At 57.9% G+C, this 112,098-nt stretch carries 118 protein-coding genes, 4 tRNA genes and 1 pseudogene (1 of these 123 only partly in view); 66 read left to right on the top strand and 57 right to left on the bottom strand.

Annotation, left to right across the window (positions count from 1 at the left end; all coding sequences use genetic code 11):
* The first annotated feature begins 210 nt into the window (after positions 1–210).
* Genes FZZ92_RS08785 through aroC form a run of 4 tightly spaced genes read left to right on the top strand, consistent with a single transcriptional unit; the run spans position 211 to position 3,585 of the window.
* Complete coding sequence (locus FZZ92_RS08785) at positions 211–1,194, top strand: hypothetical protein (protein WP_226398416.1); 984 nt, start codon at positions 211–213, stop codon at positions 1,192–1,194.
* 43 nt (positions 1,195–1,237) lie between these two features.
* Positions 1,238–1,996: an aspartyl/asparaginyl beta-hydroxylase domain-containing protein gene (locus tag FZZ92_RS08790; protein WP_226423020.1), complete on the top strand. Its 759-nt coding sequence runs from the start codon at positions 1,238–1,240 to the stop codon at positions 1,994–1,996.
* Positions 1,993–2,451, top strand: a complete 459-nt coding sequence (locus FZZ92_RS08795) for a cupin domain-containing protein (RefSeq protein WP_226398414.1) — start codon at positions 1,993–1,995, stop codon at positions 2,449–2,451. Before FZZ92_RS08790 ends, FZZ92_RS08795 begins: the two co-directional genes overlap by 4 nt.
* Positions 2,452–2,490: 39 nt before the next feature.
* Positions 2,491–3,585, top strand: a complete 1,095-nt coding sequence (gene aroC / locus FZZ92_RS08800) for a chorismate synthase (RefSeq protein WP_226398413.1) — start codon at positions 2,491–2,493, stop codon at positions 3,583–3,585.
* Between the two features lie 25 nt (positions 3,586–3,610).
* On the opposite strand, the gene FZZ92_RS08805 is transcribed toward aroC, so the two are convergent.
* From FZZ92_RS08805 to FZZ92_RS08825, 5 genes are all read right to left on the bottom strand, one after another.
* Positions 3,611–4,078 carry a hypothetical protein gene (locus tag FZZ92_RS08805; protein ID WP_226423021.1) on the bottom strand — a complete coding sequence of 156 codons (468 nt, stop codon included), beginning with the start codon at positions 4,076–4,078 and terminating at the stop codon, positions 3,611–3,613.
* Positions 4,079–4,140: 62 nt separating this feature from the next.
* Positions 4,141–4,842: a bifunctional 4-hydroxy-2-oxoglutarate aldolase/2-dehydro-3-deoxy-phosphogluconate aldolase gene (locus tag FZZ92_RS08810; RefSeq protein WP_226423022.1), complete on the bottom strand. Its 702-nt coding sequence runs from the start codon at positions 4,840–4,842 to the stop codon at positions 4,141–4,143.
* A complete protein-coding gene (gene ftsH / locus FZZ92_RS08815; RefSeq protein WP_166015592.1) occupies positions 4,814–6,664 on the bottom strand; it encodes an ATP-dependent zinc metalloprotease FtsH in 1,851 nt (616 codons plus the stop codon). The genes FZZ92_RS08810 and ftsH overlap by 29 nt, the downstream gene beginning before the upstream one ends.
* A 43-nt stretch (positions 6,665–6,707) precedes the next feature.
* Positions 6,708–7,880 carry a sulfate adenylyltransferase gene (gene sat, locus FZZ92_RS08820; protein ID WP_226398410.1) on the bottom strand — a complete coding sequence of 391 codons (1,173 nt, stop codon included), beginning with the start codon at positions 7,878–7,880 and terminating at the stop codon, positions 6,708–6,710.
* A gap of 111 nt (positions 7,881–7,991) precedes the next feature.
* Positions 7,992–8,822 carry a photosystem II manganese-stabilizing polypeptide gene (locus FZZ92_RS08825; protein WP_166015594.1) on the bottom strand — a complete coding sequence of 277 codons (831 nt, stop codon included), beginning with the start codon at positions 8,820–8,822 and terminating at the stop codon, positions 7,992–7,994.
* 156 nt (positions 8,823–8,978) lie between these two features.
* Between FZZ92_RS08825 and FZZ92_RS08830 the strand changes: the two genes are divergently transcribed.
* A complete protein-coding gene (locus tag FZZ92_RS08830; protein ID WP_226398409.1) occupies positions 8,979–9,248 on the top strand; it encodes a hypothetical protein in 270 nt (89 codons plus the stop codon).
* Here the strand turns inward: FZZ92_RS08830 and coaBC are convergent.
* Together coaBC and FZZ92_RS08840 are read right to left on the bottom strand one after the other, a co-directional pair.
* On the bottom strand, positions 9,221–10,507 hold the full coding sequence (gene coaBC / locus FZZ92_RS08835) for a bifunctional phosphopantothenoylcysteine decarboxylase/phosphopantothenate--cysteine ligase CoaBC (RefSeq protein WP_226423023.1): 1,287 nt from the start codon (positions 10,505–10,507) through the stop codon (positions 9,221–9,223). The genes FZZ92_RS08830 and coaBC overlap by 28 nt on opposite strands.
* A complete protein-coding gene (locus FZZ92_RS08840; RefSeq protein ID WP_115024981.1) occupies positions 10,497–10,697 on the bottom strand; it encodes a DUF2555 domain-containing protein in 201 nt (66 codons plus the stop codon). Before FZZ92_RS08840 ends, coaBC begins: the two co-directional genes overlap by 11 nt.
* A 66-nt stretch (positions 10,698–10,763) precedes the next feature.
* Here FZZ92_RS08840 and FZZ92_RS08845 point away from each other — a divergent pair.
* The 5 genes from FZZ92_RS08845 to FZZ92_RS08865 all read left to right on the top strand — a co-directional run bounded on the left by FZZ92_RS08845 (position 10,764) and on the right by FZZ92_RS08865 (position 13,368).
* A tRNA-Ala gene (locus FZZ92_RS08845) sits at positions 10,764–10,836 on the top strand.
* 8 nt (positions 10,837–10,844) lie between these two features.
* Complete coding sequence (locus tag FZZ92_RS08850) at positions 10,845–10,982, top strand: hypothetical protein (protein WP_170952199.1); 138 nt, start codon at positions 10,845–10,847, stop codon at positions 10,980–10,982.
* A gap of 43 nt (positions 10,983–11,025) precedes the next feature.
* The gene (locus tag FZZ92_RS08855; protein ID WP_115024980.1) at positions 11,026–11,226 is read left to right on the top strand and encodes a hypothetical protein; all 201 of its coding nucleotides are present in this window, start codon (positions 11,026–11,028) and stop codon (positions 11,224–11,226) included.
* A 175-nt stretch (positions 11,227–11,401) separates the two neighbouring features.
* A complete protein-coding gene (locus FZZ92_RS08860) occupies positions 11,402–11,782 on the top strand; it encodes a DUF565 domain-containing protein (protein ID WP_226423024.1) in 381 nt (126 codons plus the stop codon).
* Between the two features lie 71 nt (positions 11,783–11,853).
* Positions 11,854–13,368 (top strand): NAD(P)/FAD-dependent oxidoreductase, encoded by a 1,515-nt coding sequence (locus tag FZZ92_RS08865; protein ID WP_226398406.1) that lies wholly within the window; start codon positions 11,854–11,856, stop codon positions 13,366–13,368.
* Here the strand turns inward: FZZ92_RS08865 and FZZ92_RS08870 are convergent.
* Entirely contained in the window at positions 13,308–14,357 is a 1,050-nt protein-coding gene (locus FZZ92_RS08870) for an aspartate carbamoyltransferase catalytic subunit (RefSeq protein WP_226398405.1), read from the bottom strand. The genes FZZ92_RS08865 and FZZ92_RS08870 overlap by 61 nt on opposite strands.
* Complete coding sequence (locus FZZ92_RS08875) at positions 14,354–14,995, bottom strand: DNA-3-methyladenine glycosylase (RefSeq protein ID WP_226398404.1); 642 nt, start codon at positions 14,993–14,995, stop codon at positions 14,354–14,356. The genes FZZ92_RS08870 and FZZ92_RS08875 overlap by 4 nt, the downstream gene beginning before the upstream one ends.
* A 28-nt stretch (positions 14,996–15,023) precedes the next feature.
* On the opposite strand from FZZ92_RS08875, the gene FZZ92_RS08880 reads away from it, so the two are divergent.
* From FZZ92_RS08880 to gatC, 4 genes are read left to right on the top strand one after another with little or no spacing between them, the layout of a single operon-like run.
* On the top strand, positions 15,024–15,755 hold the full coding sequence (locus FZZ92_RS08880; protein WP_226398403.1) for a queuosine precursor transporter: 732 nt from the start codon (positions 15,024–15,026) through the stop codon (positions 15,753–15,755).
* 41 nt (positions 15,756–15,796) lie between these two features.
* Complete coding sequence (locus tag FZZ92_RS08885; protein WP_170952198.1) at positions 15,797–15,940, top strand: hypothetical protein; 144 nt, start codon at positions 15,797–15,799, stop codon at positions 15,938–15,940.
* A gap of 43 nt (positions 15,941–15,983) precedes the next feature.
* Positions 15,984–16,772 carry a creatininase family protein gene (locus FZZ92_RS08890; protein ID WP_115024974.1) on the top strand — a complete coding sequence of 263 codons (789 nt, stop codon included), beginning with the start codon at positions 15,984–15,986 and terminating at the stop codon, positions 16,770–16,772.
* On the top strand, positions 16,769–17,062 hold the full coding sequence (gene gatC, locus FZZ92_RS08895; RefSeq protein WP_115094329.1) for an Asp-tRNA(Asn)/Glu-tRNA(Gln) amidotransferase subunit GatC: 294 nt from the start codon (positions 16,769–16,771) through the stop codon (positions 17,060–17,062). Before FZZ92_RS08890 ends, gatC begins: the two co-directional genes overlap by 4 nt.
* A 7-nt stretch (positions 17,063–17,069) precedes the next feature.
* Here gatC and crtR read toward each other — a convergent pair whose 3' ends face one another.
* The gene (crtR, locus tag FZZ92_RS08900; protein WP_115094331.1) at positions 17,070–18,101 is read right to left on the bottom strand and encodes a beta-carotene hydroxylase; all 1,032 of its coding nucleotides are present in this window, start codon (positions 18,099–18,101) and stop codon (positions 17,070–17,072) included.
* A 54-nt stretch (positions 18,102–18,155) separates the two neighbouring features.
* Positions 18,156–18,237 (bottom strand) — tRNA-Leu (locus FZZ92_RS08905).
* 54 nt (positions 18,238–18,291) lie between these two features.
* Between FZZ92_RS08905 and FZZ92_RS08910 the strand changes: the two genes are divergently transcribed.
* Together FZZ92_RS08910 and ileS are read left to right on the top strand one after the other, a co-directional pair.
* Entirely contained in the window at positions 18,292–18,810 is a 519-nt protein-coding gene (locus tag FZZ92_RS08910; RefSeq protein WP_226398402.1) for a Ycf66 family protein, read from the top strand.
* A 27-nt stretch (positions 18,811–18,837) separates the two neighbouring features.
* Positions 18,838–21,762 carry an isoleucine--tRNA ligase gene (ileS, locus tag FZZ92_RS08915; RefSeq protein WP_226398401.1) on the top strand — a complete coding sequence of 975 codons (2,925 nt, stop codon included), beginning with the start codon at positions 18,838–18,840 and terminating at the stop codon, positions 21,760–21,762.
* On the opposite strand, the gene FZZ92_RS08920 is transcribed toward ileS, so the two are convergent.
* Together FZZ92_RS08920 and FZZ92_RS08925 are read right to left on the bottom strand one after the other, a co-directional pair.
* Entirely contained in the window at positions 21,747–22,040 is a 294-nt protein-coding gene (locus FZZ92_RS08920) for a hypothetical protein (protein ID WP_226423025.1), read from the bottom strand. The two genes, ileS and FZZ92_RS08920, sit on opposite strands and share 16 nt — an antisense overlap.
* The gene (locus tag FZZ92_RS08925) at positions 22,040–22,651 is read right to left on the bottom strand and encodes a DUF3177 family protein (RefSeq protein WP_226423026.1); all 612 of its coding nucleotides are present in this window, start codon (positions 22,649–22,651) and stop codon (positions 22,040–22,042) included. Before FZZ92_RS08925 ends, FZZ92_RS08920 begins: the two co-directional genes overlap by 1 nt.
* Before the next feature lie 69 nt (positions 22,652–22,720).
* On the opposite strand from FZZ92_RS08925, the gene FZZ92_RS08930 reads away from it, so the two are divergent.
* Genes FZZ92_RS08930 through FZZ92_RS08945 form a run of 4 tightly spaced genes read left to right on the top strand, consistent with a single transcriptional unit; the run spans position 22,721 to position 27,017 of the window.
* Positions 22,721–24,016: an FIST N-terminal domain-containing protein gene (locus FZZ92_RS08930; protein WP_226423027.1), complete on the top strand. Its 1,296-nt coding sequence runs from the start codon at positions 22,721–22,723 to the stop codon at positions 24,014–24,016.
* 24 nt (positions 24,017–24,040) lie between these two features.
* Positions 24,041–24,745 (top strand): tRNA (guanosine(46)-N7)-methyltransferase TrmB, encoded by a 705-nt coding sequence (trmB, locus tag FZZ92_RS08935; RefSeq protein ID WP_226423028.1) that lies wholly within the window; start codon positions 24,041–24,043, stop codon positions 24,743–24,745.
* 8 nt (positions 24,746–24,753) lie between these two features.
* The gene (locus tag FZZ92_RS08940; RefSeq protein WP_226423029.1) at positions 24,754–26,067 is read left to right on the top strand and encodes an IctB family putative bicarbonate transporter; all 1,314 of its coding nucleotides are present in this window, start codon (positions 24,754–24,756) and stop codon (positions 26,065–26,067) included.
* On the top strand, positions 26,064–27,017 hold the full coding sequence (locus tag FZZ92_RS08945) for a BadF/BadG/BcrA/BcrD ATPase family protein (protein ID WP_226423030.1): 954 nt from the start codon (positions 26,064–26,066) through the stop codon (positions 27,015–27,017). The genes FZZ92_RS08940 and FZZ92_RS08945 overlap by 4 nt, the downstream gene beginning before the upstream one ends.
* Positions 27,018–27,173: 156 nt before the next feature.
* On the opposite strand, the gene FZZ92_RS08950 is transcribed toward FZZ92_RS08945, so the two are convergent.
* Entirely contained in the window at positions 27,174–28,208 is a 1,035-nt protein-coding gene (locus tag FZZ92_RS08950; protein WP_226423031.1) for a bifunctional 2-polyprenyl-6-hydroxyphenol methylase/3-demethylubiquinol 3-O-methyltransferase UbiG, read from the bottom strand.
* Between the two features lie 222 nt (positions 28,209–28,430).
* Entirely contained in the window at positions 28,431–29,825 is a 1,395-nt protein-coding gene (gene glmM / locus FZZ92_RS08955) for a phosphoglucosamine mutase (protein ID WP_226423032.1), read from the bottom strand.
* Between the two features lie 348 nt (positions 29,826–30,173).
* Between glmM and FZZ92_RS08960 the strand changes: the two are divergent.
* Positions 30,174–31,850: pseudogene (locus tag FZZ92_RS08960) on the top strand (transglycosylase SLT domain-containing protein); the annotation flags it as partial.
* A gap of 90 nt (positions 31,851–31,940) precedes the next feature.
* Here FZZ92_RS08960 and FZZ92_RS08965 read toward each other — a convergent pair.
* On the bottom strand, positions 31,941–32,444 hold the full coding sequence (locus FZZ92_RS08965; RefSeq protein ID WP_226423033.1) for a hypothetical protein: 504 nt from the start codon (positions 32,442–32,444) through the stop codon (positions 31,941–31,943).
* Between the two features lie 63 nt (positions 32,445–32,507).
* Here FZZ92_RS08965 and FZZ92_RS08970 point away from each other — a divergent pair, with 63 nt between their 5' ends.
* Together FZZ92_RS08970 and thyX are read left to right on the top strand one after the other, a co-directional pair.
* Positions 32,508–33,083: a thioredoxin domain-containing protein gene (locus FZZ92_RS08970; RefSeq protein ID WP_226423034.1), complete on the top strand. Its 576-nt coding sequence runs from the start codon at positions 32,508–32,510 to the stop codon at positions 33,081–33,083.
* A 44-nt stretch (positions 33,084–33,127) separates the two neighbouring features.
* A complete protein-coding gene (gene thyX, locus FZZ92_RS08975) occupies positions 33,128–33,850 on the top strand; it encodes an FAD-dependent thymidylate synthase (RefSeq protein ID WP_226398390.1) in 723 nt (240 codons plus the stop codon).
* Positions 33,851–33,861: 11 nt separating this feature from the next.
* Here the strand turns inward: thyX and dcd are convergent, their stop codons facing one another.
* Both dcd and FZZ92_RS08985 read right to left on the bottom strand, forming a co-directional pair.
* On the bottom strand, positions 33,862–34,455 hold the full coding sequence (gene dcd / locus FZZ92_RS08980; protein WP_115024959.1) for a dCTP deaminase: 594 nt from the start codon (positions 34,453–34,455) through the stop codon (positions 33,862–33,864).
* Entirely contained in the window at positions 34,455–35,054 is a 600-nt protein-coding gene (locus FZZ92_RS08985; RefSeq protein WP_226423035.1) for a cob(I)yrinic acid a,c-diamide adenosyltransferase, read from the bottom strand. Before FZZ92_RS08985 ends, dcd begins: the two co-directional genes overlap by 1 nt.
* A gap of 144 nt (positions 35,055–35,198) precedes the next feature.
* On the opposite strand from FZZ92_RS08985, the gene rph reads away from it, so the two are divergent.
* The 4 genes from rph to FZZ92_RS09005 are packed head-to-tail and all read left to right on the top strand — an operon-like array spanning position 35,199 to position 38,333.
* On the top strand, positions 35,199–35,942 hold the full coding sequence (gene rph, locus FZZ92_RS08990; RefSeq protein ID WP_226423036.1) for a ribonuclease PH: 744 nt from the start codon (positions 35,199–35,201) through the stop codon (positions 35,940–35,942).
* Between the two features lie 58 nt (positions 35,943–36,000).
* Positions 36,001–36,717, top strand: coding sequence for a global nitrogen regulator NtcA (gene ntcA, locus FZZ92_RS08995; RefSeq protein ID WP_115024957.1), 717 nt, complete (start codon positions 36,001–36,003; stop codon positions 36,715–36,717).
* Positions 36,718–36,744: 27 nt separating this feature from the next.
* Positions 36,745–37,896 (top strand): DUF3084 domain-containing protein, encoded by a 1,152-nt coding sequence (locus FZZ92_RS09000; protein ID WP_226423037.1) that lies wholly within the window; start codon positions 36,745–36,747, stop codon positions 37,894–37,896.
* Entirely contained in the window at positions 37,893–38,333 is a 441-nt protein-coding gene (locus FZZ92_RS09005; RefSeq protein ID WP_226423038.1) for a resolvase, read from the top strand. Before FZZ92_RS09000 ends, FZZ92_RS09005 begins: the two co-directional genes overlap by 4 nt.
* Here the strand turns inward: FZZ92_RS09005 and FZZ92_RS09010 are convergent.
* From FZZ92_RS09010 to psbH, 4 genes are read right to left on the bottom strand one after another with little or no spacing between them, the layout of a single operon-like run.
* A complete protein-coding gene (locus tag FZZ92_RS09010) occupies positions 38,317–38,574 on the bottom strand; it encodes a DUF3146 family protein (protein WP_115094359.1) in 258 nt (85 codons plus the stop codon). The genes FZZ92_RS09005 and FZZ92_RS09010 overlap by 17 nt on opposite strands.
* The gene (pth, locus tag FZZ92_RS09015; RefSeq protein WP_226423039.1) at positions 38,574–39,191 is read right to left on the bottom strand and encodes an aminoacyl-tRNA hydrolase; all 618 of its coding nucleotides are present in this window, start codon (positions 39,189–39,191) and stop codon (positions 38,574–38,576) included. The genes FZZ92_RS09010 and pth overlap by 1 nt, the downstream gene beginning before the upstream one ends.
* Before the next feature lie 28 nt (positions 39,192–39,219).
* Positions 39,220–39,450: a TatA/E family twin arginine-targeting protein translocase gene (locus FZZ92_RS09020; protein ID WP_115024952.1), complete on the bottom strand. Its 231-nt coding sequence runs from the start codon at positions 39,448–39,450 to the stop codon at positions 39,220–39,222.
* A 9-nt stretch (positions 39,451–39,459) separates the two neighbouring features.
* Positions 39,460–39,660 (bottom strand): photosystem II reaction center phosphoprotein PsbH, encoded by a 201-nt coding sequence (gene psbH / locus FZZ92_RS09025; RefSeq protein ID WP_006849996.1) that lies wholly within the window; start codon positions 39,658–39,660, stop codon positions 39,460–39,462.
* A gap of 84 nt (positions 39,661–39,744) precedes the next feature.
* On the opposite strand from psbH, the gene psbN reads away from it, so the two are divergent.
* Complete coding sequence (gene psbN, locus FZZ92_RS09030; RefSeq protein ID WP_011363291.1) at positions 39,745–39,885, top strand: photosystem II reaction center protein PsbN; 141 nt, start codon at positions 39,745–39,747, stop codon at positions 39,883–39,885.
* Here psbN and FZZ92_RS09035 read toward each other — a convergent pair.
* Positions 39,873–42,812, bottom strand: a complete 2,940-nt coding sequence (locus FZZ92_RS09035) for a glycoside hydrolase family 38 C-terminal domain-containing protein (RefSeq protein ID WP_226423040.1) — start codon at positions 42,810–42,812, stop codon at positions 39,873–39,875. The genes psbN and FZZ92_RS09035 overlap by 13 nt on opposite strands.
* Before the next feature lie 64 nt (positions 42,813–42,876).
* Here FZZ92_RS09035 and FZZ92_RS09040 point away from each other — a divergent pair, with 64 nt between their 5' ends.
* Positions 42,877–42,996, top strand: a complete 120-nt coding sequence (locus FZZ92_RS09040) for a photosystem II reaction center protein I (protein ID WP_006172424.1) — start codon at positions 42,877–42,879, stop codon at positions 42,994–42,996.
* A gap of 74 nt (positions 42,997–43,070) precedes the next feature.
* Positions 43,071–45,986, top strand: a complete 2,916-nt coding sequence (locus FZZ92_RS09045; protein WP_226423041.1) for a DUF3769 domain-containing protein — start codon at positions 43,071–43,073, stop codon at positions 45,984–45,986.
* Here the strand turns inward: FZZ92_RS09045 and FZZ92_RS09050 are convergent, their stop codons facing one another.
* The 7 genes from FZZ92_RS09050 to FZZ92_RS09080 all read right to left on the bottom strand — a co-directional run bounded on the left by FZZ92_RS09050 (position 45,987) and on the right by FZZ92_RS09080 (position 52,499).
* Positions 45,987–46,448, bottom strand: coding sequence for a pentapeptide repeat-containing protein (locus tag FZZ92_RS09050; RefSeq protein WP_226423042.1), 462 nt, complete (start codon positions 46,446–46,448; stop codon positions 45,987–45,989). It abuts the gene before it with no gap.
* A gap of 24 nt (positions 46,449–46,472) precedes the next feature.
* Entirely contained in the window at positions 46,473–47,087 is a 615-nt protein-coding gene (locus FZZ92_RS09055) for a 3-isopropylmalate dehydratase small subunit 2 (protein WP_115024950.1), read from the bottom strand.
* Positions 47,087–48,505 (bottom strand): 3-isopropylmalate dehydratase large subunit, encoded by a 1,419-nt coding sequence (gene leuC, locus FZZ92_RS09060; RefSeq protein WP_226423043.1) that lies wholly within the window; start codon positions 48,503–48,505, stop codon positions 47,087–47,089. Before leuC ends, FZZ92_RS09055 begins: the two co-directional genes overlap by 1 nt.
* Positions 48,506–48,531: 26 nt before the next feature.
* Positions 48,532–49,791 (bottom strand): competence/damage-inducible protein A, encoded by a 1,260-nt coding sequence (locus FZZ92_RS09065; RefSeq protein ID WP_226423144.1) that lies wholly within the window; start codon positions 49,789–49,791, stop codon positions 48,532–48,534.
* Complete coding sequence (locus FZZ92_RS09070) at positions 49,784–50,926, bottom strand: glycosyltransferase family 4 protein (protein ID WP_115024947.1); 1,143 nt, start codon at positions 50,924–50,926, stop codon at positions 49,784–49,786. The genes FZZ92_RS09065 and FZZ92_RS09070 overlap by 8 nt, the downstream gene beginning before the upstream one ends.
* Before the next feature lie 115 nt (positions 50,927–51,041).
* Positions 51,042–52,331 carry a serine hydroxymethyltransferase gene (gene glyA, locus FZZ92_RS09075; RefSeq protein WP_115024946.1) on the bottom strand — a complete coding sequence of 430 codons (1,290 nt, stop codon included), beginning with the start codon at positions 52,329–52,331 and terminating at the stop codon, positions 51,042–51,044.
* A 94-nt stretch (positions 52,332–52,425) separates the two neighbouring features.
* Positions 52,426–52,499: transfer RNA gene (locus FZZ92_RS09080), tRNA-Arg, on the bottom strand.
* 88 nt (positions 52,500–52,587) lie between these two features.
* Here FZZ92_RS09080 and FZZ92_RS09085 point away from each other — a divergent pair.
* The 3 genes from FZZ92_RS09085 to FZZ92_RS09095 are packed head-to-tail and all read left to right on the top strand — an operon-like array spanning position 52,588 to position 53,454.
* Positions 52,588–52,833: a hypothetical protein gene (locus tag FZZ92_RS09085; RefSeq protein ID WP_115024945.1), complete on the top strand. Its 246-nt coding sequence runs from the start codon at positions 52,588–52,590 to the stop codon at positions 52,831–52,833.
* 39 nt (positions 52,834–52,872) lie between these two features.
* Positions 52,873–53,163 (top strand): DUF3181 family protein, encoded by a 291-nt coding sequence (locus FZZ92_RS09090; protein WP_115024944.1) that lies wholly within the window; start codon positions 52,873–52,875, stop codon positions 53,161–53,163.
* A gap of 27 nt (positions 53,164–53,190) precedes the next feature.
* Complete coding sequence (locus tag FZZ92_RS09095; RefSeq protein ID WP_115024943.1) at positions 53,191–53,454, top strand: cytochrome-c oxidase; 264 nt, start codon at positions 53,191–53,193, stop codon at positions 53,452–53,454.
* On the opposite strand, the gene murJ is transcribed toward FZZ92_RS09095, so the two are convergent.
* A complete protein-coding gene (gene murJ / locus FZZ92_RS09100) occupies positions 53,441–55,048 on the bottom strand; it encodes a murein biosynthesis integral membrane protein MurJ (protein WP_226398384.1) in 1,608 nt (535 codons plus the stop codon). The genes FZZ92_RS09095 and murJ overlap by 14 nt on opposite strands.
* A gap of 68 nt (positions 55,049–55,116) precedes the next feature.
* Between murJ and sfsA the strand changes: the two genes are divergently transcribed.
* The 4 genes from sfsA (at position 55,117) to FZZ92_RS09120 (ending at position 59,438) form a co-directional block, all read left to right on the top strand.
* Complete coding sequence (gene sfsA, locus FZZ92_RS09105) at positions 55,117–55,881, top strand: DNA/RNA nuclease SfsA (RefSeq protein ID WP_226398383.1); 765 nt, start codon at positions 55,117–55,119, stop codon at positions 55,879–55,881.
* Positions 55,882–55,985: 104 nt separating this feature from the next.
* Complete coding sequence (locus FZZ92_RS09110) at positions 55,986–57,458, top strand: ammonium transporter (RefSeq protein WP_226423044.1); 1,473 nt, start codon at positions 55,986–55,988, stop codon at positions 57,456–57,458.
* Positions 57,459–57,568: 110 nt separating this feature from the next.
* Entirely contained in the window at positions 57,569–58,768 is a 1,200-nt protein-coding gene (locus FZZ92_RS09115) for a 4-hydroxy-3-methylbut-2-enyl diphosphate reductase (RefSeq protein WP_115024940.1), read from the top strand.
* Positions 58,769–58,829: 61 nt separating this feature from the next.
* A complete protein-coding gene (locus FZZ92_RS09120; protein ID WP_226423045.1) occupies positions 58,830–59,438 on the top strand; it encodes a DUF1997 domain-containing protein in 609 nt (202 codons plus the stop codon).
* 22 nt (positions 59,439–59,460) lie between these two features.
* On the opposite strand, the gene thiD is transcribed toward FZZ92_RS09120, so the two are convergent.
* The gene (thiD, locus tag FZZ92_RS09125) at positions 59,461–60,273 is read right to left on the bottom strand and encodes a bifunctional hydroxymethylpyrimidine kinase/phosphomethylpyrimidine kinase (protein ID WP_370631264.1); all 813 of its coding nucleotides are present in this window, start codon (positions 60,271–60,273) and stop codon (positions 59,461–59,463) included.
* A 277-nt stretch (positions 60,274–60,550) separates the two neighbouring features.
* Here thiD and FZZ92_RS09130 point away from each other — a divergent pair, with 277 nt between their 5' ends.
* Positions 60,551–60,874: a hypothetical protein gene (locus FZZ92_RS09130; protein ID WP_226398380.1), complete on the top strand. Its 324-nt coding sequence runs from the start codon at positions 60,551–60,553 to the stop codon at positions 60,872–60,874.
* A 538-nt stretch (positions 60,875–61,412) separates the two neighbouring features.
* On the top strand, positions 61,413–61,814 hold the full coding sequence (locus FZZ92_RS09135; RefSeq protein WP_226423047.1) for a hypothetical protein: 402 nt from the start codon (positions 61,413–61,415) through the stop codon (positions 61,812–61,814).
* Between the two features lie 4 nt (positions 61,815–61,818).
* On the opposite strand, the gene FZZ92_RS09140 is transcribed toward FZZ92_RS09135, so the two are convergent.
* Entirely contained in the window at positions 61,819–62,025 is a 207-nt protein-coding gene (locus tag FZZ92_RS09140; protein WP_226423048.1) for a hypothetical protein, read from the bottom strand.
* 264 nt (positions 62,026–62,289) lie between these two features.
* Here FZZ92_RS09140 and fldA point away from each other — a divergent pair, with 264 nt between their 5' ends.
* Complete coding sequence (gene fldA / locus FZZ92_RS09145; RefSeq protein ID WP_370631265.1) at positions 62,290–62,859, top strand: flavodoxin FldA; 570 nt, start codon at positions 62,290–62,292, stop codon at positions 62,857–62,859.
* 71 nt (positions 62,860–62,930) lie between these two features.
* Here the strand turns inward: fldA and FZZ92_RS09150 are convergent, their stop codons facing one another.
* The 4 genes from FZZ92_RS09150 to purH all read right to left on the bottom strand — a co-directional run bounded on the left by FZZ92_RS09150 (position 62,931) and on the right by purH (position 65,982).
* Positions 62,931–63,140 carry a hypothetical protein gene (locus tag FZZ92_RS09150; protein ID WP_226423049.1) on the bottom strand — a complete coding sequence of 70 codons (210 nt, stop codon included), beginning with the start codon at positions 63,138–63,140 and terminating at the stop codon, positions 62,931–62,933.
* Positions 63,141–63,590: 450 nt separating this feature from the next.
* Complete coding sequence (locus tag FZZ92_RS09155; RefSeq protein ID WP_226423050.1) at positions 63,591–63,737, bottom strand: hypothetical protein; 147 nt, start codon at positions 63,735–63,737, stop codon at positions 63,591–63,593.
* A gap of 168 nt (positions 63,738–63,905) precedes the next feature.
* Positions 63,906–64,364 carry a DUF4079 domain-containing protein gene (locus FZZ92_RS09160; protein ID WP_166015632.1) on the bottom strand — a complete coding sequence of 153 codons (459 nt, stop codon included), beginning with the start codon at positions 64,362–64,364 and terminating at the stop codon, positions 63,906–63,908.
* 55 nt (positions 64,365–64,419) lie between these two features.
* Positions 64,420–65,982, bottom strand: a complete 1,563-nt coding sequence (purH, locus tag FZZ92_RS09165) for a bifunctional phosphoribosylaminoimidazolecarboxamide formyltransferase/IMP cyclohydrolase (protein ID WP_226423051.1) — start codon at positions 65,980–65,982, stop codon at positions 64,420–64,422.
* Between the two features lie 56 nt (positions 65,983–66,038).
* Here purH and FZZ92_RS09170 point away from each other — a divergent pair, with 56 nt between their 5' ends.
* Positions 66,039–66,611, top strand: a complete 573-nt coding sequence (locus FZZ92_RS09170; RefSeq protein ID WP_226423052.1) for an alpha/beta hydrolase — start codon at positions 66,039–66,041, stop codon at positions 66,609–66,611.
* On the opposite strand, the gene FZZ92_RS09175 is transcribed toward FZZ92_RS09170, so the two are convergent.
* On the bottom strand, positions 66,612–66,980 hold the full coding sequence (locus tag FZZ92_RS09175) for a DUF3155 domain-containing protein (protein WP_115024930.1): 369 nt from the start codon (positions 66,978–66,980) through the stop codon (positions 66,612–66,614).
* 382 nt (positions 66,981–67,362) lie between these two features.
* Here FZZ92_RS09175 and FZZ92_RS09180 point away from each other — a divergent pair, with 382 nt between their 5' ends.
* The gene (locus FZZ92_RS09180) at positions 67,363–68,484 is read left to right on the top strand and encodes a sensor histidine kinase KdpD (RefSeq protein ID WP_226423146.1); all 1,122 of its coding nucleotides are present in this window, start codon (positions 67,363–67,365) and stop codon (positions 68,482–68,484) included.
* On the opposite strand, the gene cobS is transcribed toward FZZ92_RS09180, so the two are convergent.
* The gene (cobS, locus tag FZZ92_RS09185; RefSeq protein WP_226398375.1) at positions 68,444–69,214 is read right to left on the bottom strand and encodes an adenosylcobinamide-GDP ribazoletransferase; all 771 of its coding nucleotides are present in this window, start codon (positions 69,212–69,214) and stop codon (positions 68,444–68,446) included. The two genes, FZZ92_RS09180 and cobS, sit on opposite strands and share 41 nt — an antisense overlap.
* A 29-nt stretch (positions 69,215–69,243) precedes the next feature.
* Between cobS and tgt the strand changes: the two genes are divergently transcribed.
* Both tgt and FZZ92_RS09195 read left to right on the top strand, forming a co-directional pair.
* The gene (gene tgt / locus FZZ92_RS09190; RefSeq protein WP_226398374.1) at positions 69,244–70,362 is read left to right on the top strand and encodes a tRNA guanosine(34) transglycosylase Tgt; all 1,119 of its coding nucleotides are present in this window, start codon (positions 69,244–69,246) and stop codon (positions 70,360–70,362) included.
* Positions 70,363–70,393: 31 nt separating this feature from the next.
* Entirely contained in the window at positions 70,394–70,537 is a 144-nt protein-coding gene (locus FZZ92_RS09195; RefSeq protein ID WP_025362038.1) for a photosystem II reaction center protein K, read from the top strand.
* A gap of 4 nt (positions 70,538–70,541) precedes the next feature.
* Here FZZ92_RS09195 and FZZ92_RS09200 read toward each other — a convergent pair whose 3' ends face one another.
* Positions 70,542–71,276: a WecB/TagA/CpsF family glycosyltransferase gene (locus FZZ92_RS09200; RefSeq protein ID WP_226423053.1), complete on the bottom strand. Its 735-nt coding sequence runs from the start codon at positions 71,274–71,276 to the stop codon at positions 70,542–70,544.
* A 48-nt stretch (positions 71,277–71,324) separates the two neighbouring features.
* Between FZZ92_RS09200 and FZZ92_RS09205 the strand changes: the two genes are divergently transcribed.
* The gene (locus tag FZZ92_RS09205) at positions 71,325–74,501 is read left to right on the top strand and encodes a glycoside hydrolase family 15 protein (protein WP_226423147.1); all 3,177 of its coding nucleotides are present in this window, start codon (positions 71,325–71,327) and stop codon (positions 74,499–74,501) included.
* 15 nt (positions 74,502–74,516) lie between these two features.
* On the opposite strand, the gene FZZ92_RS09210 is transcribed toward FZZ92_RS09205, so the two are convergent.
* The 4 genes from FZZ92_RS09210 to FZZ92_RS09225 form a co-directional block, all read right to left on the bottom strand.
* A complete protein-coding gene (locus FZZ92_RS09210; protein WP_226398372.1) occupies positions 74,517–75,524 on the bottom strand; it encodes a Gfo/Idh/MocA family protein in 1,008 nt (335 codons plus the stop codon).
* A gap of 37 nt (positions 75,525–75,561) precedes the next feature.
* Positions 75,562–76,845 (bottom strand): hemolysin family protein, encoded by a 1,284-nt coding sequence (locus tag FZZ92_RS09215; RefSeq protein WP_226398371.1) that lies wholly within the window; start codon positions 76,843–76,845, stop codon positions 75,562–75,564.
* A gap of 13 nt (positions 76,846–76,858) precedes the next feature.
* Positions 76,859–76,931 (bottom strand) — tRNA-Ile (locus FZZ92_RS09220).
* Between the two features lie 12 nt (positions 76,932–76,943).
* Positions 76,944–77,468, bottom strand: a complete 525-nt coding sequence (locus FZZ92_RS09225) for a hypothetical protein (protein ID WP_226423054.1) — start codon at positions 77,466–77,468, stop codon at positions 76,944–76,946.
* Between the two features lie 32 nt (positions 77,469–77,500).
* On the opposite strand from FZZ92_RS09225, the gene pyrE reads away from it, so the two are divergent.
* Both pyrE and FZZ92_RS09235 read left to right on the top strand, forming a co-directional pair.
* A complete protein-coding gene (gene pyrE / locus FZZ92_RS09230) occupies positions 77,501–78,073 on the top strand; it encodes an orotate phosphoribosyltransferase (protein ID WP_226398369.1) in 573 nt (190 codons plus the stop codon).
* Positions 78,070–78,864: a folate-binding protein YgfZ gene (locus FZZ92_RS09235; RefSeq protein ID WP_226423055.1), complete on the top strand. Its 795-nt coding sequence runs from the start codon at positions 78,070–78,072 to the stop codon at positions 78,862–78,864. Before pyrE ends, FZZ92_RS09235 begins: the two co-directional genes overlap by 4 nt.
* Here the strand turns inward: FZZ92_RS09235 and FZZ92_RS09240 are convergent.
* Complete coding sequence (locus FZZ92_RS09240) at positions 78,846–80,321, bottom strand: TM0106 family RecB-like putative nuclease (RefSeq protein WP_226423056.1); 1,476 nt, start codon at positions 80,319–80,321, stop codon at positions 78,846–78,848. The genes FZZ92_RS09235 and FZZ92_RS09240 overlap by 19 nt on opposite strands.
* A 53-nt stretch (positions 80,322–80,374) precedes the next feature.
* On the opposite strand from FZZ92_RS09240, the gene FZZ92_RS09245 reads away from it, so the two are divergent.
* From FZZ92_RS09245 to FZZ92_RS09270, 6 genes are all read left to right on the top strand, one after another.
* Positions 80,375–81,838, top strand: a complete 1,464-nt coding sequence (locus FZZ92_RS09245) for a phosphoglucomutase/phosphomannomutase family protein (RefSeq protein ID WP_226398366.1) — start codon at positions 80,375–80,377, stop codon at positions 81,836–81,838.
* The gene (rdgB, locus tag FZZ92_RS09250) at positions 81,835–82,416 is read left to right on the top strand and encodes an RdgB/HAM1 family non-canonical purine NTP pyrophosphatase (RefSeq protein ID WP_226398365.1); all 582 of its coding nucleotides are present in this window, start codon (positions 81,835–81,837) and stop codon (positions 82,414–82,416) included. Before FZZ92_RS09245 ends, rdgB begins: the two co-directional genes overlap by 4 nt.
* Positions 82,417–82,485: 69 nt before the next feature.
* Entirely contained in the window at positions 82,486–83,523 is a 1,038-nt protein-coding gene (locus tag FZZ92_RS09255) for a class I SAM-dependent methyltransferase (RefSeq protein WP_226398419.1), read from the top strand.
* Positions 83,523–84,578 (top strand): Glu/Leu/Phe/Val dehydrogenase dimerization domain-containing protein, encoded by a 1,056-nt coding sequence (locus tag FZZ92_RS09260; protein ID WP_226398364.1) that lies wholly within the window; start codon positions 83,523–83,525, stop codon positions 84,576–84,578. The genes FZZ92_RS09255 and FZZ92_RS09260 overlap by 1 nt, the downstream gene beginning before the upstream one ends.
* Positions 84,575–85,765: an FAD-dependent oxidoreductase gene (locus FZZ92_RS09265; RefSeq protein WP_226398363.1), complete on the top strand. Its 1,191-nt coding sequence runs from the start codon at positions 84,575–84,577 to the stop codon at positions 85,763–85,765. Before FZZ92_RS09260 ends, FZZ92_RS09265 begins: the two co-directional genes overlap by 4 nt.
* 18 nt (positions 85,766–85,783) lie before the next feature.
* Positions 85,784–87,331, top strand: a complete 1,548-nt coding sequence (locus FZZ92_RS09270; RefSeq protein ID WP_226398362.1) for a BCCT family transporter — start codon at positions 85,784–85,786, stop codon at positions 87,329–87,331.
* A 12-nt stretch (positions 87,332–87,343) separates the two neighbouring features.
* Here FZZ92_RS09270 and FZZ92_RS09275 read toward each other — a convergent pair whose 3' ends face one another.
* The 5 genes from FZZ92_RS09275 to fabI form a co-directional block, all read right to left on the bottom strand.
* Entirely contained in the window at positions 87,344–87,877 is a 534-nt protein-coding gene (locus FZZ92_RS09275; RefSeq protein WP_226423057.1) for a hypothetical protein, read from the bottom strand.
* 564 nt (positions 87,878–88,441) lie between these two features.
* Positions 88,442–89,164: an SIMPL domain-containing protein gene (locus FZZ92_RS09280; protein ID WP_226423058.1), complete on the bottom strand. Its 723-nt coding sequence runs from the start codon at positions 89,162–89,164 to the stop codon at positions 88,442–88,444.
* A gap of 21 nt (positions 89,165–89,185) precedes the next feature.
* A complete protein-coding gene (locus tag FZZ92_RS09285) occupies positions 89,186–90,655 on the bottom strand; it encodes a carotenoid oxygenase family protein (protein ID WP_226423059.1) in 1,470 nt (489 codons plus the stop codon).
* 60 nt (positions 90,656–90,715) lie between these two features.
* On the bottom strand, positions 90,716–91,324 hold the full coding sequence (hisB, locus tag FZZ92_RS09290) for an imidazoleglycerol-phosphate dehydratase HisB (RefSeq protein ID WP_226398358.1): 609 nt from the start codon (positions 91,322–91,324) through the stop codon (positions 90,716–90,718).
* Positions 91,325–91,353: 29 nt separating this feature from the next.
* The gene (gene fabI / locus FZZ92_RS09295) at positions 91,354–92,136 is read right to left on the bottom strand and encodes an enoyl-ACP reductase FabI (protein ID WP_226398418.1); all 783 of its coding nucleotides are present in this window, start codon (positions 92,134–92,136) and stop codon (positions 91,354–91,356) included.
* A gap of 83 nt (positions 92,137–92,219) precedes the next feature.
* Between fabI and FZZ92_RS09300 the strand changes: the two genes are divergently transcribed.
* On the top strand, positions 92,220–93,131 hold the full coding sequence (locus tag FZZ92_RS09300; RefSeq protein WP_226423060.1) for an FAD-binding domain-containing protein: 912 nt from the start codon (positions 92,220–92,222) through the stop codon (positions 93,129–93,131).
* A 14-nt stretch (positions 93,132–93,145) separates the two neighbouring features.
* Complete coding sequence (locus tag FZZ92_RS09305) at positions 93,146–93,586, top strand: hypothetical protein (protein WP_226398356.1); 441 nt, start codon at positions 93,146–93,148, stop codon at positions 93,584–93,586.
* Here the strand turns inward: FZZ92_RS09305 and FZZ92_RS09310 are convergent.
* A complete protein-coding gene (locus FZZ92_RS09310; protein ID WP_226423061.1) occupies positions 93,568–94,086 on the bottom strand; it encodes a hypothetical protein in 519 nt (172 codons plus the stop codon). The two genes, FZZ92_RS09305 and FZZ92_RS09310, sit on opposite strands and share 19 nt — an antisense overlap.
* A gap of 57 nt (positions 94,087–94,143) precedes the next feature.
* On the opposite strand from FZZ92_RS09310, the gene FZZ92_RS09315 reads away from it, so the two are divergent.
* From FZZ92_RS09315 to FZZ92_RS09325, 3 genes are all read left to right on the top strand, one after another.
* A complete protein-coding gene (locus FZZ92_RS09315; RefSeq protein ID WP_226398417.1) occupies positions 94,144–94,737 on the top strand; it encodes a thioredoxin family protein in 594 nt (197 codons plus the stop codon).
* A gap of 10 nt (positions 94,738–94,747) precedes the next feature.
* Positions 94,748–95,983, top strand: a complete 1,236-nt coding sequence (locus FZZ92_RS09320; protein ID WP_226423062.1) for a DegT/DnrJ/EryC1/StrS aminotransferase family protein — start codon at positions 94,748–94,750, stop codon at positions 95,981–95,983.
* A gap of 173 nt (positions 95,984–96,156) precedes the next feature.
* On the top strand, positions 96,157–96,582 hold the full coding sequence (locus FZZ92_RS09325; protein ID WP_226423063.1) for a hypothetical protein: 426 nt from the start codon (positions 96,157–96,159) through the stop codon (positions 96,580–96,582).
* A gap of 1 nt (position 96,583) precedes the next feature.
* On the opposite strand, the gene FZZ92_RS09330 is transcribed toward FZZ92_RS09325, so the two are convergent.
* On the bottom strand, positions 96,584–97,372 hold the full coding sequence (locus FZZ92_RS09330; protein WP_226423064.1) for a pentapeptide repeat-containing protein: 789 nt from the start codon (positions 97,370–97,372) through the stop codon (positions 96,584–96,586).
* A 177-nt stretch (positions 97,373–97,549) separates the two neighbouring features.
* On the opposite strand from FZZ92_RS09330, the gene FZZ92_RS13175 reads away from it, so the two are divergent.
* The 5 genes from FZZ92_RS13175 (at position 97,550) to FZZ92_RS09355 (ending at position 103,096) form a co-directional block, all read left to right on the top strand.
* Positions 97,550–98,092 (top strand): prepilin-type N-terminal cleavage/methylation domain-containing protein, encoded by a 543-nt coding sequence (locus tag FZZ92_RS13175; protein ID WP_304623296.1) that lies wholly within the window; start codon positions 97,550–97,552, stop codon positions 98,090–98,092.
* A 10-nt stretch (positions 98,093–98,102) separates the two neighbouring features.
* The gene (locus tag FZZ92_RS09340) at positions 98,103–100,349 is read left to right on the top strand and encodes a hypothetical protein (protein ID WP_226423065.1); all 2,247 of its coding nucleotides are present in this window, start codon (positions 98,103–98,105) and stop codon (positions 100,347–100,349) included.
* Between the two features lie 2 nt (positions 100,350–100,351).
* On the top strand, positions 100,352–100,999 hold the full coding sequence (locus FZZ92_RS09345) for a type II secretion system protein (RefSeq protein ID WP_226423066.1): 648 nt from the start codon (positions 100,352–100,354) through the stop codon (positions 100,997–100,999).
* Positions 100,987–101,607, top strand: a complete 621-nt coding sequence (locus tag FZZ92_RS09350; protein ID WP_226423067.1) for a Tfp pilus assembly protein FimT/FimU — start codon at positions 100,987–100,989, stop codon at positions 101,605–101,607. Before FZZ92_RS09345 ends, FZZ92_RS09350 begins: the two co-directional genes overlap by 13 nt.
* Before the next feature lie 70 nt (positions 101,608–101,677).
* Entirely contained in the window at positions 101,678–103,096 is a 1,419-nt protein-coding gene (locus FZZ92_RS09355; protein ID WP_226423068.1) for a hypothetical protein, read from the top strand.
* A 6-nt stretch (positions 103,097–103,102) separates the two neighbouring features.
* On the opposite strand, the gene FZZ92_RS09360 is transcribed toward FZZ92_RS09355, so the two are convergent.
* From FZZ92_RS09360 to FZZ92_RS09380, 5 genes are all read right to left on the bottom strand, one after another.
* A complete protein-coding gene (locus FZZ92_RS09360; RefSeq protein ID WP_226423069.1) occupies positions 103,103–105,406 on the bottom strand; it encodes a type II secretion system protein GspD in 2,304 nt (767 codons plus the stop codon).
* Positions 105,407–105,473: 67 nt separating this feature from the next.
* A complete protein-coding gene (locus FZZ92_RS09365) occupies positions 105,474–106,358 on the bottom strand; it encodes a hypothetical protein (RefSeq protein WP_226423070.1) in 885 nt (294 codons plus the stop codon).
* 3 nt (positions 106,359–106,361) lie between these two features.
* Positions 106,362–107,090 carry a hypothetical protein gene (locus FZZ92_RS09370; protein ID WP_226423071.1) on the bottom strand — a complete coding sequence of 243 codons (729 nt, stop codon included), beginning with the start codon at positions 107,088–107,090 and terminating at the stop codon, positions 106,362–106,364.
* Positions 107,087–108,106 (bottom strand): hypothetical protein, encoded by a 1,020-nt coding sequence (locus FZZ92_RS09375; protein ID WP_226423072.1) that lies wholly within the window; start codon positions 108,104–108,106, stop codon positions 107,087–107,089. Before FZZ92_RS09375 ends, FZZ92_RS09370 begins: the two co-directional genes overlap by 4 nt.
* Positions 108,103–108,642, bottom strand: coding sequence for a hypothetical protein (locus tag FZZ92_RS09380; protein WP_226423073.1), 540 nt, complete (start codon positions 108,640–108,642; stop codon positions 108,103–108,105). Before FZZ92_RS09380 ends, FZZ92_RS09375 begins: the two co-directional genes overlap by 4 nt.
* A 155-nt stretch (positions 108,643–108,797) precedes the next feature.
* On the opposite strand from FZZ92_RS09380, the gene FZZ92_RS09385 reads away from it, so the two are divergent.
* The 3 genes in view from FZZ92_RS09385 to FZZ92_RS09395 are tightly spaced (at most 2 nt apart) and all read left to right on the top strand, a layout consistent with a single transcriptional unit that may run on beyond the window.
* On the top strand, positions 108,798–110,480 hold the full coding sequence (locus tag FZZ92_RS09385; RefSeq protein ID WP_226423074.1) for a GspE/PulE family protein: 1,683 nt from the start codon (positions 108,798–108,800) through the stop codon (positions 110,478–110,480).
* Positions 110,473–111,540, top strand: a complete 1,068-nt coding sequence (locus tag FZZ92_RS09390) for a type IV pilus twitching motility protein PilT (RefSeq protein ID WP_226423075.1) — start codon at positions 110,473–110,475, stop codon at positions 111,538–111,540. The genes FZZ92_RS09385 and FZZ92_RS09390 overlap by 8 nt, the downstream gene beginning before the upstream one ends.
* Before the next feature lie 2 nt (positions 111,541–111,542).
* Positions 111,543–112,098, top strand: the start of a protein-coding gene (locus FZZ92_RS09395) for a type II secretion system F family protein (RefSeq protein WP_226423076.1). 710 nt of this gene lie beyond the right edge of the window; only the first 556 of its 1,266 coding nucleotides appear in the window; it begins with the start codon at positions 111,543–111,545; its stop codon lies beyond the right edge, outside the window.

The following is a 112,098-nucleotide window of genomic DNA, read 5'->3' on the forward strand; positions in this document are numbered from 1 at the left end:
CCCTCGACCTGGCTGCTGCTGAGTCCACTCCTGTGGCTCTGCAGGCTCCTGCCATCGGTTGATCTGGAATCAACCTGTTCCTTCTGGAACAGATCAAACGATTCAGATCAACTGAATCGGAAAGCCCTCGCCGCAAGGTGGGGGCTTTTTGTTGTGATGCTGCTCTTGCTCGCCTTGATTCCGTAAGGTTCCGATCAATAGCGACCTGGCATGGACAACAAAGCCAGCAACGCAACCAGACAGGTCATCTCCGAGCAGGCTGAGACAGCGATAGCAGCTCAAAAGTGGAGCCGTCTTCGCACGATTGGTAACCGCTTTGAGCGGGCCCGCTGCTACAGGGATTGCTGGTTCGCTCTGGCACGGGCATCTGAGGCAACCACCGATCACCAACTCCCGATTTGGCCAGGTCCAGACGAGAGCTGCGAGGGAGTTCTTGTGCTGCCAACCACCCGGGATCTGGGTGACGAGTTGCGGATCCTGAGATTTATCGGTGACCTGAAGGCCCACGTCGCCCAGGTCGTCGTCTTAACGGATCCACGACTCCATCCACTCATCGAAAGGAGCTTCCCTGGGGTTGTCTGCTGCAGACCTGATGGAAGACAGAACCAGGTCGGGCTATCCCACATGGCAGCCCAAGAACGGCTTGCCTACTGGTTTGGAGCCGATGAACAACAGCTGCAGCATGGCTTCCGAACACTGAAGGCTCCCACAACCCCAGAGGAGGAACCCAAAGGCATCGGCATCAGCTGGTTTTCCAAATCAAGAAACAAGAAAGATCGAATGCCCGCTGTCGAAGACTGGGCTTCAGTTCTCCGGACCATTCGACAACCGATTCAGTCGCTTCAATACCTGGAGAAACCGGCTCGCATCAAAGCCTTACGGGAGCTGAGTGGACAACGCATTCGCTCATCACAATCCATCGACCAAATGGTTGATCTGGATGGATTCGCCAGACAAGTGGCCGGAGTACGCGGCGTATTGACCATCAGCAACACCACAGCGCATCTGGCTGGTGCCTTAGGCATTCCCTGCGCTGTCATTCTCGACAACGGCTCCATCACCAACTGGCCCGATCTCGGCGAAACCACCCCGCTCTATCCCTCCACGCGGCTGATCCGCCGCGGCAGCGATGACTGGGCCACAACCCTGCGGCGGGGCTGGCGCACGCTGAGGGCCTTGATCCCACCCAAGTAGACATCAGCATGCAAAGCTCCTCGGTCAAGAGAAGCGGCAGAGCGTGAGCAGCCCAACGGCCAAGCGGAAACAACGCAATCCAATCCAACGCGTGATTCGCTGGGGTCCATGGCATTACCGGTTCTGGCGTGAGATCGCACGCTGGTGCTACGAACAATCCCTGCACAATCCAGCGGTGGTTGCAGCGGACGAGGGCTTCCCAGCCCATCGGCAGCTGTTGGAGTCCTACAAGCAGATCCGTCAGGAAACTCTGGAGGTCGCCCTATCGGGGCGCCTGCCGGCCAACCACGAAATCATGCAACAGCAGCGCACGCTGTATGAATTCGACCGCAAGGTCTGGGGAATGCTCCCCTTGCGGGGCTATGGCTACAACTACCCCGCCAATCAGGCGCTGATCCCTTCTCTGCGGAACTTTCTGCAGCACCACCCCTACGTCGTTTCAGCTGCCGTGAGCCTGTTCCCCCCGGGGAAGGTGCTGAGGCCTCACAAAGGGCCCTTCAAAGGGGTTTGGAGGTATCACCTGCCTTTGTATGTGGAGAATTTTGGTGATGGCCGAAGTTCCTGCGAGCTGATGATTGATGGGCAGAACTATTACCTGAAGGAAGGTGAGGGATTTCTCTGGGATGACACCTTCTTGCACTCAGCCATCAATCGCTCCAACCAGCCAAGAGTGGTGTTGCTGTTCGACGTCTTTCGCAAGGATCAACCGATTTGGCTGATCGGGATGAGCTGGATCTTCCTCTGGGTGGCTCAGATCTGGCAGCACGTCCAGAACATGCGCCAGCGCGCAGGTCTGCAATGAACCAAGTGGAGACCCTGATCCAACAGCTGCAGTTGATTCCCCATCCGGAGGGAGGTTGGTACCGCGAGTTGCATCGCAGCCCGGAGCAGGTTCAACGCCAAGACGGGGCCGAGCGATCGGCATTGACGGCCATTCTCTTTTTGCTGCCAGCCGGTGCCATCAGTTGCTGGCATCGCGTAATCGGTGCCGACGAAGCCTGGACGCACATTGATGGAGCCACTCTGGAGCTCTTTCAGTGCCAGGCGAATGGCACAGCGCTGCAACGGGACCCACTGAATGCATCAAACCCTGTCCAAGTGGTTCCAGCCAATGCCTGGCAGGCGGCGCGCAGTATGGGTGAGTACACCCTGGTGAGCTGTTGTGTTGGTCCGGGATTTGACTTCTTGGATTTCGAGATGGCTCGGCAACAACCCACGACAGACCGTCTGAAATTGCCCCATCCGGAGTTGATCTGAACCGATGGCTTCGTAGCCTCATCGCATCGATCAATGGCCATGGGCAGCAGCTTCGGCGACCTCTTCCGGATCAGCACCTTCGGTGAATCCCACGGGGGAGGAGTGGGCGTGATTGTGGAGGGCTGTCCACCACGGCTCAACCTCAGTGTCGCGTCAATTCAGGCCGACCTGGATCGACGGAAGCCTGGGCAAAGCCACATCACAACCCCGCGAAAAGAAGCGGATCAGGTGGAAGTCCTCAGTGGCCTACTGGATGGAGAAACCACCCTGGGGACCCCGATCGCCATGGTCGTGCGCAACAAGGACCAACGGCCAGGGGATTACAAGGACATGGCGGTCGCCTTTCGGCCATCCCATGCCGATGCCACATATCAAGCCAAATACGGCATCCAGGCGCGCAGCGGTGGAGGTCGTGCGTCAGCACGGGAAACGATCGGGCGCGTCGCTGCGGGTGCGATCGCAAAGCAACTGCTGAAACAGTCCTCAGGGACTGAAATCCTGGCCTGGGTCAAGAGGATCCACAACATCGAAGCCTCCGGGATCGACCCGCAGGAGGTTCAGCTGAGCGACGTGGAATCCAACATCGTGCGCTGTCCGGATCCAGCGGTGGCCGAGCAGATGATTCAGCGGATTGAAGCCATCGGCCGCGAAGGAGATTCCTGCGGTGGGGTGATCGAATGCGTGGTGCGCCATCCCGCCATTGGCTTGGGAATGCCGGTGTTCGACAAGCTTGAAGCCGATCTCGCCAAAGCGGTGATGTCGCTGCCCGCAACCAAAGGATTCGAAATTGGTTCCGGCTTCGATGGCACGTTGCTGAAGGGCAGCGAGCACAACGATGCCTTCCTACCGAGCGACGATGGTCGTCTGAAGACCGCAACCAACAACTCCGGTGGCATCCAAGGGGGAATCAGCAATGGCGAGCCGATTGTGATCCGGGTGGCCTTCAAGCCAACGGCGACGATCCGCAAAGAGCAGCAAACCATCGATTCCGATGGCAAGGCCACCACGCTTGCGGGGAAAGGACGGCACGACCCCTGTGTTCTGCCCCGGGCCGTGCCGATGGTGGAGGCCATGGTGGCGCTCGTTCTTGCTGATCACCTGTTGAGGCAGCAGGGGCAATGCAGCCTTTGGTGAGCAGCTCCCGTCAGCTCAAGTGACGTCAGACGGAAGCAACAGCTGAACTGCCGTTGGAGCTAACGACCGCTCCAACGCTTTTTGCCTTCGCCGCGCTGCGGGTCCGAGTGCGTCGAGCGGGCTTTTTGCTGGCCTGCGCCTTGGCTGAGGCAGGTTTTTTGGCAGCCATCGTTTTCTTCACCGTCCGGCGTGCCTTACCGGTCGTGGCACGACTGCGATGGCTCAGCACGAGAGCCCATTCCTCATCACTGAGAGTGGAGGGTTTGCTGCCGTGGGCATAGGAGAGCTTGGCTGCCTTCTCGATGTCCTTGATCAAATTCGTCCAGGACGTGGCAAAGCGCTTGTCTGACTGCGATTTTGCACCACTTTCAACCAAGGTCTCCACAACCCCTGCAGCAGAAACCTTTTTGCGCCGGCGATTGAAGATCTCCTTTTGAAGCTGAGCGATCAGGGCATCGGCCTTGTCGCTGAGCTTGATCGTGAGCTGCGACATGACGCAGTTAGATAGCTATCTCATCTGTAGCATCTTGGACGCATGTCAACAAGTCGGTGGCATCAAGCCTGAGTTGTCGATTGGCGCAACCAGTCGAGAAGTGCTTGGAAAGCAGGCGGCGAGCCCACAACCTTGCGCCCCAAGGCCACGGCACCATGACCAGCCTCAAGCCAGACAGGAATATCACCCACCTCAAGGCCACCCGCAGCGATCACGAAGGGCAAGGGGCCGAGAGGCGCATGCAATCGCCGCCAGTACCCGGGCCCAAGGTTGGCTGCTGGAAACAGCTTGACGACACGACATCCGAAGCGCAGGGCCTGATGCACTTCCGTAGGGCTAAAGACGCCAGGCACCAACAAGAGTCCAACCTCCCTGGCTTGCTCCACTAGGTCTGGAGACCAGCAGGGAGCCATGGCATAGCTGAGGTTTAGGCATGACAGATCATTGAGCGCCTGAGGAGAGGTCACCGAAGCCGCTCCCAGATTCAAACCGGGACATTGATCCTGAACCCGTTGCATGAACTCGCCCCAGCCCGGCTGATTCAGCCAGGCCACCTCGAGATGGCGCAGACCTGCAGCGTGAAGTTGCTGCACTTGATCCAACAGAACGGATCCCGATGCTGAAGGCCCGAGATCGTCGGGTTCAGGCCTGACGACCAATAAAAGAGGCTGGTGCTGCAGGGATGCCACGAAGAGCTCCTGCCGCACCAGCCAAGGGTTGGATGACGAATCGAAATCAGACGTATTCGGCGACCCGGACGTCACGTTTGATCAGAAGCTCCTGAAGCTCTTCAGCATCAACAGTCTCCTGCTCAACGAGCATCTCCGCCAATTCATCAAGAACGACGCGGTTGTCGACGAGAACCTTGGTGGCGCGCTTGTAAGCCACATCCACCAGCTCAGAGACCTCCTTATCGATCATCGCGGCGGTTTCCTCAGAGAAATCGCGCTCGGCCGCAATATCTCGGCCGAGGAACATGCCGCCCTGAGCACGACCCAGTGCAACTGGCCCCAACTCGTCGCTCATGCCAAAGCGGGTGATCATCTGACGTGCCGTCGAAGCGACCTGCTGCAGATCGTTGGAGGCACCCGTGGTGACCTCGTCTTCGCCGTAAACGATTTCTTCAGCGACCCGACCACCGAGGGCAACAGCCATCTGGTTCTGGAGGTAAGCCCTCGAATACAGACCCGACTCCATCCGCTCCTCACTGGGGGTGAAGAATGTCAAACCACCAGCATTGCCACGGGGAATGATGGAGATCTTCTGGACAGGGTCGTAATCAGGCATCAGGGCACCCACGAGAGCATGACCTGCCTCGTGATAGGCGACAAGACGTGCACGACGTTCGCTCATCACCCGATCTTTTTTCTCCGGACCAGCCATGACCCGTTCAATGGCATCGCTGATCTCGTCGTTGCTCACTTCCGTGAGTTCACGACGGGCCGCGAGGATGGCGGCTTCGTTGAGGAGATTGGCCAGATCAGCACCGGTGTAGCCGGGTGTCCGACGAGCAACCTTGTCGAGATCGACATCCTTGGCCAACGTTTTGCCACGGGCGTGGACACCAAGAATTTGTAGACGTCCGGAATAATCGGGGCGATCAACAGTGACCTGACGATCAAAACGACCGGGGCGCATCAAAGCTGCATCCAGCACATCAGGGCGGTTGGTGGCCGCCACGATGATGATGCCGGTGTTGCCTTCGAAGCCATCCATCTCCGTGAGGAGCTGGTTCAACGTCTGCTCGCGTTCGTCGTTACCACCACCGAGGCCTGCGCCACGCTGGCGACCGACAGCATCGATCTCGTCGATGAAGACGATGCAAGGGGCGTTTTTCTTCGCTTGCTCGAAGAGATCGCGAACGCGGCTAGCACCAACGCCGACAAACATTTCGACGAACTCAGAACCGGAAATCGAGAAGAAAGGAACACCTGCTTCCCCTGCAACTGCTTTTGCAAGCAGTGTCTTACCGGTTCCCGGAGGGCCCACAAGCAAGACACCCTTTGGAATCTTGGCGCCGACAGCCGTGAAGCGATCGGGGTTCTTGAGGAAATCGACGACCTCAGTGAGTTCAAGCTTCGCGCCTTCAATCCCGGCAACATCGGTGAAGGTCACCTGGGTGGAGGGTTCCATCTGGACCCTTGCCTTGCTTTTGCCGAACTGCATGGCGGGATTACCGCCGCCACCGCCTTGGGCGCGACGGAAGAGAAAGAACAGACCGCCAAGCAAAAGGATCGGGAAGATCAAGCTTCCAGCTGCCTGCTGCCAACCAGGTGTCTGGCGAGAGGGTTGAACAGCGATATCAACGCTGTGTTCGGTCAGCAAGCCGAGCAGCTCACGATCTGGAGCCAGATTGACCTGGGCACGGCGGCCGTCGTTTTCGACCACCTGAGCCGTGCCCTGATCGGGCGCAATCAGCACACGGCTGATCTGGTCATCCTTCACCGCCTCAACGAACTCGCTGTAGCGCATGGTGTTCACCTGGGGCTGGCTGCCACCACCACCACCAATGAACGCTGGTGCAATCACAACGATCGCCAAGACCAGAAGGGCCCCGAGACCGATATTTCGCCAACGCTTGTTCACAGGTCGCCTCGTAGATGAAGGAATGTTAACGTGTTCTCAGTCTTCAGGAAGCGCGGAGCACCTCAACCACGCTCTTGAAGGCGAACCATTCGGGAATTTCCTCCCCGCCGCGCAGCATCTTGCGGAACTGGGTGCCACTGAGCTTCTTCACGTGCAGGCCACGGGCTTCGGCGTGCTCCGCCGTCACATAACCCTCTTCCTGGGTGTAAACGAGGTTCAGCGAAGGAACCGTTTCCATCGTGAGCTCGGGCGCACACTCCTTGGCGAAGTTCTGAGCGTCATAGGGGCCGTAGAAGTCGTCACCGGTCAGAGACGATTTGCAGCCCGCCATATCGCGACCAATGATGAAGTGAGTGCATCCGTAGTTGCGGCGGATGATCATGTGCTGAAGGGCTTCACGCGGGCCTGCCATATGCATCGCGTAGGGCAAATAGGCCCAGCGAATGCTGTCGTTGTTGACTTCAGCCGCAAGACGCTCATAGGTCTGGAAGCGAACGGCACCGGGGATGTCGTCCTGCTGCGTGGGGCCACAGGTCGGATGGACCAGCACCACAGCGTTGTCGCTGACGTTCTGTGCGTGCAAAGCACGGGTGAAGAGTTCGTAGTGAGCGCGGTGAATAGGGTTGCGGCACTGGAACGCCACCACGTCCTCACCTTCAGGCAGCCCTGCCCGCACCTCTGCCGGGGTCTTGCAGGGGAACACCCGCTCGGGGAGAGCGAGACCCTTGAGGCTTCCACCCAGATAGAAGCGCTTGCGCTCCATCGTGATCATCCGCACCGCAGGATGCTCAATGGAGGTGGTGCCGTAGCAACCCTTGGCTTCGGCCACTTTGTCGGGCTCCCACTTGTCCTCCACCTCGAGAACAGCCAGATTCTGGCCCTTGTAGGTCAGCAGCAATGTGTCACCGACCGTGACGTCATCGCGGTCGGTGTCCATGACGATCGGCAGGCCGAACAGCTGACCTGCAGCAAGACGATGACCATTGACGACTGAGTTGTAGTCCTCCTGGTGCATGAACCCACGCAAGGGTGAGAAACCACCAACGCAGAGCAACTCAACATCGCAAGCGTTGCGATCGGAGCACTCGATCGTTTTGGTTGCGGAGGCTTTCACGGCGGCACAATCCGCATCAGCCACCATCAGATCAACCAGAGTTCCGCCGTAGGGAGCGATCACACCGGATCGCTGGGCGGGAGCGGAAGCACTGGCGGTCATGGCTGCAGAGAAAGATCGGGCGATTCTCCCAGATCAGCGGAGGATTGCAACGGATCAAAAAAAAGGGGGCCTAAGCCCCCAAACGCAACCTGTTGTGGTTGGTGCGTGCGATCAGGCCTCTTCAAGGCGGCCATACAGCTCGCCGGTGATTTTGATATCGACCACTTCACGACCACCCATATCGGAGTCGGAGGGCTGGATGGCGCTGAAGACGCCAGCAAATTCCCCTGTTTCAGGATCGACCTGGGTGATGGAGAGGCTCATTGTTCCAACGCCATCGATATAACGCTTGTTGTTGTCCTTCTCGAGTTTCTCGTCGTCGCCACCAAGGGCGACAAGTCCCTGGGCGTACTGAACACCAGTGGTGAGTGCACGACCCTTGGGATCGATGAAGTTGCTGGTGCGGTAGCTCGGCGTGCGATAGGTGCCTTCGAAGTCTGTGCTGGTGGTCAGAGCAGCACCTTCAGCAGTGGCATTGAGTGACTTACTAGAGAAGGTGAAGGGGAACTCCTCACCACCGGGCACCAGAACAGTGATCGGCTGAAAGTCGATACCGCCCTTCTCCTGGAATTGGAGCCCCGCTTCTGTGACGGTGAGATCTCCGAAGACAGAGTCGAGACTGGACGTGTAGCGGGTCAGGATCTTGCCCTCGACGAATTCAGCCTGCTGACGAATGTTCTTGGGCTCTTCCTTGGCGTAGACCTGAACGGGATGCATACAGATCTCGCGCAGCTCGTAGCTCCCACCAGCAGTCAAAGGAATCGAGCCACGAGCTGAGTCCCCGATGGTGGGGCAATCGTTGGCTTTGCCGGTGTTGTGGATGTCGTCGTAGGTGACATTGGAGGCACCACGCTGAACAGCTTGACTGTCGCCGCTACAGGCCGTGGTGAAAAACGCGAGGCAGAGCGCCAGCACGACGGCCAGCAGAGGACGAATGCGCATGGAAAAAGCCAGTCGGCTGAACGCTAATGGGGACGGAATGCCGTCGAATCAGGATCCTACAGGGCGAAAAATGGCGACAGGGCTAGCCTTTTGCAGCTCTAAACAACTTGTCGAAAGCGCGTGACCTCAAACGATCCAGCCTCGACCAAGGAAAGGATGGCTCCTTCGCTGGCCGCCCTGGGCGAGCTGGCAGAAGAGTTGCGGGGAAATCCGGAAGCACTTCTCATCCTGCTGCGCGAACTTGAAGCCCTGCATCGGGATGTTCAGGACGGTCCATTCCGCCAGAGCCTTCCCGAAAACCGCCAGAAATTGTTCACATTGCTGCAGGGCATGGAGAAAAACGGCGGCTGGCCTTACATCCCAAGGCTTCAGCTGCGCACCTTCATCGACCTGCTCGGTCAGGAATCCACCAACGCCGCGGCCTGATCTCGAAGCTTGAACAAGGCATCCAACAGCTGGTGGGCAAGCGTCAGCTTTGTCGTCACAGGCAGGTTCCGGTTCCAACCTTCCCCCAACAACCAACCTCCATTCGGTTGGTCACCAAAACCCTGACCATCACGGTCTACGGGATTCACCATCATCAGATCACAGCCCTTCTGCAGGCGCTTGCTTTCAGCCTTCTCCAACAGATGCGTGTCATCACCTGTTAGCGCTGAGAATCCGAGAACCAACTGTCCAGGCCGGCGTTGACGGGTCAGATTTGACAGCAAATCAGGCACTTCGGTCCAACCGGACGACAAAACATCCTGAAGCTGCTTTTTGGGCATTTTTTCCTCAAAGCCAGCTTCCCGCCGAAGGTCAGCAACAGCGGCAGCCATCACAAGCACATCAGACGTCGGCAATGCCAGTTGCAGTTCTGAGCTGAGCTGAGCCGCACTCTCGACCGGCGTGCACTGCAACCCCTCAAGCCAGGCATCGGGGAGATCCAACGGACCATGCACCAACTGCACGGTTGCCCCTCTGAACCGTGCAGCTTGCGCCATGAGCACTCCCATTCGACCGCTGCTGCGGTTGCTCAAAAAACGGGCCGCATCAATGGTCTCCTGAGTTGGTCCAGCCGAGACCAGAAGAGAAATCCCCGACCAATCACAGGTAGCGACAGGAGCATCAGGGCCTCGGCTGAAGACAGATTCCGCCGCCAACTGAATCAAGGTCGGGTCAGCCATTCGCCCATCACCGACGCGGTCGCAGGCCAGAAGACCGGACATCGGCAACAGAGGGACCACTCCTTGAAAGTCTTGGATCTGCAGCCAGTTCCGTTGCACCGCAGGATGGCGCCACATGGCGGTGTTCATTGCGGGAGCCGCGATGACCGGACCTTCCGTTGCCAACAAGACGCTGGCGAGCAGTCCATCCGCTGAACCCTGGCTCCAGCGCGCCAGGCTGCTTGCACTCAAGGGCGCGACGATGGCCAACTCCGCCCACTCGGCCAATTCGATATGAAGCGGCCGGGGCGCCGTGGGGTTCCACTGGTCCGCTTCGAGGTAACAGCGATGGCGGCTCAGGCTTGCCAGAGCAACGGGGCTCACCAACGCAGCACCACTCGGGGTGACAAGGCAGCGAACTTCTGCGCCAGCCTTGACCAGGGCACTCACCAACAACGGCGTTTTCACCGCAGCAATACTGCCGCTGACGGCCACCAGCACACGCCGCCCGTAGAGCGAAGACGCCTTGTCAGTCCTCATCGAAGGGTTCCTGGTCCACCAGGTGGTGGTAAGGCAGGATCAGTTCGGGGCGGTGGATGGCCAGCGCACGAAGAAGGTGCCAGTCAGACAAGCTGTCGAATGGCGAGGGATAGTCGTCCTCTTCGAGGCGACGGGCAAGTTCTGCCGTCGACGTCTCGTCAAAAGCATCCAGCCGTTCCTGCGTGAGCATCAAGCAGTCATCAGACGCTATTGATGACATTTTGACGCAGGCTGTGCCAGCTAGCGTTAGCCATCCGGGGAATTAGCTCAGTTGGTAGAGCGCTGCGATCGCACCGCAGAGGTCAGGGGTTCGAATCCCCTATTCTCCACTGCGTTTTTGCAGCGTCGCCTTCCACTGATCGGCCTGTTCGTCCTTGTGCTGTTCAGCACCGTGGCACGACCAACAGCCCTCCTGACCTTTGCACTCCTTGCCGCTGCCGGTGCGATAAGTCGCGCCCCATCACGCCGGATGTGACCCTTTATGAGGTAAAAGGGTGTTAAGTAATCCCCTGTAGCCGATGTCGCAATCGAAGCGAGAGCAGGTCGTTAGTCATCTGCGCTACATCCGCCAGGAACTGCGTGAAATGCACCAGGGCGTGATGGAAGACGGTTTACTCCCCGAGGCTGGCGAAGTGCGGGGTGTGATGGCGCAAATGGAAGCGCTGCTGGAGCTCCTCGAAGGCAAAGCGTCCAGAAAAGCGAAAGCTGAGACTAAATAGCCTGAAGCGCAACCTCTTGCCAAAGCCTCCAACGCTGGCTTTGCTTCGCCAGTCCCCATCACTTGGCCCGGGCTCGTCCCGGGTTTTTTATTGAAATCTGCTATCAGTAGTGTCTGATGCCTGCACACTGCCTAGGTGTGGTGTAGACAGGATGCGGCAGGGGCATGGCCGGGTGATGGGGATCACTGGATTCAACCCTGCCTCTTCCCCCGAAATCAATGCCGTGCGACGGCTCCAATCCACCCGATTGCAAACCAACGTTGGTACAGCAATCCAGAGACTGGATCGCTGGTCACGCAATCCCTGGCGGAGATTGTCTTTATTGGCCCTTGCAGGCCTGATCGGATTTCTGATCGGTAGCGCGCTCACCTCCGTCGCCGGTGCTCTCAGTCAAATGGACCCAGTGGCTGCACTTCTGGTGGTGCTGGGTGCTGAACTCACGATTCGACGACGACGCAGTTCAAAGCCCTCGCTGAAACTGCCGCAGCAACTGCTGGATCTTGGTCGCATTGGCTTTCTCTACGGTCTTTTTCTCGAAGGGTTCAAGCTGATCTGAAGCGGAAGAGTTCAAAGCAGACAAAAGAGATTGCGGTTCATACCCTTCGGGAAGAATCCTCCGGGCTGCAGATGGCAAGCAACCATTACTTCCTGGAGCTTGAACCACCTGCCGAGCGCTTGCGTCATGCCCCGCATGTGGTCATCGTCGGCGGCGGCTTTGCCGGGGTGCATGCCTGCAAGGCCCTGGCCAATGCCGATGTGCGCATCACCTTGATTGACAAGCGCAACTTCAACCTGTTCCAGCCGCTGCTGTATCAGGTGGCAACCGGATTGGTCTCAAGAAGTGACGTGGCCACGCCTCTACGCGAACTGGTCGGCCAGCAAGACAACGTCCAGGTGCTGCTGGGTGAAGTCACCACGGTGAACCCAGAGGGCAAGCAGATCGTGTTCAACGGCAAGACCTACAGCTATGACCATCTGATCCTGGCGACAGGGTCGGGCAGCACCTACTTCGGCCATGAGGACTGGCGCACATTTGCGCCCCCAATGAAAATCCTCGAACACGCCGAAGAAATACGTCGCCGTCTGCTGATGGCGATGGAGCAGGCAGAACAGACACCGAATCCCAAGGCTCGCCAATTCCTGCAAACGGTTGTGATCGTTGGAGCTGGGCCCAGTGGCTGCGAAATGGCTGGTGCCGTTTCAGAGCTGATGCGTTGGGCCTTGAAGGATGCGTTCAAGCAGCTGGATCCCCAGAAAACGCGGATCGTGTTGGTGGATCCCGGCGACAGGGTGCTGAAAGCGATGCCGGCGGAGCTCTCCGAAAGGGCCCTGAAAGCCTTGGAACAAGATGGCATCGAATACATGCCGGAGAGCCGCGTCCAAACCATGCGGCCCGGAGAGGTTGTGATCGGTGGACCCAATGGAGACGTTCGGGTCCAAGCTGCAACGGTGATCTGGACCGCTGGCGTGAAGGCATCGCATCTGGGGCAGAAGCTGACGAATGCAACCGGTTGCGAGGTCGATCGCGGTGGACGGGTCGTGGTCAACCCCGACTTCTCGATCCCAAGCCACCCTGAGATCCGGATCGCAGGAGATCTCTCCAGCTACAGCCACACCGTGAATGGCAAGCCGCTTCCAGGAATGGCGGCTCCTGCCAAACAGGCCGGCACGTTCATCGGCAAGGACATCGCAGCGATCGTGGCAGGACACGCCCGCCCCACGTTTCGCTACGTCGATTTCGGCAGCATGGCTGTGGTTCATGGCAGTGCCGTTGCCGACCTGCATGGCTTCAAATTTTCAGGACGGCTGGGCCTGCTGCTGTGGGCCATCGTTCACCTGGCCTTGATACCAAACCGAGAGAACCGAATCACCTTGAGCATCAAATGGCTGTATGCCCTGGCGACCCGGCAACGTGCCTCCGTTCTGCTCACAGGCATGCCCAGCCAGCATCTTGCCCTTGATGCAGAAGATGCTCATTTCCCGATGGCCAGCGGAACGGGCCCGTCAATCGCCGAACCCGATGCCGCCCTCAAGGCAGCGATGGACTACTACGCCCACCAACTCTCTGGTCTCCCTCAAACTCAGGAGCTGCTCGACACCAAGGAGGCCTCCGTGGCGGATTCAGAGGCAGCCATTAAATAGAGCAAGGCCATCCGGGTGGGCACGCCGTTCCTGACCTGCTCTTCCACAAGGCTGACGCGTGGGTCATCCAAGAGCGACCCAGTCAATTCAACGCCTCGGTTCACCGGACCAGGATGCAGAACTGGAACATGCTGACCGCAGAGCTGCATGCGCTCATGGCTCAGTCCGAAGTCGCGGTGGTAGCGCTCCAGGCTGGTGAGCAACTGCTGGCCCATCCGTTCCTTCTGAAGCCGCAGGGTCATCACGGCATCTGCTCCTGGCAACGCATGTTCCAGGCGCCGCATCACGCTGACCTTGCCCCGCTGCGGCACCGGATCCTTGAGCAGACCTGGGGGCGGAGCATCAACGAAGGCCACAAAATCCTCTGGGACGAGGCTCGGCGGGCCACACAACACAACGTCAGCTCCACAGGCCGTCAAAGCCCAGAGATTGGAACGTGCCACCCGCGAGTGAAGAATATCGCCGACAATCACAATGCGACGCCCCTGCAGCGCTTCCGGCATGGGGTGCTGAGGGGAGAAATGCCGAGCAAGGGTGAGCAGATCCAGCAGTCCCTGACTGGGATGGCTGTGGAGACCATCACCGCCATTGAGCACGACAGTGCGCTCACCCATCTGCTGCAGATCCAACGCCAGTTGCTGAGGCACACCGGTAGAGCGGTGGCGGACCACCAACACGTCGGCACCCATGGCCACGTAAGTGCGCGCCGTGTCGAGAACACTTTCCCCTTTGCTCAGAGAGCTGCTGGAGGGTGAAAAGCTCATGACGTCTGCCGACAGACGTTTGGCCGCCAGCTCAAAACTGCTGCGGGTTCGGGTGCTTGGTTCAAAGAACAGCGTGGCCACCAAGCGGCCTTGCAGCGCAGGAAGTTTTCGGGCACCGGTGATCGGTAGCGAACGAAACCGCTGGGCCAGCTCAAGCACCGCAGCGAAGTCTTCTCGCGAGAACGACGCGAGATCAAGAACATGCCGATGCGGCCAGCCACTCATGAAGGTTGCTCCAGCGATGGCGTCCAGCACTGTGCCTTGGGTGGCATGCGATCACCCCGGGCTCGCCTGCTGACACTGCGACTACTCCGCAGATACCAGCGCCACGGGGTTGCTGCGCCCTGGGAGATGCCGATCCGCGTTGTGGTCACAAGATCCTGGCTGGCAAACGTGTCTGACCTCAGGGCCATCCACACCTCATGTTCGCCCGTCACCGGACAACTGTCATCACTGCGATCAAGCCCAAAACGTCGCGCGAGCAAACCGGGGCCTGCCGCGATCCGCTCCGGTTCATCAGGAAGGGCCACCGCGCGCAGCAACACACCGTTGGCCCACTCCCCCCGATCGGTGACCACGTTCACGCAGTGGTGGATGCCGTAGCTCACATACACATAAAACCGCCCTGGCTCACCGAACAGGGTTTCGTTTTGAGGCGTCCTGCGCCGATAACCATGACAGGCGGGGTCGTCCTGGGAATACGCCTCAGTTTCGACAATCACGCCCCAGAGAAGGCGTCCATCGTCTTGGCGTTTCACCAACCTGCAACCGACCAACTCAGGACCCACGATCTGAGCTGGACGCGCAAAGAAACTGAGCGGAAGCGAAACGAAATCGATGACAGCCTGCCGGCTGGCGGCCACGCTGGTTCCAGCTTGAACTCTGCAGGCTTTGGACAGCAACCTCCAGGCACGGCGTGATGGGGTGTTTCTGTTGCTGGCAGGCCTGTTCCTGGGGACCCTGGGCATGCTCAACATCCTTGGGCTGACCCGATTCCTTCAACTTGGCAGCATTGGAGGCTGGCCGATCGTGGTAGCCGTTGGCGCACTGCCCTATCCGATCACCTTCCTCTGCACCGATCTGATCAGCGAAATCTGGGGTGAGCAGAAAGCCAATCAAGTGGTCTGGGTCGGGCTGCTGCTCAACGGCTGGGTGATGCTGATTCTCTGGCTGGGAGGGGTGCTGCCAGCCATGAGCGGAAGCGACGACAGCACCTTCCGCACCATTCAGCAACTCAGCTTCGGTTCAGTGGGCGCCTCGATGGTGGCCTATCTCACGGCGCAATTCGTGGATGTGCGGCTCTTCCACTTCTGGAAACAGCGCACCAAAGGCAAAGCCCTCTGGCTGCGCAACAACGGTTCCACCTTGGTGAGTCAGCTGGTGGACACCAGTGCCGTGGTGCTGATCAGCCATTACGGCGCCCATGTGCTTCCTGTGCAACCGGAACGGTCCGTGCTGCCGCAGCTGATCAGCTTCATCGGCAGCGGCTACCTGTTCAAGGTGCTGGCGGCGCTGAGCGACACACTGCCGTTCATCTGGCTCACGGCATGGCTGAGGGCGTGGCTCGACATTCCCGGAGAAGGACGCGAACTCACAACAGAAACCAAGTCAGCGATGCATTAGCGGTGCATCCACGCCAAGCTGAGCTCAATTCAGGCCAGTTGATGGACGCAGCCACCTCCAGCTTCAACCTCGGCACTGTGCTTCTTGGCAGCATCGTGCTGTTCCCTTTGGCGTGCCTGTTTTTCGGGACACGCGGTGGCTACTACAACACCGACAAATACGACGGCAACGGAACCGCCCACTGATCGGCTGAGATTGAGCGATCATCAGGTCATTGGCTCAGCCTGAATGACCGCTGCAACTCCCGGTCCTGTCGACAGCACGGACACCATTCGTCTGGCCCTGCGCAGTTGGCCTGAAGTGGAGACCTACCTCCAAGACTGCAAAGGCGTGATCATTCCCCTTGGATCCACCGAGCAGCACGGTCCCACTGGAGCGATCGGCACCGACGCCCTCACCGCAGAAGCAGTCGCCCTCGAAGTGGGCCGTCGCACCGGCGTGTTGGTCACCCCAGCCCAGGCCTTCGGCATGGCAGAACACCACCTTGGCTTCGCTGGAACGATGAGCTTGCAGCCAGCCACACTTCTGGCCGTGCTGCATGACCTGGTGTTGTCCCTGGGGCGACATGGCTTTGAAAGGGTGTTTGTGATTAATGGCCACGGCGGCAACATTGCAACAGCCAAAGCAGCTTTTGCCCAGGCCCACGGCACTGCCACAACCCGAAATCTTCCGGTCGCCCCCCAACTGCGTTGTCGTCTGGCCAACTGGTTCATGGCGGGACCCGTGATGCGCCAGGCCCGCGATCTCTATGGCGACAAAGAAGGGCATCACGCCACACCGAGCGAAATCGCTGTCACCCTCGCTGTGGAGCCCAGTTTGCAGAGCAAGCAGCGCCCACTGCCCGACCCCGCCCCGGCAGGTCCGATTCACGGACCAGATGATTTCCGGCGCCGTCACCCCGATGGACGCATGGGGTCTCATCCCTCCTTGGCAACTGCCCAGCAGGGCGATGCCTTGCTGGAGACAGCCGCCACCGCGCTGAGCGAGGATCTGCGCACGTTCCTCGGCGAGTCATGAGCCAGATTTCCAGCGACGACGTCCGCAAGGTGGCCCATCTGGCCCGCCTTGATCTGCCCGAGGAGAAGATTGCGACCTACACCGATCAGCTTGAATCGATCCTCGAGTACGTCGGTCAGCTCCAAGAGGTGGACACCAAGGGCGTTCCAGAAACCACAAGAGCCGTTGAAGTGACCAATGTCACCCGGGCGGATGGAGTACAGCCAACACCTGTGCGGGAGGAGATTCTCAGTCAGGCGCCCCAGAGGGAGGGGGACTTCTTCAGGGTTCCAAAGATCCTCGCCGACTGAATCAGACTTATCGGGACACCCAGCGTTTGGCTTCCGTTTTGATCGCAATGCGATCAACAAAGCCAAGCCAGTGACGTCGCAACCCCCGTCCGGGCATAAACCGGGCAGCACGCCTCATTTTTCCGCTGCGACGCTTGTGACTTCGGACACCCACGAGGATGTCATACAGGAAGTTGTAGCCATCCCTGCGGGTCTCAAAAATGCCCAACCGCTGGGGAGATCCTTTGGAATCGAGCAGAGGCTTGGTGGCCTCATAGGCCGGTTTGTACTCAAACCAGGGAATCGAAGGCCAGAGGTGATGAACCAAGTGGTAGTTCTGCCCCATGATCAGCCAGTTCATCAGCCTGCCGGGGTAGATCCGAGCATTCGTCCAGCGGTTGCGGGACGTGAACGGCCGATGCGGGAGGTAGTCGAAGAAAAGTCCCAGTGTCACCCCAACCATCAAGGCAGGCGCGAACCAGCAGTTAAAGATGAATGGCAGAAAGTCAAAGCGCGCCGCAGCAAGAACTATCACCACGAAGATGCTGCGTTCCAACCCCCACTGCATCAACTCCCAGCGCCGCCAGAGGCGTCGCTGAAAGAAAAACCACTCGTGGTAAAAAAATCTTGGTGCGATCAGCCAGAGCGGTCCAAACGTACTGACGATGTGATCGGGATCGTTCTTCGGATCATTGACGTGGGCGTGATGCTCCAGGTGCACCCGAGTGAAAACGGGGAAACTGAACCCGAGTAGCAGCGCTGAGCCATGACCCATGGCTTGATTCACCCATCGATTGGGGTGGGCCGCGTTATGGCAGGCGTCATGTATCACCGTTCCTTCCAGGTGCAGCGCAAGAAAGCCGGTGCAAAGAAGCACCTGCAAGGGCCAAGCCGCCACAAACCAACCCCAGATGGTTAAGGCGGCCAGCGCATACCCCCCGAGGAACAACCCAACGGTGGGATTCCAAAAGGCAGGGGGGTCAACAAATTCGCGGGGTACCGAGCGGTAAGCCACTCCAACCGGACGAGGCTGCTGTTGTTGAGCAGTGCTCTGATGCATCCGGAGGACAGGCAACAAGTCTGGAACGTTCCCGAACCACCGTAGGGAAAGGAATGCCCACCGGGGGACTTGAACCCCCACGACCGAAGCCACTGGTACCTAAAACCAGCGCGTCTACCAATTCCGCCAGGTGGGCAATGCGCCAACTTTAGAGATCGCCCCAGAATGGGAGCAGTCCGCATCAACACGGATGCTTGCGACCCTAAGCGGCGATTTCTGCCTCCTGCTTGGCCTTGCACTCCTGCTGCTTCCCCTGTTGGCCGTTGAACTCAGTCGCCCGCGCGATGGTGTGTGGGGAGCGGTGGTGTTGCTACTGGGTCTCGTGCTGGTCACCAGCAGTGACCGGCTGAGGGGAGCCCCGATGCTCGCGGTTCTCTGCGCCGGTTTATTGATCGCTCGCTTGGGCACTGAGGTCGGACAAGCCCGGTGGAACACTCTCAGCGAAACAGAGCAGCAGCGTTTTCAATCGCTCGACCACTGGCGCACCAGCGTTCGGCAGCTCCTCATCACCACAGGCCGCGTTGGGGAAGGCATCAGCGGCATCGCCAAACAACTCAAGCCGACTGGGAAATCAGGGGTCACCGAGAAAAAATGGGTACGTCCCGAGTCCCCTGAAAACGCTGCCGCTAGCGATGACGCTGGTTCAGCAATGACCAGCACCGAGCCTGTCCCACCCGCGGATGCCACATCCCCAGAGGGCGAGGACTGATAATCCCGAGGCCAGAGCAGGGACCCCGTGAGCAAGGAGAAGCGCGACGCCGCCGCCGAGGGACGTCCCTCCTACAAAGACACGCTCAACCTGCTGCAGACGGGTTTCGGCATGCGCGCCAATGCCGTCCAACGCGAACCGGAACTGCAGTCTTTCTGGAAGAACCAAGGAATCGACGGCGAGCTGGGCCTCAAGAACAGCGGTCCAACGTTCACTCTCCACGATGGCCCGCCCTACGCCAACGGCGCTCTTCATATGGGCCATGCCCTCAACAAGGTGCTGAAGGACGTCATCAACAAATATCAGGTGTTGAACGGGCGGCGGGTGCGTTACGTCCCTGGCTGGGACTGCCACGGTCTCCCGATCGAGCTCAAGGTGCTGCAGTCGATGGATCAGGAGCAGCGCAAGGCGCTGACACCGATCAAGCTGCGCAAAAAGGCAGCCGCCTATGCCCGCAAGCAAGTGGATGGCCAGATGAAAGGCTTCCAGCGCTGGGGAATCTGGGCCGACTGGGACCAGCCTTATCTGACTCTGCAGAAGGAATACGAATCCGCCCAGATCCGGGTGTTTGGCGAAATGGTGCTCAAAGGGCACATCTATCGAGGGCTGAAGCCGGTGCACTGGAGCCCGAGCTCCCGCACAGCGTTGGCCGAGGCCGAACTGGAGTACCCCGACGGCCACACCAGCCCCAGCGTCTACGCCGCCTTCCCTGCGGTGGAGCTGCCAGCGTCCCTTCGGGATGCGCTCAGGGCTGATGGCATCGAGCTGCCAACCGATACAGAAGGTCTGGGCAAAGCCCTGCAGGTCGCCATCTGGACCACCACGCCCTGGACATTGCCGGCGAACCTGGCGGTGTCCGTGAACGAACGGCTCGACTACGCCCTTGCCGACGACGGCGCAGGCCGCCTGTTGCTGGTGGCGACTGATTTGATTGCCTCGCTGAGCTCAACCCTGGAACGGCCGCTGACCCGGCGCGCCACGGTCAAAGGCGCCCTGCTCGCTGGTTTGACCTACCGCCACCCTCTTCTTGATCGCAGCAGTCCGGTGGTCATCGGCGGCGACTACATCACCACTGAATCGGGCACGGGCCTGGTGCACACCGCTCCTGGTCATGGCGTCGATGACTTCCACACCGGCCAGAAGAACGGCCTACCGGTGCTCTGCCCCGTGGACGAAGCCGGCAACCTCACCGAGGAGGCCGGGCCGTTCGCGGGACTGAACGTTCTCAAGGATGCCAACGCCGCGATCATCGAGGCGCTTGAGGCCGCAGGCGCCCTGCTCAAGCAGGAGGCCTATGGCCACCGCTACCCCTACGACTGGCGCACCAAGAAACCCACGATCTTCCGGGCCACTGAGCAGTGGTTCGCCTCCGTGGAAGGGTTCCGTCAACAGGCACTCGATGCGATCGCTGAGGTGGAGTGGACTCCCGCCTCAGGTCGCAACCGCATCGAATCAATGGTGAAAGAGCGGGGCGACTGGTGCATCTCACGGCAGCGCACCTGGGGCGTACCGATTCCCGTCTTCTATCACCGCAGCAACGGTGACGTGCTGCTGAATGCCGACACCCTGGCTCACATTGAAGGACTGATCGCCGAACACGGTGCCGACGTCTGGTGGGAAAAAGACGAAGCTGATTTGCTGCCGGCCTCCTATGTCAACCAGGCCGATCAGTGGCGGAAGGGCACCGACACCATGGATGTGTGGTTTGACTCCGGCTCGAGCTGGGCCGCTGTCGCCAGTCAGCGCGACAACCTCAGCTATCCCGCCGACCTCTACCTGGAAGGATCCGACCAACACAGGGGCTGGTTCCAGAGCTCACTGCTCACCTCGGTCGCCGTCAATGGCCATGCGCCCTACAAGCGGGTGCTCACCCATGGCTTCGCCCTTGATGAGAAGGGCCGCAAGATGAGCAAATCCCTCGGCAATGTGGTCGACCCGATGGTGATCATCGAGGGAGGCAAGAACCAGAAGCAGGAACCGCCCTATGGAGCCGATGTTCTGCGGCTGTGGGTGAGCTCGGTGGATTACTCCGCCGATGTGCCGATCGGAGCCGGGATTTTGCGCCAGCTGGCGGATGTGTACCGCAAAGTGCGCAACACCAGCCGTTACCTGCTCGGCAACCTGCACGACTTCCATCCGGCAACCGACGCCATCCCCGTGGCCGAACTGCCGTTGCTTGACCGCTGGATGCTGCAGCGCACAGCCGAGGTGATGGATGACATCACAGAAGCCTTCGAAAACTTCGAATTCTTCCGTTTCTTCCAGCTGCTGCAGAACTTCTGCGTCACCGATCTGTCGAACTTCTACCTCGACATCGCCAAGGACAGGCTCTATGTGAGTGCCCCCCAGGACCGGCGCCGGCGCAGCTGCCAGACCGTGATGGCCCTGATCATCGAACGCCTGGCCGGGCTGATCGCTCCGGTGCTGTGCCATATGGCCGAAGACATCTGGCAGAACCTGCCCTACCCAGTCGAAGAGACCTCGGTCTTCCGCCGCGGCTGGCCCACGGTTCCAGCGGACTGGCGCGATAGCGCCCTCAGCGCTCCGGTTCAACAGCTACGGGAGCTGCGCGCTGCCGTGAACAAAGTGTTGGAAGACTGCCGCGGCCGTCAGGAACTCGGCGCATCGCTTGAGGCATCCGTGCGGATTGATGCCCGCCGCCCGGAGCTCAAGGCCGCTCTCTCCTGGCTCAATGAGGAGGGAGATGCAGAGGTGGACGGCCTGCGGGACTGGCTGCTGGTTTCACAACTGCAGATCGGTGGCGAGCCCTGGGCCGAACTGCTGGCCAGCCAAGACGACGACCTCGCGTTGATCGAGGTGAGCCGAGCGCGGGGCATCAAATGCGAACGCTGCTGGCACTACGAAGGGGATGTGGGTCAACATCCAGACCACCCCCACATCTGCGGACGCTGTGTCGGCGTCCTGGAACGCCGAACTCACCAATTGGCCTGATCCAAGAGGTCGTTCGGCGGCATCGGTCCAGCCAGCACAACCTCCTGGATGGGCGATAAGGGACCCTGAAGCAACTCGGCCTGATCCAGGCTTGTTCCCTTGGGGAGAACAGGGGCATCAGGGTCAAAGGCGGTTGGATGGGTTGTGCTGCTGCTGAATCCACGAAAAATCAGCAACTCAAAAGGCACATCACCCACCTGCCCCCGAAGTCGGACGACCCGCTGGGGCTCAAGACGCGTTCGTTCCTCGAAAGCCTGAACCACCGCTTGATCCGTCATCAGAAATCGCCCGCCACACGCCCGTAGCGGGGCAGGCGTACCAACAACCACTGCAGGAGCCCGGCCAGGTAGGCCACCAGGGCGACATATCCCACAAAGGCAGCAACGGCCTCAGTCCACATACCACCGAATAAAAAATTGAACACCGTGGCCGCCAGGCCATGGATGCCCTGGGGAGCCTCAAGCCACGTCAAGCAGGAGGGCAACGCCAGCTGATGCATGCAACGCAAGCCTGTGATGCTCATCACCAGGCTGAGGAGTCCAAAACCACTGAACGCCCAACGCCAAACCTTCACAGCCAACGGCAGGGGACGCCAAGACGGTTGATCGACCAGCTCTTCATTGATGTCAACCCAGAACCACAGGCTGATCACCATCAAGACCGGAGCGACAGCAGCAGTGGCGTAGCCCAGGGGTCGCTGATCCATGAGAAGCAGCAGGCTGATCGCCATCAGGCTGGCCACCTTCCAATAGATGCCCAGAAGCCGAAGCACCATCGGCTCGCGACGCCATGCCGACCACATCAACAAGACCAAAGGCACACCAACAGCAAAGGTGGCGGCCAAGCGATAGGTCAGCCACACCAGAGCGCGGTACGTGAGCTCGTTCACTGAGGACTGTCACAGTCTCGCCATTATCAACGTCCCGAGCTGAGCTCCAGGGTTGATAGGGTCCGCTTCATGGCACCGTTTGCACCGTTCAGCTGGTTCCGATCCGGGGGCACTGAAGTCAGTTGCCGATCAGGGCTTTCTGCCAAAGCGTCTCTGGACGAAGCGGTGCGGGACGTGGTCGAACAACTGGGTCGACCCAGGGGCGAAGCCGATCTCGCACTCGTCTTCACCTCAACCGGTTACGCCACCGACCTACCTCGGCTACTGCCGATGCTGCGCGCCCAGATCAGCGCAAAGCATTGGATCGGATGCACAGGTGGAGGCGTAGTGGGCACCCGCGGCGACGGTAGTGCCTCGGAACTGGAGCAGACACCGGCCTTGAGCGTGACATTGCTCTCCCTGCCGGGGGCATCCATCACAACCCGACACCTCAGCACAGAAAAACTGCCTGATCTTGATGGAGCGGCCCAACGCTGGCAGGACTGGGTCGACATCACACCGGAGGATTCCCGGAGCCAGATCCTCCTGATCGACCCCACCAGCAGTGGCATCAACGATCTGATCAGCGGGCTGGACTATGCCTACCCGGATGCCGAGAAGATTGGCGGGATAGCAGCTCCCCACAACAGTCCGCACGGATCACTGCTGCTGGATGACCGCATCCTCACAGGCGCAGTGGTCTGTTCGATCGGGGGGCGCTGGCGACTCGAAACAGTGGTAGCGCAAGGCTGTCGTCCCATTGGCCCGGTGTTCTCGATCGAGCAGGTGCAGCGCAACGTGCTGTTGGAACTGAATGATGGCGGCAACAAAGCCAGCCCCATCGCCTGCCTGCAGCGGGTCCTAGCCGACCTCAGCGAACAGGAGCGCGAGCTAGTGCGTCACTCACTATTCCTCGGCGTGGAACGCAGCAGCCTGCGACTGAATTCCGACGGAGCAACCTCAGAAGCAAGTGCATTCCTCATGCGCAACCTGATTGGTGTGGATCCCAGCAACGGCGCCGTGGCCGTTGCAGAGCGAGTGCGCGCCGGCCAAAACGTGCAATTCCATCTCCGTGAAGCCACCGCATCTCAGGACGAGGCCCTTGGGTTGCTGAAGACAGCCACGGCTGATCCAAGCGACACGGTCCACTTCGGACTTCTGATGGCCTGCTTGGGACGAGGCAAGGGACTGTTCGGTCGTGCCGATGGCGACATCAGCCTGGCGCGCCAACTCATGCCGGAGCTTCCCGTGGCAGGAGCGTTCTGCAACGGTGAGATTGGGCCCATTGGCGGAACGACGCATCTGCACGGCTACACCGCCTGCTGGGGCTTGCTGCGTCAGGACCCCGAAAGCTCCTCTGGCAGTGGCTCTGACAATCTCAGTTGAGCGAGATCGCACCGCCTCGAAACCTTGCGTCAGCACGTCAATCCCCTCAGTCGCTTCTTTCAGCTGCCGCTGCAACTTCCACAACCTGAGGAGCTATTCCGGGTTCCTGATCAACCGATCCACCTCGACATCGGTTGCGCCCGTGGGAGATGCCTGCTGGGTCTGGCCGAACGTGATCCCCACTGGAACCATCTCGGCGTTGAAATCCGCCGACCCCTGGTGACTTCCGCCGATTGTGATGCGCTTGCCTCGGAGCACGGCAATGTCCGGATCCTGTTCTGCAACGCCAACATCAGTCTGGAAGGCTGGATGAAGGCCCTGGAGCAGGACCGGCTGCAACGGGTCTCGATCCAATTTCCCGATCCCTGGTTCAAACGGCGGCACCGCAAGCGACGGGTCTTGCAACCGGCGCTGCTCCTCGCCATCGCGACGGCCCTCCAGCCCGGCCGTGAACTGTTTCTTCAGAGCGATGTTCTGGAAGTCATTGAGCCGATGGTGGCTCTCACGGAACTCAGCGCCTGCTTTGACCGGCCGGCCGAGGATCAGCGTCCCTGGCGAAGCGAGAACCCACTTCCGGTTCCCACGGAACGGGAGCGCTACGTGCTCGAACAGAGCCTCCCCGTCTACCGGGTGCTGTACCGCAGGAACCAGAGTCCGCTTCCTTCAGTGTCAGATCTGGAACAGCGTTGGCAGGAGATCGATAATCCGGCGGAAGCACTCACCACCTGACCCCCACGATGGCCTCTGCGGATGCAACCAAGGCGGCGAGCGGTGGTCCACTGTTGGCGCGCTGGCAGGGGCTGGTGGCACCGGATCAGGCGGTGCTGAAACGCCTAGAAGGACTGGCGGGGCTCCTGCTGCTGGTGCTGCTCAGTGGTCTTCCCGTGTTCACACGCACGGGATTGGCCCTGGTGATTGCAGCCTGCGGCGCCCTATGGGTGCTCTGGTGCCTTTGCAGCCCGCCACGCCGCATCGGGGCCATCTCGCTTTGGCTGATGCTCTTTCTCGCCATCGCGATTGTGGCGACGGGTTTTTCGCCTGTTCCGATCGCTGCCAGCAAAGGTCTGATCAAACTGCTCAGCTACCTGGGCGTCTATGCCTTGCTCCGCAAACTGCTGCTGAGCAATGAACGATGGTGGGACCGGCTGGTCGCCGGACTGCTGAGTGGCGGCCTGCTCAGCAGTGTTATCGCCTTGCGTCAGCTCTATGCCTCAAGCGAGGAACTGGCGGGCTGGGCGGATCCAAATTCGGTCAGCGCCGGCACCATTCGGATCTATGGCCCCCTGGGAAACCCCAATCTCCTGGCGGGGTATCTGCTGCCACTGATCCCCTTCGCGGCGATCGCTCTGGTGCGGTGGCGTGGAGTAGGAGCCCAGCTGTTTGCTGGCACCACATTGGTGCTCGCAGGAACAGCCACGCTGTTCACCTACAGCCGAGGGGGCTGGCTGGGAATGGTGGCTGCCGTCGCCGTGCTGCTGCTGTTGTTGCTGCTGCGCTGGACCCGCCACTGGCCTCCGTTCTGGAGACGTCTCGTCCCCCTAGCAGTCTTGGTTGTTGGGGCCGCTTGTCTTGTGGTGGCGGCCACCCAGATCGATCCCATCCGCACGCGCATCTCAAGCCTGCTGGCAGGACGAGGAGATAGCTCCAACAATTTCCGCATCAACGTCTGGATGGCGGCCATCCAGATGGTGCAAGACCGTCCCTGGCTTGGCATCGGCCCTGGCAATGCAGCCTTCAACAGCATCTACCCCCTGTATCAACAGCCAAAATTCAACGCCCTCAGTGCCTACTCCGTTCCTTTGGAAATCCTGGTGGAAACCGGCATCCCCGGGCTGTTGGCCTGCCTGGGATTGCTCGTCAGCAGCCTGAGGCAGGGCCTGAAGCAGCTCAACACGGACGGGCCAAGCGCGTTGGCGGCCATCGCCAGCCTTGCTGCCATCGCTGGCCTGCTGATGCAGGGCAGCACCGACACGATCTTCTTCCGCCCCGAAGTGCAACTGATCGGCTGGTTTGCCCTGGCCACCCTGGTGAGTCGACCCGGAAAATCATGACGCTGCTCGCAGGATTCGATGCCGGACAGACCCACACACGCTGCCGCCTCAGCCTCGTTAAGAACGGCTTGCTTCAGCCTGTTGGTGAGGGCGAGGGGCCCGGCGTCAGTCATTTGGATGCCCCTCTGGGTGAGGAACGTTTTCTCAAAGCGATCCGCACAAGTGCGCAGCACGCCCTCAAAAATCACCCCACTGGCTTGATCCAGGCAGCCGTTGTCGGAGCCAGCGGCATCGAACACGGCACAGGATTGCAGCAGCGCGCCGAAGCATTGGTGGGTCAAGCCCTGGCCATCGGTGATGGCTCAAGACTGGGCAAGGTGCTGGTCACCGGAGACGAACGCACGGCCTTGCGAGGTGCGATCCCTGAAGGTGCAGGAATCCTGGCGATCAGCGGTACGGGAATGATCGTGTTGGGCCGAGGCGAGGACGGCCATGAACACCGCTGTGGCGGCTGGGGATGGCTGCTCGATGGAGCCGGCTCAGCCTTTGACCTCGGCCACCAGGGATTGCAACTGACCCTGCGCATGGCCGATGGGCGCCTGCCCGACCATCCTCTGCGCCTGCAGATCTGGAATCAGATGGGTTGCGACAGCCACGCGGCGGTGAAAGCCCGGGTGGTACAGAACGACTTCGGCACGGCGGACTTCGCGGCCTTGGCTCCGCTGGTAGTAGAGGCGGCATCCCAGGGCTGCTCGGGCGCAGAGGAGATCGTTCAGCGATCAGCAGTAACCCTCTCCAACTGCATCGATGCCGTGGCCCGGCGTCTATCGCTGCTTTCCCCCCTAGTGGTCTGCCAGGGGGGAGCCATCACCCATCTCATGGGTTTCCGCACGGCCGTGCAGCAGACCATGCGTCAGTCGATTCCCGGTGCCCGCTGGGGTGATGCCAAGGGTGATGCCTGTGATGGCGCTCTGCTGATGGCCCAGGACTTGACCGTTAGGCCAAGTTGAGATGGTCTTCGGCAACAGCAGCAAGATGCCCCGTCCCGAGCCTCAGACCGAAATGCTTTTGTGACTAACAAGTAGCTTTAGAGCTACTTGTTAGTGCGATCTATTAATACTGAACAAGAATAGCTTTCACGGCTTCAATGTTTTTCAATCATCAAGCTATAACTTCCTGAAAGCAAGTAAAAAATCCTTTGTACAAGGAAGATATTCAATTAAATAATTAGAAAATACCTGCCTACTTATCATTTCCTCTGCAAGCATAATTATAGAATCATAGTCATAAGTATGCACATGAATCGAAGCTTTCTCGAGAATCAGCTTGTCAACATATTCTTTCCTTCTTCCCTGACCCCAGGCATAATAATTCTCTGCTGATGGCAAAAATCTATTTCCGCGCTCTTCTTGCTTCAGATTACCAATATCTGTAAAATTTTGGTTAAAATCTTTAGTCCCACTTTGCTGAGGTACAACCAACAGAACTAGGCCTCCTGGCCGGAGTTTTTCGGACCAATACTTGAGATGGCCAATAGGATTATGCAAATGCTCAAAAACATGAGAGGCAAAAATAAAGTCAAGACTAGAGTCAGGCTCTCCAATATCAGAAGCTGTACCTATTTGGTAAGAACTCCAATTCTCCTTGGATTCATCATCAAAATCAGCATACAAATTTTTCCATTCATCCGCTGATTTTTCCTCTATATATTTTACTACAGTCTGGTCATTATTACTAATTTGCGGAGAAGGTCCTGGCCCTATCTCTACCCCCTTACCTTTCGCCAATCTCAAAAACTCTTTCCTTGCAATTCGTGGCGGCGAGCAGATTAAAAAATCAACATCGCAAGAGATCGTCAAACATATTTGCTCAAAGGGATTCTCCAATTGAAAAATTGACGGAAATATCAATGGCGCAAAATTAAATCTGCTAATACTTGAATATTGGCGCGAAGTCGTTGAACCGGAGAACTTAACCTCCACCGCGCCAGATTCTTCATTAAAACTTTTGACAAGTATTCCCGGTAATTTATTATTTCTCAGATGCCTTATTTTGGATATATCAAAAACCGTAATTTCACGATTAGCCTCAACACATATGCAATGGTAAATGAGTCCATTTTCTTGCATTCGAATTGGATAACTCTTCTCGGGAAATACAATCTCCTTGAGCTTTTTCTTGAAACTGTCGTGTATATTCATTTTTTTAGCAACGATTTATTCGGCAATATCTTATATGATAGAGCGACCTCACGGTTAATTCAGTCAGCCAGGCCAAGGGAGATAAAATCTATATCCAGGCAAATACAGCTACTCGAGATTTAATTTGCATACATTCTGCTGATGTTGCTGCTCAGGGGTTCAGCGAAAGAGGCTGAAGCAAGGCCTGTAATGGCGCCCTTCTGATGGCAGAGGCTTTGATCCTCAGGCCACGTTGAGATGGGCTTCAGCAACAGCAGCAAGATGCCCTGTCCATTGCTCAACAGCTTCTGACTGCTCGGCTTCCACCATCACCCGCAGCAACGGCTCCGTACCGCTGGCACGCACCAGAATGCGACCGCTCTCTCCCATCGACTGCTCCGCCGTGGCAATGGCGTCGGTGAGGGCCGTGCAATCGCTCCAGTTCTTGCGTCGCGCACGATCCATCACCCGCACATTGACCAATTTCTGGGGGTAGGCCTGAAAACTGCGGTCCAACCAATCGCTGAGGGTGATGCCCTGGGCATGACACAGGGTGGCCAGCTGCACGGCGGTCAGAACACCATCGCCACATAGCCCGTGGGAGGCCGAAAGAATGTGACCGGATTGCTCGCCACCGAGGGCAGCGCCACTGGCCACCATCGCTGCATGCACATGCTGATCTCCCACCGGAGTGCGGTCCAAAGTGCCGCCCCGCTGCTGCCAGGCCCGCTCGAAGCCGAGGTTCGACATCACGGTCGCCACCAACCGCTGATCGGGCAGCGCCTGCTGGTCCTGCAGCACTGACCCCCAGAGGAAAAGCACGTGGTCTCCATCGATGATGGATCCGCGGCCATCAACTGCCAGCATCCGATCGGCATCACCGTCAAAAGCAAATCCCATCGCCGCACCGCGCTCGATCACAGCCCGCTGCAGAGGTTCCAAATGGGTGGATCCACAGCCAACGTTGATGCGGGAGCCATCGGGCTCACCGTGAAGCACGGTGAGATCAGCCCCCAAGGCACGAAACGCATCCTCGCCGCAGGCTGTCGCGGAGCCCCAGCAAAGGTCAAGAACGATGGGAACGCCGTCGAGACGGCGTTCAGCCACCGATTGCTGCAAGACCTCCCGGTACCCATCCAGAAGGTCGGCGCTTGATCGAGCAACGCCGCAGCGAAAAGCACCCTCGTCAGCCATGGGGAGTTGCCCCTTCAGACCTGCTTCCACTTGAGCCTGGCGCTGGGCGCTGAGCTTGGCCCCATCGGCTCCAAAGACTTTGATTCCGTTGTCCGCAGGGGGGTTGTGGCTTGCGGACACCATCAAGCCACCGGCGGCACCGAGCTGGCGAATCAGCAGAGGAACCGCCGGTGTCGGACAAAGCCCCAAAGTCCACACATCGCGGCCGGCCGCCGTCAAACCGGCTGTCAGGGCAGACACCACCATGCTGCCGCTAGTCCGGGAATCCATCCCGATCAGAACAGGGCCTTCCGCCTGCAGAACCCGACCAACCCAGTAGCCGACCTGAAGGCACAAGGCCGGCGTCAGAACGGTGCCAGCAAGCCCACGGATCCCATCGGTTCCAAACCCCGGCGCAGCGTCACCGAGAGCCGGGCCAATCGGGGAACACGCCTTATGAACCATGGGTCTCAATCGTGGACAGCACCATACGAAGCGCTTCTAACGCTGCTTCCCAGGAACGTGACAGGTGCAGCTCTGCCCTCATCTGCCCTCAGTCGATGAAACGGTCGCCATTCCCGTCAAGATCATCAGAATGAGTTCTGATCCAGGTTGAGTGTGCTGGCAGGGCCGCGAATCGGAACGCTGCTGCTCCTCTCGGTTGCCAGTCTCAGCGGCTTTGCTGCATGGGGTGGGCAGCAACTGCTCAAGAGGCAGCATCAGCCCCTAACACCTGAGCTCTCGCAAGCACAGCTCTGGCAGCACTACCGCTGGTCTATCGATCCACAGACACGTCGAGAAGCCGCCTTACTGATGGTGGCCAGAGAGGAATCGAATCAACTCCTCAATAGCCAAGGTTGGGGACACGATCCGGTCGCTGCTGTGGTCCTCGAACGGGCAGCACTCACCGCCGCCGCCCAGGGCAAGACAGCGGCGGCCGAACAAACCTGGCAGCGCCTTCTTGATCGCTTTCCCGAAGAGCCCGGCTCCGCCTGGGCTCGCTTGGCTCTTGGCCAGAACAAACCCCTTTATCACCAGCAGCTGCTTCAGCAGCAACCCGCCCACCCAGCAGCGCTGACGTTGGCAGCGGGGGGTGGGCCCGAACCGCTGCAGAACCATCAAGGGGCCCTGCACCTGGCCCGCTGGAATGTGCTTTGGCCAGGGGCCCTAGAACAGATGCGTGACGCCTGCCAGGCCACGGGGGCACAGGCACCAGAGCCCGCCCAGCGCCAAAACTTGGCACAAGCAATGGCGAAACGAGGCCATGCGGAAACGGCGCTGGCCTGTCTCCAGGACGTCGATGCCGCCCCGGAAACCCAACTGGCCATTGGTCGATCCCTGCTGCTGCATGGTGACCCTGATGAGGGAACAGCACAGCTGCTGACCCTGGCACAAACCCACCCAGGCCATGCCGCAAGCCTTGAAGCGGCAAGGATTTTGAGCGAGCCGCTTTATCCCGATCCTGGGGTCCTGGATGCCCTGCCGGCAGGCGTTGAGAAGCGCTCAGCCGCCGTTGCCGCGGCTCGCGTGCGACTGGCCGACGGCAATGAAGCGGAAGCCGCCCTGAACCGGTGGCCCAACGATCCCGACATCTGGCAACTCCAATGGGATCTCGCCCGCGATGCTTTCCTTGCCGGGAATTGGGAGCGCACCCGCGACCTGTTGGACCGCCGCAGCGAGCATGGCCCTCTGCCACCACCGTTGGAGGCACGCAGGCTGTTCTGGCTTGGGCTCAGCCACCAGGAACTTGGTGAAACGGAAAAGGCTGAGCGCACCTGGCGCAGCCTGATCAGGTCCTTCCCAGCCGGCTACTACCGATGGCGCGCCATGGATCGCCTTGGGATCTCAGGACCTCTGGATCTACGCAAACAACACCCGCAGAAGGATCCACAGACCTGGCAACCCCTCAATAGCCAAGACGCCTTAGTGAACACCCTTTGGCGGCTCGGACAGGTGCATGCAGCCTGGGAGATCTGGCAGGCACAGCGTGATCCTGTGATCACGCTCCCACCCGAAGAACGTCTCGCCGAAGGCAGACTGCGCCTTGCCGTCGGAGACACCTGGATGGCACTGGATCAGCTCTGGTGGCTCAGCCTCCGCTGGCGTGATCCCAGCTGCCAGCAACGACACCTCCTCCACCGCAGCCAGTTCCCCCGCCTCTTCCAGGCTGAGATGGAAGCAGCAGCGCAGGAGGAAGATCTTGAAGCCAATCTGCTGCGAGCGATCGCCAAGCAGGAGTCACGCTTTGCACCTGGGGTCGTCTCCCCCGCAGGGGCCGTTGGCGTGATGCAACTGCTTCCATCCACAGCCACGGAGATGGCTGGCGACCCAACCAGCACGCTGATGCTGCAGGATCCCGCCGACAACATCCAACTGGGAGCGCGATACCTCAACCAATTATTAGAGCGATGGGAGAACGACCCCTTTCGCAGTATTGCGAGCTACAACGCCGGGCCCGGCGCCGTGGCCTCATGGCCTCAGCCCACCAATGGGGAAGATGCTGCGCTCTGGGTAGAACGCATTCCGTACCCGGAAACACGCTTCTACACCAAGAAAGTGCTCGACAACCTGATCGGCTACTCAGGTGGTGATCAACCCTCCTGCGAAGAGGTTGGCCGTGGGGTTAGGCAGAAGCGTGCCAGCGACGATGCCGCCGATCACGACAGCACTCATCAGGAACAGGCACGTCCTGGCACCGGGCAGGACGCCAAGGCGAATGAGATCGAGACGCGCCAACAGCAAGGCTGAAGCCAGGATCAGAACGTCGGTAAGAACATTGAGCTTGAGCAGGTAAATGCCACCGGTAATCACCAACAGCAACGTGACGACCAACGTCATCACCCGGCTGGACGCCATGAGCATCGACACCTGCCGCAGCAGCAGATCCGGCATTGTGCAAAACACGACAACCACCTCGGCCTGCAGCAGCACGAGGCACCAGAACCAGGCCGAACTCACCCCGAAGAGAGAGGTGAACGCGGGCTGAACAACCTGCCAATGTTTCCCGAGCACAACCGCAACGAGAAACAGCACCGTCAGCAACGGCGCCCGAACCGGAAGGCTCAGCAGTCGCAGAATTGGCATGGGTGCAAGCTAGCCGCGAGCTTCCTGAGGAGCTGCCAAAGTGATGACAGCGTTTGAGGCGCGATGACACGTTCCCCAGAGTCTTCTCCCCTTGGCACGACACAGCGATGGGTGCTGGTGCTGGTCGCGGTTGCTCTCGCCCTCGGTCTGGTGATGTTGCGAGGCGGTATTCAGAGCGAAAGCCCGATGGAGCAGCTGGCGAGACGATCCCTCGACCCGCAGACTGCTTTGAACAACGGACGGCCCACACTGATCGAGTTCTACGCGGACTGGTGTCAGGTCTGCAGAGAAATGGCTCCCTCAATGCTGGAACTGGAGCAAAGTTCCCGAGAGCGACTCGATGTTGTTCTGGTGAACGTCGACAATCCCCGTTGGCAAGATCTGGTTGATCGCTACGACGTGAATGGCATTCCTCAGTTGAACCTGTTCAACGCCGAGGGGGAGCCAAGGGGCCGATCCCTCGGCCTGCGCAGCTCGGAAGAACTGCAACTCTTGAGTGCTGCACTGCTTGAGAACCAGCCATTGCCGGCCTTGCCTGGCGTCGGCAGCCTCAGCCGCCTGCGTAGTCCCTCCTCCACTGATAGCGCATTCGCGGCAACGTCGAGCCAACCAACGGCTGGACCGCGCAGCCATGGTTGACACACCTCGCCATGATCACCACAACTCGTCACTCTGACGCTCCCATGGACCGCTTCCGGGTCGATCTGATCGCTGCCACGCCGAACCCGCAGCAATGCATCTATGCGGCCATGCATCAGGACTACAGCGAAGGTTTTGTGGCCGGAGATCGTGCCAGTTGGCCTGATGAACAACGGGCTGGGGAGATCTGCGTCAAACGTTTGCTATCCGGAGAGCGCGGCCATTACGGCCCCATGGAACATGCACAGATCGTGCTGAACGTGGGCTGGTTCCCTCATTCGGTGATGCAGCAGGCCCGCACCCATCGGGTCGGCGTGAGCTTCGATGTGCAATCGATGCGCTACACGGGCGATCGCATCTGCAGAGCAGCGGATGGGGCCCTAGAGCTTGAAGAGGTGTTTTATTTGCGGCCCGTCGGCGACTACAGCGACAGGCAGGGCAAGAAATATGCCTACACGGAAGAGCTGCGCAACCAAGATCTTGATCTGTGCCGAAGCGCTGCCGAGCGATACAGGGATCTTCTCAAAACCGGCTTCTCCGAGGAGCACGCCCGCGGCATCCTTCCGTTCGACTACCGCCAGCACTTTGTGGTGAGCTTCAGTTTGCGCGCGTTTCTCCACTTCATGGATCTGCGGGCCAAACTCGATGCTCAGCTGGAGATCCGCCAGCTCTGCGATCTGATGTGGCCCCACATGGTGGATTGGGCTCCTGAGTTCGCCGCCTGGTACGAAAAAAGCAGGCTGCATCGAGCACGACTGGCCCCTTAAACCGGGGAGATCTAAACCTTGGCGAGCGTCACACGTTCGGGCTGGTGCTGGTATTTGCCCTGCCGATCGCTGTAGGTGGTCGCACAGGGATCACCCTCAAAAAACAACAGCTGACAGATACCTTCATCGGCATAGATCCGGCAGTCAGCACCGGAGCTGTTGCTGAATTCAAGGGTGAGGTGACCCTCCCAGCTAGCTTCCGCTGGGGTGGTATTCACAATGATTCCAAGGCGCGCATAGGTGCTCTTGCCCAAACAGATCACAGTGATGTTGGGAGGAACTCGAAGCTTTTCAAGCGCTACGCCAAGGCCATAAGAGTGGGCCGGAAGAATGAAATAGCGGCCGTCCTCATCTTCATGGAGAGGAGTGGGCTCGAGATTGGCCGGATTGAACCGCTTGGGATTCATCACCGTGCCGGGAACGTGCCGGAAGATCAAAAATTCCTGAGGAGACAGGCGTAGGTCGTAGCCGTAGGAGGAGCAACCAAAGCTCAGCACCGGACGCAGCTTCTGCTCCGGATCCAGATGACGGACGAGGCCGCTCTGGAATGGCTCGATCATTCCCTGCCCAGCCTGTTCAGTGATCCAGCGATCGCACTTGAGCATCAGAAACCTCGGCGCAACTCCGTGACTTGATCTGCCATCTCCACCACGCCGGCGGGGATCGCAGGTCCTGTGATGATCACATCCATCGAGGCGGGCCGCTGCTCGAGAGCTGCAATCACGTCCGATTCATTGAGGTAACCGAAGGCAACAGCCAGGCCGATTTCATCCAGGACCAACTGGTCGAGATCCCCCTGAATCAAATGCTGACGGCAGATGGACCAAACGGCAGCAACCGCCTCCGCACCGCCGGGGTGATTCGGAGAAGAGAGGCAGAGAGGCACCTCGGGCCGTAGCCAGACCAGGCCTCCACATAGTTGGACTCGACCTGCGGGCCCCTGCTGCACGCCCCCTTTGAGGAACTGACTGATCAGAACACGACTGCCCAGACCAGCGGCACGCATCGCTTGACTGAGAACACTGGCGAAACTGCCGCGATAGGGCGCTGTGTGGACCTGGAGCTGCCCTTCGGGAGCCACCAGATATAGCGGTGGAGGATCTGCAACAGGTGGCAGGGGCCTGAGTCCAGCCCGCTGCAAAGCCTGCTGATCCCTATCCAGAGAGTTCTGGAACGCTTGGGGGTCGGCAAGGCTTGTGGTCATCGCGGCAACATCCGTCCGGGCAATCCCGGCAAGACCTTGAATGTAGCGGCGAGATGACATTCCACAAGTGCATTGACACCACCCATGGTGTTTGGACGGGCGAGAACCAACCGCCTGCGAGGCTTGAAGAACTGCACACCACCGATGAGCCAAACCGCTGGAAGCCGCACCGATGGCCGTCGCCCTGAGCAATTACGGCCGTTCTCGGTGACCTGGAATCCCATGGGTTTTGCCTTGAGCTCCCTTGTGGTTCACACCGGCCGAACCGCTGTTCTCTGCAGCGTCTGCCTGGAGGACAAGGTTCCACGCTGGCGGAAGGGGGAAGGGTTGGGGTGGCTCAGCGCCGAATACCGGTTACTGCCGGGATCCACGCCGCAGCGGCAATCACGAGAGCTCATGAAATTGTCGGGCCGCACGCAGGAGATTCAACGGTTGATCGGCCGAAGCCTTCGCGCTGTGATCGACATGAAGCGACTGGGCGAGCGCACCTTGCTGATCGACTGCGATGTGATCCAGGCCGACGCCGGAACACGGACTGCATCCATCACGGGAGCTTGGCTCGGCCTTGAGCAAGCCTGCCTTTCACTCGTGGATGAGGGGATTCTGGAGCAATCGCCACTGGTCGACCAGGTGGCGGCCGTGTCCGTCGGCCTGGTGGATGGCCAGGCCTTGCTGGATCTGGACTACAGCGAAGACAGCAAAGCTGAGGTGGACCTGAATGTTGTGCAGGCTGGCGATGGTCGCCTGTTGGAGATCCAGGGAACTGCGGAGGGAGCGCCTTTCAGCCGCAGCCAACTCAATGAATTACTGGATCTGGCTGAGCCTGGATTGACATCCCTGATGCAGGCGCAACGCCAAGCGATGAGCGAGCACAGCAGAGTTACGTAATAACCGCTACACGGCGGCCACCGTTGGCTCCGTAACTTCGCCTCACAAGGGGGTTGTCATGACCAGTAGCCGAGGTTTCAGCCGATACGCCCCGCAGATGGTGGCTCCAACCCCCAGCACAGAACCGGCCAACCGCTCCCTCCTGGAAATCATCCGGGACCTGGACGGCGCCAGCAGTGAACTGGTGGACCGCAACAAGACCATCTTTTTCCCTGGAGATCCTGCTGAACGGGTCTATCTGATCCGCCGCGGCGCGGTCCGTCTCTCCCGCGTCTACGAGTCAGGGGAAGAGATCACAGTGGCCTTGCTGCGCGAGAACAGCCTCTTCGGGGTGCTGTCGTTGCTGACCGGTCAACGGTCTGATCGCTTCTACCACGCCGTAGCCTTCACCAGAGTCGAGATGGTGACGGCGCCTGCGACATCCGTGAAGGCAGCGATCGAGGCGGATACCAGCGTTGGCCTGCGCTTGCTGCAGGGCCTTTCCAGTCGGATTCTTCAGACCGAAACGATGATCGAAACGCTGACCCACAGGGACATGTCATCCCGACTGGTGAGCTTTCTGCTGGTGCTGTGCAGGGATTTCGGCGTTGCGGATGAACTGGGAATCACCATCGACCTGCGCCTGTCCCATCAGGCCATCGCCGAAGCGATTGGCTCAACGCGCGTGACAATCACGCGTCTGCTGGGAGACTTGCGTCAATCCGGTCTGGTTCAGATTGACCGCAAAAAAATCACCGTTCTGGATCCAATCGCTCTGGCCAAACGATTCAGCTAGGCAGCACGTCAACCCACAGGTGCGGCCATGAGTGGCTGGGCACTGATCCTGGTTCTGCTGGTGCTCGGGGGCGTTCTGTCGACCCTGGGTGACCGGCTGGGAAGTCGTGTTGGCAAGGCCCGCCTGAGTCTGTTCAAGATGCGCCCGCGACGGACCGCCGTTCTGATCACGGTGCTGACCGGCAGCCTGATCAGCGCACTATCGCTCGGCCTGCTGCTGCTGGTGAGCCGCCAGCTGCGGGTGGGCCTGTTTGAACTGGATGCTCTGCAAGACCGGCTCCAGGACAGCCGGCGGCAGCTCGATGCAGCCGAACGGGAACGGGAAGAGACCCGAACAGAAGCCAACCGGATCGCCGCTGAACTCAAGCAGTCACAGCAACGGGCTGACACCCTGCGCCGCGAACTGGCTCCTCTGCAGAACGAACGCGCCCAGCTCGAAGCAGAACGTGAGCGTCTGAGCCGCGACATCGCCTCCCGCGATGCCGACATCCAGCGCACGGAGGCCGAATTGAACAGCGTGCGGAGCCGAATCCGAGCTGGCGAGCAGGAACTCAAGGAACTCGAATTCAACCTGGTCGCCCTGAGGCGTGGATCGGTGGTGATCAGTAGCGGACAGACCTTGGCGAGAGCAACGGTTCGTCTCGATGCTCCTGATCAAGCGAAACAGGCTGTCGACAGGCTGCTTCAAGAGGCCAATGCCAACGCCTACGGCAAGGTGAGGCCGGGTGAAGCACCCGAACGACAGTTGATCCGCGTTCCCCGCAGCGACGTGGAACGCCTACAGAACATCATCCGCAAGCCGGACACCTGGGTGATCTCGCTGCGCTCCGCCACCAATGTGCTGCGTGGTGAAACGGCGGTGTACGCCTTCCCCGAAGTGCGTCCGAACCGCCCAGTAGCTCAAAGCGGTGACGTGCTGGCGACCACCACACTACGAACGGATGAACGCACACCAGAGGGCATTCGAACACGGCTGAACCTTCTCTTGGCATCGGCCTATGCCGAGGTGCAACGGCGAGGATCCCTGACGGAAGGACTGCAATTCGATGGATCAGCACTCTCCCAACTGGCCCAGACATTGATGGAGGGACCCAGCAAAAGCGTGGTCTTGAAGGTGATTGCCGCAGGGATCAGCTACAGCGCCGATGCTGTTGTGGTCGAGGTTGAGGCATCCCCATGAAGCGGGTGGCCGTACTCGACCCAGGCCGCTGCAAATGTGGCCTTGTGCTGGCCGATCTTCAGCATGGTCTTGTCAGCGAGGGCCATGTTCTGAGCCCAGAGGCCGTGGAACCCTGGCTCGAGCAGTGGAATCAAGACCAAGCTCTAGATCGCATCCTGATTGGCGACGGAACAGGAAGCCAAGCGTGGATCAAGCGGCTGGAAGGCCTGGGCAGCCTCACCGTGATTCCGGAGCAGGGGACCACCCTGCGGGCAAGACAGCGTTACTGGACGCTGTGGCCAGCTCGGGGTTGGCGCCGAGTTCTACCGAAAGGGCTGCGCATTCCACCGGTGGACCTGGATGCTGTTGCCGCCTTAGTCATGCTGGAAGAGCACCTGGGGTGCCGCCTGCAATGGCCAGAGCCTGCACCCACGTTCTTGCTCAAAACCTGGCCCTGACCATGAAGGTGTAGTCACCTCCTGGTTCGAGCTTGTAATCAGAACGCACCAGGAACCGCCGCAAGGCATCCTCGATCAGGGCACGTCCTAAGGACGGCTCCACCATCAGCTCGCCGCGGTCAAACGCCCAGGAAAACTGCCACTCAAAGCCTCCGGCAGAGACCTCACCCTCCACACATTTCGCCTGAAAACATTGGCGAAGCACCCGTAGATGGGCTGTTGTCGCCGGAAGAGCCGGCATCAGTCTTCGGACTCCAGGTCGTAGCGAAACCCGTTGATCCAGGTCCCGGCGCGCTCAAAGCTCTGACGTTGAAGACGATTAATCCCTTCCAGGACAGCGTCCAGAACAGCGCCCACACAGGGTTGCTCCAGCTTGCTGAAGGGACCAAGCACGTGAGACACCGTTCGGGCACGACGCTCGGCAGGGTTCTCAGCCGGAGCACCAATCCCGATCCGCAGCCTGGGGAACGCCTGGGTGCCGAGATGCTGAATGGTGCTACGCAGTCCGTTGTGACCTCCAGCACTGCCCTGAGCACGCAGCCTCAAACGGCCAAGGGGGAGATCCATATCGTCAACCAGCACCAGCAGTTGATGGGGCTCGAGGCCAAACCAATCGAGCGCAGCACGAATTGCACGACCGCTGTCGTTCATGTACGTCTGCGGCATGAGGAGGCGCAAACGCTGATCACCCACTCCTGTGTCGGCCGCCAATCCATGCAATTTGGCTTGCTGCCGAAAGCTGAATCCGGAACGCTCCGAAAAAAGCTCCAAAGCCATGAAGCCGATGTTGTGGCGCGTGCCCGTGTATTTCGTGCCGGGGTTTCCCAGTCCCACGACAAGCTTGAGATCGGTGGTCATACCACTGTGGCGACTCAGTTGTGGCGACTCAGTCGCCGGGGGGAAGTTCTTCGACCGGTTTGGCAGCGTCCGCCGGCACCTCCGGATCTGCCATGGCTTTGTTGATCTCGCGCTCAAATTCCTTGGACGCGGATTGGAATCCCTTCAGGGTCTTTCCCAACGTGCGACCAAGCTCCGGCAAGCGCTTCGGACCGAAAACCAATAGCGCAACGGCGCCGATAACCGCCATTTCGGGGAGACCGACGCCGAAGATATTCATGGGTTCAGATCAGCCGAGGCCGTTCCAGTTCACGTTGATGCCCTCAAGGATGAGGGACTTGTTGTAGAGCTGAAGAATCACCAGCAGGAACACCAAGAAAAGCACCATGAAGATGCCCATCACGGGAGTGGTGCCCCATCCGGGAACCACCTTGCCGTACTCGGAGTTCAGTGGGCGGAGAAGGTCTCCCAGACGGGTGCGTTGGGCCATGACGACGCTGGGTCTCGGGTGGTTTGAAGTCCCGATACTGTAGGGGCCGACTCCGGTTCGGGGTCGATCCTGTCGAGAGATGTGATGGAAACGTCGTCCCCAGCCCTGTCCGTTGCCATCGGTGTGCTCGCCGTTTTGTTCGGACTCACCGGTTTTGGCGTGTACCAGGCCTTTGGTCCGCCATCAAAAGCTCTCGATGACCCGTTTGACGATCACGAGGACTGAGACAGCACTAGAGACACGAGGTCTCCGGGAGCGATCACCACTTGATCTGTTGCAGTTGAGTCAGCCTGAAAGCGAACGCGCCAGCCTGAACCGGGGGCCCATCTACAGCGAGCAGATCCCGCGTTCATCAGCTTCAGCAAACAGTCACCGCCATTCAGCTGCAGAGCAACCGGCGTGAGCTGATTCGGGAGCGATGGGAACCACTGACGCGGCTCAGCGGGCAGCGGTGCACAACAACCCGGCTCGCGAAATGCAATCGCAGCCTGCGGTACACCGGCATCGCTCCAGGAGCCTGACAACGGCATGAGAGCAAGACGCTGGCGATGCCAGCCCTGATCAGCACTGGGATCAGGCCAGGTTGGACCGCGTAGGAGCGAAATGCCCAGTCGTGATGGAGACCAATCAACCCCCTGAGGACCATCCAGCAACACAGCCAACCCACCTCCAGGAGCCGCCGACTGCGAGGCGAACCAAGAGATCACAGGGACTTCCCAACGGGCTTTTTCCCGAGGTGTCATCGGCTCAGCGGGGCGTTCAATCACCCCTCCACTGGTGTCGGCACCGATCCGAACGGCGCGAGTCGCCAGCGGCAGGTCCAGGCGCAACAACTCGTGGGTCTGGCACCAGTCGATGCTGCAGATCAGCTCCAGCCAAGGCGTATCGGCCTTCAGCCTCAGGTCCAGTCGCATGGAACTGGCGCCAAGTTTGCGCCTCAGCACCAAATGGGCGACCAGGGGGCCCTTGTCGAGCCATTGCAATGATCCCGTGGAGTCAACACCCAGGGGATTGGAGCGGTAACCAGCAGCCAGATCCCAGGCATCCCAAAATTCTCCACGGTCTCGGTAGCGCTCGAGCTGCAGCGGCGCCGACAACTGCTCTCTTCCATCACGCCCCCTGAAAGCAAGGAGTCCGGCTGCGGAGACCTCAAGTTCAACCAAATCATTACCCAGACGCCAGGCTCCTGACCCCAGCGACGCGATGACCACGGGGTGACGGGGTTCAGAAGCACAGTGCTTCAACCCTGGTTCACGCCTGAGGGGCACAGAGCAACTGCCTTGCTGACGTGGCAACTGCACCCAAGTTCCACCAACCGCAGCAGCCTGCTGGGGCAGTGAAACAGCATCGACCGACCACGATCCAGCTGGAAGGCGCACCAGTGGTGACCAAGAGGCCAAAGGTTGCAGACCCCACCAACTCCAGTCCACCGCGGAGTCATTCGCACGGGGCAGCCTTGCCAGCCTCCGGTCGCGCTCCTGACGGGCCTGGCGCCGAGCCAAGCACCAGACCGGTTCCGCCTGCTCAAACACTTCCGGGATCGAAGTTCCCGGAAGGATGTCATGAAACTGCTGAAACAACAGCGGACGCCAATCGCTGCTGCCGCTGTCCTGACCAGCGAGTGTCAACAGGGCCGAAGCAGCGTCGGCTTCCCGCAAAAGCCGCTCCAGCGTGCGGTTGTGACGCTTCTGATCTGGGCGGCTGGTGGCGCAGCCGCGGTGCAACTCCAGAAACAGCTCATCACGCCACACCGGCCAGGCCTGATCACCCCGCTCCAGCTCCGTCAGGAACTCACGCACCGTGCCGGCTTGGGTAGGCAACGCATTCGTTTGCCCCTCCCAGAGCTCGATCTGCTCCAGCAACTCTTCGGTGGGACCACCACCGTGATCTCCAACACCAGGAATCCAGAGCGCCGTTTCTAGCCCCGTGGCCTCATGCCATGCACGCTGCTCCACCAACATCTCCACGGGATCAGCACGACGCCCGATCGGCGGCAGCATCAGGCTGCGCAGTTCAGATCGTCCCCGTCCACGCCAACGGAACACACGGTGCGGGAAGGGGTTCTCGGCATTCCAGGCCAGCTTGTGCGTGCAGAACCAGCGCACACCGGTGGCTGCAGCCACCGCAGGCAACCCTGCCGCGAAGCCAAAGCTGTCTGGTAGCCAGGCCAATTCATGGGCCCATTCCGGGAAGCGGCGACGGCTGTCGTCCTGACCAAGAGCGAATTGATTCCACAGCGACGCCGTGCTGACCAGAACGCAATCCGTCTCCACCCAGGGACCATTAATCGGCTCCCATCGGCCGGCGCGGCTGGCCTCCTGGATCTCAGCAAACAGAGCAGGGCGGTGCTGCTCCATCCAGGCGTAAAGCGCCGGCGTGGAATGGGCAAAGCGCAGCTCTGGCCAGCGCCGCATCAGAGCCAATGCCGATCGAAAGGTGCGTTCAGCGGCCTGCCATGTATCGGCAACCGGCCAGAGCCAGGCCAGATCCAAATGAGCATGACCGAGCCAATGCATTGAACCTCCAGGCGTTGCCGTCTGGTGCAGGTGCGTCGCGACAGCGACCTGAGCCTCCGCACCGCTGGGGTCCAGATCCGCCCAATGCGGCGGCAGATCACCATCCGCTGCCAGATGCAGTTCCAACGCCGAGGGGAGCAGCGTGCCCTCTGGATCCGTGCCCGCTGATTGCGGCTCCAGGTCCAGATGGCTGCTGATCAGAGCTCCATCGTCATGCAGTGGGCTGCGAAGCTCCAGCAGAAGATTCAGCGCAGACCCCTGGCGGCATCGCTCGGGGAGAGGCCAGCGACAGGCGGTATCGAACAGATCCCCCTCATGGACCAGCACGTCGTCAACCCATAGCCGCATGTGCTCAGCCCACCAGCTCAGCACCAGCCGTGCACGGCAAGACTCGCTGTTGCACCAGCCATCTGGCCAGAACAACCGCTGCTCAAGACGCAGCCATTGACGCCCCCTTGGCCAAATCAGCAGACCACGTTTGGCCCAGTCCGGGCGATGGGTCGCTCCCCAGGTTTCATCAAGAAAAACACCGGCCTTGGCAGACCCTGACCGACGCCAATCCGCACGCAGATCACGACGCGACCGACTGCGAAACGTTTCAATCCACTCCGATCGAGCGACCTGTTCAGGGTTCATTCCCCAGCCAACGCTGTCATGCCCCATAAGATGATGCCCTTCTCACAGACGCCGGTCGGTCTCCATGCTCGCCCTCAAGATCTCCGTCTATTCGGTCGTCTTCTTTTTCATCGGCATTTTCGTGTTCGGGTTCCTTGCGAGCGATCCAAGCCGCACTCCCAGCCGCAAAGACCTCGAAGATTGAGTGACCCTCTCAAACAGACCGCGCAACGCACTGGTCTGATCGAGGCTGGATCCTGGGGCTGAGCTGGCAGGATCGTGGCCCGCAGCAGGATTGCCTTGGGGGCTCATCGCCTTCTCTTCGCACTGACTGGAACCCTGATTACGGGATCGGTCTCGGCATTGCCAGTTTCAGCCTCATCGGCTGAACAGACTTCTTCTGCTGTTGCACCAGCACCTGCGCATCTAAAGATCCAGGCAGATCGTCAGTACAGCGATCGCAACACCAAGGCCACAATCGCCGAAGGCAACGTCAGCATTCAGCTCGGAAACGCTGAACTGCGCGCCGATCGGATTGAATTCGATGCTGGCTTTCGCACGCTCTATGCCCGCGGTGCCGTGCGTTTAAGACGCGGCAAGCAATATTTTCAAGCGTCAAGCTTCCGCTACAACCTCGTCCAAAACGAAGGTCAACTCAATGATGTCTATGGGGTCATCGACCTAGAGGAGCCCCTCACCAATCCGTTTACAACCTCTCGCACAACATCCCCAGCGACTGAGAAACGGCCTGAGACACCATCTGAGTCGCCGTCAAAGACTTCCTCCACAGAAGACACCCCAGAGAGCAACGAGAGCATGCCTCCGGTGGCCTGTCCTCCTCTCCTCCCTCCGGTACCCGACTGGCATCCACAACCCTGGGCGGTCACGGCCTGGGGAGGCCAAATGATTGATGCCGCCTTCGGCGACACCTTCATGTTCAACGGTCGGATGCGACCGGAAGCCGTGCTGGGCTTGGGCGTGCAAAGGCGAATCATGCGCGCTGGGCCACTGGCCATCGAACTTGAGGCAGACCTGTTCAGCCACATGGCCAAGCAGCAACAGGGGGGCGAATTCAACCAGAGCAACCCCTATGCCGATCTACCCCCACAAGGCTTCGGCGAAGGGGTCCTGGGGATCGGAGCGCGCGTCTGGGTTCAGCCGTGGCTGAGCCTCAGCTTCGTGGAAGGCATCAGTTACAACGCTGACGTCAGCCTTTACGAGAAAACGTTCCGCGAGAACTACACCCAACTGCTGAACTATCTCGGCTTCGAGGTCGAGGCCGCTGTCTCCTCCGACCTGTCACTCGTCGGCCGAATTCATCACCGCTCCGGTGCGTTCGGTACCTATGGAGGAGTCAGCGAAGGCAGCAATGCCTACTTGCTTGGCCTGCGCTACCGCTGGGGACGGGACACACCCCAGCCGGAGAGCGCCATGATGCCTCCCCTGCCGGAGTGTGCAGATCCGGATCGCGACCATCGCGTCAAGCCTTCCTCCCTCTCTGACCGCCTCGACTCCATTGCACTCGGTGACGGCGGTGACCCCCAGCGCCATGTCTCCAGTGATGGCAAAACCGAACAGGAAGCGATTCCCCCGGCCCAGCAGCAAGCCATGCGGACGGAGGCAATTGCCAAGATCGACCAGCGCGTCTCGGACATCGACTTCCAGGGCAGCTTCAGCATCGAACGACGCAGCGGCATCCCCGTTCAACGCCTGAATTCCTCAATCAGGAATGAAAACCGCTTCGGTGTGGTCAAAGTTCCTCAACTCAAGAGTCTGGGAAGCACAAATCTCCTTAATGGCACGATCAGCCGCTGGAGAATCCAGGCTTCGAAGGTCTTGATCACGGCGGATGGCTGGCAAGCCGACCGCATGGGATTCAGCAACGATCCGTTCACCCCTGCTCAAACCAGGATCGATGCAGAGGATGTGATTGCCAGGGAACAAGCCAATGGTGATGTGCTGATCTCGGCGCGTCGCAACCGCCTGATCGTCGAAGAGCGACTGCCCATCCCTGTGACACGTCGACAGCTCATCCAGAAGGAGGAGGAAGTTGAGAACCGTCTGGTTGTTGGCATCGACAACAAAGACCGCGGTGGCCTTTTTGTGGGACGCAACCTCAAGCCTCTAACCATTGGTACCAGCACGGAGCTATCCCTTCAGCCGCAGTTCATGCTCCAGCGCGCCATGGACGGCGATTTCAACAGTGCCGGTGATTTGTTTGGCTTGGACGCCAAACTTCGTGGCCGGTACGGGGATTACAGGCTGAGCGCCGACGCCGACATGAGCAGCTTTGATCCCGATGACATCCTCAGCGCAAGTCGCTTCTGGGGAAGCTTCGGCAGAGATATCGACCTGGGCAGCTTGGGCGTGCTGGAAACCAAACTGTTCGGGGCTTACCGCTATCGCACCTGGAATGGCTCCCTGGGTGAGACCGACATCAATGCGGCCTATGGCGTCTACGCCCAGACCAGAGGCAGCTGGTCAACAGGGGACATAGACCACAACTATCTGATTCGAGGTGCCATCGGTGACTACGACGCCGATCGCTTCAACAGCAACCGCCCCTTACGTACTGGGCGTGGCAGCTTGTATGCCTCAATCACCAGCCAGATTCCCCTGTTGAAAGGGAACACAGCAGAGCTGATTCCAACGGCGGCCTATCGCTATTCCCCCGTTCCAATTGTTCCCGGGTTGAGTCTGAACACCAACGTCAACACTTCGGTGGCTGTCTATGGCGATGGCCGTCACCAAGAGACTCTGAGCCTCAGCGGAGGGCCCACCATCACCCTGGGCACCTTCAGCAAGCCTTTCCTCGATTTCACACAGATCTCGATCGTGGGCAGCGGCTCCCTGAAAAACGGCAACAGCCCCTTCGCCTTTGATCGGAACGTCGATCTCGCCACCCTTGGGATCGGGCTCACCCAGCAGATCGTGGGGCCGGTCGTGCTGAGTACAGGCGTCAGTTACAACGTCGACCCCGGTTCGGAGTACTACGGCAAAACGGTCAACTCGAACGTCGAACTGCGCTGGCAACGTCGCAGTTACGACGTCGGGATCTACTTCAATCCGTACGAAGGTATTGGTGGCGTCCGCTTCCGTCTCAACGACTTTGGCTTTAAAGGCACAGGAGTGCCGTTTGTGCCTTACACCCCGACGAACTGGATGGAGATGGGCAACTCGGATCGACCCTTCTGATCAGTCACCGCCGCCAATGATCAGATCACTTCCGAGCAGTGAAGCACCGGCATAACGCATGCCGGTGGTCCGAACGTTTGGCGCATAGGCATTGATCACCTGAGCGTCCCGCAGATCGGCATTGCGCAGATCCACACCAGACAGCTCTGCATTGGTGAGGTTGGCTCCCCGAAGGTCAGCTCCTTGCAGCAGGGCCCCCGTCAGATCAGCACCTTCAAGATTCGCCTCCCTGAGATCGGCTCCGCGCAAATCGCTGCCCCGAAAATCAGCGCCGATGAGGTGAGCCTGACGGAAATCCGCATGGCGCAGGTCACAACCAGGACAGCTGCGATCCAAGGGATCGTGGGGCTGGACCTGAAGCGGCATGGCACCTGCGGGACCGACACCGACAAGAACCAACAACGGCAACAACAACCGCGACAACGAATGAGCCATCAACACGAAACCTCCTGTCTCCTTCATAGACACAGGAGTCGCGCTTGACCGTCAATTCGCTGCGAATTGGTTGATGTAAGGCAGTGATTGCATCAACGCTGCGACCTGAGGGCCATGGTCCAGAAGCTGGGACGTGGCATCCCAGCGACCGCTGCGCAGCATGTCCAAAGGGCCGGCATCGATCGACACAGGCCAGCTGGACTCCGCCGACGTCAATTGCAAACCAGCAAGGTCCAGCTGCCACGAGCCACCTGGTTCACGAGACACCTGCGCCTGAATCGCCTTGATCTCATCCGGCGCAGCCGTTGCACAGGGAATGCCCAGAGCGAGGCAGTTGCCATAGAAAATCTCGGCAAAACTGACACCGACCACTGCACGGATTCCCCAGCGCATCAACGCCTGGGGTGCATGCTCACGGCTGGAACCGCAGCCGAAATTGCCATTCACCACCAGGATCGAGGCACCCTGATAACGGACCTGATCAAAGGGATGCTCGCCGGAGAGTTCCAGACGGTCATCAGCAAACACCTGGTCGCCCAGCGCCTCGAAACTGACGCATTTAAGAAACCGTGCCGGAATAATCCGATCCGTATCGATGTCTTCGCCTGGAACGGCAATGGCCGTTCCACTCACATGCTGAACAGGACCAGTCGGGAAGAGAGCCATCACGATGCTGACGGAGAAATCAAAGTACGGACATCAGTCACACGACCATTCACGGCAGCAGCGGCCACCATCGCTGGACTCATCAACAAAGTCCGCCCACTGGCCGATCCCTGCCGACCCTTGAAATTTCGATTGCTGGAGCTGGCGCTGATTTGGCGTCCCTCCAACCGGTCCGGATTCATGGCCAGACACATCGAACAACCAGGCTCCCGCCACTCGAAGCCTGCGGCACGGAACACCGTATCCAGCCCTTCCGCTTCAGCGGCTTTTGCCACCTGCTCCGAGCCGGGAACCACAAACGCCTTGATGCCCTCAGCCACCTGGCGCCCACGGGCCACATCGGCAGCGGCACGGAGATCGCTGAGACGACCATTGGTGCAGCTGCCGATGAAACAGACATCCACAGGGACTCCAGCAATGGCCGTTCCTGGCTGGAGATCCATATAGCGGTAGGCCTCCTCCGCGATCGGACGCTCCCCTGAATCCAGCTGATCGAGGCTGGGAACCGTTTCATCGATCCCCAATCCCTGGCCGGGAGTGATGCCCCAGGTCACCGTGGGTGGAATCGCAGCCGCATCGAAGACCACCTCATCGTCGACCGTTGCATCGGGGTCGGTGGACAGGGAGCTCCACCAGGAGACAGCGCGGGTCCAGGCATCACCCTCCGGGGCATGGGGACGACCTTTCAGATAGTCAAAGGTGATCTGGTCAGGATTGACGTAACCGCAACGGGCTCCACCCTCGATCGCCATGTTGCAGAGGGTCATCCGCTCTTCCATGGACAGCGCCTCGATCGCAGGCCCTGCGAACTCATAGGCGTAACCAACGCCGCCTTTCACGCCAAGGCGGCGAATCACATGAAGGATCAGATCCTTGGCAGACACCCCCTCCGACAGGAGGCCATTCACCTGAATTCGGCGCACCTTGAGCTTGTTCATGGCCAGGCTCTGGCTGGCAAGCACATCGCGGACCTGACTGGTCCCGATTCCGAAGGCGATCGCCCCGAAGGCGCCATGGGTGGAGGTGTGGGAGTCACCGCAAGCCACCGTCATCCCCGGCTGGGTCAGACCGAGCTCCGGGGCAATCACATGAACGATGCCCTGCCTTCCGCTGCCGATGTTGTTGAGAGGAATGCCGTACTCCTGACAGTTCCGCTCCAAGGTGCTGAGCATCTCCTCCGCCAACGGGTCGGCGAACGGACGTTGCTGGGAGGTGGTCGGCACAATGTGGTCCACCGTGGCCACAGTGCGCTCGGGACAACGCACCGTCAGGCCCTTGTCCTTCAGAGCCGAGAATGCCTGGGGACTGGTGACCTCATGGATGAGATGAAGACCGACAAACAATTGGGTGGATCCGCCGGGAAGCTCCGCCACCCGATGCAGATCCCACACCTTGTCGTAGAGGGTGCCGGAACTCAACTGTTCAGCCGCAGGAACCGTCGACCCTAAACCTGAGCGAGCAAGCGAAGACGAAGACGGTCTAAGCCGCGGATCACGCTCAACCTCTGAATAGCCGCCCGGCCACGGCGCTCACCGAAGCGGTGCACCCAAGCCTCACAACCATGGGGGCCGGCCAAGGCAAGGTGCACCAAGCCCACAGGCTTCTCGGCGCTTCCACCTCCAGGCCCGGCAATTCCACTCACCGCAATCGCCCAGTCACAATTCAGGCGCTCCCTGGCTCCCCGGGCCATCGCTTCGACCACTGGCTGCGAGACAGCGCCGTGGGTCATGAGCAGATCCGTCGACACCCCAAGCAGGCCCTGTTTCACCGCATTGCTGTAGGCAATGACGCCACCCTGAAAAACCGATGAGGAGCCTGCAACAGCCGTGAGAGCCGCCGCCAGTGCGCCTCCGGTGCAGGATTCAGCCACCGCCAGAGACTGATCCTGTTGTTTGAGCAGGCTGATCACCACCGACGCCAGGCTGTCCTCATCCACGCCGTAGCAGTGATCTCCCGTACGGCGCCGCAGCTCCGCTTCAAGCGGCACCAGCATCTGAGCTGCAGCATCGGCACTCGGGGCACAGGCTGTGAGCCGTAATTTCACGTCTCCGAGGGAGGCGTAGGGAGCCACCGTTGGGTTGGTGGAGGCCAACAGATCCGCAACATGCTCGGCCAGATCGGATTCACCAAGTCCGCTGAAGCGAAGTTGACGACTAACAAATATCCCGGTGGCACCACCATGCTCTTGGAGCCACGGGACGGCCGTCTCCGTCCACATTGCCTGCATCTCCGAGGGCACCCCCGGAAAGGTGAGGATGGTGAAATCCGGTCGCGGCGACCAGATCATCCCGGGAGCCGAGCCCTTTGGATTGGGAAGAACCTCAGCCCCGCGGGGGAGAAAAGCCTGGCTGCGATTGCTGGGAGCCACCGGCCGGCCTCCCGCTGATAACTTCCGCTGGATCTCCAGCCAGAGCTCTGGACGTTCCTCCAGAGGAGTCTCGAAGGCAGCAGCCAGGGCATCTGTGGTGAGGTCATCCGGCGTGGGGCCCAAACCGCCTGTCGTCACCAGAACCCTGCAACGCTGCGACGCCTCACGCACGGCGGAAACCAAGCGGTCTTTGTTGTCGCCGACGACCGTCTGGCGGTAATGCGGCAACCCCAAACCAGCCAACTGTTCAGCGATCCATCGGGCATTGCCATTAAGGATGTCGCCCAACAGCAACTCCGTGCCCACACACAGAACTTCAACGCCCGATTCAGCCACGCGGCTTGCCAAGGGCAGCAGGGTCTACGGGTGTGGCACGCGGCGTGGTGCTCATCAGGGCCCGCTCGTGTTGCAGCTGACGCCGACTAATCACGACCGTGGCCACCAGGATGGCTGTGGCGAGAGCCAGCCAGAGGAAGCGCATCTCAGCGTTGGCAACTACCAGGGCAAGGGCTGCGAGCCACTGGGTGAAGACGTAGATCAACAGAACCGTGCGCCGATGACTGAACCCGGCGCGAAGCAAACGGTGATGGAGGTGACGGCGGTCGGGATAGAAGGGAGAGCGGCCTTCCCGCAGCCGGCCCATGATCACGGCCGACATGTCGGCCAGCGGCAGCGAGAGAATCAGGAGCGGCAGCAGCAAGCTGACGGTTGTGAGCCCCTTGGCGGGTCCCACGATGCTGACGGCAGCGAGGGTGAACCCGAGGAAGTAGGAACCCCCATCGCCCATGAAAATCCGGGCTGGGTTGAAGTTATGTCGCAAGAAACCAAGGCAGCAGCCAGCCAGTGCAGCGGCCAGGAATCCAGCGGCCACCTGATGAAGCGAAAAGCTGACGGACACCAGTCCGACAGCGGCAATGCCAGCAACCCCAGCGGCGAGGCCATCAAGGCCATCCAACCAGTTGATGGCATTGGTAATCCCTACCAGCCAAACAACGGTTGCCAGAAGGCTGAGGCCGTCCGGCAAGGCAATCGGACCTGCGGAAGCGGTGAGCCAGGGGAGATCGATTGCTCCAATCCGAACGCCCTGGCTCCAAACCGCACAAGCCACGGCGACCTGCCCAGCCAGCCGAGGCCACGGGGAAAGGGCGAAGAGGTCATCCGCCAAGCCGATCAGAAAAAAGCAGAGCGAACCGGCCAGGGTGCTCCAAATCAGTTGATCCCTTGCCGGAGCCAGCAGTCCGAAGCCCCCCATCGACCAAACCGCCGCCAAGGCCAGACAAAAACCCAGCACCATGGCAACCCCCCCAAGTCTCACCATGGGGGTGATGTGCTGCTTGCGCTCATCGGGCTGATCGGTCCACCCGAAGCGAAGACCCAGCCGTCGCACCCGGGGCACCAGCACCGTGGTGATCACCGCGGCCAGAAGAAAACTGACCGAGGCAACCGCAATAGGGCTGGCCAAGAGATTCACAAAAGCTCCGGGAAAGAGACGGTCCCCCGGTCAGAAGGAGTAAACCCAATCCTAAAGAGCTTGCAACCCGCACAGCAAAACCCACCCAAGCTGCTTCGAGTGGAAGGGCCGAACCTCAAGCCAGAACAGGCTGCTTGCTGTCGGCGTAGAGCGGGAAGCGCTCACAGAGAGCAGCCACACGGTCCAGGCAACGCTGCCGAATCGCGTCATCCTCTGGATTCAGAAGACGGTCGGCAATTACATCAGCGACCTCGCGGAAGGCTTGAACATCAAAACCGCGCGTGGTCAGTGCAGCAGTTCCCAGCCGCAGGCCACTGGTGACGAAGGGTGATTCGGGGTCAAAGGGAACCGTGTTCTTGTTGGCCGTGATGTGCACATCACTCACCAGCAGATCAGCCACTTTTCCTGTCATCGAAATGCACCGCAGATCAAGCAGCACCACATGATTATCGGTGCCACCACTGACGACATCGACCCCGCGGGCAATCAGCTGTTCGGCTAGGGCCGCCGCATTGGCGACCACCTGCTGGCTGTAAGCCTTGAACGAAGGCTGCAACGCTTCACCAAAAGCCACAGCCTTGGCCGCGATCACGTGCTCTAAAGGGCCGCCCTGACTGCCGGGGAAAACGGCCTTATCGAATTTTTTGGCGAAATCAGCATCGCGGCACAAAATCAAACCACCACGGGGGCCGCGAAGGGTTTTGTGGGTGGTGGTGGTCACCACATCGCAGTGAGGCACGGGACTGGGGTGGACGCCAGCAGCCACGAGGCCGGCGATGTGGGCCATATCGGCCAGCAGATAGGCACCCACTTCATCCGCGATGGCACGGAACGCAGCGAAGTCAATCGTTCGCGGATAGGCGGAATAGCCACAAACGATCAGCTTGGGCTTGTGCTCCAGAGCAAGCTGCCGAATCGCCTCCATATCCAGGCGTTGGGTCTCCTTATCGACGCCGTATTGAACGACGTTGAACCACTTGCCACTGACGTTGACCGGAGAGCCATGGGTCAGATGACCGCCATGGGACAGGTCGAGCCCCATGATCGTGTCCCCGGGCTGCAGCAGGGCCAGAAAAACGGCGAAGTTGGCTTGGGCCCCGCTGTGGGGCTGCACATTGGCCCATGCAGCCCCGAACAACTGCTTGGCCCGCTCGATGGCCAACTCCTCAATGGCATCAACGTGCTCACAACCGCCGTAATACCGCTTGCTGGGCAGCCCCTCGGCGTACTTGTTGGTCAGAACAGAACCCTGAGCCTGCATCACCGCGCGGGACGCAAAGTTCTCCGATGCGATCAGCTCAAGGTGGGTTTCCTGACGCTGCTGTTCCTGGTTGATGAACGCAGCAATATCCGGATCCGATTGAGCCAGATCAGCGTCGATGGCGCGTCCAGAAGCCTGGCCCATGAAATGTCAGTAAAGCTTTGACCAATCGTAAGAAACCACAGCGATCAGGCTGAGCGATCAACCAAAAAAAAACTGCCCATGGGGGCAGTTGAAACGCGCCTGGAGAGATTCGAACTCCCGACCCTCTGATCCGTAGTCAGATGCTCTAATCCGCTGAGCTACAAGCGCTGGCGTGGAACCATCAGACCCCATCGAGGGTCCGCTCGTCAACCGGGCCCCGGCCGCGCCAGGATTCAGGTGTTTCTGTGCCCGAGCAATGCCGATCCGCTGGTATGGCCCCGCTAACCCTGAGGATCCGACTTATCGGCATTTCGAGCGCATTGTGAACCTATGCCTTCACGGCGGCATCTTCGCCGCGGTGAACAGTGGCAGTTGGTTCCTGCAGGAGATGCGCCATCCCTTTCCTCCGGGGAGCTTGACCTGGGTCACCGGACTCTGGGCAACCTTGTGGCTGGGCCAATTGATTTGGGTAATTCTTCAGCGACCCAAGCCAGAGGAATAACGCCAGCATGGAGGCATCCCCCTCGCTCCTCCTGGGCCGATGTCCCTTTCCGCCAGCGATCTGCAGGACCTTCAAAGCGCTTTAGCTGATCGCCTTTACGTTCAAATCAGCGGCTGGCATCTTTACCTCGGCGATGCCGAGCTGGCCTCCGCCCTCGCGATCGAATGCAGTGCTCGCGTTAATCAAGGAGCTGAAGTCGCTGCTCGGCAGGCGCTCGACGCCGTGAAGGTTCCGCTGGCAGGAGGCGCTAGTCAGCTCCCCCTCGCCAAACTCATTCCCCCCAGCCAGCTCCGTGATCTCGAAGAGATCCTTGAGCCTTACTGCGGATAAGGTTGCAGTCCATCCGCCGCGGTTGGTGTGCTGATCATTGAAGTCACCAACTCGAGAGACGTCGTTCGCCAGCGCATCGGCCGACTGGGTGAACGGCTGATTGGACGGGTGGTCGATGCAGAGGCCCAGGTCGAAAAGGCCCTGATTCAGGAACTGGAAACCGCCTTCAAGGAGTTCGGGATCGAAGCACGGATCGTTTCTGTTCAAGGACCACAGCTCGTGGGTCGCGAACAGTTGGAACTTCCTATCCAGGTGCGTGAAGAGCGTGATATTCGTCTCAGCGAGACCTGAATCGACCCACCAAAAGCTGCGTGATCTCACGCACCTCCGCCACCTTGAATTGAGCACCGATCAAGGCAAACAGCAGCAGACCCAGCAGGCCAGGTGCAGACACCTTCAGAAGCAAGCCCACGACTCCTGAAGGCCAGCTCACCACGGCCAACAGAATCCCGGCGGCGCCTGCGGCCAGCACACCAGCGATGGCCAACCGCAAAAGATCAAGCCCCCAGCGCCGCAATGGGAGGCCTGAGATCCGTTGCTGCAAAGCAAACAACAAGGCAAGACAGGTGAGCAGGTTGATGGCGACCGTGGCGAGCACTAACCCGGGCGCTCCGAAATTGAACGGCGACTGATTCCCCCAAGGGGTCGGGCCACCCACCAACAGCCAATCAAAAACCACGTTCAGACCGATCCCCGCCAGCGAGAGCCGAAAGGGCGTCGTCCCATCGCCGAGGGCATAAAAGACACGCACCAGCACATCCCGACCGAGGTAGGCCGGCATGCCAAGGCCGTAGGCCATCAGCAAACCCGTCACCAGCTGAGCCGCTGTCGCATCGAAGGCTCCACGCTCGTAGACCAGGGCGACGATGGGACCACCCAAGGCGATGAACAGACCGCCGAGAGGAATCATCGATGCGGTGGAAAGCATGAGCCCCTGCCGGATCCGTTCGATCAGCTGCGGTCGATCGGCCGGCGCCGTGAGCCTGGCGAAGGTGGGCAGCAAGGGCACCAGGAGTGCATTCGAGATCAGGCCCAGCGGCGTTTGCACCAGCAAATTGGCGTACCCCAGACCCGCAGCCGCACCGACGATTCCAGAGGCGAAAAACAGATCCGTGAACACATTGATCTGAAGCATTCCGGACGACAGCGTCGCGGGCCCCATCACACGCCAGACCTCTCGCACGCCGGGATGCCGCCAGTCCCAGACCAATTGGAACCGAGCCAACCCCTGCTGGATCAAAGCCGGCAGCTGGATCAACCACTGCAATAAAGCCCCCACCAACGTGGCGAATGCCAACACCACACCCCCGGTCATGGCGGCGGACGGCAAGGCAATGTCAGCACCGAGCTGCCACCACAGAAGTCCCACACCCAGGATCAAGGCCCCGCTGGACATCAGCGGTGAGATCGCCGGAATCCAGAATTCATCTGCGGCGTTGAGGGAACCGAAGCCGAGCCCAATCAGTCCGGCCAACAGCGCCATCGGTGCCATGACCTGCAGCTGAACCCTGGCGATGGCGTGAAGATCGGGTGCCAGACCCGGTCCCACCAGGGTGATCAGGGGATCCGCCGCCAGCACCAGAACGATCGTGACCAGCAAAAGCAGAGCGCTGACGCTGGTGTTGAGAGCAGCAAGGATGTGAGCCCCTTCAGCCCGGGGGCGCCGGCTGAGAACACTCACCATGGCGCTGTGAAAAGGGCCGTTGATCCCCCCGAGGAGGATCAGAAGAAATCCAGGCAGCACATAGGCGTAGTTGTATGCGTCATAGGCAGCACCAACCCCAAAGGCCGCTGCGATCACCAGCTGCCGGATGAGGCCACCCACCTTACTCAGCAGGGTGCCAAGGGTCACCACCAATGCGATCCCCTTGAGTGAACGCGCCATTCCGCCCCCAGCACTGGGCGCATTGTGAATGCATCGCACGAGACCATGGGCAGATCTCGGCTGCTGCCATGACTGGCCTTCCCTCTCCGGGCGATGCCCTGCTGCGTTTTGAACCCCTGACGGAGGGCGTGCTGCTGAAGCGCTACAAACGCTTTCTCGCCGATGTGGAACTGAGCAGTGGTGAGACCGTCACGGCCCATTGCGCCAACACCGGTCCAATGACGGGGGTCTTGATCCCTGGCCAACGGGTGCGTCTCCGCCACGCACCCTCTCCAAAACGCAAGCTGGCCTGGACCTGGGAACAAGCCGAAGTTCCAGGTGCAGAGGGAAAACCCTGCTGGGTCGGCATTAATACCGCCCTCCCAAACCGCTTGATTCGGGCCACGATCGAAGCGGGGTGTCTGGACACTCAACTCGGTGCGATTGCGGGAATCCGCGGAGAGGTGGCCTACGGAACAAACAAGCGCAGCCGGATTGACCTCCTTCTGACCCCGGCAGAACAGAACCCCGATCAACGACTGATCTACTTAGAGGTGAAGAACACAACCTGGACCGACGGCAGAACCGCACTATTCCCTGACACGGTGACCGAGCGGGGCCAAAAGCATCTGATCGAGCTCATGGGTGTGCTTCCGGAAGCTCGGGCGGTGCTCGTGCCCTGCCTCAGTCGCCCAGATGTGAACGACTTTGCTCCCGGCGACAGTGCTGATCCGCGCTACGGAGAACTGTTTCGCCAATCCACCGGCAGCGGCGTGGAAGTTGTGCCGTGCTGTTTCAGCTTTGCCGCCGACGCGGTGCATTGGCAGGGAGTGCGCCCAGTTAGACCAGTTTGATTTTTGGTAGCAGATCGAACATGGAAGGGGGCTTCCCCCAGGCAGCTTGGTTTGGTTCGTCTGGGAACATTCCAGACGTGTCTCGCAGCTCTGCACCCTCGTTCATGACAACTGCATTCCACGCGCCTCCAGAACGGCGGCGCAAAACACTCCAAGAGGCAAGCCTCCTGGAAGGCCCGATGCTGCTTCTCAAGAGCATCCGTGGCTTCAGCTCCAACCGCGCCATGACCTGGCTCGCCTGTGCGCCCTTGGCGCTTATGGGTCTGGGCATCTTCACGCTGTCTGCCAAAGCCGAAGAGCTACCTGAACTCTCCGCAGCTTTTCTGGCCAACAACCTCTGGCTTCTGGTCGCCACCATCCTGGTGATCTTCATGAACGCCGGCTTCGCCATGGTTGAAGCAGGCATGTGTCGGCAAAAGAATGCCGTCAATATCCTGGCCAAGAACCTGTTCGTGTTCGCCCTCGCGGTGACCGCCTACTGGTTCGTGGGCTACTCCTTCATGTATGGCGATGCCGCGATCGACGGCTGGCTGTACTTCGCAGGATTCTTCTTCGATCCAACCGTCACCGCTGAGACCATCAGCGATGCCGGCCTGGTCCCCACCGTTGATTTCCTGTTCCAGGCAGCCTTCGCCGGAACAGCTGCAACGATCGTTTCCGGCCTTGTGGCGGAGCGCATCAAGTTTGGTGAGTTCGTGATCTTCGCGCTCGTCCTCACTGCCTTCATTTATCCGGTTGCTGGCAGCTGGGAGTGGAACGGTGGCTGGCTCAACAGCGTGGGCAATGTCGAATTCATTGACTTCGCTGGCTCCTCGATTGTGCACTCCGTTGGTGCCTGGGCCGGCCTGGTCGGCGCCATGCTACTTGGACCCCGCATCGGCAAATACGTCGATGGAAAGGTGCAGGCCATCCCTGGCCACAACATGTCCATCGCCACCCTCGGCGCTCTGATCCTCTGGATCGGCTGGTATGGCTTCAACCCAGGTTCCCAGCTGGCCATGGACCAGTGGGTTCCCTATGTGGCCGTCACGACCACCCTCGGCGCTGCCGGCGGTGCCATCGGTGCCACGGTGATCTCCACGATCACCTCTAAAAAGCCTGACCTGACCATGATCATCAACGGCATCTTGGCCGGCCTGGTGAGCGTGACCGCTGGTTGCGGCAACCTGACCCTGGCAGGCTCATGGGTAGCAGGTCTGGTGGGAGGCATCATCGTCGTCTTCTCCGTCGCTGCACTCGATGCCGCAGGCATTGACGATCCCGTGGGAGCCTTCTCCGTGCACGGTGTGTGCGGTGTGTGGGGCACGCTCGTGATTGGCCTCTGGGGCTATGACATCCAGGGCGACGGCTCACCTCTCGGCCTGCTTGTTGGCGGTGGTGTTGAGCAGCTCGGCATCCAGGCTCTGGGTACCGCTGCATACGCCATCTGGACTGTGGTCACCTGCTACATCGCTTGGCAGATCATCGGCGCCCTCTTCGGTGGTATCCGCGTCACCGAACAGGAGGAGACCGAAGGCCTGGACATCGGCGAACATGGCATGGAGGCCTACGCCGGTTTCTCCACCATCAACAACTGATTCCTTTCAGGCACAGTTATTGATCTCAAGCCCGGCCGATCGGCCGGGCTTTTTTGCTGCCTGGATCGCAGCTTCAGGCCACATAGAGTTACCCCACACCGGCGCACCCCATGGACACCCACGCCTTCAAGCGCTCCCTCCATCATTCCGAGCGTTACAACCGGCGAGGCTTCGGGCGTGCCGAGGAAGTGGCAGAAAGCCTCGAACAGGCCTACCAGAGCGGTCTGATCGGCACGATTCGGGACAACGGCTATCGGCTTGAACACGGTCGGCTCGACGTTCGACTGGCTGAAGCATTCGGTTTCTGCTGGGGCGTCGAACGTGCCGTGGCAATGGCCTACGAGACCCGCAGGCACTACCCAAGCGAGCGTCTCTGGATCACGAACGAGATCATTCACAACCCCTCTGTGAACGATCATCTGAGAGAGATGAATGTCCAATTCATTCCCGTTGAACAAGGGGTGAAGGATTTCTCCGGTGTCACCTCCGGTGATGTGGTGATCCTTCCGGCCTTTGGCGCCACCGTTCAGGAAATGCAGTTGCTGAATGAGCGGGGCTGTCACATCGTTGATACCACCTGTCCCTGGGTCTCCAAGGTGTGGAACACCGTGGAGAAACACAAAAAGCACACCTTCACCTCGATCATTCACGGCAAGGTGAAGCACGAGGAGACACTCGCCACGAGCTCATTTGCCGGTACCTATCTGGTGGTGCTGGATCTGGAAGAAGCCCAGTACGTCGCCAATTACATCCTCGGCAACGGAAACCGCGATGCCTTCATCGAACGCTTTGCCAAAGCGTGCTCCCCTGGTTTCGATCCCGACAGAGACCTCGAACGCCTGGGTGTGGCCAACCAGACCACAATGCTCAAGAGCGAAACGGAGGAAATCGGACGCCTGTTCGAGCGAACGATGTTGAGCAAATACGGCCCCACCCAGCTCAACGATCACTTCCTGGCCTTCAACACCATCTGCGACGCAACCCAGGAGCGTCAGGACGCCATGTTCTCCCTGGTGGATGAACCGTTGGACCTGATGGTGGTAATCGGTGGCTTCAACTCGTCGAACACCACCCACCTGCAGGAAATCGCCATCAGCCGCGGCATCCGCTCCTTCCACATCGACACGCCCGAGCGCATTGACGTCGGCAGCAATTCAATTGAGCACAAACCCCTTTCCGCCGAGCTCTGTCGTGAAGGCGATTTCCTTCCTGAAGGACCCGTCAAGGTGGGAATCACCTCCGGTGCCTCAACCCCAGACCGGGCTGTGGAAGAGGTGATCGAAAAACTGATGCAATTGAGCGAAAACTGAATCGCAAGGAGCTTTACATTGGTTCATCTTTAATCCGCCCATCGTCGGCAGCTCCCTATCCGTGACTGTCTTGTCGCCCACTGAAACCGACAATCAGCTTCACGGTGCCGACCCCCAGGTGCGCTGCTACAGCAGCCACTTCGAGGATTCGATGCAGATGCTGGCTCCCCAAACAGTCGTGGCGCGCTACCTGGATGACCACCAAAGCTGGTTTGAGCGTTGCGCCAGTCCAATGCAGGTCGAAGCCATCGACCTGCAGTCCTACAGCCTGACCCTGGGGCGATTCGGAAACTTCGGCTTCGAAGTGGAGCCAACGATTGCTCTGAGACTGCTGCCGCAACAGGAAGGGATGTACCGGATCGAAACATTGCGCACGGTGCCGCAGACCCTCGCACTGCGAAATCACTATGACGTCGACTTCCGCGCTGGGATGCGACTGATCCCTGAACAAGAGCAGACCTCAGTGCAATGGGACCTTGATCTCAAGGTCTGGATCCGGCTACCCAAAGTGATTTCGATGTTGCCGGATCAGTTGGTTCAGAGCAGCGGTGACCATCTGCTGAAACAGATCGTTCGACAGATTTCGCGTCGGCTGACATGGAAGGTCCAAGAAGATTTCCATGCCAGCCATGGTCTGAGCTGCCCACCCCGTCAACGGGCAGCCTTTTAAAGCAGCAGGGATGGGGCTTAGCTCACTGGCTCAGAGCTTCGGTCCTGTGGCCAACACATCCAGGTCCATGTCCAAAGGCAACCGGCTGGAGCAGTGCTTGGTTGACATAGATCTTGGCCTGAATCACGGCATCTGCGAGTGGTAAACCAAGAACGAGCGCAGCCGTGATTGCAGCACTGAGGGTGCACCCCGTCCCGTGCGTGTGGGGAGTTGTAATTGCGGGTTGCGTTCGCCAGACGCCAGGAGCATCACCCGAACAGAAAAAATCCTGACCTGCCAACTCAGGCAAACCGCCACCTTTAATCAGCACGGCCTGGGGACCACGCTCCAATAAGCACTGAGCCGCATGCTCTACATCGATCTTGCCATTGATCTCGCGGCCCGTGAGAAGAGCAGCCTCGTGCAGATTGGGCGTCAACAACGTGGCGAGCGGGAGCAGAAGTTGTTGATACTTCGCGACGGCATCTCCACTCAACAGCCTTGAGCCCGCTCGAGACACCATCACCGGATCAACCACGGTGGACCCCTCGAACAATCGCAATGGATCAGCGACAGCCTCCACGAGCTCAGGCGAGTACAACATCCCCGTTTTCAAGGCAGGAATAACGAGATCCGAAAAAACAGCCTCGATCTGCTGGGCAACCGAATGACAACTGAGGGGTTCAACATGCGTGACACCTAGACTGTTTTGAGCCGTGACACACGTGATCACGGATGCACCGTGAACATCGAAGTGCTGAAAGGTTTTGATGTCTGCCTGAATACCAGCACCACCAGCCGAATCGCTTCCACCAATCGTCAGCGCCGACAAGCAGCGCCCCGGGCTTTTCATCATTAATCAACCTGCGACAAATCAGACATCAGCCGATTCACATTAGGCAAAGATCAGTTTCACCCTCAGCAACAGCCCTTGCGCTTGCAAAACCCACTCGCCATTTCGTCAAAAAAAAATTAGCGACTTTGAGCCCAGCATCTCGCTCAATTTGATCGGCCATAGGGCAAAAACGAATACTGATCGTCGTAACAGAAACTTCGATTCCGAGTCGAACTACCACCTTCAGACGAGCTGGCAAACTGAACACGTTGGGAGTCGACAGCTCATGCCTTCAAAAATGCCTGACTGGAGCGATCAATTACAGGAGATCGGCTTCGAGCGAACAAAGCAAGCCGATGGCGCGGTGTGCCACTGCTACCAAGCGATGCAGCGCCGCAACTCTTTTTGGACCCTGATCACGGTGAAGCAAGTCGGCCGACCTCACCCAGACGCATGGCAGGTAACATATGCACGCTCTGAAATACAAGTTGGCCTCTGGAAAATACACCAGGCTGTAAAGAATTTAGAGGTCGTTGTTTATACAAAAAGCAGTCACATGCTTGAGAAAGTTAAAACAGAAATGCAACGGCAACCAGATTTATTACGCAGAATCAGCAACTGAGAAAGCACCCGCTGAAGTCCAGGCATGCGCAAAACTTACCAAAAAGGAAAGATCACAGAAATCATGGACATCAACTTACGCCATACATGCGAAGGCATGAGACATGGCTGATACTACTTTAAATTCAAGCGAATAAGCGTTAGCTTGCGATCCGCACGATTGACCTGAGCCATGACTTCAAATTAATCCATATTCAAGAAACTTTTGAAAGCCAAAAGCCTTGTCAAACCATTGAAATTTCCTTCCAATTACTACACTTAGCTCAGAACCTTTCGAGCATTATTGCCGCTTACACTTAGCAAGTTAGGCCAGCCTTATTGCTGATCAACCTTGCAAACCAAGAATCCGATGCAAGAATGGACACTGGACTTCAGGGCGTGCTCTTTGGAACAGTTAAAACGCAAAAGTTCGAACATGAAACATCAGCACTTTATTTCGTAATTATCAGCATTATGACCTTCCTCAGCCGCAGCACTTATTGAACGTAGTGCTTACTAAATGCGTCACCTCAACGACTGAAACCATAGGGAAAAACGACATGATCAAGCGGCCCCACCTGGATGTTGAAGCCTTTGAGCTTGCCCTCGAGAATGCGGGCTTGGACCCCTCTGAGCTGGAGATCATTGAGCACATTCGATACATCGGTATCTTCGATGAGCTTTCACTAAGGAAATCACTCGCACTACCTACCAAACCACCCGCGCTTTACCGTCTCAATAAAGCCTGCGAAAAAATTGCTGTGCAACTGCCTGAACAGTCTCAGCAAATGCTGAAATGGTCTGTCAGTCAAAGCCCGGATCAAATCAGCTGGACAGGCAATCTGGTGTGCAGTATCGGCTTCAACGCAGACGGAGAACGACTCGAACCCGAATCAGGCACAGTGCTGTACCACACGTTTGTTGTTCACAAAGAGCTGTTCAACGGCCTTGGTGATACCTGACCAGTTATTTGGAACGCATCACTGATGGTCCAGCAACGGCCCCCAGCGACGCCTTGAGCCCAAGGGCCCAAGATTCATCGACAATGCAATCCGATTTATCATCAAAAACCACAGAGTTGAGCATTTCTATAAACAGCAAATCGGAAAAATCCACCACGAAAATCACCACAAGAGTGCAGACAAACTCCACATCTTTTAGCAGAATTACCACAGCAAGACTGATGGAATAAATTACAGCTAATAGAGGCAAACTCGCGGAACACAATCATTTAGATGGCCAACAAAATTCAAAGAAATGGGAGCGCAAGCAAATGAATAACCTCAAACACGAACAAAAAGAGAAAAGCAAATTAGCGCTTCAAGCGTCCAGCTTGATATCAATCACATATGAATACATATTCTTGAGCCCACCAACAGGAATAGGCTTAAAAACCAGACGCATCAGTAGCTTGCATGACATCGATGCGTCAAATAAGTGCTTGATCTCATCTCAAAATTGTTCATAATCCATTCACTTGGGATTTGCTTCATGCGCTTTACTATCGTTTATGCATCAGCAACCGGCCATACAGAAGACATAGCAGAAAGGCTAAGGATATTATTACCAGGATCAGAATTAAAAGATCTTGACAGAATAGATTTTACAAAAGAACTAGAAGAGTCTGAAGCGTTAATTTGCTGCACACCAACCTGGAACACTGGCTCTGACATTAAAAGATCAGGCACATCATGGGACGAACACATTGACAACATTCCCCATCTATCGCTAAAAGACACACCCATTGCGATAGTAGGCCTGGGAGACTCAGCTGCATTCAGCAAATATTTCTGTGATGCCATGGAAGAACTTTACAAATCATTCAAATCTGCAGGAGGCCGAATGATCGGCCATGTATCAACTGACCAATATATTTTTGATGAGTCCAAAAGTATTATCGATGGAATGTTTTGTGGATTACCTATTGACGAAGACAATGAATCCGAAAAAACTGATGACCGCCTACAGGCCTGGTCAAGGGCAATCACTCAAGAAGTCAATATATAATAATCTGGAAAACGACATACATGACACAATTAAACCAAAGCTAAATTAGAATTTAGCCGAACAACTGACGATCAGTCATCACGTACTCTGCTGAAATTTACTTTCATAAAATCAACAGGTAGCCCACCATAAATAGAAACAATGACTGGAGTCATCGCCATCGCAGCGACCAACAATCCAATCGGCTGCTTGGTCGACTCACGAGCAGCTTGAGCAAGAGCTCCTCCACAGATTAAAATATAAAAGATGTAGAACATGATGGCTTTCAAAGAGCTTTTCATAGATCCTTCATGATTTGGGTTAAATCAATGGCAGCATTCAACATTGACACAGAGAACCTTCGAAATGATGCGAATATGCATATCCCTCAGGAGAACACAAACAATAGAACAAATAAAACATAATTTGCATCAAAAGATGATCCAGGACATTTCTTTTTAATCAAAGCGAAGTAAAATCCAACAATTAATCCTTGGCTCAAGAAAATAGCATATCAAAAATTTCTTGCACCATGCATCAAGACTATAAGGCGATTGCGCTTCTTTTGTTTACTTCAGTACCACTCGCAGTCGTTGCAGCAACTGCATTTTTTTTACATCAAAAGTAACGAACGAAAAACACCACTCAAGAGAGAGGATTTTTATCGTTAGTGGCCAGAATAAAGCCGAATCATCTCAACGCTATTACTGATTCAGCCCCTCGACCGACATCCACGTTCTGGAAAACAGCTTCTACAGCAGCGACATTCGTGCGAACACCTTGATGAGTGCATCAAGGGATCCAGCGACGCGGTAATGGCGACTATCCCTCTCATCATCAGCACCAGCCGGAGCTTGCCCAAGGGGGTCATGGCGCTGGCCAAACTTTTTAGGCAGCACCTCTTAGCGCTGTTCTGACATCCCAGCGCAGCTTGTCTCAGCCTTAATTCAAAAATCCAGGGCCCTAGAAAAAGATGGCGTGCAACTCGCCCTCCACGTGGAGGGTTGTCCAGGCCATAGATTTAAAGGGCTGCCCACCCGGTCAGTGGGCAGCCTTCTGAAGGATCTTCAGCGGTTGGTCCAGATCTTGTTGACGATCTCCATTCCGCTAAAGGCCTGCCAGAGGAACAGCGTCAGCATGCCCATGTTCAGTCCCACATGAGCCTTGCGCGCAATCAGATTGCCCCGTTGCATGAGGGGTGAGAGCGACGCGGCAACAGCGATCATCCCTGTCATGGCCAGACCCACCAACAGATGCGGTCCAACGAACAATTTGCCGTTGTTCAGATAGGTCACAGCCATGCCACCCAGCGTGCCGAGGGTCATCACCGCTAAGAGGATGCTGCCCCAGAGGTAATGGCGCTGGGCAAACTTTTTCGGCACCAGCTCTTTGCGTTGTTCTGGCGTACCAGTGCGTGTTTTCTTGGCCTTGATCCCCAGGTAAAGGGCCCAACCACCAGTAGCGAGCAGGCCCCACTCCGCTAAAGGATGAGCGAAATTGAGGCTGAAGGGAAGCGTGGCGAGCATCAGGGGGGAGTCTTCAGTGACGCGAGGCTAGGGGGCCGCCGCCCCCCCACCAGCATCAGTGCAGGAAATGGCGGCGCCCCGTGAGCTGCATCGCCAGACCGAGCTCATCACAAGCCTTGATCGAATCGCCATCGCGCATGCTCCCGCCGGGATGGATCACGGCGGTGATGCCATGGCTGGCGGCCAGACGCACCGTGTCGTCAAAGGGGAAGAAACCATCACTGGCCAGCACCGCCCCCTGGGCCTGATCACCCGCAGCCTCCAGGGCAATCCGGGCCGATCCCACCCGATTCATCTGGCCAGCACCCACGCCGAGACTCTGGCCATCCCGAGCTACCACGATGGCGTTGGAGCGAACGTGACGCACCAAGCGCCACGCAAATTCCAAATCCAGCTTTTCTTGGGGTGTAGGCGGACGCTGGCTGGGCACAGTCCAGTCTGCCGGCGTGATCGCCTGGTCATCCAAATCCTGAACCAGGAGCCCGCCAAGAATGCTTCTCACATGATCGGGACCAGCTGCGTCGATGGCCTGAGGAGACAGTTCCAAAAGCCGCAGATTCGCCTTGGCCGCAAGCACCTCCCGCGCTTCGGCCGTAAATCCTGGTGCCACCACACATTCCAGGAAAAGACTGGTGATTTCACGGGCCGCCGTGGCTTCCACAACACCATTCATGGCAATGATGCCGCCGAAAGCACTAACCCGGTCAGCATCCAGAGCCCGGGTCAATGCGGCAGGCAACGTTGACCCGATCGCCACACCACAAGGATTGGTGTGCTTGACGACGACGGCCGCCGGTTGCAAAGCCGGTGCGTCACCATCGGCTCCGTAGCCAAACTCACGCACGGTGGCGAGAGCAGCCTCCAGATCCAAAAGGTTATTGGTGCTCAGCTCCTTGCCCTGCAGCTGAATCGCACCGCCCCAACCCTGCTTGGAATGACTGAACCAGCGCGCTTTTTGGTGGGGATTTTCCCCATACCGCAGGGTCTGGCGTAGAGGGGCAGCTTCCAGCCAGGGGCTGTCTTCCACTGAGCTTTGCTCGAGCATCCAGCGGCTGATTGCAGTGTCGTAAGACGCGGTGTGCTGGAACGCTTCAAGGGCCAATTGGCGACGCAGATCCGAAGGCACACTCCCGCCGGACTCCGCCATGGCGGTCAACAAACGATCGTATTGATCAGGGCTTGTGAGGACGGCCACATCGGCATGGTTCTTGGCAGCCGCCCGCACCATGGCGGGGCCACCGATGTCGATGTTCTCGATGGCCTGGTTCCAACTGACATCCGGCCGGGCGACCGTTTCTCGGAAGGGGTAAAGGTTGACCACCACCACATCGATGGGGGCGATGTTCTGCTGTTCCAGATCAGCCGTATGGGCTGCATCACCCCGCTTGGCCAGTATTCCGCCGTGCACCCTTGGGTGCAGTGTTTTCACACGACCGCCAAGAATTTCTGGAGCCCCGGTGTGATCCGCCACACGGGTGACCGGAAGGCCCGCCTGCTCCAGCACCTTGGCTGTGCCTCCACTGGAGAGCAACTGATAGCCATGGGTCCGATGCAGGGCCTCCGCCAGAGGCACCAGCCCGGACTTATCGGAAACACTCAACAGAGCGACAGGAGCCATCGAAGGGTCGTGACTGGGTCGTGAGCCAACCTACGCATCAGTGATGTTGATGCCCGATGGATGGCCGGCTGGTGCTCCTCCACGGCTGGGGAGCCAATGGAGATGATCTGAAACCTCTGGGCGATCGCCTGGCCTGTGAAACCTCGAAGGAGCTTGATGTGGTGTGCCTGGAGGCCCCTGAACTCCACCCAGACCAACCGGGAGGACGTCAGTGGTACGGCTTGTTCCCCGCACAGTGGAGCGCCGTGCCCCAGGCTGTTGACCTCCTGAAGGCTCAATTGCAAGACCTGAGCAGGTCAGGCCTCGGCCTGGAACAAACGGTGGTGTTCGGCTTTTCCCAGGGAGGCGCCATGGCTCTTGACTGCAGCTGCTCCCTGCCTGTGGCAGGGGTCATCAGCTGCAGCGGCTACCCGCATCCCAACTGGGATCCACCCAAGCAGCATCCCCCCGTTTTACTGATGCATGGTTCTGAAGATCCCGTGGTGCCTTTCCAGGCCATGCAAACCATCGGCTCGCAATTGCAATCAGATCAGTGCCAGACCCTGGAATTCAAAAACGGCCACACCATCCCTGATGAGATGGTGCAGCCAATCGTGCTGTTTATCGAGCGTGTTCTGAAGAGCGCCTGATCAAACGAAGGCGTACTCGTACTCCTCCATTTCCTCCCAATCATCAGCGCCAAGCTCAAGCCCTTCAAAGAGCTTGTCTTCGCCAATGGAATCAACGATGGTGCGCAACGACGGGAAGAGGAAATGATTCTCTTCGGCGTATTGCGCACTAAACAAGCCCTTCTCACCCCAGAAGAAGCGATCGGTGGTGTGCTCATTCCGGCGCACGTTCAACAGCGCTGGAGATACCAAACCAGCCTCAGCGATGTACCGACGCGCGGCGGTGACGGGCTTGTACTCACCGGTTTCAAGGTGATGGGTTGGCACATGCGCCAAGACCCGCTGACCTGCCAGACGACGACGACTGATGCGCTTGCGCTTCTTGGACATGGAAGGGCTCCGGTACGAAAGGAAGAACGGGGTGAATCGTCAGAACAGACGAAATCCGTTTCGGCGAAATGACCATCACCACGGAATCGTCAATAGCCGTCGGCGCAAAAACGCCAGACGCAAGGGACCGCGTCGAGGCAATTGCGGGCGCACCACAATTGCCGGCAGAACACCAACACCCAAGCGGGAATCAGCTGAGGACACTTCAACCTCTGCTGTAGCTTTGGTTGCACAACAAATGCAACCGTTGTGAGAGATGGTGGGCGTCTGTTCACAAAGAACAGCGCCTCGGTCGATAGGAGGATCTTAAGACTTTTCCCAGATTTTTCAAGTCCCCCTCCCGCAGGCTTGCTCAAGCACGTGAATGGATCGACCGGATCTGATGCAACTCACCGATCGATTCTTTGAATTCACAGACCAACAGCTGGCTGATCTAACCGCCAAAGAAGGCATTCAGCATCTAGGGCTTTACGTCAGTGCACCACCCAATCAACAAGGTCCGCCCTTGCTGCTCATCCGGCAATGGTCCGCCAATGAACGGTCCCTTCCCGCCGCCGACGCCGACCCGTACCTGCGCCTGCCGCATCAAAGTCGGCGTTGGTACCCCCTACAGGATGCCGGATTGATCCTGGGAGCACTGCGAGCCGATCTGGATCCTCAACGGAGCTGGAATCTGAGCTTGGACCAGCGAATGCGGCGCAGTGCTGCTGCCATCAGCCACGCTCTTGGACGAGACCTGGAATGCCTGCAACTCCGCCAGGAACTGAGCCAACAAAACGATCAACTGCGCACCCTCGTTCACCAATTGCGCAATCCATTGGCGGCCCTGCGCACCTACGCCCAGCTGCTAATGCGGCGCCTCGAAGCTGACAGCTCCCACCGTCCACTCGTGGAGAGCATGCTTTCGGAGCAAAGGCAACTGGGCCAGTACATCGACGTTCTGGATGACCTTGGACGACAGCGCTTGCCACAGCAGGAGACCCTGGGCCCGACCCTCTTACCCCCCGGGCCCGCTGCAGGCGAGGCAACGATGCGAAGCCTGCTAATGCCTCTGCTGGAGCGAGCGGAAGCGACAGCAAGCCTGCAGGGCCGCCCCTGGGAGGGGCCGCAAGCGTGGCCCCAATGGATTGATCAGCCGTCCCAAGACGGCACCATTGCAGAAATCGTCGCCAACCTCCTGGAAAATGCGTTCCGCTACAGCCCAGCGGGTTGCAGCGTGGGCCTGTGTCTGTTGCCCGACGGGCTCTGCGTCTGGGACGACGGACCGCCAATCCCCATCGAGGAGAGGGAGATGATTTTCGAGAGGGGAGCGCGGGGATCAACCGGCCAAGACCGTGCCGGCACCGGCCTTGGGCTCGCCCTCGCACGGTCCTTAGCGGAACGGCAGGGCCGCAACCTCAGCCTCTGCGTGGAGCCAACCACGATCGCTCCGGATCTGCCCGCTGAGGGCAATGCGTTCATCCTCAATTGGCCGGCAGAAACAACGCCAGGCCGAGCAGCGTGATCATCTCGGTCAGAACGAGAACCGCTCCATAGCTGTCGCCGGTATGCCCCCCCAGACGTCGCCCGAGGCCCTGGGCAACAAGGATCGCCACAACACCCCCCAAGAGAAGAGGGAGGGGCGCCACAAGCGCAGCTAGCAGCGCCACAGCCAGCAACGTGGGCAGTGCATCCCAGAGCGGCCTGGCGTTGTCGCGATGAAAAGCAGCGGTTCCATCGACCCGCAGATAGTCGAACCGCACCATGGCCCATAGCGGTGACACCCGTGCCCAGAACGCAGCCAGACAGAGCACCATTGGGGCCTGGGGCCCCAGTTGGATCAGCGCCGCGACTTGCAGCAGCAGCACCATCACGAGAGCCAGCACGCCACTGGCACCCACCCGGCTGTCCTCCATAGCCTCCAGCCTCCGTTCCACAGGCGCCCCGAGACCATCCGCCGTGTCGATCAAGCCGTCGTGGTGCAACCCACCACTGAGTTGGATTCCGAGAGCCACCACGCAGGGGGCACAGGCTGCAGGAGGCCAACCCAACCCGGAAAGACAACCCCAGAGCAGCCCCTGCAGCGCTCCGATCAGCAGCCCCATCCAGGGAGCAAAGCGAGCGATGCGCTGAAACGAGGGCTGCGGCCAGGGCCATGCGGGCAGCACCGTGTAGAAGATCCAGGCTCCCGCCAGATCAGACAGCCAGGACGGAGCGCTCCGGGGAATGGCGTGACGGGTGCAATCAGCCCTCACCGTAGGTTCATTGCAGGGGCAGATCGGCCTTGTTCGGCTTTGAGATCAACGCGCATTGCGCCAATACAGCAGCCCGGTGCGGCACGTTTACGACCCCTCATGGGCCGGTTCAAACACCACGCTTCATGCCGGTGGGCACCCTGGCGACCGTTAAGGGCATCAGCACCGAGCAACTGAGCCACACGGGTGCCCAGATGGTGCTCTCCAACACCTACCACCTGCATTTGCAGCCCGGCGAAGAGATCGTGGCGGCTGCAGGTGGCCTGCACCGTTTCATGGGCTGGGACGGGCCGATGCTCACCGACTCCGGGGGCTTTCAGGTGTTCAGCCTGGGGGACCTCAACAAAATCGATGACCGCGGCGTGGTGTTCCGGAACCCCCGCGATGGACGCACCATCGACATGACACCGGAACATGCCACCCGCATTCAGATGGCCCTCGGGGCGGATGTGGCCATGGCCTTCGACCAGTGCCCGCCCTATCCGGCGACGGAGAACGACGTCATCGATGCCTGTCGCCGCACCCATGCCTGGCTCGAGCGCTGCGTCACAGCCCACACACGCGTGGATCAGGCCCTGTTCGGCATCGTTCAGGGCGGCTGTTTCCCGCATCTACGGCGGGAGAGTGCCCGTGCCGTCGCCTCCTTTGATCTACCGGGAATCGCCGTCGGTGGCGTCAGTGTCGGTGAGCCCGCGGAGGAGATGCACCGAATCGTGCGGGATGTCACGCCCTTACTCCCCACGAACAAACCGCGATATCTGATGGGCATCGGCACCCTGCGCGAGATGGCCATCGCCGTGGCCAACGGCATCGACCTCTTCGACTGTGTCTTGCCCACCCGACTGGGTCGCCATGGAACAGCACTGGTAGGCGGCGAACGCTGGAATCTGCGCAATGCCCGCTTCCGCCACGACCACACACCCCTGGATCCGAGCTGTTCCTGCGTGGCCTGCACTGGACACACCCGGGCCTATCTGCATCATCTGATTCGCAGCGAGGAACTTCTGGGCCTCACCTTGCTGAGCATTCACAACATCACGCAGTTGGTGCGTTTCACGTCCGCCATGGCACAAGCCATTCACGACGGCTGTTTTTCAGAGGATTTCGCTCCCTGGGAGCCGGACTCACCAGCTCATCACACGTGGTAGCGTCCAGCCCAACGCCTTTTTGATGCAAGGGATGGCCGCCTTTACCCTCGACCTGCTGGCACAGCTGCCCGAGGCCTATCAGGCCTTCTCTCCGCTGATCGACATCCTCCCGTTGATCCCGGTCTTCTTCCTGCTGCTTGCCTTTGTCTGGCAAGCCTCTGTGGGCTTCCGCTGAACCCTCAACCCATCCGGATCACATCCACAACGAAGGCCGGCAGCGAAAGCATGCGTCGCCAACGGGAGGGTTCCTGGATGAGTCGATACAACCATTCCAGCTGCATCCGGCACATCCATCCGGGGGCACGTTTTTTGGTGCGGGCCCAGACATCAAAACTGCCGCCAACACCCATCCAAAGCCCTGGCTGACCAGACGAAACCCGCTCAGACCAGGTCTCCTGACGCGGCACGCCCAGGGCCACCAAAACGAGATCCGGCTTCAATGTCTTGAGCTGAGCCTCAATGCCGGGCCAGGCCTGGGGTGATTGATAGCCATCCACAGTGAGGGCAAGATTGAGCCCGCTGATGCGCTGGGGCAAGTCCGCCCGCAGCGTGTCCATCACCTCAGGTGAAGCACCCACCAAAGCAACTCGCCATTGATGGGCTGCTGCGTAATTCAGCAAGGTCCAGGCAAGCTCGATCCCTGCTGTTTTGACGACACGGATCCGCTGACGCGCAAGAGCCCAGACCACTCCAGCCCCATCCGGAATCACCAAATCAGCGGTCCCGATCGCTTGCCCCAGAGAGACATCCGCCCGAGCAGACATCGTCATCTCGGCATTGAGGGTGACGATGCGTCCCCCTCCCCGAGCGTGAAGACCGAGAGCTGCAGCACAGACGTCGCGGCAGGCATCCACAGGCACGCCGAGCACCTCGCAGCGGCGGCGGTCATCGGGAGTGGTGCTAACAGGATCCATAGCCGAGGGGCTGCGTTGGAGAATTTAGGGGTGGTGATGGATGAGGGCATGGTTGTGACGACGACGGAAACCCTTCCGCAGAACCACGCCACAAACCTTCAGCGTCTGGATCAATCGATCCAACGGGTCGTTCTCGATCGGCAGGACCCGATCAGCGGCCTGCTCCCCGCCAGCACCGCCCACACCATCCATGGCAACTATGGAGATGCCTGGGTGCGGGACTGCGTCTATTCGGTGCAGTGTGTTTGGGGACTGGCCCTGGCCCACCGCCGTCAACAGGGGCAAACCAGCCGACGATCCTGGGAACTGGAGCAGCGGGTGGTAGCCCTCATGCGCGGCCTGATGCGCTCGATGATGCGCCAAGCCGTGAAAGTGGAGCGCTTTAAGGAGAGCCTGCATCCCCTCGACGCGCTCCACGCCAAATACGACAGCTGCACCGGTGAATCGGTGGTGGCCGATGACGCCTGGGGCCATCTTCAACTGGATGCCACCTCTCTGTTCTTGCTGCAGCTGGCGCAGCTGACCAAGGGCGGTTGCGCAGTGGTGCAGAGCCGTGACGAGGTGGATTTCCTCCAAAACCTCGTGCACTACATCTCAAGGGCCTACCGCACCTCCGATTACGGGATCTGGGAACGCGGTGACAAGGGAAACCATGGACTGCCGGAGCGCAATGCGAGCTCAATCGGCATGGCCAAGGCCGCCCTGGAATCGCTTGATGGGCTTGACCTCTACGGCCCCCATGGCGACGGCAGCTGCGTCCTGCTGATTCCTCAGGGGGCCATCGTGCGCCTGCGTCGCGCCCTGCAAGGGCTCCTGCCACGGGAATCCGCCAGCAAGGAAGCAGACAGTGCCTGTCTCTCCGTGATTGGTTATCCCGCCTGGGCAGTTGAAGATGCTGCCCTGGTGGAGCGCACGGGCCGTCGCATTCGACGGGAACTGGGCGGGGCCTACGGCTACAAACGCTTCCTTCGGGATGGTCACCAGACGGTGGTGGAAGACGTCAGCCGCCTGCACTACGAACCTGAGGAGCTCGCCGCCTTTGAGGGGATCGAGTCGGAGTGGCCGTTGTTTCTGGCCTTCGAATTGGTCACCGCATGCTGCGAAGGGCGCTCGGACGAGGCCCAGCGCTTGCACAGCAAGCTAAAGGCGTTGGCGGTCGAACAAGACGGCGAACGTCTCTACCCGGAGCTTTATCAAGTCCCTGCCAGTGCCGTCAACGAGGAACGGCTTAATCCAGGCAGCCAGGCCCGGGAAGCCAACACCAATCTGCCGCTGATCTGGACCCAAAGCCTCGTCTGGCTGGGGGAAATGCTGCTCAACGATCTAATCCGCCCCGAAGACATCGACCCTTGTGGGCGCAGGGATCCAAAGCAACTGGGCGCCGAGGCAGTTCTTGTGGCGATGGCTCCCGAGACGGATGCCGTGCGCCACGCACTACTGGCTGCAGAGGTGCCGATCGACCCAACCACGGTGATTCCCGTGCTGTCGTCCGACGAGCTGAAACAACGGCTGAAAGCGGCCGGCACCAATCCGCGGCTGGAGCTCAGCGGACGCCCTGGGCACCGCGTGGAAACTGAGGACACCGCTCGCGTCTACCGTCAAGACGGCTCTATCAGCGTGTTCACCCCGTCGGTTCTGGAGGACCGCAGCAGCTATCTGGCCGATGACCCTGAGGAGCTGCTGGAGAGCGTTGTGGACGAGCTGCATCTGCTGCAACGGCACTGGCGGGGTGCGGGACTGCCCCTTCTGGTCATTCCCATTCGTGAAACAGCCCTAGATCAGCACCGTGACGTCGTCCTCAAACTTGCCGATCAACTCGGCAGCGGCGTAATTGAAACCATCCCCGTCCGGTTGGGCCGCCTGAGTCAGCTGGTGGATCAGGGGCAAGAGGTCCAGCTCCCACCGCTTCAGCAGAAGCCCGTGCCGACATCCCATCAACCCCAGCATGTGCTGCGCGACGCCACCGATCTACGGGACCTGACTGCTGCTGAGGAGCAGGAGCTGGATGACACCCCAATCGAACAGTTGAGCCAGCGCCTCTGGAGCAGTGGGCTGCTGCATGAACAAGCCGAAGTACTGGAATTGCTGCAACGGCGTCTCGGACCTCAAGGGATTCAACTCAGCCCCGATGGGCATCCGGTGGCCCTGAGCAACCTGCTCGAGGAGGTTTATCAACGGGGCTTGCGATGTGAAGACTGGAATGTCGTGCGGCGCTGTGCCGGCGCCATGGGCATGGTGCATCCCCAGCTGGAAGATGCCCTGACCGATCTTCTCGTCCGCCAGAAACAAGTCGTGGTGGGACGCAACTACACCGGCGACTCCAGGCTCCGTCAACCGATGGACAGCGCTGCCATCGCCGAACGGATTGAGACGACCAGCGGGATCGACGGTCGTGAACGCATGCTCGAACAGGAACTCCTGCTCGCCCTCGACAGCGTGGCGCGGCGGGAGCCAGCCCTACTCAAAGGCAGCCTCACCCTGCAGCTGGGGCAGCTGATGCTGCTGCTGACATCGGAGCTGGCCGTGGAGAAAATGCTCAGTCAGGACGAGGCCTTTGAAGCCCTCTGCAGCGAAGCACCCCACGCCATCCGCAAACGGTTGCGAGCGATGCTCGAGGATGTGGACCATGCCAGGGCAGCCCTGCAACGTGGCGAACAGCTGCACGTGAGCGGGAGGGTGCAGTGGTCCGTTCCCGACCCATTGGAAGAAACGCCCGGAGGCGGCGACTGGCTTCAACACCGCATCCGTCTGGGCTCATTCCAGAAAGTTCCCCGCGATTTCTATGCCGGCATCTGGTCCCTGTTGCAACACTGCCGCGGCCTTGTGATCGGCGACAAGCTGGAACGGCGCAATCGACTCAACAGCCGTCTCGTCCTTGAGAAAACACCCGGCGAACGCAATTTCGCCGTCCAAGTCGACCATCTGCTTAGTCGGATCAAAGCACCGGAATACAGGCAACTCTGCAGCGAATGCCTGCTCTCGCTGATGGCCTTTGTCGAAGCCAATCCGGAGGTGCGCTTCGAGGATGACCTAGCCCTCGACGTGGTGATCGGTCATGCCGTCCGGGTGGGCTGGCAACAGAGTCATCCATCCCTCAGTCCTGAGAACTACCCGCAGCAGAAAGCCCAGGCCTGGGGGCAGTTCTATCGATCTTCTCCCGGTGACTGTCGGCGCTGGCAGGTCACGGCGTTGCGGGAGCTGGCCGAACAAGAAGGGCTGGTCTGATCTGAGTCAGGCCCGTCAGATGGGTGCAGGCAAGGGTGCCCCGGTATCCGGGTGTTCGACCGCCTGCTCGATCAGGTCGGCCAGCTTGAGTGCACGCGACGCCTGAAGACCATCCACAGCAGGGGTTTCCCGGCCGCGCACGCACTGGAGAAAGTGCTCAAGCTCGGCGTAGAGCGGTTCGATGGACGTGGTGCTCACCTCCTCGATGAAGCCGTCATTGCGGTACAGCAGCTCACCGTGATCTGCGGAATACCACTCATGGGCGCGGCGATGGATGTGCAGGGTGTGGTTGAGGAAGTCGGTTTCCACCAGGCTTGAGCGGCAGTGCGCACTAAGGCTGCGGATCTTGCGGTGGCTCATCTTGCTGGCCGTGAGGCTGGCCACAACACCATTCTCAAAACCCAGCGTGGCATTGACGTAATCAATCGGTCCCTCGGCACTGCGACCACCGGCAGCGGCAAGCCTGACAACGGGTGCCTTGGCCAGCTCCAGCACAAGGTCAATGTCATGAATCATCAGATCCAGCACCACGGAAACGTCGTTAGCCCGATCGGAATGGGGGCTGTGGCGACGCCCCTCGAGGACCACGACTTCTTCGTTGGCCACCACCTTGGTGAGTTCACGAAAAGCAGGGTTGAATCGCTCGATGTGACCGACCTGAAGCAGACAACCCGCTGCTGTCGCAGCCTCGATCAGCGCGGTGGCCTCGTCTTGACTCGCCGCGATCGGCTTTTCGATCAGAACATGCACACCCGCTCGAAGACAGGCCAGGCCGACGGGGTGATGCAGAAGGGTGGGAACAGCGATGCAGACCGCCTCCACCTCAGAAAGCATGGCGTGGTAATCCCCAAACCAGCGGCAGCCGAATTGCTCCGTAGCGAGCTGTCCGCGCTCGGCATCGGGATCCGCAACTCCCACCAAGTCGGCATCCCGCAGAAGGCTGAGCACACGAGCATGGTGCCAACCCATGTTGCCGATTCCGATCACCCCGACCTTCACTGGGACCATGGGGTCGGGAGACATCAGAACGGGCAGTCGGTTGGGGGAAGACTATCGGCCTTCAGTCGGAATCATCCTCTGGACTAGGGAGAACGAGCCGGACGCGGTCAATCCGCGGCCCTGCCATGGCCGTGATTTCAAACTGCAGGCCGTTGAAATGCAGCGCTTCCCCAGCGGATGGAATGTGCTGAAGCCGCTCCAGCAGGAAACCCGCAAGGGTGTGATGTTCATCCGCCTCGGGCAGATCGAGGTCCAGCTGACGGTTCAGCTCGAAGATCTCCAGATCTCCCGCCACCAGCCAAACACCAGGGCAGTCCTTTTCCTCGAGCAGATCTGGCTCATCGGTCTCGCCGGGATCCTCATCACCAACGATTTCTCCGGTGAGATCTGCTGCTGTCACGAGCCCCTCTGTGCCGCCGTGCTCATCCACCACCAACAGAAGCGGCTGGCCACTGCGAATCATCGGCAGCAGCTCCGCCAAGGTGCAGGTTTCCAGCACGGGCACCGCAGGCTGGAGATAGGGCTCAAGCAGCGAATCGGCCTGGAGCTCTCCCCGGGCAATCGGTTCAGCCATCTGACGGAGATCCAGCACGCCACGCACGTCGTCCAGCGACTGGCCAATCACCGGGAACCGCGCGTGACGGGTGTGATGAACGGCTTCCATCAGCTCCGCGAAACGGACCGTGGCCGGCAGCGTGACCATCCCGGAGCGAGGCACCATCACCTCCCGCACCTGGGTGTCCCGCAGGGCGAAGACTCCTTCCAGAATGTTCTTTTCATCGGGAAACAATCCCGTGACCCGCCCGGATTCCACGAGGGTTTCCAGCTCACCGGCAGAGAGTGCTGGCACCAATACATCCCACTGGGGAGCCAGGCCGAGCAGGCGCATCAGCAGGCCTGCCAGTGCCTCAAGCAGGTTGAGCAGCGGAGCCAAGCAGCGCATCACCACCTCCAGCAACGGCACCAGTCGGAGCGCGGAGGATTCCGGACGGTTCAGCACCCAGGCCTTGGGCAGTAAACCGGCGACCAACGTGGCGAGCAGAACGATCCCGAGAAACAGCGCCGTATCCCGCCAGGCCACACCTAGGGAGCCATCCGACCAGAGCCGACCCCCCAAACCGCGGCCGGCCCAGCCCAAAGCCACTAGAGCGAGGGTGGAACCCAGCTGAGAAACCAACAAAGCCCGCCGCAGGCGTCGCTGCAGACGCTGAATAGAGCGGGCCCCGGTCTGCTCTTCCTCCACAAGCACTTCGACACGGCTGGGGCGAAGCCGCAACAGGGCCACCTCTGCGGCCGCGAAAAAGGCTGGCAAAACCAGCAGGACAGCCAGCAGTAAAAGCCGCATCAATAGGGGGGAATGGGGGTCGCGAGGATCGAACTCGCCTTAGGCGAATTATGAGTTCGCTGCATTCACCAGATTGCTAGACCCCCTCAAAGAGAGTGTTACCACAGGGGAGTGACGTCGGGGAAGTCATCGGGCATGGGTCGCTCCAGGTCGGATTCGTTTATGTCGGAGGCGGCCAGGCTGCCGTCGAATCCGCTAGGGATATCGAGGGTCCGCAACGGCAGCGGCGTACTCTGCTCCTCCAGCAGAGCTCCGGTCGTGTTTTGCAGGGCAGACCCGTCCCAGATCAGGGTCTGATCCGGAAAGCCAAGGCTCATCACCCGATTCCCCTCGATTCCTCCAACCGCGATACCCAGAAAATCAGTCAGTTGATGAAGGGGATCCACACCCCTGGCCATGGGTGACGTCCAGGAGTAGAGGCGACGGTTGATCAGCTCACTGGTGGTCTCCGTGGGATGGCACACCGTCACTTCCACGGGAGCAGAACCACTGCCCGGTGGAGGAGCCTCGATGCTGGTCGTGCAGACCAGCGGGCCTGCCAGCACCGATGGGCCAGCGAGCACCAACAATCCCGAGCGAAAGAACGAGCGCAGCAGCAGCGGAGGAAACAGCTCTAAGCGCAAACTAAGGACATCTGCGAAGCGCGGCCAGACCCATGCCTGAATCGTCGAGTGTCCCGACTGAGCGCGAGCAACTGCTGAGCCGACTGGCCACCTTGGCCTACCGGCACGGAGACTTCACCCTTGCGTCAGGCCGCAGGAGCGAGCACTACGTGAACTGCAAACCAGTAAGCCTGAGCGGCTCCGGCCTGGCCTTGATTAGTCGAGCCATGCTGACCCACGTGGAAACTGATGCAGTCGCAGTGGCCGGCCTCACCCTCGGAGCAGACCCACTGGTGAGCGGTGTCGCCATGGCCGCCGCCAATCAGGGCCGTGATCTCGATGCATTAATCGTCCGTAAGGAGGCCAAAGGCCATGGCACTGGAGCCTGGCTGGAGGGACCACTACCAGCGCCCGGGGCACTGATCACCGTGCTGGAAGACGTTGTGACCACAGGGGGGTCCTCCCTCAAAGCGGTCCGGCAGCTGCGCGACGCCGGCTACTGCGTCAAGAGGGTCGTCACCATCGTCGACCGGGAAGAAGGGGGCGATGCCGCCATGGCTGCTGACGATCTCGAGCTGATCAGCCTGTACAAATTGTCTGAGATCGCCGCCGTCACCCAGGTATGAGCAGGCTGTTTTGGGACGCCACATTCCCCCGGCTGCGCCTGAGCGGCGGCGGAGCATGCCAGTTTCTTCAGGGTCAGACCAGTGCTGACCTCAACGCACTCCAACCCGGTGATCTCCTGCAGACCTGCTGGCTGACCGCAACGGGACGCTTACGGGCGCTGCTGGAAGTCCGTCTGGATACGGATGGAGCCGATGTGATCGTTCTGGCGGGAGATGCTGCTGCGGTTCACGCCGGATTCGATCAGGTGATCTTTCCAGCCGATCGTGTGCGACTCCAACCCCTGGCCGAGGGGCGCCGGCTGCAATGGCTGGAACCTGACGCTGCAGTGATCTGGCCTGAGCCGGATGTGGCATTGCCAGAGCCATGGGTATTAGGAAAGCCCGCCACCGCCGCGGCATTGGAGCGTCGGCGGCTCCAGAGCGGCTTCCCACCAGGGCCAGGTGAACTCAATGGCGAGACCAACCCTCTGGAACTGGGACTCGTGGCTCGGATCAGCCCAGAGAAGGGCTGCTACCTGGGCCAGGAGACCATGGCCAAACTCATCGGGAAAGCGGGGGTGAAACAAGAGCTGCGCTGTTGGAGCTGCCGCAGCCCGCTGTCCAGAGCCACAAAACTCACGCTGAAGGGAGAGAGGGCCGGGGTGATCACCAGTGCTCTCGAACACGACAACTCGTGGATTGGACTGGCCCTGGTGCGCCGCCAATGTCTTGCCAGTGAAACGCTGGAGGGACCCAATGGGGAACTGCTCCAGATCAGCCGACCTGAGGCGTTTCAGGATCCCGACGTCTGATCGTGTTGCAGCAACCAGGCGGCAACGGCCCAGGTGGCTAGGCAGTCATCGCGGTTGTAGTCGAAGATCCAGCGCAGCCCATGCCTATTGCCGCGTCGATCAGGGCCATCGCCCTGCCACTGCCGCCACCACAACAAGGCCCTGGCCCCGTCTGCACCGGCCTGACTCCATCGGAACCCCTGCCAACCGGCCACGGCCTTGAGGCCGTAACTGGCCAATGGCAAGCGCCAGTGACGCCGCACCCGGGCATGAACATCCACCAGACGGTGACGAAGCTGCTTCAGTTCAGCCTCATCGACACCTTGCCGCTCGGCCATGCGCCTTAAGGCCAGGCTTTCTGTTTCCCCGTAGTGAAGAATTGGCCACCCCCGGTAGTGATCCAGCAGGCGTTGCAACCGAAGCCAGCAACGGGGTTCACCGTGCTCGGCCAGGGCCAGGATCGGGTGATAGGCCACTGAAGCAAGGTCCCAGTCCCCACGTTCGGTTCTGTGCAAGACGAGAAAACCGTGGAGAAAGTCGTGACGGGCGTCGGGGTCGGATTCGATGTCGTAAAGGAGCACACCAGGGCAGTCCCGAAGTTCCGAAAGTGCCGGTGCAGCGTCCAAACGTTCCACCCGACCATCGCGCTGCGCCCTGGCCTGGGCCACCAAGGCTGCAGCCACCTCACCATGCTGATCACCGAAGCGTTGAAGCTGCTTAGCGAGCTGCATCGGATCAGCAGCGGCCAGATCAGGTAGGCCGCGAATCCCAAGCTCCAGCAACATCTCGCGGCGCTTGGCTCCGATGCCGCTGACCTCACTTAAGTGCCCTTGCTCCGCCGCCACGGCGTTACAAACACCCCGCCAGCTGCAGAGTGAGCACTTGCGTCGATCGGCTGCCAGAGGAGGGGGGACCGACCGCTCCAGGTCATCACGCAGTTTGCGCAACCCTTCCGAAAGCTGTCGGCGCATGCCGTTCGACAGATGGACCCGCTCCTGTTCCAGCCGCCGGCCGCCGCCGCCGAGAACCAGCATGGATGGGACTTCGCCCTGTTGCACCTGCTCGAGCAGCAGAGCCATCAGCGCCAGGGGCAGCTGATGTTCCCGAGTGGTACGACGGCCCTGACGTGCCAGCACCGGTTGATAGGCGAAGTCGCCCCAACGGCTCTGGCCCTTGACCCGCCTGAGCAGGGGAGGATGCGCCTCCAACGGTTCCCCGGAAGGGCCCAGACCCTTCAGGCGCAGACCCACCACGGCATCGGCACCGGCAACACAGGCGGCCAAGCCATGGCCTGGTTTGCGGGGCATCAATCCCACAAAACATCGCTGCTGGTCATCCAGCAGCAGATTGCGATGGGCGGTCCAACGTCGCTCAGCAGGATTTCCGTGGCGATCGAGCCAGGCCTTGCGACGACAACGCAGCCAACTGCGCAGCAACCGGTCGGTGAGGGCGTTGTCGGCAGGCGGGGTGTCACCCATCCGCCGACCCTACGGCTGCCAGCTGCTAGATCCACTGAAGTGCAGGCTGTGCCATGGCATCGGCTCCCCTCCCCCTAAGCCCAGCTCCAATCAAGTTCGGCACCGATGGCTGGCGCGGAATCATCGGTGTCGACATCACAGTGGAGCGCTTATTGCCCGTTGCCGCTGCCGCGGCCCAGGAGCTCGCGCATCGCGCCCCAGAAGGCCACAACAGCCGAACGGTGGTCATCGGTTATGACCGGCGCTTTCTGGCTCCCGAACTGGCGGAAGCCATCGCCGCCGCCGTGCGGGGTTGTGAACTCGAGCCCCTACTAACTGACACCGCTGTCCCCACACCGGCCTGCAGCTGGGCCGTGGTGGAGCGCAAAGCCCTTGGAGCGCTGGTCATCACCGCCAGCCACAACCCGCCGGAATGGCTGGGGCTGAAGATCAAAGGCCCCTTCGGCGGGTCAGTCGAGGGCGACTTCACCGCCGCAGTCGAACGACGACTGGCCGCCGGCGGCATCACAGCACCGATCAAAGCGGAGGTCCCCCGTTTTGATGGTCGGGGCGAGCATCTCGAAGGTCTCCGCCGCAAGCTCGACCTCACCGCACTGCTGCGGGGCCTCAAGACCATCAACCTGAAGGTGATCGTGGATCCGATGCACGGCTCAGCCGCCGGGTGTGTAACGGAGCTGCTCGGGCCTGAGGCCCATGGGGTGGTGGAGGAAATCCGCAGCGATCGCAATCCTTTATTTGGTGGTCATCCGCCGGAACCCCTTGCGGCCTATCTCGAAGAGCTGATCACAGCGGTGAAGACCTCAACCGCCGCCGGGAGCCCTGCCGTGGGATTGGTCTTCGACGGCGATGGGGACCGCATTGCCGCTGTGGATGAAACAGGTCGGTTCTGCAGCACCCAGCTGCTGATGCCCCTGCTGATCGATCACCTGGCCCGCGCCCGGCAGCTGCCAGGAGCAGTGGTCAAGACCGTGAGCGGATCTGATCTGATGCGGCTGGTGGCGGAAGCGCAGGGACGCGATGTTCTTGAGCTCGCTGTGGGCTTCAAGTACATCGCCGCGGAGATGCTGGCGGGGGACGTGCTGATCGGCGGCGAGGAGTCTGGTGGAGTTGGCTTCGGCATGCACCTGCCCGAGCGGGACGCGCTGTTCGCAGCAATGCTGGTGCTGGAAGCCCTTGTTGAAGGAAAGCAACCCCTGGGAGCTCGACTGGATGCTCTCCAGGCGCAGCATGGAGGCAGTAGCCACTACGACCGCTTCGACCTGCGACTTGCTGACATGGAGGCACGCCGACGGCTCGAGATGCTGCTTGCCCAGAGCACACCTTCGACCATCGCAGGGGCAAAGGTGCTGGAGGTGATCACCACAGACGGGATCAAACTGAGAATGGGTCCCAGCCACTGGCTGATGCTGCGCTTTTCCGGAACCGAACCTCTACTGCGGCTCTACTGCGAAGGGCCCGATGCCGATCGGGTGAATGCTGTGCTGGCCTGGGGCAGGCAGTTCGCGGAGGCCGCATGAAGGCACTGGTCATCGCCAGCGGCAACGCCGGAAAGATTCGTGAATTCCAGGGTCTGCTGCAGGCCCTCCCCGTCACAGTGCAGCCCCAGCCTGAGGGTTTGGAGGTGGAGGAGACAGGCACCACGTTTGCCGCCAATGCCCGTCTCAAAGCCCAAGCGGTTGCAGCTACTACAGGGGAATGGGCGTTGGCCGACGATTCAGGCCTAAGCGTGGACGCCCTGGATGGCGCCCCGGGTGTTCACTCCGCCCGCTACGCCCCCACCGATCCGGAACGCATCGCGCGGCTGTTGAAGGCGCTGAACGGCTCAGAGCAACGCCAAGCCCATTTCTGCGCTGCGCTCTGCATTGCAGCCCCCGATGGATCCGTTCTGCTTGAGGTGGAAGGCCGTTGCGACGGTTTGATCACGGCGTCACCCCGTGGGGAGCAAGGCTTTGGCTACGACCCGATCTTCGAAGTTGCTGGAACGGGCCGCACCTTTGCCGAGATGCCCCTGGCTGAGAAAAAACAGCATGGCCATCGCGGCAGAGCCTTCAGCCTCCTGGAACCCCAACTGCGTCATTTGCTCCAAGCAACGTGAAGCAGACGCGTTAATTCGTAGTCAGTTCAGCCATGGTCTGTACGGTGAGGCCTGCCGTTGACGAGGTCCATGGCCATCGCCATGACCACGGGTTACAGCGCGCAGACCGAAGGCGCTCTTCTGTGCATTGAAGCCGCCTCGGACTGGGCCTTGACTTGTGTGAATCAACTGGCTGTCGCAGACAGCCATGTCCTGATCGATTACGGAGCTGCCGATGGCGGCACTGCTGTAGGGCTCTGGAATCAGGTGCTGGATCGCCTGCATGCCAACCAGCCGAATGCTCATCTGACGCTGATCGGTAACGACTTACCGAGCAACGACAACCTCGCTCTGGCAGAAAACCTGGCCCTGCAGATTCCCCGGGATCCAAAACCAACAGTGCTGGTGAGTGCCCGCAGCTTCTACGAGCCCTCCGTGGCCCCGGACAGCGTGAGCTTCGGCTTCTCCGCAACCGCCATGCACTGGCTGAGCGCTTCGCCCGGACCACTCGATAGCCACACCCATGTGCTGGCCTCCGGTGATGCCGATGCCCTTCAGCGTTTCACCGCCCAGGCGATGAAGGACTGGAACTACATCCTCGAACTGCGGAGTCGCGAGCTGAAGGTGGGCGGGAGACTTCTGACCGTGAACCTCTCACGCGATAACGAAGGACGTTATCTCGGTCATAACGGCGGCGAAACCCGCAATGTGCACGACCAATTGCACCAGATCTGGCGCGGCATGGCCGAGGAAGGTCTGATCAGCGCAGAGCAATACAAAAAAGGCACCGTTCTGAATTTCTACAAGTCCCCCGAGGAGTTCATGGCTCCGCTGAAGGACGAGAGCAGCGCCGCCTACCGCAACGGACTGCGCCTCGTGGACGAGCGCACGGTCTATGTGAAGTGCCCGTACCGACGCCGCTGGAACGAGAACGGTGACACGGCCGCTTTCGCCGCCGGCCTGATGGCGACGATCCGCAGCTGGAGCCGCCACAGCTTCGCCAGTGCTGCCGGGGAGGCCGCTGCAGACACGGTGTACGAGCGTCTGCAACAGCGCATCGCCGAAACCCCCAGCGAATGGAGTCTCGATTACGTCGAACACCACCAGATGATGGAGAAGGTGGCCTGATGAGCAGCAGCAAGAAAGCATCGCCGACTGTGTCGGTGCTGGCGGAACACGTCTCCGACCACCTCTCGGTGTTCGTGGTGGCGGAAGACACTGATGCCAAGCGCCCCGCCAACGGGGGCCTGCGCCTGCTGAATTACCCGAGCGATGAGGCCTGCATCGCTGACGGACAGCGGCTGGCGGGGTTGATGACCCACAAGCACGATCTCTACGGCACCGGTTTTGCTGGAGGCAAGATCGTCGCCCGGGCAGCGGAGCCCGATGCGGTCAAGGATGAACTGATCAGCGTCACCGCCGAGCTGCTGGAGTCGCTCGATGGCGCCATGATCACTGGCTGCGATCTCAACACCAGCCTGGAGGACATGGAGCGTCTGACGGCGCTCACACCGCATGTGCTGGCGGCGGTCGGCAGCCCAGTAGACGCCAGTGCCGCCACCGCCCATGGCACCCTCGGCGCCGTGGAGGCAGTGCTGGAGAAGGACCTCAAAGATGCCATTCCCGGCCGGGCCCTCGTGCACGGCTGCGGTGCCGTCGGCGGAACGGTGGCCCGTCATCTCGTCGATCACGGCTGGACGGTGTTCACCGTGGATCTGGATCGCGAGAGAGCCAGTTTTCCCGGCGCGACGCCTCTGCCCGAGAGCTGTGCCTGGTGGGAACTGGACCTCGACCTGGTGCTGCCCTGTTCCATCTCCGGGTTGATCAACGCCGAAATGGCAACGGCCTTGAAGACCCCCGCCGTGGTTCCTGCAGCCAATGCCCCCTTCCAGCAACCGCAGCTAGCAGACGACCTGCGGCGCCGCGGTGTGCGGGTACTGCCAGACCCTCTTGTGAATGCTGGCGCCGTGATCGCCGATTCGATCGAGCGGTTCTCCCCCGATGCCTGGAAGGACGCAGGCGCCACGGACGTCTATGCCTTCGTACGCGATGAGGTGCGCCGGCGGGCAAGCGACTATCTCAATCAGCGCGAACAGGGTTTGTCGGTTGGTGCCGCCCTCGAGGAAGTGGCGGCGACACCCTCCACCGATCCCATCGGCCTGAGCTTTGGAGATAGCGAATGAGCACGCCCTCCTCACTGCCCAGCCGCGCAGCGGTCGTGATCGTCGGCGGCGGCATGGCGGGCCTGAGCTGCGCTGCATCCCTTGCCCGCCGCGGCGTGCGCGATGTGGTGCTGCTGGAAGCCAAGACCCTGGCCCACGCCAAGGCCAGCAGCTACGGCGAAACCCGGATGTTCCGGGAGATGTATTCCGATCCGGTGCTCTGCCGTCTGGCCCAGGAGGCCAATCGCCTTTGGCGGGAAGAGGAAACTCACGCCGGCGAGCAGCTGAGAGAGACCCACGGCCTGCTCTTCTACGGCGAAAGCTGGGATGAGGAAACGATCGAGGGATCGATCCCCGGGGCCCGCCAGGTCATGGACGATCAGGGAATCCCCTACGAGGCCCTCAATGCCGAACAGATCGCTGCCCGTTTCCCGCTGAAGCCGAAGGCCGGTTTCACTGGCCTGTTCGAACCCACCGCCGGTGCCGTACGCAGCGACAAAGTTCTCTCCCACTGGATCAATACCGCCCGTAACGCCGGCCATCAGCTGATCGAGCACTGCCCCGTGGCCGGACTCGATCCAGATGGTGGAGGCGTCACCCTGCAGAGCGGCGAGCACATCGCCGCAAGCCAACTGGTGGTGGCCTGCGGGATCTGGAGCCAACTGTTGCTGGCCCCCCTCGGCTTGGCACCGAAACTGGAGGTGTGGCCGATGCTTTGGGCTCACTACACCGTCAACCCAGCACTCGCTGATCGCTACCCCCAGTGGTTCTGCTTCCAGCAAGAACGAGGCGACGATGGTGGCCTGTACTACGGCTTCCCCGTGTTGAGCCAAACGGCGGATGGCAGGCCCCGGATCAAGGCCGGCATCGACTGGGCCCCACGAGAACTGCGGGTCGCCGCACCCAACGCCATGGTCACCGAGCCACCAGCCCGACTGGTGGAGCTGCTCGACACCTTCCTGTTCAACGAATTGGAGGGAGTTCAGGAACGAGTCGAGACCGTGATCAGCCCGTACTCCATGGCCAGCGATGTGAACTTCGTGCTGGATCGGCTCACCCCGAAGCTGAGTCTGTTCGCAGGGGGCTCCGGCCAGGCCTTCAAGTTCGCTCCTCTGATCGGTGATTCTCTGGCACGCCTCGCCAGTGGTGAACAACCTGCAGTGGATCTCTCCTGCTGGAGCCACCAACGCGACGCCGTCCGAGCCTGATCTTTCACCCCTCATCCGATGTCTGACAACCCCGCGAACCAGCGCTCCTGGTGGCAACAGCCCCCGCTCTGGGTCGGCGCCATCCCGCTGCTGATTTTTCTGTTGGTCTCGGCCATCGACCTGGCTCTGGCCAAGCATTTCACTGAAACCGGCAAAGCCGTAATCAGTGATGCCCTGGGGGCGGTCTGGCAATGGATGGTGGTGCTGCTGTTTCTGATCGCCCTGATCCTTGCCATCAGCCCTATCGGCAAACTCCGGCTTGGCGGAGCGGATGCCAAGCCGAGCTTCAAATTCTTCGATTGGTGTGCGGTGCTGATCTGCACCCTGCTGGCAGGAGGGGGTGTGTTCTGGTCCGCTGCCGAACCGCTGTATCACTTCCAAACACCATCACCGGTTTTTGCAGGGGTCGAAGGCAGCACAGCAGCCGCGGTGGATCCCGCCCTGGCGGTGAGTTTTCTGCACTGGGGGTTCCTGGCCTGGGCTCTTGTGGCCACCACCACCACGATCACCTTCTCGATCCTGGAACGACGCGGTGAACCCCTGCGTCCCCGCACCCTGCTGGTGAACATCGTTCCGCGCAGCTGGGTGGATGGCCCGATCGGTCACCTAGCGGACGGCTTGTCTGTGGTGGCAGCGATCGCCGGCACCGTTGGTCCCCTGGGATTCCTATCCCTGCAGCTCAGCAACGCTGCAGGGCAATTGCCCTGGCTCACCGACAGTGCAGGCTTGCAATCCCTGGTGGTGGTGCTGCTGACCGCTGTGTTCGCGACATCCACAGTCAGCGGCATTCAAAAGGGCATCAAGTGGCTGTCGGAGCTCAACGTTTGGCTCACTCTGGCCATGGCGGCAGGCCTTGTGCTCTTAGGCCCTGGCTTCTGGCTGATCCAGCACTTTTTCAGCGGCTTTTTCACTTATCTGGTCCATCTGCCGCAGATGGCTCTTGCACCCAACGCAGCGCCTTCGAACTGGGTGAACGGCTGGACTGTCTTCTACTGGGGTTGGTTCCTGGGCTATGCGCCGCTAATGGGGCTCTTCACCGCCGGCGTCAGCCGCGGCCGCAGCATCCGTGAGCTGGTACTGGCCGTGGCGATCCTCTGCCCGATCGTGACCAACGTCTGGTTCACCCTGCTTGGGGGCACCGGATTACATCTCGAGTTGGCCGGGGGTGGCATCAGTGAAGCCCTGGCCCAGAACGGTGCCGCAGCAGCACTACTGACCATCCTCAGCCAGTTGCCCCTTGCCGGAGTGCTGATCCCCATCGGTCTATTGCTGGTGGTGCTGTTCATGTGCACCAGCGCCGACTCGATGAGTTACGCCGCAGCCATGGTGGTGAGCGGCCGCAATGAGCCGCCAGCTCTGCTGCGGCTGTTCTGGGCCTTGATGATTGGCAGCCTGACCTTGGTGTTGCTGCGCATCGGCACAGGCCTAGGGGACAGCACCTCCATCGATGCCTTGCAGGCCTTCATCGTGATCACCGCGGTGCCAGTCACCCCCCTGGTGCTGGCCACCCTATGGAGCGCGCCACGGCTGGCTTGGAAAGAGGCCAAGCGCGAAGGCCTTAGCTGATCTAAGCCACCCTCACACAGCGGCGTCGTAAAGAGAGAAGAAACGACGCCGCAAGCGCCAGGGGAAACGCAGCTCTCGCAGCACGCGAACCATCAGACCTCGCATCTCCTTCCGCTCCACCTCGGCCTCAGGCCCCGAATAAACCTGTTGCCCCGCAGGCCGCACTGGGAAGAGGCTGTCCCAACTGACACCCCAGTGTTGCTGCGCAAAAGCCTCATTAGAGCTGGCATAAAAGGCCGACACCCTGTCATGAAGCGGTTGATCGAAACCGTCAAACTTCTCCCGATCCCAGCCAAGTTCGATCGCGAGGTTACGGATGACCTTGCCCTTCCGCTTCAGCACTTCCGGATCGAAACCCGTCTCCACCATCAAGCGGCGACACAGAGCCGACATCCAGATACCCCGGGCGCCAGGCTGGATGTTCTGCTTCGAGGAACGGCCCGCCAACCAGCCCTGTTCACCCGATGGAGCATCCAGACCCAGAGCATCAACCAAGGCCAGAAACGGATCGGTGATCGCCACCTGCTTGGACAAAGGAAGAAACAACGTCGCAATCGAGGGGAAGCGACTCAGCACACGAAATTTGGATGGATAAGAAATATCCCACGAGCCAGAATCATGCATAATGTAATCACAATATCGCTCAAAATCAGGCGTCTCTCGAAACCGTCGAACTCGATGTGCGTAGACTGAATTCAACCAAGACTGCTGATCTCTAACAAAGTAACTGACTCCTAATTTGAACCCCTGACGCTCAACCAGAGCCTGCAATCTGCCCAAGGCAGTTCGACTAAGGATCCGATCATCCAAAGAGGAGCTACTAAGCAAAACCCTGTGAAGTGAAGAAGGCAGGGTGGCCAGCGCTTCCTCAACAGGCGCATAGTTCTTTTGTGCGATGGCGTTGGCCAGACGATTGTCATCACCGTCCATGAACACACCGTGGGCTGCGAGATGGTCCCGGTTTTGTCGAAGTCGCTCGGTGACGTAACTACTGGCTGCCTTATGGGGACCGGCATGGATCCACAGCATCCGCTCATCACGATTGATTTGCGGACGCGTGAATTCAATCGACACCAGATTCCCAGCCTGAGAGCTCAAGGTATCAGCTGGCTATGTGAGGCAGTAGAGCAGCTCCATCCGAGCCGTTGCCGTTGGTTCCGGGGCTTCACCCGGATCGAAACCAGTGCGCATGGCCTTTGAAAGCTGAACCCGCCGCGGCCCACGCATCGCATCACTGCGATTGATCCTGAGCAGTCGCGCCCGGGTCGCTCCGATCGCCGTAGCGGTGTCATCGGCCTCGGCCATGCCACGCCGCAGTGCCGCAGCAGTCAACCTTTGCTGAAGCGCTGTTTCAGCCTGTTCATTGGCAATGGACTTCATCCCCTGCATCCGCACGCCGGGCTGCCCACCCACTGCCTGAATGAGTTGGTTGTACATCTGCCGTTTCACCTCACCGGAGACACCGGTATTGGCCACAAAGGATGGTTTGCCCCCCTTACTTCGAGAACGTGGATAGGTGGACGGGGATGGAACGATCAGGCGTCCTTGAAGGAACGGTTGGAGCAATTGACGCAACTGTGCCAAACGTTGGTTCAGCTGAGTCAACGCAGCCTGTTCCGTGGATCCTTCGCCGGACACAGCCAATGAAAAGCGAAAACGGGCTACTGCCGTCTTGCCCTCTTCAACAACAGACAACTGCAACAACGTCCCGGCACAGGACGGGGCATGGGCATGGGCTAACACAGGCCCCCGCGGAGAGAACAGGAGAAGGCCTGTGGTAGCAACAGACAAGGTGCCCCAACCGAAGCTCAACGTTCGACGCGTGGTCCGCACAACCGAAGCAACTACTAGCTGTCAGCTTGCCGGGGCCCAGCTGCCGTGCAAGCCATGGGGAACGGCCAAGGGCAGCTCCAGCACCGCCACTTCAGCAAGATCACTGGCGTTGAGGATGACCAGATCAGATGCAGCCCGGGCTCCGTTCCAGACCAAATCCAACACCCAGCCGTCGTCTTCGGCCTCCGCACCCGGTCGGCGCACCATCAGCGGCTCACTCACGAAGCCACGGGGCGCCGCACTCCAGGTGTGGGTGGCACCGGAATCGAGATCAAGCTTCTGTATCGCCTGCAGCGGATCATTGCCCGTCTCACGCTCGGCCACTGCCATCCAGGCGTAGCGAGCGCTGAGACCCTGACGCTCGGGATTGACCATGGCGAACTCGCAGGTGCGCTCACTGATCCGCTCGGTCTGCACCGATTCCCTGCTGAGATCCAGGCGACAACGGTGAAGGATTCCTTCCGGCACCGTGTCGAAATCCACCTGAGCGAAGTCGTCATCGGGACCGATGGACGGGAAATCGTCGTAGACGATGCTCTCCACCACGAGATGATCACCGTCTTCAAAAGCATTGAGGTGGTGGAAGACGAAGCCATCGGGAGCTTCGAGGATGCGCGGCTTCTGACCGGCAAAACGACCGGAATCTCGGGGAACCAGCCAGAAACGCCCTTTCCCACCGGGTTGGGACGCCAGGCACTGAGCCGCACCCTTTTCGCCGGTTACGAAAGGAAGGGGATTGAAGGCGATGGCGTTCTGCAGGAACACCGCCCAGTTGGGGGTGATGGCGAAATCGTGGAGGAAGGCGAAACCGGGAAAGCTGTCGGAGCGGTCATGCAGCAACGCACCGGCCTGGGGGCCATCGGTGGCGAACTCCATCAAGCGAATGGTGCTGCGAGGGCCGGTCTTCACCCCAAAAGTGACCATGCAGGGACGGCCGTTATGGCCGGGATCGAAGCGGGGGTGCGCACTGAAGGCTTCACCCTTTTTCAGCACACCATCGAGCCGCGAAAGACCGCGAGTCTCCAGGCTGCGGGGATCCAGCGCATGGGGCTCGGCAGCCTCCCATAGAGCGAGCAGCTGATCGCCGAGGCGCACCACATTGGTGTTGGCGATGTTCTTCAGGCGCAGATCAAACGCATTGGCCAAACGACCACCGGGCTTCTGGCTACCGAAGACCCCCCGGTAAAGCACCTTGCCAGCCTTCTCCTCCGCCAGCCAGCCCTCGGTGCGGACATAGCGGTTGCTGAGCTGGACGCTGCCGTTCTCAAACCGCATCGCCGCAATCATGCCGTCGCCATCGAAGGGGTGATGGACGCGGTGTCCATCGCGCTCCAGACGCCCGGGGCCATTGCGGTAGAAGGTGCCCTGAAGCTCCGCCGGAACGCTTCCACGCACCGGCGTTAAGGCCACATCGGTGAGCTCCTCCTCCACATTGACGAAGGCGCTGGACCAGTCGCTGCGGTCGTAGCTGCGGGCGGGGGCGACGGTCACGGGCGAACGATCAACGTGCTCCCATCCTCTCGTAACGGACTGTGAAGCGCGGCGCCGCTATCAGTTGGCGCCGGCCTGCTCCAGAACCCCTTTGCTGCTGGGGATAGCACCGGCCCGGCGTGGATCCACCTCGGTGGCCATGCGCAGTGCCCGGGCAAAGGCCTTGAAACAGGCTTCCACGATGTGGTGTGAATTGACGCCATCCAGCTGACGGATGTGCAGGGTGAGGCCACTGTTGTTGACCACCGCCACGAAGAACTCCTTGACCAGCTCGGTGTCGTAGCTGCCGATCTTCTGGCTGGGAATCGTCAGGCTGTAGCTGAGATGCGGGCGACCGGAACAATCCAGTGCCACCTGCACCAGGGCCTCATCCAGCGGTGCCACAAAGTGCCCGAAGCGATGGATACCACGGCGGTCTCCCAGGGCCTGAGCCAAAGCTTGCCCCACGGCAATCCCCACGTCCTCATTGGTGTGGTGATCGTCGATATGGGTGTCTCCCACCGCATTGATCTCCAGGTCGATCAGTCCGTGGCTGCTGATCTGGTGAAGCATGTGATCGAGGAATGCCACTCCGGTATTGGCCTGGCACTGGCCGGAGCCATCCAGATCCAGACGCACCTTCACATCGGTTTCACCGGTGACCCGATGAATGTCTCCCTGGCGTGTCATCACTCCACCTCCTCTGTTCACATCGTGCCTTACATCCCCGTGACGCAGTAGCCCGCATCCACATAAATGGTCTGACCGGAAATGCCGCTGGCCAGATCGCTGAGCAGGAAGGCTGCGGTGCCGCCCACCTCCATCTGGGTGACCGTGCGACGCAAGGGAGCCTTCTCCTCCACGTTGTGGATCATCTCGAGGATGCCGCCAATGGCGGAGCTGGCCAGGGTGCGGATCGGACCAGCACTAATGGCATTCACGCGCACCTGCTTCTCGGGACCCAGCTCAGCGGCGAGGTAGCGAACAGACGCTTCCAGCGCGGCCTTCGCCACACCCATGACGTTGTAGTTCGGGATAGCCCGCTCAGCGCCGAGATACGACAGGGTGATCACGCCGGCCTTCTCGCTGAACAGCGGCTTGGCATGAGCACAGAGAGGAGCCAGGGAATAGGCGCTGATATCGAGGGAACGAGCAAAGCCTTCAGCGGTGGTGGCGCTGTAGTCGCCGATCAGCTCTTCCTTGCCTGCAAAAGCCAGGCAGTGCACCAGGCCGTCGAGAACCCCCCATTTTTCCTTGATCTCCCCGAACACCTCGGCCATCTGGTCGGCGTCCTGCACGTTCAGGGGCAAAAACAGGCTGGGCTCGAGGGGTGCGGTGAGTTCGCGCACCTTGGACTCAAAGCGGCCCTTTTCATCCGGCAGATAAGTGATGCCCAGCTCAGCGCCGGCCGCCTTCAACTGCTGAGCAATGCCCCAGGCGATGGAACGGTTATTGGCGATGCCGGTAACGAGAATCTTCTTGCCGGTGAGATCAAGCAGCATCAGGACAGACCGGAACGGGTTGAATTCGCGCGATTCTCCCCCATCCCCCGCCAAGATCACCGCTCCTTTGCTGACGAAGGCCGGTGCCCAGCGCTGCGTCACCCCCGATCAACGGCGACCTGCCGCGGCAATTCGCCTCCCGCGATGCCCTCAATGCCCTGTTGGCGCAAGAGTTTCCAGAGGCGGAAGGGACTCTTAGCCCGATACGCGGTGGTCGTGAGGCAGCCGATGACAAGCTGCGGCGCATTGACGCAAGGCGCTACGCCAAAACCCGCAACCATCTCAAGGGCGCGGTCACCGGACTGTCGCCCTACATCCGCCATGGTGTTTTGGGCCTCGCGGAGGTTCGCGATTCCGTGTTTGCACGAATCCGCAACCGCGATGAGGGCGGAAAGCTGATCAACGAACTCGGCTGGCGCGACTTCTGGCAACGGATGTGGCTCGATCTATGCGACGACATCCACAACGATCAGGAACCGTTCAAAACGGGCCATGACGCCGGTTCCTATACCCGGGAACTGCCGGCCGATGTGCGCGAAGGGACCACGGGGCTGGCCTGCATGGATCGTTTTCGCGATCAACTTGTGAGCACCGGCTGGCTACATAACCACGCCCGGATGTGGATGGCCGCCTGGCTCGTGCACTGGCGACGGGTGCACTGGAAGGCCGGGGCCGACTGGTTCCTGGAGCACCTGCTGGATGGCGACCCAGCCAGCAACCATCTGAGCTGGCAGTGGGTGGCCAGCACCTTCAGCCATAAGCCCTACTTTTTCAATCGCGGCAACCTGGAGCGGTATAGCGACGGGCACTACTGCGACAACTGCTCCAGTGCCAACAACTGCCCGTTCGACGGCAGCTACGAGCAACTGGAGAACCAGTTGTTCTCCCCGATGCCGGCGATTCGCAACAGCGGCAACGACCGCAACCACCAACGCAACCGCCAACGCCGGAGCAGCGGAGGCACCAGTGCCGCCCTGGCCCGTCCCAAGCGATAAGCAGGAGAGTCCTCATGTCTTTTCAACGTCCGATCCTCTGGATTCACGAGGAAGCTCTCGGCGCCAGCAACCCGGCGCTGCAGGCCTGGCCCGAGGCCCCAGCGGTGTTTGTATTTGATACCCGTTGGATCCAGGAAGCACGAATCAGCCGCAAACGGATCGGCTTCCTCTACGAAAACGCTCTCGACCTGCCCCTCACTTTGCGCAAGGGGGATGTAGCGGCCGAGGTGCTGGCCTTTGCGTGCCGCCACCAGGCAGATGGCGTGATCAGCAGCACAGTGGTGGATCCTCGCCTGGAGCGTATTGGCGCTGCCATCGATGCGGAACTTCCGCTGGAGCTGATGGATCCCAAGCCCTTCGTGGAGCTGGAACGTCCACCGCGGCTGGGGCGTTTCAGCCGCTACTGGCGGGACGCCGAAGCAGTGGTTTGGGAGGGCTACTCCCCATCCTGCTGATCCTTAAGCAACTGCCGGAACCGCTTCAGTTCCTCCACAGGATTGGTCAGCAGGTCCTCTTCCTCCAGAGATGGCAGCTGAACGGGGAGCACTTGCTCTTCGCTGAGGGGCGGCTCAGTCCACTGCCAGCGCTCATCTGGTGCGCGGGCCTCGCATAGTGCCTCCAGCTCCTTCTCCAGCAAAGCCCGCACATCACGCCGGGACACCGCATCGAAAAACTCCTGGCGGGTCGCCAGACCAGAACTGAATGGGGTGGATCCGTTGCCGTTGAACAGACGGGCTGGATCTGGCAGCCATCGGGGACGACAGACCCCCGCGAAGCTGGTGTCTGTTTCCAAATAGATATGAATCCCATACCCATCCGGCTGACTCACCACGGCCACGCCGTCATGGGGCACGTACCGCTGCAAAGGGAACAAGCGCCAGCTGGGCGGTTCCTTAGGGGCACCGCAGGCCGCCAGCAGTAACGAAACTCCCCAAATCAGACGCAGGCGCGGCATCCATCACCACCGGAGGTGGCCATCCTGAAGCAGATTCGCCGCATCTGCCTGCGCGTCATGGCCCTGACACCATCCACGATGCTGGCGCTGAACACGCCGCTGCACGGTTTTGATCTGCCCCAGGTCACGGGCGGCCGGCTGAACAGCCAATCGCTGGACCATCGGCCCCTGCTGCTGATGGTGCTTTGTGCCCATTGCCCGTTTGTGAAACACGTGGAGCCAGAGCTCACCCGGCTGGAGCACGACTTCGCCGACCAGGTGCAACTGGTCGGCGTGAGCAGCAACAGCCTGATCACCCACCCCCAGGACGGGCCGGAACAACTGGCGGATCAAGCCCGGCGCCACGGCTGGAGCTTTCCATATCTGCTGGATGAGCAGCAGAACCTGGCCAAAGCGCTTCAGGCTGCATGCACTCCGGAGTTTTACCTGTTTTCACCCGATAGCAAAGGCCTACAGACCCTCCGTTATCGGGGCCAGTTGGACGGCAGCCGACCCGGCAATGATCAGCCCCTCGACGGCCGAGACCTGCGGGCCGCCCTCATTTCCGTGCTGACGAGAGCACCGGTAAACCCGGAGCAAACAGCCTCAGTGGGCTGCAATGTGAAGTGGAACCCCGGACACGAACCGGAGTGGTTCGGCGGAGCCACTTAAGCTTTCCTTCATGCAGGTACCTCCCTTCAGCCTCGGCCAGCAGATCAACGATCTGGGTGTGGACCTCGAAGAGGCGGTTCTTGCGGTGTTGCGCAGCGGTCAGTACATCGGCGGACCTCAGATCAAACAATTCGAGGAAGCCTTTGCCGTCAGCGTCTGCTGCGACCACGCCGTGGGCTGCAACAGCGGCACCGATGCACTGATCCTGGCCTTGCGTGCCCTCGGCATTGGTGCAGGCGATGAGGTGATCACCTGCTCGTTCAGTTTTTTCGCCACCGCTGAAGCCATCAGCGCCGTCGGCGCCACACCGGTGTTCGTGGATGTCGACCCCAGCACCTACCTGATCGATTTCGACCAAATCGAAACCGCGATCACCCCGGCCACCAAGGCCCTGATGCCGGTGCATCTGTTTGGCCGTGCGGTGGACATGAACCAGTTGATGGCGATTGCGGAGCGCCATCAACTGAAGGTGATCGAAGACTGCGCCCAGGCCACGGGAGCCCGATGGAATGGCCAACCTGTAGGCAGCTTTGGTGATGCGGGCTGCTTCAGTTTTTTCCCCACCAAAAACCTCGGTGCGGCCGGTGACGCTGGTGCCGTCACCACCAGCGATGCCGATCTGGCCCAGGCCATGCGCGAGCTGGCCGTGCATGGCATGCCCGAGCGCTACCTGCACACCAGCCTTGGGTACAACAGCCGCCTTGATGCCATTCAGGCAGCAGTTCTGAACGTGAAACTGCCGAAGCTGGAGAGCTGGATCAGCAACCGCACAGCCATTGCCTCCCGTTACCGAGATGCCCTTGGGGATCTCCAAGGACTCACCCTGCCGTCCTCCAACGAAGGCCACAGCTGGAACCAATTCGTGGTTCGCATAGGTAGCTGCCCCACCAGCCAACCCCTCTGCAACGCCAGCTGCAATTCCTCCACCACCAGTGCACGCCACGGAATCCCGGAGAGCTGCTGCCGCGACTGGCTTAAGCAGACGCTGCAGGAGCGGGGGGTGAGCACGATTATCTACTACCCAATTCCGATCCACCGGCAACCGGCCTACGCCCACCTGGGCTTAAAACAAGGATCCCTGCCAGTCACGGAACAGCTATGCAGCCAGGTACTGAGCCTGCCGATCTTCCCGGAGTTAACGATCGACCAGCAACAGGCGGTGATCAACACGGTGCGGCAGTTGCTGCCAGCCAGCCCCGCAGTTCGGAGCTTTGGCAGCGATGGCGAAATGCCACTTGCCGCCTAAGCAAGGCAGGATCCAAGAAACAAACAGTCCCACCTGGAGTTGGTGAATCGAGCCAACACCATTAATTTGTTTAAGAATGCTTGTGAACTTTGGCAGCACAACACTTCAGAGCAACATGTGTTGTGGCCTTTGCCACACTTATTAGCGGCACTTGTGCAGCATCTGCAGCCCCCTTGGTCTGCACGACCATTTACAACAGCACAGGTGGTGGCACAGCTCTGGAGACCAGCGTCTGCAAGAGCATCGAAACGCAGAACGAACGCATAGGGGAAGAGATTTACACCTGGAGACCTCCGTATTCGAGCGGAATTGGTGTTTTCCAGGGAATTGCGGAAGATCTTGGACTGGCGTTTGGCGGAATCAATGGCACACACTTCGTTGGCATTGGCTATCCCGACCAAACGATTGTCTGGGACGGAGGAATTCTTCAAAAAAGTATTGAGGAACTTTTAGAACTTCAAGCAGAACCCTTGCCACTGAGAACAGCTGATCTACCGAATGCTTTCGAGAGCAGCTTGGCGAATGCAAGCTTCGACGAGAGCACGCCGAACCAAGCCCCTACAGACGACTCACCCATGCGCGCACATCCCCTCTGGTGAATCAGAACGGAAGAGGCATCAAGAATTTCAAAGCGATAGGAGCAAGACTCTGCAGAACTGAGGAAAAAGGCTTCAACGTGCCGGCAACACCTTCCAAAGCGGCACCGCCAAGACCATTTCCGCCTTGCGTTAATTCAGGCTCAACGCTTTCAAGAACCTGAAGCTGTAGTTGCTTAAGGCGCTCTGCAGACTCAAAATCTCCGCTGGCTCTCGAAAGCGCTTCGGCCTTGGCAAGGTCTGATGCAGCCAGGGCAACTTTGCCTTGGAAACCCCGACTCACCCCCCGACCGGCCCAACTCAAGGGTTCATCTTCAACAAGCGCAAGGGCAGCGGTAAAGAGTTGTTCGGCAGCAGGCCAACGGCCGGCCTCAGCTTCAGCAACACCGGCGTTGTGGAAATGCGCTGCACTCAACCAATCAGGTTGAAGACCGATGGCACCACGCCAGTGACTGCGAATTAAAGCGGCATCGTCCAGTAGAGCACCTGTGAGATCAGATGAACGGAGATCAACACCCTCAAGACGTGCCGAACGCAAGTCAGCACCACGCAAGGACGCACCGGCCAAGATGGCCTGTCGCAGATCAGCAGCGAAGAGATCCGCACCCTCAAGATTGGCTTGACTCAGGTTCGCCAACTGAAGCTGGGCGTTCCGCAAGCGAGCAGTGGAAAGATCGGCGTGGACTAAATCGGCGGAACGCAGATCGCATGCCTCACAACGGCGCTCGAGCAACGCCTGCGAGAGGGCGTCCGGATCGGCGGCAAGGCATAAGGAACCACAAAATGGCAGCATCAAAGACAGCACAAGCGGACGCTTAAACATTCACAAAAAAGCGGGCGGAATTATGCAAGAAACGCATGCAAGGACAAACGAGACAATGACGTCATGCAGTGGAATCCCTCAGGGGGAGACAAACCATAAAAGAAAAAAGTAGAGTGGAGCGGTTAGCCCAAACCAAAAATCAAGCCCATGTCAGCTCTGGAGAGAAAGCTCATCCTGCGCCTGATGGAGAATCGGCGCCTGGGCCGTATGAATGCATTCACCCTGGTGGAGCTGATCATCGTTGTGGTGATCATTGGAATTCTTGCTTCCATCGCAATCCCGGCCTTTGAGGGCGCGGGCATCAAGGCAAAGCAGAAAGAAGCATCAACAGCTGTGGCGTCCTACATCAAAGCGGCACAGGCGTTCTATGCGGAAAACACCGAAATTGCGGACGATGCCGCAGATATTGCGCAATACGTGGCAATTGCCTCATGCGCAGGTACAACACCAACGGCCTGCCAAGGGGTAAAAGCGGTTGCTGTGACGAAAGGGACCAGCTGGAACTTACCTTCAGGTCTCTACACAATTACCCTGAGCAAGACTACTGATGAAACAAAGATTACAGCCGCACCCACTTCAACATTCACAGGAGGCCTGTCAGTCAGTGGGTGCTACAGCAAAGTGAGCAAAACAACCCAAGTTTACGACCAAAAATCAACAACAGACACAAAAACAGCTAAGTGCGCATAACACTTAGGAGATGAATAACGAGAGAAAAATAAAAATCAGAGAGGGGCAGGAAGGTTTTTCTTTGCCCCTTACTTTATTGATTGGCCTAGTCGTGACGAGCAGCTTAATGGGGGCCGTGTACATCGCAATGAACAGCAATCAAAGAACACGTTTCGACTTTCTGAGATTTCTTGGACGTACAGGGCTTGATTCCCTTAGAACGCAATACAAAACACTTCTCAACGACACCGACGGTGGAAATATCTATCACTTCTTCTGGGTGGCCGATGGATGCTCGAAAAATACCCCCAGCACAGAATGTCCAACAAGAGCGAAACCTGGTGTACTTGAAAATCCATCGACTGCATATTGGCTCGATGGCGTCTGGAAACAAGGTGCAGGAAGGCAAAAAGCACCGATGTGCAAACCAAATACCAATCAAGCCCTAAATTGGCTTGCTCCACACCGGGCGATACAACAAACATTTTATCAACAGGGGATCAAACTCAATCCTGATGTGAAACCAGCAGCAACGGGTTTTGTGCACAGTTATACCACCAACGAAATCATCACGACGGGAACAAGCCGCCAACAGCTTGTCAGCTTGATTGGTGGCGACGACGAGGGAGTCAACAAAGCCGGACGATCAGCAATGATCAATTTGCAAATTGCCCGAACAATGAATCAGTCAGGCTTTGCATTTCTTTCTGCCGGGTACAATGGAAATGAGAGAGAACCAATATCTCTATCAAACCTCAGAGTCACAAGCAATATAGGTATTCCTACAGGATCTATCTTGCTGCGTAAAAATATCTTTGGTGCAAACGAGTGCGGAAATCAAATTCAGAAATTCCGCACAACGTACACAAGATCTCCCATCAGTGGAAGCAGCCAATATGGAGGTCTAACAGTGTTTCCAGCGAAATTTCCGAGTGATCTTGGCAGCCATCCTAAAAACAGTGGCCCCTCCAGCAGCAGAGGAACCGTCATGCTCCGAAAGGGAGAGAACGGTCAAACAACCAACCGTTTAGGTCCTGGTGGGATATACCAATTTAATGACTTGTACCTATTGCCGGGAAGTCGACTCGAAATCAATACATCGAAACCTGTCACTTTAAAAGTAAAGGGAGATATTCATATTGCACCTGGGGCGAAAATCTGCAATGTGACCTCATTCAATTCACAATGTGGGAACGGCAAAGCCAGCCAATTAACGATTATCCAGGCAGATACGGCAGAAGCAAATAGCCAAGTAAATGAGAGGGTCCAGTGTGACATTGATAGTCGCCCCAATTATCGGCACACCGGCGAAGCAAGGCCGTTAACAACAGGGGGGAGGACATTTACGATTCAGAGCACTGGAAGGATCAATGAATCCCTCAATGCATTTATTTATGCACCCAGTAGCACTTTGGTATCTGCGGGTGTCGCCAAATCATGGAACAGCCAGGGCCGCTATCAGTGGGTACAGGATCACAACTCACAGCACAAGTACGCTGTCGTTAACAAGGGGGGTTATCTACACGTCGCTCGAAGAAACAATCAAAGCTCAGCAAGCCTGTATGAATTAAGAGATGAGAATAATCGTGCTTTAAAAGCAATAGATGCAAAAACCAACAACAACTCCTACACAGGAGTGGGAGAACTTATAACCAACAATCTTCCCTATTGGGCGCAGTACTACAGGGTTTACATGCCAAATAACATCATCATGCGGCACAATCTGAGAACAGGAAGAATTACAACGCATGGACTTTCATTTTCAGTAAACACAGCACGTATCCAACGTGAGAGGCCAATTCAATACCGAGAGCAAAGCTATCGAAGAGTATGTGGCTGGCAATGGTGCCGTCGGTACTACTGGTACTATTCATCTTGGTACCGTTGCTATCAATGCAGCTATCAGTATGGATGGACGACCAGAAATCTAATTAACAGCAACATCTACGAAAGCCAGATGACACAGAATACATATGGATTAAGCCGTTATTACAACGTGCAGCTAACGAGCCTATGGAATAATGCAGATATCGCAAATGCGCAAAGACGCTTTAAAGGGGCTGTATGGGCAAGAAATGTATGCTTAAGCCGCGAACCAACAAATTCAAGATACAGAAGAGACTGGATCAACTCGAGCACAAGTCACAGCTGGGAATTCAACAATCAGTTCATTGACGAAATGGTGAGTCGATATGGCCAAGAATACAACTTTGGCCTGCCAGAATACCGAGCTCAAAGTGAAACCCTGGTCGATCCGCAACGAATACTAAACAAGTAGAAATGAAAGTGGGATATTTACTAACGAGCAAGAATCAGCAGGCGAACAAGCCACGACCAATAGCAACAAGTGGATTCGGGCTTCTCGAAACCATTATCTCAGCAGTAATTTTGGCCATTCTGGTCGCCACATCAGTCACAATCACAAACAAGTATCAGTTAATTAATTATCGGTCGTCGTTAAGACAGGCACTTTCACAAACAGTCGACGACGATTTAACAGAGATTAAGCTTGAGTTGGAAAGCTACCTTTATGAAAAGAAGACACAATCACAGAGTGCATGTTATGCAACAAACCGAAGTTGCCAACAATCAACGGCTGGAGTTGGCCAATGCAAATATCTAGCACAACGTGCTATTGCAGCTTCTCCATTGATAAAAGATGGTGAAATCAGCTTCAACACTCAAACACATCAAGTCTTTAAGGGCCTGCAAAATGCAAAGAGTGGTCTAAAACGAATCGTCACTGTTAAAAAGCCAGAAGCCCCTACCCAAGCCAATCAAACTATAACCCTGATGGATGAAAGTATCATCAGGGTTACATATACTTTAGAAGGAGAATTAGCACAAGTTCTATTTGATAGCGCAAACCTAAAAACCATTGGCTCTGTCGACCTGTCACCACCAGCTCATTCGTTATGCCAGTACTAAATCACCTAGAAAGGAAGAGAAGAGGCAGAAATAAAAATGGATACACAATTACAGAGATGATCTTTGTAATCGTCATCACAGGCATTTTGGCATCAATCAGTGTTCCAAGCCTGATCAATTGGAAGCATTTTCAAACGATCAAAACAAGACAACTGGCCTTAAAAGCAAACCTTGAGCAAATTAAAAGTGATGCCAAGCGATGGGGAGCAACTTGCACAATAAGTGGAGCAGACCTAAAAAGCTCATGCACAAGCGCAGTAATCCAGAAAAAAACGACTGATACTTTTGGAGCACAGAGTACTGAGGAAAAAGTGATTAATTCAACTGTGAAAGGCAGAGAAGTGGAGAAAATATTCATCGGAACAAACTTCAAGGAGATCACCTTTTCCCCGCGGGGTTTTATACATATTGACCCAATTAAAGCAGGAAGCAACAATGCTACTTTTGTGTTGGGGTATCAAAGTGATAGCGATCCCTTTAAGAGTCAAGCACCAGAACTCTGTGTCGTGGTTCAACACCTCACAGGACACATCAGCATTAAACAGAGGAAAATGAACAAGTTAACTGTCGGGGATGCAGTATCTGCAATCTCCGGCCTCGAATGTTGACAATGCTTGAGAAGTAAGAGAGAATATAAAGGGTAAATCAATGCGAAGTCACATTAGCACAGTCGTTATAATGGATCATTTAAAGTTAAAACAAGAGCAAACAAAACAATATCGGCAGACCGGCTTTACCTTGACAGAATTGCTCGTCGGAGCCCTTGTTGCATCATTGACTGTTGCAGCTGGGATGAAACTCTCACAAGTAATCGTCAAAAATAACAAACAGAGTGAACGCAATTCAGCAGCTATCGAACTGGCGGACAGTGCAATTGACCAAATTCAGCAAGAGATCAGGAATGGCGAGCAACTGATTGATGTGGAGAGTGAATTACCAAAAGGATGCGATACATACAAACAACAAGGAATTGAATTTTTATTCGCCGTAGATATCCCAGATCAAGCTATGAGTTTGGGTGCTTACGATATTAGTACCGGCAAGCCCGATCTGAAAGCTGTTGAATGCCCAATTGTTTATGGAACAGTAGGAAATACAGAAGAGATTAAACTTCATCGAATCGGCACAAATATCAACCAATTCGGTTACTACACAGCAGATAAAACAAGTAACACAGAAATTCTTAAAAACATAAGCAAATCAACGAACCGATCCCTAACATGCCCAAGCACAAGATGGAAACACATCAAGCGAGGTGGAATCGAAGTTTGTATTGATCAAAGGCTCAAGCGAATGGCAAAACTCACAATCACCGTCAATAATGGACGTGATTTACCGGGTATAACAGCCGAAGGAAGCACAACACAACGTCAGGGCTCAGCGATGACCGAAGTCATGAAACAAGATGCAGTTGCTGGAGCCAACTCCAATACGGTATCCAAATGCAAAAGCGGATCAGGTTGCAACTTTGGCGGTCAACCCATTAGCTGCGACAAAACCTCGTTTGTGATAGATGTATCTGGGTCAATGGGGTTGGGAGGGAACACCTATTCATGGCCCGGTTATCGATTTAGATACAAAAATGGGCGGTCATACGTAGATGGAGGCCCAAACAGTCGAATGGAAAGAGCAAAAAGAGAGCTATTGAGGGCAATCGACTCCTGCTCAGATGATGCCGAAATAAATGTTACCTCTTTCTCTAGTGGTGGAATGTGGACGGAAAGAACAGCTTGGACAAGCCCCCAAAAATTAACAGCTTCGAATAGAAACTACCTAAGACAGCTAATTCAAGGAATGCTTGCAAGGGGTGGAACAGATCCTTGGCGCCACACTCATAGAATGGTACAAGATCAAAAAGTAAAAGAAGTTGTATTACTCTCAGATGGAGGCACTTGGACGGGAGGTTCAGTTAGGCTTGGTGGGAAGTATTACAATGGAGAGTACGCTCAATCTTATAAATCTTACAATGAGGAGTTTCGCAAAGATAACCCCATAAAAATCAAAACAGTATCGTTCGGTGGAGGTAACTATTGTGGCGGAGGTTGGATGGGAAGACTCGCCGATATGAATGGAGGAAGTTGCGTTGTCGCTCCCTAGTGCGCATCAATTTAACAAATACGTAGCAGCCTGCCGACTCGGTGTATAGCCATATCCATAGATACCACCCTGGGTATCATCAATAATCTGGGGAGTCACCATAATCACAAGCTCACGTTTTTCACGCGTTCCTCTACGGCTCCGGAAAAACTGACCCACAATTGGAATATCTCCAAGAATCGGCCACTTACTAATGATTTCTTGATCAGTTTCAGAAATCACACCCGTCAAAATCAACGTTTGGCCAGCGCGAACACGGAGATTTCCTGTGTCGAGCCTACGCTGAATCATTCGCTTAATGGGCCCGCAGCCTGGAATATCTGAACCAGAACCAACAACAGCTGAAATCTCAGGAGACATCACAAAAGAGACAAAACCATTGTCGTCGATCTTTGTGACCTTCGCACCGAGCCTCAATCCAGCATTTTTAAATACAGGCTGACAGGTGTTCGGAGCACCATTTTGACCGGCTTGAACCTGATAACTTGTGATTTCTTCTATACCCGAGACAATGAAAGCTTCATTGGCATTGGGCCGCCCAATCGAGGCACTCGAACCATCTGTTGAGGCATCAGAAGAACCACTGGGTATAGGCTTGGGATCTTCACTGAGGATCAAAGTGGGCGAAACAACAACCTTGGTAGAACTTGATTCAATTTTAGAACGTACAAGATTATAAAGAGTGTCATAGTCAAAAGCTCTTCCAGGATTAACAGGAGCAGGGTCGAGAGGTTCCTCAGGAAAGCGAGTTTGGCCTTCCTCAAGTTCAATATATTCGGATTTAGCAGATGATGCACCACCAGCCATCGTGTTAAAGGTTGAATCATTCGGAGGAAGATAACTACCAAAAGAACCAATTAATTTGCCGCGGTCACTTACGATGAAACTATTACCTGCTCGAAAAGCAAAAGAATTCTCAGAGGTTTTGACATTATCCAGCGTGATATCCAAAACCTTGATCGACAAAGCAACCTGGCGCTGACGTAGATCAATTTTTTTGAGAAATTGCTCGGCCGTACGAATCAATTGATCATTTCCCACCAAAGTGACTGACTGAAGGCGCTCATCAGTCGTTGCCAGCAAACCTAAAAGAGGACCAGTCTTGGATCCATAGGGTTGAACGTAGGTGGTTTTATCTGACGTTGTCGTCGAAAAATTTGGTGCTCCACTGATGGCTTCAGCACCCGAAGAGCCTTGGGTCACAGCTGTAGAGCGTGTTTGAGTCTTGGTGACCGTCGCCCCTAAGTTGGCAAGATAATCGGCAGCTGAACTGGCCGTCACCTGATTCAACCGATATGTACGAGCAAAACGGGATTTAATGATCGTTTCACGAACCTTAGGACCCACATACACCAAACCATCTTCAAGCTTGGCTTGCATCTGTGTCGCCATCAACAGTGCATTGAATACACGGGAATAGGGCTGATTTCGCATCGTCATGTTGACGTAGCGAATGGAATCAGGTTTTCCGGCATCAGATGAACCTGGAGCCAACTTCGATGTTGAGGTGGGCTGAGCCTGAGCTGCTGGACCCATCGGATTCAGACCAGCAGGATCTGGTGCTGCGGAGGAGTTAGAAGTTGAACTAACACTCGATGTAAATCGTGGATCCACCGGTACCCACACAAAGCCATATCCACCCCTGGAAACGAGATCTTCAAAAGCATGGCGGGCATTGGTTTGCCGATACTTCACAGAGACCACCGGCCCAGTGATGTTGAGAAGATTTGGGTTAGGGATAGCAGTCGTACCAACAGCGATATCACCAACGGCAGGAGCGACGGCACGCCTTTGCAAGCGAGGTGCATAGGCTTGCTGTGGCAAGCGCCTGGGTTTCACTGGATCAAGAAATCCTGTTTCGGAAGTGGGGACAGACTGGGGTGTGAAGGCAAAGACAAGACCCGTTGCAGTTTCACTAACCACCGCCTCATTCATCCGACGGCCGTCCTTACGCATCACACTGAGAATCAAACCACCACCACTACGAATCAAAGAGGCTTCAGCATTGCCTAACTCAGGAATCGAAACAGTTGCCTGCCCTTTAATCATTCGCTGCTGCTGCTCGGTACTGATCGTTCCGTTCCAAGAAGAAGCAAGAACACTTTGGTTGACCCGTTCAACCTTTCCTGACAGATCGATCGCGATGGCAACGCGTCCATTCGAGCGCAAAAGACGCATTCTCACGAAATCGGCATCAGTGAGCTGAGTTCGAGTTCTGACCGTTCTCGCTCCCGCAGAAAGATTCACCAGGCCTATATCAGCACCAACACCCCCAAGAGCAGACACCAAGGCCAAGGCCGAGCTAATCATCGGGCGAGCTGGTGAAGACATTGGCTGAAATAAAAGACTGGAGGGAGGAAGATGCAAGACGAGCGCCTTACTCGTTGGAGATAGGCGCAGTGGTTGCAGATGCTTGACGTTGCGGAATATCTACAATCAATTTAACGGTAACTTCACCAACATAGCGGGGCTCTGGATTGCTTCCACCCCCTGAAGCAGCCTCAGGCGAGGGCTGAATAGGGGTAGCAAAGACCTCAAAACAAACAGGTGAAAGTGTTTGTTTGTACTGGTTAAGATAGCGGAGATAATCAATCACATTCAGGTAATCGCCACGAAGGGAAAGCTGAAAGCGGTTGACCTTAAAAATACGCGCGAGATCTGAGGAAGGAGGCGACGAAGCAACAGAATCAGCTGGAGGCTCGAAATCACCCGTTGGTTCCTGCCCAGAAGAAAAATCAGGTGAGAGTGATTGATCAAAAGAAAAATCATTCTGATCGGGCTGAATACAGGTGTATGGGACCCCAGCAGGCAACGGATTGACCCCCAATAGCCGAACATTAGAACGTCTGGCAGTTTCAGTAAAAAACTTTGATGTAAATAGCTCGACCGACTCTTCTGAAACAAAATCATGAACAAGATCAAACTCCTCACCCAACTCGTCTTTTTGCTTTTGAAGATCAGCCAAACTGGCTCTCAAAATTGGCACCTGTTCAGCCTCAGACCTGTACTGCTGAAGCGTTTCGGCGTTGAGGCCCCATGATCGCCACTCAGGCAATGTGAAGCAATAAAGACCAGCACCTAACAGAACAACGCTTCCGACAACCGAAAGGGTCATTGGGTCTGCTTTACCACGAAGATCTGAAAATTTAATATTTTTAAGATCTTCGATTTTGATGTCCTTCAGCTTGGAGAGCTGGGCACCTACGTCAACTTTATTGAGCTTATCGATCGAATCTTTGATTTTCTGGAGTAAAGAAGCCATCAATCAAACACCCCCTATCTTTTTCAGAAGTGTGTTGTAGAGCCTAAGTTTGTTGTATTGGCCGTAATCAGAAGCAGCTGAGTAGAGATCTTCCAAGTCGGAAGTCGTTGCTGGAAGGAATTTACCTCTTAGGGAAACTGAGACAGGTTGCGAAGAAGACAAGCTTTGACAACCAGAGGAGCCAAGTGCGGAGAGATCAGAAGCCATATTGGTGAAACGGACACTATTCGGATCTACCGCAGGCATAGCTTTTAGTAAATCGATAAGATCCTCCAAGCTTTCGTAGTCTGGACCAAAAGCACAAATATTAAAACTAGAATTATCCAGAACAAATGTATTAAAATTCACCTTGCGTGGAACAAAGCGCTGCAAATTAAAGGCAAATGGATATACAGAAGCGGACGATGTAAACAGAGCGGAAAAGCTCCTGATATCTGATTTTTGCTGATCAAACTCCTGTTCTGAAGCTGAAATACGAGCTGTTAGCTGTAAATATTGTGAGTGCTCAAATTCAAGGTTTGAAATTTGTGAGATTGCTGAACGGTTATTAAAGAATGGGAAGGCCCACGACAAAGCAACAGTTAAACCAGCCATGGCCAAAGGGATAACATAACCCTGTTGGAGCAAAGATGTCGAGAAAGAGCTACCAGAAGCATGCCCAAAAACCGGAGATTCTTGTTTTTTCCAAAACGGTAAGCCTGAATCAGGGGGGAGATAATTAATAGGAGTCATGATTCTAGATATGCAAAAAGTCCGACAATAAGCTGAGGGATAAGATGTTGATGAAGGCTCAGTTCATCGGGCCTTAATTTATTTGAAATTTGATATTTTTTTGATATCTGACTGGTCAAAAGAGACCATGAACCCCAATTAGACAAAGGAGATGAACTAAAATCACCCAAGCCATATCCAGAAATAACATATTGGAACCCACCCTTAAACGATTGATCTTCCATAATCACATCGAGACCAGACTGAAGACGTTTCAAGAATTGATCAAAAAGACGATTCGACTGACCCGCATACAAAGCAGAACCAAACGGCAACTGGAAGGAGCGGAACTCGGAGACAGAACTCTTAAGCAATAAGTTACAACAATTTGGCTCTACATCGCAAAAGACAGTATTTTTAAGCGAATTGACAGAATTCAAAGCCCAAGTCATTATCCCTGTGTACATGGGTGAAATTCCCAAGACAGGTTGACCGACAATCTGCAGGGTATTTATCCACGAATGAATAAGATATGAGCTGGCATAATCAACACCACGTGTTCGGTGATCCTGAGCAAACAATTCATCGTCAGGGTAGAAATCGATCAGTGTTTGATCAGCAAGAAAAGGGCTTTTAGCCCTCAGTTTCGGATCATTTAAATCCCAAGAAGAAATTTCATCGACTAGAAAAGAGCAATGACTGAACTTCGACGAAGAAAGAAGGAGCAGTATTGGAGATGAGGACAAACCCATCACCTCCATCAAATCAAGAATAATTTGAGCAACTTCATCAGTATTTTCAACTCCCGAATCTCCAATAAGATGAGAAGGGAGATCGAGTGACAAACAATCGTCGACCATCATCGTCGATTGATTGGCCTTAATCGACGTCAGAACCAGATGCTGGTCCAAACTGGAAAGTACAGAAAACTGTTCAAATACCTTCAGGTCACTCGTAAAATCAAACGGTTTACTAATTTGTGGTAGCTGAACATCTGAAAGACGGCTCTTTGCTTGATCCCAGTACTGTCGAATCATCTTTGAACAGCAATTTGGCGCTCTTCGCGCCCATTCGTAATGGAAATATTTCCTTTTTCAAAGGATATAGCAGAAACACGATAACCCAAACCCTGAACAACGCCCAATGACAGAGGATCGCCGAGGGCTAAAAAAGCGTGTTCAGAGCCATCCTCGACAAGAGCCTTGAGAGAAGAACCCTCTTGAACAATACCTGTCAGACGCAATGAATTGAGGTCAGCGGCCATCGACGAAATGTTATTCGCGGAACCATTAGAATCAAACGGAGAATCAACTGCGAATGGATTCCGCTTCTCATCGGTAGTTCCTTTCGCAGACTTCATTCGATTCGCAGGAACAGAGCGAAAACCATCCTGACCTGAAGATCGAGACTCACCTGTCAAAGGAAGTTCATCGGAGACACCCTGAGTTCGCTCCGGAGAGGGCAATGATGGATCAAGAGACCATGCTTGGGGAACAACTAGAGACGATGCAACGACTACAGATACAGCAATCAAAGAATCGCGAGCAGAAAGCTGGTTAATGTTTAGCCTCACCAGCAACGATTTGTTTGTGCCATTATATGCAGAAGCAATATTCTTGTCAATACTTTCAAGCTATGCAAATACTGCAATAGCGCTTGCAACCATAGGGCTATAAAATCAATAGAACTGGATGAAAGCAATCAGTGACCGCTCAAATTCTAGAATTGATGAGCGTTCTTTCTGAAAAACGCTGCGAAGAATGTGGTGTTATTTTGATTTCCAAAGGTGATTCAAGTATCCGCCTAGGCGCGATGAACCCCTCTTACTACGAAGTTAAAATGCTGACGAAAGAACTTAGAGAATTGGGTTTTAAAGACATACAAATTACAGCAATTTCAGCGGATGACTGGGAGCGATGGCAAGACGACTCTGGCAAAGCAGTCTTCACCACAGAGCATCAAACAATTCAACAACACATTGATGCCGAGGCTGCAGAATTAGAAGAAAACAGACCAATTAAGATCGAAAATAAAAATTTAGAAAAACAGAATGAGATTGATCAAGAAATATCAGAGGTCAATGATCTTAGCAACGAACTCACGGATGAGCTGGGCCTGATTGGCACTGAAGCATTTTTTGAAGATATTGAAGAGGAAGAAGAATCGATAGAAACGATTACACCGGAAGAAGAAGAATCTTCGTCCGATCCAATTATTTCCGCGGTAACTACGATTCTTGCCAATTGCAAAAAACTAAAGGCATCCGACATACACATCGAGCCCCAGGAAGCTGGCCTGAGAGTTCGCTACAGAATTGATGGAATCCTGAAAGAAGTGTATTCTCTGCCCAAAAGCAGAACGAACGCCATTATCAGCCGATTGAAAATCGTTAGCAAGCTTGATATTGCAGAGCGCCGTCTTCCACAAGATGGTCGTATACGTGTCAATCTTAATGGTTCGATAGAGGACTTCCGGGTCAGCACACTTCCTGGGAAATGGGGAGAAAAAGTTGTACTTCGCTCCTTGCAATCTGATCCTTCTATTCTCAATCTGCAAAAACTAATCACTTCAGAAAAAGAACTCAAGCTGATAAGAGATATAGGCCAATCACCCTATGGAATCATGATTGTGGTGGGCCCCACTGGTAGTGGCAAGTCGACGACGCTCTATTCAATCCTTAGCGAGCGTAATTCCCCCGATGTGAACATCAGCACGGTTGAAGATCCTGTTGAATACACACTCCAGGGAATCCATCAGGTTCAGGTTATTCGGGAAAAAGGCCTGGATTTTGCTCGAGCGCTTCGAGCCTTGATGCGCCAAGATCCGGACATTATTCTTGTGGGTGAAACAAGAGACCGAGAAACAGCTCAAACGGCCATGGAGGCTGCTTTAACAGGGCACATGGTTTTTACAACCCTGCATGCCAACGACACTGCTACAGCTTTAACTCGATTGGATGAAATGGGAGTGCCACCTTATTTGGTCGGTGCATCTGTTGTTGGAGTGATGGCGCAGCGTTTGGTTCGTAAAGTCTGTCCAAGTTGCAGCACAACACGCACAACAGAGCCAGGTAAAGACGATCTCGCTCTCTCCTACGGAATTCAATCAGTTCGTGTCGCCCAAGCCATGAATATCAACACAGAACAAACCCAGAATGGCCAAGCCTGCTGTACAAATTGCAATGGCACCGGCTACAAAGGACGATTGGGCCTTTATGAAGTGATGTCAATTAACGATGAGATGCGAGGCTTAATCCTGAAACACTCAACAGCAGACACAATTCGAGAATGCAGCAAAAGGCAGGGGATGCAAAGCCTGCTAGATTATGGAATGAATTTAGTCAAACAGCAGCTCACAACTTTGGCAGAAGTTGAAAGAGTATGTGTTATCGAGGAGCCTGAAAATGCCTGATCTGAAACTGCATGCATTGATGAATGATCTTGTTACCCGTGGAGGTTCTGATCTCCATCTAACGGGTGATATTCAACCCTATTTCAGGATCCAAGGTCAGATGTTGCCAGCATCTGATGAAAAACTATCGCAAGCACAACTCTGGAAAGAGTTGACTACAATGCTCGGCGAGACGAAAATGAAAGCATTTAAGGAAAAAAAAGAGCTCGACTGCAGTTATGGGTTAGAAAATGTAGCTCGTTTTCGACTCAATGTCTTTTTCGATCGCGGGAAAATTGCCTGTGTGATGAGAGCACTCAGCAGCAAAATTCCCAATTTTTCTGTTCTCGGACTGCCAGAAAGCCTCCAGCAACTTTTGAACCGTCCTCGTGGGCTCATGTTGGTCACTGGACCAACTGGATCAGGAAAAACAACAACGCTGGCAAGTTCAATTGACTGGATCAATGCCAATCATTCACACCATATCCTTACCGTTGAGGATCCAATCGAATTTGTTTTTAATAACAAAAACTGTCTTGTAAGGCAACGAGAAGTTGGAGAAGATACCTCGTCATTTTCCAATGCACTTCGCTCTGCACTTCGAGAAGATCCAGATATCATTTTGGTTGGTGAAATGCGTGATTTGGAAACAATTAGCCTTGCAATTACCGCTGCAGAAACAGGCCACCTCGTCTTGGGTACCCTCCATACATCTTCTGCATCGCAGACTATTGATCGAATTATTGATGTATTTCCAACGGCCCAACAACAGCAAATAAGAGTGCAGCTTTCTGTATCGCTGATAGGAGTCATCTCACAAACACTCTGCAAGACCACCGATAAACAGCGAAAGCTTGCTGCTGAAATATTAGTCAATAACAATGCTGTTAGTAATCTGATACGTGAATCAAAATCCTCACAGATCTACTCCCAAATCCAAGTTGGTGGTAAATTTGGGATGCAGACTCTTGAGCAAGCTCTTTTCCAGTTGGTGGACGAAGGTTTAATCACCAAAGAAGAAGCTTTTTATAAATGCAATCGCCCTAATGTGCTGACAAGTCTTCTCGATAGTGTTCAATAAAAATGGCCAGCTATGACTACCTGAAAGACAAAAATCTTAGAGAGAGACTAAAAACAGTCAGAAAAAATCGACCTGAGGCTAATTCTGCATATACTAATACTACAAAGAATAATCTTTCTTCTAGTCAATCAACATCCAATCCAAACCGAGTCAACAAACAGCCTGCTCCACAGGAGAAGACTCGCTCCATCAACACTGGAACTACTCCCTCGCGCAAGCGATATCCGAAGCCGTCGACAAAAGATCTGGCCATATCAACCAAGCAGCTGGCCTCGATGATCCGTACTGGCCTACCACTACTTGAAGCTCTCAACATCATCTCCAGCAGCTCTGACAACAAATCCCTCAAAAGTATCTACAAAGAAATCTCAATAGGCATCAGCAAAGGAACAACACTTCTGGAAAACCTTTCACTTTATCCGAATATTTTTGATGAGATGTACCTAGCGCTGGTCTCAGCAGGAGAAGCTGCAGGAAAGCTACCAGAGGTCTTGGATCGTGAATCAAAACTGCTGGAATCTCTAGCCAAGATCAAAGGTCAGATCAGAAGTGCAATGG

The organism is Synechococcus sp. MU1611 (assembly GCF_020514255.1).
Classification (GTDB): Bacteria; Cyanobacteriota; Cyanobacteriia; order PCC-6307; family Cyanobiaceae; genus Parasynechococcus.

Coding starts and splice junctions, on each gene's coding strand:
- FZZ92_RS08785 (WP_226398416.1), top strand. CDS start 211: ATGGACAACAAAGCCAGCAACGCAACCAGACAGGTCATCTCCGAGCAG.
- FZZ92_RS08795 (WP_226398414.1), top strand. CDS start 1,993: ATGAACCAAGTGGAGACCCTGATCCAACAGCTGCAGTTGATTCCCCAT.
- aroC (WP_226398413.1), top strand. CDS start 2,491: ATGGGCAGCAGCTTCGGCGACCTCTTCCGGATCAGCACCTTCGGTGAA.
- FZZ92_RS08805 (WP_226423021.1), bottom strand. CDS start 4,078: ATGTCGCAGCTCACGATCAAGCTCAGCGACAAGGCCGATGCCCTGATC.
- sat (WP_226398410.1), bottom strand. CDS start 7,880: ATGACCGCCAGTGCTTCCGCTCCCGCCCAGCGATCCGGTGTGATCGCT.
- FZZ92_RS08825 (WP_166015594.1), bottom strand. CDS start 8,822: ATGCGCATTCGTCCTCTGCTGGCCGTCGTGCTGGCGCTCTGCCTCGCG.
- FZZ92_RS08830 (WP_226398409.1), top strand. CDS start 8,979: ATGGCTCCTTCGCTGGCCGCCCTGGGCGAGCTGGCAGAAGAGTTGCGG.
- coaBC (WP_226423023.1), bottom strand. CDS start 10,507: ATGAGGACTGACAAGGCGTCTTCGCTCTACGGGCGGCGTGTGCTGGTG.
- FZZ92_RS08840 (WP_115024981.1), bottom strand. CDS start 10,697: ATGCTCACGCAGGAACGGCTGGATGCTTTTGACGAGACGTCGACGGCA.
- FZZ92_RS08855 (WP_115024980.1), top strand. CDS start 11,026: ATGTCGCAATCGAAGCGAGAGCAGGTCGTTAGTCATCTGCGCTACATC.
- FZZ92_RS08860 (WP_226423024.1), top strand. CDS start 11,402: ATGGGGATCACTGGATTCAACCCTGCCTCTTCCCCCGAAATCAATGCC.
- FZZ92_RS08865 (WP_226398406.1), top strand. CDS start 11,854: ATGGCAAGCAACCATTACTTCCTGGAGCTTGAACCACCTGCCGAGCGC.
- FZZ92_RS08870 (WP_226398405.1), bottom strand. CDS start 14,357: ATGAGTGGCTGGCCGCATCGGCATGTTCTTGATCTCGCGTCGTTCTCG.
- FZZ92_RS08885 (WP_170952198.1), top strand. CDS start 15,797: ATGGACGCAGCCACCTCCAGCTTCAACCTCGGCACTGTGCTTCTTGGC.
- FZZ92_RS08890 (WP_115024974.1), top strand. CDS start 15,984: ATGACCGCTGCAACTCCCGGTCCTGTCGACAGCACGGACACCATTCGT.
- gatC (WP_115094329.1), top strand. CDS start 16,769: ATGAGCCAGATTTCCAGCGACGACGTCCGCAAGGTGGCCCATCTGGCC.
- crtR (WP_115094331.1), bottom strand. CDS start 18,101: ATGCATCAGAGCACTGCTCAACAACAGCAGCCTCGTCCGGTTGGAGTG.
- FZZ92_RS08910 (WP_226398402.1), top strand. CDS start 18,292: ATGCTTGCGACCCTAAGCGGCGATTTCTGCCTCCTGCTTGGCCTTGCA.
- FZZ92_RS08920 (WP_226423025.1), bottom strand. CDS start 22,040: ATGACGGATCAAGCGGTGGTTCAGGCTTTCGAGGAACGAACGCGTCTT.
- FZZ92_RS08930 (WP_226423027.1), top strand. CDS start 22,721: ATGGCACCGTTTGCACCGTTCAGCTGGTTCCGATCCGGGGGCACTGAA.
- FZZ92_RS08940 (WP_226423029.1), top strand. CDS start 24,754: ATGGCCTCTGCGGATGCAACCAAGGCGGCGAGCGGTGGTCCACTGTTG.
- FZZ92_RS08945 (WP_226423030.1), top strand. CDS start 26,064: ATGACGCTGCTCGCAGGATTCGATGCCGGACAGACCCACACACGCTGC.
- FZZ92_RS08950 (WP_226423031.1), bottom strand. CDS start 28,208: ATGAATATACACGACAGTTTCAAGAAAAAGCTCAAGGAGATTGTATTT.
- glmM (WP_226423032.1), bottom strand. CDS start 29,825: ATGGTTCATAAGGCGTGTTCCCCGATTGGCCCGGCTCTCGGTGACGCT.
- FZZ92_RS08965 (WP_226423033.1), bottom strand. CDS start 32,444: ATGCCAATTCTGCGACTGCTGAGCCTTCCGGTTCGGGCGCCGTTGCTG.
- FZZ92_RS08970 (WP_226423034.1), top strand. CDS start 32,508: ATGACACGTTCCCCAGAGTCTTCTCCCCTTGGCACGACACAGCGATGG.
- thyX (WP_226398390.1), top strand. CDS start 33,128: ATGGACCGCTTCCGGGTCGATCTGATCGCTGCCACGCCGAACCCGCAG.
- dcd (WP_115024959.1), bottom strand. CDS start 34,455: ATGCTCAAGTGCGATCGCTGGATCACTGAACAGGCTGGGCAGGGAATG.
- FZZ92_RS08985 (WP_226423035.1), bottom strand. CDS start 35,054: ATGACCACAAGCCTTGCCGACCCCCAAGCGTTCCAGAACTCTCTGGAT.
- rph (WP_226423036.1), top strand. CDS start 35,199: ATGAGCCAAACCGCTGGAAGCCGCACCGATGGCCGTCGCCCTGAGCAA.
- ntcA (WP_115024957.1), top strand. CDS start 36,001: ATGACCAGTAGCCGAGGTTTCAGCCGATACGCCCCGCAGATGGTGGCT.
- FZZ92_RS09000 (WP_226423037.1), top strand. CDS start 36,745: ATGAGTGGCTGGGCACTGATCCTGGTTCTGCTGGTGCTCGGGGGCGTT.
- FZZ92_RS09005 (WP_226423038.1), top strand. CDS start 37,893: ATGAAGCGGGTGGCCGTACTCGACCCAGGCCGCTGCAAATGTGGCCTT.
- FZZ92_RS09010 (WP_115094359.1), bottom strand. CDS start 38,574: ATGCCGGCTCTTCCGGCGACAACAGCCCATCTACGGGTGCTTCGCCAA.
- pth (WP_226423039.1), bottom strand. CDS start 39,191: ATGACCACCGATCTCAAGCTTGTCGTGGGACTGGGAAACCCCGGCACG.
- FZZ92_RS09020 (WP_115024952.1), bottom strand. CDS start 39,450: ATGAATATCTTCGGCGTCGGTCTCCCCGAAATGGCGGTTATCGGCGCC.
- psbH (WP_006849996.1), bottom strand. CDS start 39,660: ATGGCCCAACGCACCCGTCTGGGAGACCTTCTCCGCCCACTGAACTCC.
- psbN (WP_011363291.1), top strand. CDS start 39,745: ATGGAAACGTCGTCCCCAGCCCTGTCCGTTGCCATCGGTGTGCTCGCC.
- FZZ92_RS09035 (WP_226423040.1), bottom strand. CDS start 42,812: ATGAACCCTGAACAGGTCGCTCGATCGGAGTGGATTGAAACGTTTCGC.
- FZZ92_RS09040 (WP_006172424.1), top strand. CDS start 42,877: ATGCTCGCCCTCAAGATCTCCGTCTATTCGGTCGTCTTCTTTTTCATC.
- FZZ92_RS09050 (WP_226423042.1), bottom strand. CDS start 46,448: ATGAAGGAGACAGGAGGTTTCGTGTTGATGGCTCATTCGTTGTCGCGG.
- FZZ92_RS09055 (WP_115024950.1), bottom strand. CDS start 47,087: ATGGCTCTCTTCCCGACTGGTCCTGTTCAGCATGTGAGTGGAACGGCC.
- glyA (WP_115024946.1), bottom strand. CDS start 52,331: ATGGGCCAGGCTTCTGGACGCGCCATCGACGCTGATCTGGCTCAATCG.
- FZZ92_RS09085 (WP_115024945.1), top strand. CDS start 52,588: ATGCCGATCCGCTGGTATGGCCCCGCTAACCCTGAGGATCCGACTTAT.
- FZZ92_RS09090 (WP_115024944.1), top strand. CDS start 52,873: ATGTCCCTTTCCGCCAGCGATCTGCAGGACCTTCAAAGCGCTTTAGCT.
- murJ (WP_226398384.1), bottom strand. CDS start 55,048: ATGGCGCGTTCACTCAAGGGGATCGCATTGGTGGTGACCCTTGGCACC.
- sfsA (WP_226398383.1), top strand. CDS start 55,117: ATGACTGGCCTTCCCTCTCCGGGCGATGCCCTGCTGCGTTTTGAACCC.
- FZZ92_RS09110 (WP_226423044.1), top strand. CDS start 55,986: ATGACAACTGCATTCCACGCGCCTCCAGAACGGCGGCGCAAAACACTC.
- FZZ92_RS09115 (WP_115024940.1), top strand. CDS start 57,569: ATGGACACCCACGCCTTCAAGCGCTCCCTCCATCATTCCGAGCGTTAC.
- thiD (WP_370631264.1), bottom strand. CDS start 60,273: ATGATGAAAAGCCCGGGGCGCTGCTTGTCGGCGCTGACGATTGGTGGA.
- FZZ92_RS09130 (WP_226398380.1), top strand. CDS start 60,551: ATGCCTGACTGGAGCGATCAATTACAGGAGATCGGCTTCGAGCGAACA.
- FZZ92_RS09135 (WP_226423047.1), top strand. CDS start 61,413: ATGATCAAGCGGCCCCACCTGGATGTTGAAGCCTTTGAGCTTGCCCTC.
- FZZ92_RS09150 (WP_226423049.1), bottom strand. CDS start 63,140: ATGAAAAGCTCTTTGAAAGCCATCATGTTCTACATCTTTTATATTTTA.
- FZZ92_RS09160 (WP_166015632.1), bottom strand. CDS start 64,364: ATGCTCGCCACGCTTCCCTTCAGCCTCAATTTCGCTCATCCTTTAGCG.
- purH (WP_226423051.1), bottom strand. CDS start 65,982: ATGGCTCCTGTCGCTCTGTTGAGTGTTTCCGATAAGTCCGGGCTGGTG.
- FZZ92_RS09170 (WP_226423052.1), top strand. CDS start 66,039: ATGGATGGCCGGCTGGTGCTCCTCCACGGCTGGGGAGCCAATGGAGAT.
- FZZ92_RS09175 (WP_115024930.1), bottom strand. CDS start 66,980: ATGTCCAAGAAGCGCAAGCGCATCAGTCGTCGTCGTCTGGCAGGTCAG.
- FZZ92_RS09180 (WP_226423146.1), top strand. CDS start 67,363: ATGCAACTCACCGATCGATTCTTTGAATTCACAGACCAACAGCTGGCT.
- FZZ92_RS09195 (WP_025362038.1), top strand. CDS start 70,394: ATGGCCGCCTTTACCCTCGACCTGCTGGCACAGCTGCCCGAGGCCTAT.
- FZZ92_RS09200 (WP_226423053.1), bottom strand. CDS start 71,276: ATGGATCCTGTTAGCACCACTCCCGATGACCGCCGCCGCTGCGAGGTG.
- FZZ92_RS09205 (WP_226423147.1), top strand. CDS start 71,325: ATGGTTGTGACGACGACGGAAACCCTTCCGCAGAACCACGCCACAAAC.
- FZZ92_RS09210 (WP_226398372.1), bottom strand. CDS start 75,524: ATGTCTCCCGACCCCATGGTCCCAGTGAAGGTCGGGGTGATCGGAATC.
- FZZ92_RS09215 (WP_226398371.1), bottom strand. CDS start 76,845: ATGCGGCTTTTACTGCTGGCTGTCCTGCTGGTTTTGCCAGCCTTTTTC.
- pyrE (WP_226398369.1), top strand. CDS start 77,501: ATGCCTGAATCGTCGAGTGTCCCGACTGAGCGCGAGCAACTGCTGAGC.
- FZZ92_RS09235 (WP_226423055.1), top strand. CDS start 78,070: ATGAGCAGGCTGTTTTGGGACGCCACATTCCCCCGGCTGCGCCTGAGC.
- FZZ92_RS09240 (WP_226423056.1), bottom strand. CDS start 80,321: ATGGGTGACACCCCGCCTGCCGACAACGCCCTCACCGACCGGTTGCTG.
- FZZ92_RS09245 (WP_226398366.1), top strand. CDS start 80,375: ATGGCATCGGCTCCCCTCCCCCTAAGCCCAGCTCCAATCAAGTTCGGC.
- rdgB (WP_226398365.1), top strand. CDS start 81,835: ATGAAGGCACTGGTCATCGCCAGCGGCAACGCCGGAAAGATTCGTGAA.
- FZZ92_RS09255 (WP_226398419.1), top strand. CDS start 82,486: ATGGCCATCGCCATGACCACGGGTTACAGCGCGCAGACCGAAGGCGCT.
- FZZ92_RS09260 (WP_226398364.1), top strand. CDS start 83,523: ATGAGCAGCAGCAAGAAAGCATCGCCGACTGTGTCGGTGCTGGCGGAA.
- FZZ92_RS09265 (WP_226398363.1), top strand. CDS start 84,575: ATGAGCACGCCCTCCTCACTGCCCAGCCGCGCAGCGGTCGTGATCGTC.
- FZZ92_RS09270 (WP_226398362.1), top strand. CDS start 85,784: ATGTCTGACAACCCCGCGAACCAGCGCTCCTGGTGGCAACAGCCCCCG.
- hisB (WP_226398358.1), bottom strand. CDS start 91,324: ATGACACGCCAGGGAGACATTCATCGGGTCACCGGTGAAACCGATGTG.
- fabI (WP_226398418.1), bottom strand. CDS start 92,136: ATGCTGCTTGATCTCACCGGCAAGAAGATTCTCGTTACCGGCATCGCC.
- FZZ92_RS09305 (WP_226398356.1), top strand. CDS start 93,146: ATGTCTTTTCAACGTCCGATCCTCTGGATTCACGAGGAAGCTCTCGGC.
- FZZ92_RS09310 (WP_226423061.1), bottom strand. CDS start 94,086: ATGCCGCGCCTGCGTCTGATTTGGGGAGTTTCGTTACTGCTGGCGGCC.
- FZZ92_RS09315 (WP_226398417.1), top strand. CDS start 94,144: ATGGCCCTGACACCATCCACGATGCTGGCGCTGAACACGCCGCTGCAC.
- FZZ92_RS09320 (WP_226423062.1), top strand. CDS start 94,748: ATGCAGGTACCTCCCTTCAGCCTCGGCCAGCAGATCAACGATCTGGGT.
- FZZ92_RS09330 (WP_226423064.1), bottom strand. CDS start 97,372: ATGCTGCCATTTTGTGGTTCCTTATGCCTTGCCGCCGATCCGGACGCC.
- FZZ92_RS13175 (WP_304623296.1), top strand. CDS start 97,550: ATGTCAGCTCTGGAGAGAAAGCTCATCCTGCGCCTGATGGAGAATCGG.
- FZZ92_RS09340 (WP_226423065.1), top strand. CDS start 98,103: ATGAATAACGAGAGAAAAATAAAAATCAGAGAGGGGCAGGAAGGTTTT.
- FZZ92_RS09345 (WP_226423066.1), top strand. CDS start 100,352: ATGAAAGTGGGATATTTACTAACGAGCAAGAATCAGCAGGCGAACAAG.
- FZZ92_RS09350 (WP_226423067.1), top strand. CDS start 100,987: ATGCCAGTACTAAATCACCTAGAAAGGAAGAGAAGAGGCAGAAATAAA.
- FZZ92_RS09355 (WP_226423068.1), top strand. CDS start 101,678: ATGGATCATTTAAAGTTAAAACAAGAGCAAACAAAACAATATCGGCAG.
- FZZ92_RS09360 (WP_226423069.1), bottom strand. CDS start 105,406: ATGATTAGCTCGGCCTTGGCCTTGGTGTCTGCTCTTGGGGGTGTTGGT.
- FZZ92_RS09365 (WP_226423070.1), bottom strand. CDS start 106,358: ATGGCTTCTTTACTCCAGAAAATCAAAGATTCGATCGATAAGCTCAAT.
- FZZ92_RS09370 (WP_226423071.1), bottom strand. CDS start 107,090: ATGACTCCTATTAATTATCTCCCCCCTGATTCAGGCTTACCGTTTTGG.
- FZZ92_RS09375 (WP_226423072.1), bottom strand. CDS start 108,106: ATGATTCGACAGTACTGGGATCAAGCAAAGAGCCGTCTTTCAGATGTT.
- FZZ92_RS09385 (WP_226423074.1), top strand. CDS start 108,798: ATGAGCGTTCTTTCTGAAAAACGCTGCGAAGAATGTGGTGTTATTTTG.
- FZZ92_RS09390 (WP_226423075.1), top strand. CDS start 110,473: ATGCCTGATCTGAAACTGCATGCATTGATGAATGATCTTGTTACCCGT.